This window comes from Streptomyces sp. CB01881, assembly GCF_002953255.1.
Lineage (GTDB): Bacteria > Actinomycetota > Actinomycetes > Streptomycetales > Streptomycetaceae > Kitasatospora.
The window spans coordinates 8,480,904-8,595,264 of sequence record NZ_CP026498.1; the positions used below are offsets into that span (position 1 = coordinate 8,480,904).

At 73.8% G+C, this 114,361-nt stretch carries 95 protein-coding genes, 1 other RNA gene, 1 pseudogene and 1 riboswitch (1 of these 98 running past the window's edge); of the genes and pseudogenes, 44 read left to right on the forward strand and 53 right to left on the reverse strand.

The genetic code is table 11. From position 1 onward, the window contains the following. Positions 1 to 253: 253 nt before the first annotated feature. The 3 genes from C2142_RS27085 to C2142_RS27095 form a co-directional block, all read right to left on the reverse strand. Positions 254 to 919 carry an SCO2322 family protein gene (locus tag C2142_RS27085; protein WP_241002803.1) on the reverse strand — a complete coding sequence of 222 codons (666 nt, stop codon included), beginning with the start codon at positions 917 to 919 and terminating at the stop codon, positions 254 to 256. Between the two features lie 158 nt (positions 920 to 1,077). Further along, complete coding sequence (locus tag C2142_RS27090) at positions 1,078 to 2,355, reverse strand: prenyltransferase/squalene oxidase repeat-containing protein (protein ID WP_148645362.1); 1,278 nt, start codon at positions 2,353 to 2,355, stop codon at positions 1,078 to 1,080. A gap of 104 nt (positions 2,356 to 2,459) precedes the next feature. Continuing rightward, positions 2,460 to 2,533, reverse strand: a riboswitch (cobalamin riboswitch). Positions 2,534 to 2,770: 237 nt separating this feature from the next. Beyond that, complete coding sequence (locus C2142_RS27095; RefSeq protein ID WP_148645943.1) at positions 2,771 to 3,358, reverse strand: TetR family transcriptional regulator; 588 nt, start codon at positions 3,356 to 3,358, stop codon at positions 2,771 to 2,773. 462 nt (positions 3,359 to 3,820) lie between these two features. Here C2142_RS27095 and C2142_RS27100 point away from each other — a divergent pair, with 462 nt between their 5' ends. The 3 genes from C2142_RS27100 (at position 3,821) to C2142_RS27110 (ending at position 7,204) form a co-directional block, all read left to right on the forward strand. After that, complete coding sequence (locus C2142_RS27100; RefSeq protein ID WP_148645363.1) at positions 3,821 to 5,131, forward strand: glycosyltransferase family 4 protein; 1,311 nt, start codon at positions 3,821 to 3,823, stop codon at positions 5,129 to 5,131. Positions 5,132 to 5,288: 157 nt separating this feature from the next. Continuing rightward, entirely contained in the window at positions 5,289 to 6,128 is an 840-nt protein-coding gene (locus C2142_RS27105) for a class I SAM-dependent methyltransferase (protein ID WP_148645364.1), read from the forward strand. Next, complete coding sequence (locus tag C2142_RS27110) at positions 6,125 to 7,204, forward strand: prenyltransferase (protein WP_148645365.1); 1,080 nt, start codon at positions 6,125 to 6,127, stop codon at positions 7,202 to 7,204. Before C2142_RS27105 ends, C2142_RS27110 begins: the two co-directional genes overlap by 4 nt. Positions 7,205 to 7,380: 176 nt before the next feature. Here the strand turns inward: C2142_RS27110 and C2142_RS27115 are convergent, their stop codons facing one another. The 5 genes from C2142_RS27115 to C2142_RS27135 all read right to left on the reverse strand — a co-directional run bounded on the left by C2142_RS27115 (position 7,381) and on the right by C2142_RS27135 (position 13,415). Further along, a complete protein-coding gene (locus tag C2142_RS27115; RefSeq protein WP_148645366.1) occupies positions 7,381 to 8,310 on the reverse strand; it encodes a hypothetical protein in 930 nt (309 codons plus the stop codon). Between the two features lie 208 nt (positions 8,311 to 8,518). Continuing rightward, a complete protein-coding gene (locus C2142_RS27120; RefSeq protein WP_241002804.1) occupies positions 8,519 to 9,571 on the reverse strand; it encodes an N-acetylmuramoyl-L-alanine amidase in 1,053 nt (350 codons plus the stop codon). Positions 9,572 to 9,578: 7 nt separating this feature from the next. Next, positions 9,579 to 10,937: a hypothetical protein gene (locus C2142_RS27125; RefSeq protein ID WP_148645367.1), complete on the reverse strand. Its 1,359-nt coding sequence runs from the start codon at positions 10,935 to 10,937 to the stop codon at positions 9,579 to 9,581. 239 nt (positions 10,938 to 11,176) lie between these two features. Next, complete coding sequence (locus C2142_RS27130) at positions 11,177 to 11,830, reverse strand: class I SAM-dependent methyltransferase (protein WP_148645368.1); 654 nt, start codon at positions 11,828 to 11,830, stop codon at positions 11,177 to 11,179. A gap of 208 nt (positions 11,831 to 12,038) precedes the next feature. After that, on the reverse strand, positions 12,039 to 13,415 hold the full coding sequence (locus C2142_RS27135) for a M48 family metallopeptidase (RefSeq protein WP_148645369.1): 1,377 nt from the start codon (positions 13,413 to 13,415) through the stop codon (positions 12,039 to 12,041). Between the two features lie 171 nt (positions 13,416 to 13,586). On the opposite strand from C2142_RS27135, the gene C2142_RS27140 reads away from it, so the two are divergent. Then, positions 13,587 to 14,675 carry an alcohol dehydrogenase catalytic domain-containing protein gene (locus C2142_RS27140; protein ID WP_148645370.1) on the forward strand — a complete coding sequence of 363 codons (1,089 nt, stop codon included), beginning with the start codon at positions 13,587 to 13,589 and terminating at the stop codon, positions 14,673 to 14,675. Positions 14,676 to 14,761: 86 nt separating this feature from the next. Here the strand turns inward: C2142_RS27140 and C2142_RS27145 are convergent, their stop codons facing one another. The 6 genes from C2142_RS27145 to lanL all read right to left on the reverse strand — a co-directional run bounded on the left by C2142_RS27145 (position 14,762) and on the right by lanL (position 24,267). Beyond that, positions 14,762 to 14,941 (reverse strand): hypothetical protein, encoded by a 180-nt coding sequence (locus tag C2142_RS27145; RefSeq protein WP_148645371.1) that lies wholly within the window; start codon positions 14,939 to 14,941, stop codon positions 14,762 to 14,764. Positions 14,942 to 15,112: 171 nt separating this feature from the next. After that, positions 15,113 to 17,068 carry an ABC transporter ATP-binding protein gene (locus C2142_RS27150; protein ID WP_194235814.1) on the reverse strand — a complete coding sequence of 652 codons (1,956 nt, stop codon included), beginning with the start codon at positions 17,066 to 17,068 and terminating at the stop codon, positions 15,113 to 15,115. Then, complete coding sequence (locus tag C2142_RS27155; protein WP_148645372.1) at positions 17,068 to 18,726, reverse strand: ABC transporter ATP-binding protein; 1,659 nt, start codon at positions 18,724 to 18,726, stop codon at positions 17,068 to 17,070. Before C2142_RS27155 ends, C2142_RS27150 begins: the two co-directional genes overlap by 1 nt. Before the next feature lie 147 nt (positions 18,727 to 18,873). Beyond that, a complete protein-coding gene (locus C2142_RS27160) occupies positions 18,874 to 19,017 on the reverse strand; it encodes a VenA family class IV lanthipeptide (RefSeq protein WP_153882823.1) in 144 nt (47 codons plus the stop codon). Positions 19,018 to 19,183: 166 nt separating this feature from the next. Further along, on the reverse strand, positions 19,184 to 21,232 hold the full coding sequence (locus tag C2142_RS27165; protein WP_148645373.1) for an alpha/beta fold hydrolase: 2,049 nt from the start codon (positions 21,230 to 21,232) through the stop codon (positions 19,184 to 19,186). Then, positions 21,229 to 24,267, reverse strand: coding sequence for a class IV lanthionine synthetase LanL (gene lanL, locus C2142_RS27170; protein WP_148645374.1), 3,039 nt, complete (start codon positions 24,265 to 24,267; stop codon positions 21,229 to 21,231). The genes C2142_RS27165 and lanL overlap by 4 nt, the downstream gene beginning before the upstream one ends. Positions 24,268 to 24,872: 605 nt before the next feature. Here lanL and C2142_RS27175 point away from each other — a divergent pair. From C2142_RS27175 to C2142_RS27185, 3 genes are read left to right on the forward strand one after another with little or no spacing between them, the layout of a single operon-like run. After that, positions 24,873 to 25,709, forward strand: coding sequence for a Nif3-like dinuclear metal center hexameric protein (locus C2142_RS27175; protein ID WP_148645375.1), 837 nt, complete (start codon positions 24,873 to 24,875; stop codon positions 25,707 to 25,709). A gap of 23 nt (positions 25,710 to 25,732) precedes the next feature. After that, positions 25,733 to 26,476: a C4-type zinc ribbon domain-containing protein gene (locus C2142_RS27180; protein WP_174315754.1), complete on the forward strand. Its 744-nt coding sequence runs from the start codon at positions 25,733 to 25,735 to the stop codon at positions 26,474 to 26,476. Between the two features lie 4 nt (positions 26,477 to 26,480). After that, on the forward strand, positions 26,481 to 27,638 hold the full coding sequence (locus C2142_RS27185; protein WP_148645376.1) for a bifunctional RNase H/acid phosphatase: 1,158 nt from the start codon (positions 26,481 to 26,483) through the stop codon (positions 27,636 to 27,638). Positions 27,639 to 27,707: 69 nt separating this feature from the next. Here the strand turns inward: C2142_RS27185 and yaaA are convergent, their stop codons facing one another. Both yaaA and C2142_RS27195 read right to left on the reverse strand, forming a co-directional pair. After that, a complete protein-coding gene (yaaA, locus tag C2142_RS27190; protein ID WP_148645377.1) occupies positions 27,708 to 28,493 on the reverse strand; it encodes a peroxide stress protein YaaA in 786 nt (261 codons plus the stop codon). A 99-nt stretch (positions 28,494 to 28,592) separates the two neighbouring features. Next, positions 28,593 to 29,015 (reverse strand): DUF3995 domain-containing protein, encoded by a 423-nt coding sequence (locus tag C2142_RS27195; RefSeq protein WP_162002553.1) that lies wholly within the window; start codon positions 29,013 to 29,015, stop codon positions 28,593 to 28,595. Positions 29,016 to 29,228: 213 nt separating this feature from the next. Here C2142_RS27195 and C2142_RS27200 point away from each other — a divergent pair, with 213 nt between their 5' ends. The 5 genes from C2142_RS27200 to rnpB all read left to right on the forward strand — a co-directional run bounded on the left by C2142_RS27200 (position 29,229) and on the right by rnpB (position 33,512). Next, the gene (locus C2142_RS27200) at positions 29,229 to 29,579 is read left to right on the forward strand and encodes a hypothetical protein (RefSeq protein ID WP_148645379.1); all 351 of its coding nucleotides are present in this window, start codon (positions 29,229 to 29,231) and stop codon (positions 29,577 to 29,579) included. Beyond that, positions 29,576 to 29,971, forward strand: coding sequence for a type II toxin-antitoxin system death-on-curing family toxin (locus C2142_RS27205; protein ID WP_148645380.1), 396 nt, complete (start codon positions 29,576 to 29,578; stop codon positions 29,969 to 29,971). Before C2142_RS27200 ends, C2142_RS27205 begins: the two co-directional genes overlap by 4 nt. An 84-nt stretch (positions 29,972 to 30,055) precedes the next feature. Continuing rightward, positions 30,056 to 31,525 (forward strand): RNB domain-containing ribonuclease, encoded by a 1,470-nt coding sequence (locus C2142_RS27210; RefSeq protein WP_148645381.1) that lies wholly within the window; start codon positions 30,056 to 30,058, stop codon positions 31,523 to 31,525. Between the two features lie 132 nt (positions 31,526 to 31,657). Beyond that, on the forward strand, positions 31,658 to 33,100 hold the full coding sequence (locus C2142_RS27215) for a DHA2 family efflux MFS transporter permease subunit (RefSeq protein ID WP_148645947.1): 1,443 nt from the start codon (positions 31,658 to 31,660) through the stop codon (positions 33,098 to 33,100). Positions 33,101 to 33,113: 13 nt separating this feature from the next. After that, positions 33,114 to 33,512, forward strand: an RNA gene (rnpB, locus tag C2142_RS27220) — RNase P RNA component class A. Positions 33,513 to 33,600: 88 nt separating this feature from the next. Here the strand turns inward: rnpB and C2142_RS27225 are convergent. Beyond that, positions 33,601 to 33,858, reverse strand: a complete 258-nt coding sequence (locus C2142_RS27225; protein WP_148645382.1) for a Prokaryotic metallothionein — start codon at positions 33,856 to 33,858, stop codon at positions 33,601 to 33,603. A gap of 171 nt (positions 33,859 to 34,029) precedes the next feature. After that, the gene (locus tag C2142_RS27230) at positions 34,030 to 34,428 is read right to left on the reverse strand and encodes an ACT domain-containing protein (RefSeq protein ID WP_148645383.1); all 399 of its coding nucleotides are present in this window, start codon (positions 34,426 to 34,428) and stop codon (positions 34,030 to 34,032) included. Positions 34,429 to 34,600: 172 nt separating this feature from the next. Here C2142_RS27230 and C2142_RS27235 point away from each other — a divergent pair, with 172 nt between their 5' ends. Continuing rightward, entirely contained in the window at positions 34,601 to 35,269 is a 669-nt protein-coding gene (locus tag C2142_RS27235) for a PadR family transcriptional regulator (RefSeq protein ID WP_148645948.1), read from the forward strand. 37 nt (positions 35,270 to 35,306) lie between these two features. Here the strand turns inward: C2142_RS27235 and C2142_RS27240 are convergent, their stop codons facing one another. Both C2142_RS27240 and C2142_RS27245 read right to left on the reverse strand, forming a co-directional pair. Further along, a complete protein-coding gene (locus C2142_RS27240; RefSeq protein ID WP_148645384.1) occupies positions 35,307 to 35,507 on the reverse strand; it encodes a hypothetical protein in 201 nt (66 codons plus the stop codon). Between the two features lie 60 nt (positions 35,508 to 35,567). Next, positions 35,568 to 35,798, reverse strand: a complete 231-nt coding sequence (locus tag C2142_RS27245) for a hypothetical protein (protein ID WP_148645385.1) — start codon at positions 35,796 to 35,798, stop codon at positions 35,568 to 35,570. Positions 35,799 to 36,274: 476 nt separating this feature from the next. On the opposite strand from C2142_RS27245, the gene C2142_RS27250 reads away from it, so the two are divergent. After that, on the forward strand, positions 36,275 to 36,976 hold the full coding sequence (locus C2142_RS27250) for a bifunctional DNA primase/polymerase (RefSeq protein ID WP_148645386.1): 702 nt from the start codon (positions 36,275 to 36,277) through the stop codon (positions 36,974 to 36,976). Positions 36,977 to 36,997: 21 nt separating this feature from the next. Here the strand turns inward: C2142_RS27250 and map are convergent, their stop codons facing one another. After that, positions 36,998 to 37,843 (reverse strand): type I methionyl aminopeptidase, encoded by an 846-nt coding sequence (map, locus tag C2142_RS27255; RefSeq protein ID WP_148645387.1) that lies wholly within the window; start codon positions 37,841 to 37,843, stop codon positions 36,998 to 37,000. Between the two features lie 105 nt (positions 37,844 to 37,948). Between map and C2142_RS27260 the strand changes: the two genes are divergently transcribed. Continuing rightward, positions 37,949 to 38,179 (forward strand): hypothetical protein, encoded by a 231-nt coding sequence (locus C2142_RS27260; RefSeq protein WP_148645388.1) that lies wholly within the window; start codon positions 37,949 to 37,951, stop codon positions 38,177 to 38,179. 3 nt (positions 38,180 to 38,182) lie between these two features. On the opposite strand, the gene C2142_RS27265 is transcribed toward C2142_RS27260, so the two are convergent. From C2142_RS27265 to C2142_RS27275, 3 genes are all read right to left on the reverse strand, one after another. Further along, positions 38,183 to 38,857, reverse strand: a complete 675-nt coding sequence (locus C2142_RS27265) for a GNAT family N-acetyltransferase (RefSeq protein WP_241002805.1) — start codon at positions 38,855 to 38,857, stop codon at positions 38,183 to 38,185. Positions 38,858 to 38,928: 71 nt separating this feature from the next. Further along, positions 38,929 to 40,320 carry an MFS transporter gene (locus C2142_RS27270; RefSeq protein ID WP_148645949.1) on the reverse strand — a complete coding sequence of 464 codons (1,392 nt, stop codon included), beginning with the start codon at positions 40,318 to 40,320 and terminating at the stop codon, positions 38,929 to 38,931. A gap of 252 nt (positions 40,321 to 40,572) precedes the next feature. Then, the gene (locus C2142_RS27275) at positions 40,573 to 41,172 is read right to left on the reverse strand and encodes a hypothetical protein (RefSeq protein ID WP_148645390.1); all 600 of its coding nucleotides are present in this window, start codon (positions 41,170 to 41,172) and stop codon (positions 40,573 to 40,575) included. A 47-nt stretch (positions 41,173 to 41,219) separates the two neighbouring features. On the opposite strand from C2142_RS27275, the gene npdG reads away from it, so the two are divergent. Together npdG and C2142_RS27285 are read left to right on the forward strand one after the other, a co-directional pair. After that, a complete protein-coding gene (gene npdG, locus C2142_RS27280) occupies positions 41,220 to 41,912 on the forward strand; it encodes an NADPH-dependent F420 reductase (protein WP_148645391.1) in 693 nt (230 codons plus the stop codon). 129 nt (positions 41,913 to 42,041) lie between these two features. Next, positions 42,042 to 42,239 (forward strand): hypothetical protein, encoded by a 198-nt coding sequence (locus C2142_RS27285; protein ID WP_148645392.1) that lies wholly within the window; start codon positions 42,042 to 42,044, stop codon positions 42,237 to 42,239. A 22-nt stretch (positions 42,240 to 42,261) separates the two neighbouring features. Here C2142_RS27285 and C2142_RS27290 read toward each other — a convergent pair whose 3' ends face one another. Then, positions 42,262 to 43,077 carry a site-2 protease family protein gene (locus tag C2142_RS27290; RefSeq protein WP_148645393.1) on the reverse strand — a complete coding sequence of 272 codons (816 nt, stop codon included), beginning with the start codon at positions 43,075 to 43,077 and terminating at the stop codon, positions 42,262 to 42,264. 221 nt (positions 43,078 to 43,298) lie between these two features. Here C2142_RS27290 and C2142_RS27295 point away from each other — a divergent pair, with 221 nt between their 5' ends. Continuing rightward, positions 43,299 to 46,658, forward strand: a complete 3,360-nt coding sequence (locus tag C2142_RS27295; protein ID WP_148645394.1) for a BTAD domain-containing putative transcriptional regulator — start codon at positions 43,299 to 43,301, stop codon at positions 46,656 to 46,658. 79 nt (positions 46,659 to 46,737) lie between these two features. Here the strand turns inward: C2142_RS27295 and C2142_RS27300 are convergent, their stop codons facing one another. The 3 genes from C2142_RS27300 to panB all read right to left on the reverse strand — a co-directional run bounded on the left by C2142_RS27300 (position 46,738) and on the right by panB (position 49,677). Next, the gene (locus C2142_RS27300) at positions 46,738 to 47,550 is read right to left on the reverse strand and encodes an ABC transporter permease (protein ID WP_148645395.1); all 813 of its coding nucleotides are present in this window, start codon (positions 47,548 to 47,550) and stop codon (positions 46,738 to 46,740) included. Further along, positions 47,547 to 48,569, reverse strand: a complete 1,023-nt coding sequence (locus tag C2142_RS27305; protein ID WP_148645396.1) for an ATP-binding cassette domain-containing protein — start codon at positions 48,567 to 48,569, stop codon at positions 47,547 to 47,549. Before C2142_RS27305 ends, C2142_RS27300 begins: the two co-directional genes overlap by 4 nt. Positions 48,570 to 48,807: 238 nt before the next feature. Next, positions 48,808 to 49,677 carry a 3-methyl-2-oxobutanoate hydroxymethyltransferase gene (gene panB, locus C2142_RS27310; protein WP_148645397.1) on the reverse strand — a complete coding sequence of 290 codons (870 nt, stop codon included), beginning with the start codon at positions 49,675 to 49,677 and terminating at the stop codon, positions 48,808 to 48,810. A 284-nt stretch (positions 49,678 to 49,961) separates the two neighbouring features. Here panB and C2142_RS27315 point away from each other — a divergent pair, with 284 nt between their 5' ends. The 3 genes from C2142_RS27315 (at position 49,962) to C2142_RS27325 (ending at position 53,972) form a co-directional block, all read left to right on the forward strand. Beyond that, positions 49,962 to 51,599 carry an MFS transporter gene (locus C2142_RS27315; RefSeq protein ID WP_148645398.1) on the forward strand — a complete coding sequence of 546 codons (1,638 nt, stop codon included), beginning with the start codon at positions 49,962 to 49,964 and terminating at the stop codon, positions 51,597 to 51,599. Positions 51,600 to 51,781: 182 nt separating this feature from the next. Continuing rightward, entirely contained in the window at positions 51,782 to 52,414 is a 633-nt protein-coding gene (locus C2142_RS27320) for a TetR/AcrR family transcriptional regulator (RefSeq protein ID WP_148645399.1), read from the forward strand. 520 nt (positions 52,415 to 52,934) lie between these two features. Continuing rightward, complete coding sequence (locus C2142_RS27325; RefSeq protein WP_148645950.1) at positions 52,935 to 53,972, forward strand: endonuclease/exonuclease/phosphatase family protein; 1,038 nt, start codon at positions 52,935 to 52,937, stop codon at positions 53,970 to 53,972. 19 nt (positions 53,973 to 53,991) lie between these two features. Here the strand turns inward: C2142_RS27325 and C2142_RS27330 are convergent, their stop codons facing one another. Continuing rightward, on the reverse strand, positions 53,992 to 55,746 hold the full coding sequence (locus C2142_RS27330; protein WP_148645400.1) for an NAD+ synthase: 1,755 nt from the start codon (positions 55,744 to 55,746) through the stop codon (positions 53,992 to 53,994). Between the two features lie 151 nt (positions 55,747 to 55,897). On the opposite strand from C2142_RS27330, the gene C2142_RS27335 reads away from it, so the two are divergent. Together C2142_RS27335 and C2142_RS27340 are read left to right on the forward strand one after the other, a co-directional pair. Further along, complete coding sequence (locus tag C2142_RS27335; protein WP_148645401.1) at positions 55,898 to 57,259, forward strand: glutamine synthetase family protein; 1,362 nt, start codon at positions 55,898 to 55,900, stop codon at positions 57,257 to 57,259. A gap of 248 nt (positions 57,260 to 57,507) precedes the next feature. After that, positions 57,508 to 58,638, forward strand: coding sequence for a hypothetical protein (locus C2142_RS27340; protein ID WP_148645402.1), 1,131 nt, complete (start codon positions 57,508 to 57,510; stop codon positions 58,636 to 58,638). 197 nt (positions 58,639 to 58,835) lie between these two features. On the opposite strand, the gene C2142_RS27345 is transcribed toward C2142_RS27340, so the two are convergent. Then, positions 58,836 to 59,633, reverse strand: a complete 798-nt coding sequence (locus tag C2142_RS27345; protein WP_148645403.1) for a class E sortase — start codon at positions 59,631 to 59,633, stop codon at positions 58,836 to 58,838. A 353-nt stretch (positions 59,634 to 59,986) separates the two neighbouring features. On the opposite strand from C2142_RS27345, the gene C2142_RS27350 reads away from it, so the two are divergent. Next, complete coding sequence (locus C2142_RS27350; RefSeq protein WP_148645404.1) at positions 59,987 to 63,010, forward strand: bifunctional [glutamine synthetase] adenylyltransferase/[glutamine synthetase]-adenylyl-L-tyrosine phosphorylase; 3,024 nt, start codon at positions 59,987 to 59,989, stop codon at positions 63,008 to 63,010. A 95-nt stretch (positions 63,011 to 63,105) separates the two neighbouring features. On the opposite strand, the gene C2142_RS27355 is transcribed toward C2142_RS27350, so the two are convergent. Next, positions 63,106 to 64,062: a phosphatase PAP2 family protein gene (locus C2142_RS27355; RefSeq protein ID WP_148645405.1), complete on the reverse strand. Its 957-nt coding sequence runs from the start codon at positions 64,060 to 64,062 to the stop codon at positions 63,106 to 63,108. A 320-nt stretch (positions 64,063 to 64,382) separates the two neighbouring features. On the opposite strand from C2142_RS27355, the gene pulA reads away from it, so the two are divergent. The 6 genes from pulA to C2142_RS27385 all read left to right on the forward strand — a co-directional run bounded on the left by pulA (position 64,383) and on the right by C2142_RS27385 (position 77,506). Next, positions 64,383 to 69,884: a pullulanase-type alpha-1,6-glucosidase gene (pulA, locus tag C2142_RS27360; protein WP_148645406.1), complete on the forward strand. Its 5,502-nt coding sequence runs from the start codon at positions 64,383 to 64,385 to the stop codon at positions 69,882 to 69,884. 557 nt (positions 69,885 to 70,441) lie between these two features. Further along, positions 70,442 to 72,775 carry a M4 family metallopeptidase gene (locus C2142_RS27365; protein ID WP_148645407.1) on the forward strand — a complete coding sequence of 778 codons (2,334 nt, stop codon included), beginning with the start codon at positions 70,442 to 70,444 and terminating at the stop codon, positions 72,773 to 72,775. Between the two features lie 254 nt (positions 72,776 to 73,029). After that, entirely contained in the window at positions 73,030 to 74,355 is a 1,326-nt protein-coding gene (locus tag C2142_RS27370; protein ID WP_148645408.1) for an ammonium transporter, read from the forward strand. After that, the gene (locus C2142_RS27375; protein ID WP_148645409.1) at positions 74,352 to 74,690 is read left to right on the forward strand and encodes a P-II family nitrogen regulator; all 339 of its coding nucleotides are present in this window, start codon (positions 74,352 to 74,354) and stop codon (positions 74,688 to 74,690) included. The genes C2142_RS27370 and C2142_RS27375 overlap by 4 nt, the downstream gene beginning before the upstream one ends. A gap of 636 nt (positions 74,691 to 75,326) precedes the next feature. Beyond that, entirely contained in the window at positions 75,327 to 77,075 is a 1,749-nt protein-coding gene (locus C2142_RS27380; RefSeq protein ID WP_148645410.1) for a carbohydrate-binding module family 20 domain-containing protein, read from the forward strand. Positions 77,076 to 77,212: 137 nt separating this feature from the next. Beyond that, the gene (locus C2142_RS27385; protein WP_148645411.1) at positions 77,213 to 77,506 is read left to right on the forward strand and encodes a hypothetical protein; all 294 of its coding nucleotides are present in this window, start codon (positions 77,213 to 77,215) and stop codon (positions 77,504 to 77,506) included. Here C2142_RS27385 and C2142_RS27390 read toward each other — a convergent pair. After that, positions 77,488 to 78,327 (reverse strand): SDR family oxidoreductase, encoded by an 840-nt coding sequence (locus C2142_RS27390; RefSeq protein ID WP_148645412.1) that lies wholly within the window; start codon positions 78,325 to 78,327, stop codon positions 77,488 to 77,490. The genes C2142_RS27385 and C2142_RS27390 overlap by 19 nt on opposite strands. 391 nt (positions 78,328 to 78,718) lie before the next feature. On the opposite strand from C2142_RS27390, the gene C2142_RS27395 reads away from it, so the two are divergent. Both C2142_RS27395 and C2142_RS27400 read left to right on the forward strand, forming a co-directional pair. Beyond that, a complete protein-coding gene (locus C2142_RS27395; RefSeq protein WP_241002806.1) occupies positions 78,719 to 79,786 on the forward strand; it encodes an alpha/beta hydrolase-fold protein in 1,068 nt (355 codons plus the stop codon). A 302-nt stretch (positions 79,787 to 80,088) separates the two neighbouring features. Beyond that, positions 80,089 to 80,868: a hemerythrin domain-containing protein gene (locus C2142_RS27400; RefSeq protein WP_162002554.1), complete on the forward strand. Its 780-nt coding sequence runs from the start codon at positions 80,089 to 80,091 to the stop codon at positions 80,866 to 80,868. Positions 80,869 to 81,051: 183 nt separating this feature from the next. Here C2142_RS27400 and C2142_RS27405 read toward each other — a convergent pair whose 3' ends face one another. From C2142_RS27405 to C2142_RS27415, 3 genes are all read right to left on the reverse strand, one after another. Continuing rightward, on the reverse strand, positions 81,052 to 81,645 hold the full coding sequence (locus C2142_RS27405; RefSeq protein WP_148645414.1) for a hypothetical protein: 594 nt from the start codon (positions 81,643 to 81,645) through the stop codon (positions 81,052 to 81,054). Positions 81,646 to 81,886: 241 nt separating this feature from the next. Continuing rightward, positions 81,887 to 82,432, reverse strand: coding sequence for a DUF1707 and FHA domain-containing protein (locus C2142_RS27410; RefSeq protein ID WP_148645415.1), 546 nt, complete (start codon positions 82,430 to 82,432; stop codon positions 81,887 to 81,889). Positions 82,433 to 82,488: 56 nt separating this feature from the next. Next, entirely contained in the window at positions 82,489 to 83,040 is a 552-nt protein-coding gene (locus C2142_RS27415) for a DUF1697 domain-containing protein (protein WP_148645416.1), read from the reverse strand. A 78-nt stretch (positions 83,041 to 83,118) separates the two neighbouring features. Here C2142_RS27415 and C2142_RS27420 point away from each other — a divergent pair, with 78 nt between their 5' ends. Beyond that, on the forward strand, positions 83,119 to 83,589 hold the full coding sequence (locus tag C2142_RS27420) for a pyridoxamine 5'-phosphate oxidase family protein (RefSeq protein ID WP_148645417.1): 471 nt from the start codon (positions 83,119 to 83,121) through the stop codon (positions 83,587 to 83,589). A gap of 102 nt (positions 83,590 to 83,691) precedes the next feature. On the opposite strand, the gene C2142_RS27425 is transcribed toward C2142_RS27420, so the two are convergent. Then, positions 83,692 to 84,057, reverse strand: a complete 366-nt coding sequence (locus C2142_RS27425; RefSeq protein ID WP_148645418.1) for an arsenate reductase family protein — start codon at positions 84,055 to 84,057, stop codon at positions 83,692 to 83,694. Between the two features lie 142 nt (positions 84,058 to 84,199). Between C2142_RS27425 and C2142_RS27430 the strand changes: the two genes are divergently transcribed. The 3 genes from C2142_RS27430 to C2142_RS27440 all read left to right on the forward strand — a co-directional run bounded on the left by C2142_RS27430 (position 84,200) and on the right by C2142_RS27440 (position 87,529). After that, complete coding sequence (locus tag C2142_RS27430; RefSeq protein WP_148645419.1) at positions 84,200 to 85,417, forward strand: cytochrome P450; 1,218 nt, start codon at positions 84,200 to 84,202, stop codon at positions 85,415 to 85,417. Positions 85,418 to 85,614: 197 nt separating this feature from the next. Next, positions 85,615 to 86,775, forward strand: a complete 1,161-nt coding sequence (locus tag C2142_RS27435; RefSeq protein ID WP_162002555.1) for a PP2C family protein-serine/threonine phosphatase — start codon at positions 85,615 to 85,617, stop codon at positions 86,773 to 86,775. A gap of 466 nt (positions 86,776 to 87,241) precedes the next feature. Then, the gene (locus tag C2142_RS27440; protein WP_148645421.1) at positions 87,242 to 87,529 is read left to right on the forward strand and encodes an amphi-Trp domain-containing protein; all 288 of its coding nucleotides are present in this window, start codon (positions 87,242 to 87,244) and stop codon (positions 87,527 to 87,529) included. 50 nt (positions 87,530 to 87,579) lie between these two features. Here C2142_RS27440 and C2142_RS27445 read toward each other — a convergent pair whose 3' ends face one another. The 9 genes and pseudogenes from C2142_RS27445 to C2142_RS27485 form a co-directional block, all read right to left on the reverse strand. Next, on the reverse strand, positions 87,580 to 88,149 hold the full coding sequence (locus C2142_RS27445) for a phosphatase PAP2 family protein (RefSeq protein ID WP_241002807.1): 570 nt from the start codon (positions 88,147 to 88,149) through the stop codon (positions 87,580 to 87,582). Further along, positions 88,142 to 89,497 (reverse strand): diacylglycerol kinase family protein, encoded by a 1,356-nt coding sequence (locus tag C2142_RS27450; RefSeq protein ID WP_148645422.1) that lies wholly within the window; start codon positions 89,495 to 89,497, stop codon positions 88,142 to 88,144. The genes C2142_RS27445 and C2142_RS27450 overlap by 8 nt, the downstream gene beginning before the upstream one ends. Positions 89,498 to 89,921: 424 nt before the next feature. Further along, positions 89,922 to 90,389, reverse strand: coding sequence for a MarR family transcriptional regulator (locus C2142_RS27455; protein WP_148645423.1), 468 nt, complete (start codon positions 90,387 to 90,389; stop codon positions 89,922 to 89,924). An 86-nt stretch (positions 90,390 to 90,475) separates the two neighbouring features. Continuing rightward, positions 90,476 to 91,786 carry an SgcJ/EcaC family oxidoreductase gene (locus C2142_RS27460; RefSeq protein ID WP_148645424.1) on the reverse strand — a complete coding sequence of 437 codons (1,311 nt, stop codon included), beginning with the start codon at positions 91,784 to 91,786 and terminating at the stop codon, positions 90,476 to 90,478. 89 nt (positions 91,787 to 91,875) lie between these two features. Continuing rightward, positions 91,876 to 93,005, reverse strand: a pseudogene (locus C2142_RS27465) (FAD-dependent oxidoreductase); the annotation flags it as partial. 37 nt (positions 93,006 to 93,042) lie between these two features. Then, positions 93,043 to 94,266 carry an MFS transporter gene (locus tag C2142_RS27470; RefSeq protein ID WP_148645425.1) on the reverse strand — a complete coding sequence of 408 codons (1,224 nt, stop codon included), beginning with the start codon at positions 94,264 to 94,266 and terminating at the stop codon, positions 93,043 to 93,045. Positions 94,267 to 94,396: 130 nt separating this feature from the next. Beyond that, positions 94,397 to 95,056, reverse strand: a complete 660-nt coding sequence (locus C2142_RS27475) for a hemerythrin domain-containing protein (RefSeq protein ID WP_241002808.1) — start codon at positions 95,054 to 95,056, stop codon at positions 94,397 to 94,399. A 503-nt stretch (positions 95,057 to 95,559) separates the two neighbouring features. Next, positions 95,560 to 96,447, reverse strand: coding sequence for a LysR family transcriptional regulator (locus tag C2142_RS27480; RefSeq protein ID WP_148645954.1), 888 nt, complete (start codon positions 96,445 to 96,447; stop codon positions 95,560 to 95,562). A gap of 677 nt (positions 96,448 to 97,124) precedes the next feature. Further along, complete coding sequence (locus tag C2142_RS27485; RefSeq protein ID WP_148645426.1) at positions 97,125 to 98,141, reverse strand: alpha/beta hydrolase; 1,017 nt, start codon at positions 98,139 to 98,141, stop codon at positions 97,125 to 97,127. Positions 98,142 to 98,197: 56 nt separating this feature from the next. On the opposite strand from C2142_RS27485, the gene C2142_RS27490 reads away from it, so the two are divergent. The 7 genes from C2142_RS27490 (at position 98,198) to C2142_RS27520 (ending at position 104,026) form a co-directional block, all read left to right on the forward strand. Next, positions 98,198 to 98,410, forward strand: coding sequence for a hypothetical protein (locus C2142_RS27490; protein ID WP_153882824.1), 213 nt, complete (start codon positions 98,198 to 98,200; stop codon positions 98,408 to 98,410). A gap of 13 nt (positions 98,411 to 98,423) precedes the next feature. Continuing rightward, positions 98,424 to 99,257 (forward strand): alpha/beta hydrolase, encoded by an 834-nt coding sequence (locus tag C2142_RS27495; protein ID WP_148645427.1) that lies wholly within the window; start codon positions 98,424 to 98,426, stop codon positions 99,255 to 99,257. A gap of 19 nt (positions 99,258 to 99,276) precedes the next feature. Continuing rightward, the gene (locus tag C2142_RS27500) at positions 99,277 to 100,182 is read left to right on the forward strand and encodes an alpha/beta hydrolase (RefSeq protein WP_148645428.1); all 906 of its coding nucleotides are present in this window, start codon (positions 99,277 to 99,279) and stop codon (positions 100,180 to 100,182) included. Next, entirely contained in the window at positions 100,179 to 101,747 is a 1,569-nt protein-coding gene (locus tag C2142_RS27505) for an FAD-dependent oxidoreductase (RefSeq protein ID WP_148645429.1), read from the forward strand. Before C2142_RS27500 ends, C2142_RS27505 begins: the two co-directional genes overlap by 4 nt. Positions 101,748 to 101,767: 20 nt before the next feature. Beyond that, entirely contained in the window at positions 101,768 to 102,085 is a 318-nt protein-coding gene (locus C2142_RS27510) for a hypothetical protein (protein WP_148645430.1), read from the forward strand. A 40-nt stretch (positions 102,086 to 102,125) separates the two neighbouring features. After that, a complete protein-coding gene (locus C2142_RS27515) occupies positions 102,126 to 102,470 on the forward strand; it encodes a DoxX family protein (RefSeq protein WP_148645431.1) in 345 nt (114 codons plus the stop codon). 206 nt (positions 102,471 to 102,676) lie between these two features. Next, the gene (locus tag C2142_RS27520; protein WP_148645432.1) at positions 102,677 to 104,026 is read left to right on the forward strand and encodes a ferric reductase-like transmembrane domain-containing protein; all 1,350 of its coding nucleotides are present in this window, start codon (positions 102,677 to 102,679) and stop codon (positions 104,024 to 104,026) included. A 131-nt stretch (positions 104,027 to 104,157) separates the two neighbouring features. On the opposite strand, the gene C2142_RS27525 is transcribed toward C2142_RS27520, so the two are convergent. Together C2142_RS27525 and glnA are read right to left on the reverse strand one after the other, a co-directional pair. Further along, positions 104,158 to 104,784: a TetR/AcrR family transcriptional regulator gene (locus tag C2142_RS27525; protein WP_148645433.1), complete on the reverse strand. Its 627-nt coding sequence runs from the start codon at positions 104,782 to 104,784 to the stop codon at positions 104,158 to 104,160. A 655-nt stretch (positions 104,785 to 105,439) separates the two neighbouring features. Further along, positions 105,440 to 106,852, reverse strand: a complete 1,413-nt coding sequence (gene glnA / locus C2142_RS27530) for a type I glutamate--ammonia ligase (protein ID WP_148645434.1) — start codon at positions 106,850 to 106,852, stop codon at positions 105,440 to 105,442. Positions 106,853 to 107,105: 253 nt separating this feature from the next. Between glnA and C2142_RS27535 the strand changes: the two genes are divergently transcribed. After that, entirely contained in the window at positions 107,106 to 107,573 is a 468-nt protein-coding gene (locus tag C2142_RS27535) for an RDD family protein (RefSeq protein ID WP_148645435.1), read from the forward strand. A gap of 169 nt (positions 107,574 to 107,742) precedes the next feature. On the opposite strand, the gene C2142_RS27540 is transcribed toward C2142_RS27535, so the two are convergent. The 6 genes from C2142_RS27540 to C2142_RS27565 form a co-directional block, all read right to left on the reverse strand. Then, a complete protein-coding gene (locus C2142_RS27540) occupies positions 107,743 to 108,432 on the reverse strand; it encodes a DUF4191 domain-containing protein (protein WP_148645436.1) in 690 nt (229 codons plus the stop codon). Between the two features lie 150 nt (positions 108,433 to 108,582). Then, the gene (locus C2142_RS27545; RefSeq protein ID WP_148645437.1) at positions 108,583 to 108,768 is read right to left on the reverse strand and encodes a hypothetical protein; all 186 of its coding nucleotides are present in this window, start codon (positions 108,766 to 108,768) and stop codon (positions 108,583 to 108,585) included. 161 nt (positions 108,769 to 108,929) lie between these two features. Beyond that, on the reverse strand, positions 108,930 to 109,883 hold the full coding sequence (lipA, locus tag C2142_RS27550) for a lipoyl synthase (RefSeq protein WP_148645438.1): 954 nt from the start codon (positions 109,881 to 109,883) through the stop codon (positions 108,930 to 108,932). A 245-nt stretch (positions 109,884 to 110,128) separates the two neighbouring features. After that, complete coding sequence (gene lipB, locus C2142_RS27555) at positions 110,129 to 110,926, reverse strand: lipoyl(octanoyl) transferase LipB (RefSeq protein ID WP_148645439.1); 798 nt, start codon at positions 110,924 to 110,926, stop codon at positions 110,129 to 110,131. Positions 110,927 to 111,099: 173 nt separating this feature from the next. Further along, complete coding sequence (locus C2142_RS27560) at positions 111,100 to 113,022, reverse strand: GAF domain-containing protein (RefSeq protein WP_148645440.1); 1,923 nt, start codon at positions 113,020 to 113,022, stop codon at positions 111,100 to 111,102. A gap of 128 nt (positions 113,023 to 113,150) precedes the next feature. Then, positions 113,151 to 114,361 carry the 3' portion of an MFS transporter gene (locus C2142_RS27565; protein ID WP_148645441.1) on the reverse strand. Its footprint extends 169 nt past the window's final position, so the window shows 1,211 of its 1,380 coding nt (coding positions 170–1,380); its start codon lies off the right edge, out of view; it ends in the stop codon at positions 113,151 to 113,153.

The window sequence follows — 114,361 nt, forward strand, 5'->3', positions numbered from 1 at the left end:
GGTGCCGGGCGCGCCGGGTTGGTGTGAGGTGGGCCCGGAGTAGGAAGTCGGCTGGGCTGACTTCCTACTCCGGCACGTTCGCGGTGGGGCCGTTATCTGTAGACCGGTCGGTATATATAGACCGGTCTATATATGTAGACCGATCGGTATATTCGATGCATGCCGCCCGGGTCGCCCTGGTCGACCGGGCCGGCCAGGCCAACCCGGTCGGCCGAGTCGGCATCTATGGACCGGTCTACATATTCGCCCCGGTTCACCGTCGTCGGCGCACTTGCCAGACGGCGCCCGCGGCGAGAGCGGTGACGAGGACGGCGCCGCCGATCACCCCGAGGTCCGGGCCGTCGGAACCGGGCGAGGGATCGTCGCGGACGGCGACGAGGGTGGCCTCGGACGAGGGCTGCCCGGCTGCGCCGAGCTGGTCGGCGCAGCCGGACTTCGGGTAGCCGGCGATGGCGCACAGCAGCCCGTTGCTGTCGTACCGCAGCGGCGGGGCGACGGTGGCCAGCACCTCCGCCGAGCTGGCGTTGCCGGGCACGACGGCGCAGGCGGCGCGGCGTCCGGGCGGGGTCTCGCCGGCGGAGTCGGCGGCGGTGCCGAAGTCCAGGACCACGGCCACCCGCTTGCGCCCCTGCTGTTCGGACGTGGCTCCGCAGATGGCGGCGAAGTCCGCGTCGGTGCCGGGACGGGCGGCGTCCCGGCCGCCGTCCGGACTGACGGCGAAGCGCCACCCGTCCACGCCGCCGTCCTGCGGCACGTACACCGTGGGCCCTTGCTGCTGGTACGCCCAGGCGCCGCCGGACCACTTCCAGAACGACCAGTACCGGTACCCGGCGGCCTGTGCCGGGGCCGCCCCGAGCACCAGCAGGATCAGCACCCCGGCCACCACCCCGGCGACGAACCGGACGACCGCGGGCGCCACCCGCCGGCCACAGCGGACAGCCGACCCGGCCGACCCGCTCAGGCCGGCCGACTCCGACCGGTCACCCGGGCACCCGTCTGCGCCGGCCGACCCGTCTGCGCCGGCCGACCCGCCTGCGCCGGCCGACCCGTCCGGGCCGGCCGGGTCGCCGGGGCTGGTCACAGCTTCGGGCCGCGCTTGCGCTGGAGGGACAGGACCAGGCCGCCGCCGATGCCGATGAGGAGGCCGACGCCGATCAGCCACCACTGGCTGATGCCGCCGTCCTTCTTCTCCTCCTTCGCCGGCGCGGAGGCCGCAGAACCCGAGGCCGCCGGGGCGGCCGCCTTCGGCGCCGGGCCGAGGGCGGTCAGCTGCGCGACCAGGTCGCCGCCGAACGAGGCCGGGTCGCGGTGGGCGGCCTGGGCGACCAGCAGCAGGCTGGCCGTGGCGGCGGCGTCGGTGCCGCCCTTGGTCCAGGTGGTGCCCTCCTTGGCCAGCCAGTCGACCGCGCCGGCGGCCTGCTGCGGGTGGCCGCCCTGGATCAGGCCGAGCGCGGCCCACGCGGTGGCCGTGTGGTCGGGGGTGGGAGGGGCGCCGGGGGTGGTGAGGGTGAGGTGCTGCCCGCCCGCCGCGAGCTGCGCGGTGATGTAGGCGCCGGCGGCTTCGCCGGAGTCGGCGCGCGGCACGGCCGTCGGCGTGGCGCCGGTGGAGCCGTCCGCACAGGCGAGCGCCTTGGGCGCGGCGTCGGTCCGGTTGGTGTTGGTGACCGGCAGCTTCCCGCCGGCCGCGGCCAGCGAGGCCTGGCCGGTGGCGAGGGCGTTCGGTTCGAACGTGCCGTCCGGCTTGGGCTGGTAGGCGAAGGCTCCGCGCTGGTCGGCCGGGGCGGCGCAGCCGAGCTGGAAGAGCGCCAGCCCGTCGAAGGCGTTCTTGCCGGCCTTGGCGACGCCGGCCGGGTCCACCTTGGCGGCGAACAGGGCGCTGACGGCGAGGCCGGTGGAGTCGGCGTCGCCCGGGCTGCCGGGGTTGTAGGCCCAGCTGCCGTCCGCGTTCTGGTTGGTCTTCAGCCACTGGACGCCCTTGTCGACGGCGTCCTGGTGTCCGCCGAGCGCGACCAGCGCCTGGATGGCGAGGGTGGTCGCGTTGCTGTCCTCGGTGGTGGCGTCGCAGGCCGCGGCGGTGTCCGCGCGGAACGAGGGCCAGCCGCCGTCCGCGCACTGCTGGCCGGTGAGCCAGGAGACGGCGGAGTCGGCGGGCGTCACCTTGGCGCCGACCAGCGCGGTGAGGGCGAGCGACTGCCGCCACACGCCGTCGAACTGCGGGTCGCTCTTGCCGTACAGGCCCTCAGGGACGGTGACGGCACCGGGCGAGGGGCTGTCGGCGAGGGCCGGCGCGGCGGCGGCGCCGGTGAGCAGCGCGGCGGACAGGGCGGCGGCGCCCAGACGGGCGGCGGTGAGCATGGTGGAGGTGAGCCTTTCGGTGAGCGGTGGTGGCCCGGGGGCCCTCCGTAGTCCTCGACGGTGCCGGGCACGGGTGTGCCCGGTCCGGCCGCTCGCCCCTCCCCGGGCACTCCGACTCGCCCGGCTGTCCGCCGGGCTCACGGTTGCGGGTCAGTGCCGGATTCGCACCGGCTTTCCCCGGAGGAGAAGCGGGATGGAGTTGTCCTGCGGGTCGACTCTAGCCGCCGTTCGACGCCCGTCCGACCCGCCCTGACGAGAACACGTTCCACTTGGACGGGCGCGCGGCGGCACGGCGGTGGGGCACCGGCGGGGGAGCGGCGCCGCGGTGCTGACACGGCACCGGCACGGCGTCCGCCGGGCACCGGAGGAGCGGCCGCGGGGCGCCGGCGAAGCGGCACCCGCCGGGACCGGGCGGTCAGGGCAGCGTGAGCAGTCGGGCGGCGGTGTTCAGGTCGGCGCGGACCTCGGCGATCGAGGACCGGCCGGAGAGCCAGGACACCAGCGCCGAGTGCCAGGTGTGCTCTATCACCCGGACGGCTGCACGCTGGCTCTCGGTGGGTGGTCCGCACTGGCCGATCGCGTCCAGGATCAGCTGCCCGGTGGCCGTGCTCACGAGGTCCACCTCGGTGCTGACCGAGCGGTCGGCGAAGGAGAGCGCCCGGACCATCGCCTCCGCGAGCAGTGGTTCGCGCTGGAGCGCATGGAACGCCCGGGTGAGCGTCTCGGCGACCCGCGGCGCCGGTTCGCGCTCGGCCGGCGGGTGCCGCCGGACCTGCTCCTGGAGGCCCTGCAACTGCTCCAGCATCACCGCGACCAGCAGATGTACCTTCGACGGGAAGTAGCGGTACAGGGTGCCGAGCGCCACCTGCGCGCCCTCCGCGACCTCCCGCATCTGCACCGCCTCGTACCCGCCGCGGGCCGCCAGCACGGTCGCGGACCGCAGGATCCGGTGCCGCCGCTCGGCCTGTCGGGCGGTCAGCGGCGGGCCGTCGGGGTGCGGCACGGCGGCGGGCGCGGTGGCCGGTGCGGGGTGCGCCGCGGGGGCCGGTGCCGGGTGCGCGTCGGCGGGTGGCGCGGGGTTCGGCACGGGGTTCGCCGTGGGGCCCGGTGCGGTGCGGGGAGCGGATGGCGCGTCGGCGGGCGGTGTGGCGTTCGGTGCGGCTGGCGAGTGCAAGGGTGCTCCCGGTGCGCGAGAGTGGCGGGGTGCTCCTGGAGTGCCGGAGCAGGTCCGGAACAGCTCCGGAGCATGCCGGGCCGGCCGGTCCCGCGAGGTGGGTCCGGCAGGTCGGTCGGGTGCTCCGGCGTGGCGTGAATCACCAGCCCTGGCTCCTGACGAGAAGCTACGGGCCGGTATCTTCGAGGTCTCTCATTGTTCACATGGTCACTGGTGAACTCCACACCACACTGAAACCTGATCTACTTTAGCGACCGGCAGCACACCTAGTAGCAGAGATGGGGGCCGAGGATGACCGCGCAACCGCTGCGGATTGCCCTGCTGTCGTACCGCGGCGACCCGTTCTGCGGCGGCCAGGGCGTCTACGTACGACACCTCTCCCGTGAACTGGCCCGGCTCGGCCACCACGTGGACGTGATCGGTGCTCAGCCCTACCCCGTACTGGACGAGGTCGAGGGCCCCGGCTCGGTCCGGCTGGTGGAGCTGCCCAGCCTGGACCTCTACCGCGCCGACGACCCGTTCCGCACCCCGGACCTCGCCGAGTACCGGGGGCCGGTGGACGTGCTGGAGGTCGCCACCATGCGCACCGGCGGCTTCCCCGAGCCGCTGACCTTCTCGCTGCGCGCCCGCCGCCACCTCGCCCTGCACAAGGGCCGCTACGACGTGGTGCACGACAACCAGACCCTCGGCTACGGCCTGCTCGGCCTGGGGAGGCACGGCTTCCCGCTGGTCACCACGATCCATCACCCGATCACCGTGGACCGGCAGCTGGAGCTGGACGCGGCCCCCACCCGGCTGCGGCGGCTGTCGCTGCGCCGCTGGTACGCCTTCACCCGGATGCAGCGCCGGGTGGCCGCCCGGCTGGACCACATCATCACCGTCTCCGGCAGCTCGAAGCGGGAGATCGTCGAGCACCTGGGCGCCGCGCCCGGCGCGGTCTCGGTGGTGCCGATCGGCGCCGACACGCGGCTCTGGTCCCCGTCGGAGACGGTGCGCCGGGTGCCCGGCCGGATCGTCACCACCTCCAGCGCGGACGTCCCGCTCAAGGGTCTGGTGTACCTGGTGGAGGCGCTGGCCAAGGTCCGCACCGAGCGGGACGCGCACCTGGTCGTGGTCGGCAAGCCGCAGAAGGAGCGAGGGCCGGTCGCCGACGCGGTGCGCCGGTTCGGCCTGGAGGGGCACATCGAGTTCCGCAGCGGCCTGACCGACCAGGAGCTGGTCGACCTCTACCGTTCGGCCGAGGTGGCCTGCGTGCCGTCCCTGTACGAGGGCTTCTCGCTGCCCGCCGCCGAGGCGATGGCCACCGCGACGCCGCTGGTCGCCACCACCGGCGGGGCGATCCCGGAGGTGGCCGGGCCGGACGGCGAGAGCTGTCTCGCCGTCCCGCCGGGCGACGCGGACGCGCTGGCGGCGGCACTCGGCCGGCTGCTGGACGATCCGGAGCTGCGCGTCGCGCTCGGCGAGGCCGGGCGCGAGCGGGTGCTCGAACGGTTCACCTGGCAGCGGGCCGCCGAACTGACCGTCGAGGGCTACCGGGCGGCGATCGCCACCGGCGTCGGGCAGCGGGCCCGCTCCGGGCCGGGCTGGCGCTACGTGGCCTGACGGGCCGCCGGGCCGGCCCGGCTCGGCCGCCCGGCCGGGACGGTACCCGGTACGTCGCCCGCCGGCCGTCCGGCAAGTCACCCTGTTCTCACGCTGTCCCCCACAGTTCTGACGTGACGTCAGAAACGCTTGGTACCAAAGGAATGGGAGCCCCGCAGTGCTGACCGTTGATTTCTCGCGCTTCCCGCTCGCCCCCGGCGACCGGGTGCTCGACCTGGGCTGCGGCGGGGGGCGGCACGCGTTCGAGTGCTACCGGCGCGGGGCCAACGTGATTGCCCTCGACCAGAACACCGAGGAGATCGCCGAGGTCAGGAAGTGGTTCGCGGCCATGGAGCAGGCGGGCGAGGCCCCCGAGGGCGCGTCGGCGGTCGCCATGGAGGGCAACGCGCTGGCCCTGCCGTTCGAGGACGAGTACTTCGACAAGATCATCATCTCCGAGGTGATGGAGCACATCCCGGACGACAAGGGCGTGCTCAACGAGATGTTCCGCGTCCTCAAGCCCGGCGGCCTGCTCGCCGTCACCGTGCCGCGCTGGCTGCCGGAGAAGATCTGCTGGGCGCTCTCCGACGAGTACCACGAGGTCGAGGGCGGCCACATCCGCATCTACCGCGGTGACGAACTGCTCGGCAAGCTCAAGGACGCCGGCCTGGAGCCGTACGGCACCCACCACGCGCACGCGCTGCACGCGCCGTACTGGTGGATCAAGTGCGCGGTCGGTGTGGACAACGACAAGGCGCTGCCGGTCAAGGCCTACCACCAACTGCTGGTCTGGGACATCGTCGGCACCCCGGTGATCAGCACCCTCACCAAGGCCGCCGAGAAGGCGCTCAACCCGGTCATCGGCAAGAGCTTCGTCGCCTACGCCTCCAAGCCCAACCGCGCCGAGCCCAACCGCGCCGAGCCCAACCGCGCCGAGTCGGCCGGTACCGAGCCGGCCGGTACCGATCCGACCGGTGCCAAGGCGGACCGCGCCGAGACCGGGCGGGCCGGCGAGTGACCGCCGCCGTTCCCGAGGTGCTGCTGCTGGACGGGGTGCTCGACGCCGAGCAGGCCGCCCGCACCGTCGGCAGCATCCTCGCCGAGCAGCAGGGCGACGGCGCCATACCCTGGTTCACCGGCCACCACCTCGACCCGTGGGACCACACCGAGGCCGCGATGGCCCTGGACACCGCGGGCGAGCACGCCGCCGCCGAGGCCGCCTACCGCTGGCTGGCGGCCCGCCAGAACCCCGACGGCTCCTGGTACGCGGCCTACGCCTACGGGCAGGGCGGCACCGACGGCGAGGTCTCCAACCCGGCCAAGGAGACCAACTTCTGCGCCTACATCGCGGTCGGGGTCTGGCACCACCACCTCAGCACCGGCGACGACGCCTTCCTGGACTGGATCTGGCCCGTCGTCAGGCGCGCCCTGGACTTCATCGTCGGCCTGCGGCTGCCCGGCGGGCCGATCTCCTGGCGGATCGACGAGAACGGCGAGGCGCCCGACGAGGCGCTGCTCACCGGTTCGTCCTCGATCCTGCACGCGCTCCGCTGCGGCCTGGCCATCGCCGACTACCTGGAGGAGCCGCAGCCCGACTGGGAGCTGGCGGCCGGCCGGCTGCGGCACGCCATCGCCCACCACCCCGAGCGGTTCCTCGACAAGGACCGCTTCTCGATGGACTGGTACTACCCGGTGCTCGGCACCGCGCTGCGCGGAACGGCCGCTCTGGAGCGGATCGAACGGGACTGGGACCGCTTCGTCGTCCCCGGCCTCGGCGTGCGCTGCGTCAGCGACCGGCCCTGGGTGACCGGCGGGGAGAGCGCCGAACTGGCCCTCGCGCTCTGGGCGGTCGGCGAGTCCGACCGCGCGGTGGACATCCTGCGCTGGATCCAGAAGCACCTGCGGCACACCGACGGCTCGTACTGGACCGGGTACGTGTTCGAGGACGACGCCATCTGGCCCGAGGAGCGCACCACCTGGACGGCGGGCGCGCTGCTGCTGGCCGTCGCCGCGCTCGGCGGCGACCCGGCCACGGTCGCGGTCTTCGGCGGTGAGCAGCTGCCCGCCGGGCTGGTGGTGCAGGACTGCTGCTGAGGCGCGCGCCCGGCCACGCACGCCGCCGCTGAGGCAGGCGTCGGCGGCCGACGCGGGGGAGCCGACGGCCTCGCCGGCCGCCGCGGGGAACGAACGCCGAAGGGCGGGACCGGAGCGATCCGGTCCCGCCCTTCGGCGTTGCGTGTGACTGCGGTGCGGTGGTGCGTGCCGACGGGTCAGCCGCGCTGGATGCCCGTGGTGTCGGCCAGCAGGCCCTGCGAGCCGTCCTGGAGCTGGGCGACCAGCGCGGCGCCGCGCTGCTCGACCGCCAGGTACCAGGTACCCGGGACCAGCTCGCCGACCGGGGCCCCGGCCGGGTTGTCCTTCGGGGCCAGCTGACGCGGCGCCGGGACGGCGAACCAGAACGGCGCGAAGTCGGCCGCCGGAGCCGCCGGGGCGGGCTGGGCCTGGGCGGCCGGAGGCTGCTGGGCGGCGTGCTGGCCCGCGGCGTCCTGCGGCTGGCCGGCCTGGGGCTGACCGCCCTGCGGGGCCGGGTAGCCGTAACCGCCGGGCTGGCCGCCGAACGCCGGCGGCTGCGCCTGGAGCGGGTCCTGGCCGGGGGCCGGGTAACCGTACTGGCCCGGCTGGCCGGGCTGGCCGGGCTGGCCGGCCTGCGGCGCCGGGTAGCCGCCCGGGTAGCCCTGCGGGACGGCCGGCTTGTCGGTGACCAGGGGCGCCTTGAGCGCGGGGATCAGCGGGCTCGCCGCGGCGGCACCGGCCAGCACGATCAGCGAGATGACGGCGAGCCAGGCGCCGAAACCGTGGCCGATGCCCTTCGGGCCGCCGCCCAGGCCCCAGATCGAGGACCAGAGCGCGGCGACGGCGAAGGCGATGCCCCACTGGTCGAGCCGCAGGCCGAGCACCTGGCGGTTGGCTGCGGCCTCACCCTGGAAGCGCTGCACCAGGATCAGCACCGCGGCGAGGATGCCGAGGAGGAAGACCGAAGGCAGGATGGGGAAGAGGATGCTGTCCCAGGCGTTCGACGGGAAGTCGCCGCAGTACCGGCCGCAGTCCGTGGTCCAGTAGGGCAGGAAGGAGGCGATGAAGAGCAGGACGGCCGCACCTGCGACGGCGGCGTCTCCCCTGGTGAGAGCGCGCAGATTCACTAACGTTCCCCTCGTTGGTGTGTCGTGGACGGCGGTTTGCTCGGTCGGCTTGACCGGTCCGGAAAACTCCGAACGGACCAGAAGCCTAGGGCCAACCGCCTCGCGGGTGCACAGCGGGCTCGGGAATGGGGCGAAGTCGTTGCAAACTGCGCGGGTCCGACTCCTGCCGTCCACCTGATGGTCGGGCGGGCCCCTCGGCCGCAGGCGCCTACCGCGTGGTCAGAAACGTCGTCAGCGCGTCGGCGATCCCCTGGGCCGCCTGCTGGCGCCACTGAGGGTCCGTCATCCGCCTGGCGTCGACCGAGTTGCGCATGTTACCGCACTCGATGAAGACCTTGGGCACGGTCGAGAGGTTCAACCCGCCGAGGTCGGAGCGGGTGTCCAGCCCCTGACTCGCCGTGTAGTCGGCGTACTGCTCGCCGGTGGCCGCGCGGAAGCCGTCGCGCAGGAGCAGGCCGAGCCGGTGCGAGGGGGCGACGATCGCCGAGTTGTCCGCCTTTCCCGCGACCACCTCGGCGGGCGTGATCACGTGGAACCCGCTGCCGCCCGCCGGGCCGCCGTCCCCGTGCACCGAGACCGCCACGTCGGCGTGCGCCTCCGCGCCCGCCCGGGCGCGCTCGTCGATGCACGGTCCCCAGGGCCGGTCACCGTCCTGGACCAGCACCACCGTGGCGCCGCGGGCGGTGAGGATCGCGCGGGCCCGGCGGGAGACGTCCAGGGAGAACTCGGCCTCGGTGTAGCCGGCGTTGGTGGAGGTGCCGGTGGTGTCGCACTCCTTGCGGGCGTTGCCGATGTCGACCTGGCGGTTGATCTCGGTGGCGTGGTCGAAGTTGCCGGGGTTGTGGCCGGGGTCGAGCAGCACCGTCCGGCCGGCGAGGCCGGTGGACGCGGGGGCGGAGGCACCGGGAGCGGTGGACGGGCCGGAGGCGGGAGCGGTGGCGCCGGCCTCGGGGGTGGCCGGCGCGGCACTCGTCGGCTCCGGTCTGGCCGGGGTGGCGGTGGCGGTGGCGTCCGGGGAGGCCGGGGGGGCCGGGGCCGTCCCGGCGGTCGTCGTGGCCGAGGGCGCGGGCGGGGCGGCCGCCTCCGCCGCGTGGACCGACGGCGCCGCGTCGTCCGCCGTGCCGTGGTCGCCGACGGCCTGCCAGAGCAGCCAGCCGGCCAGGCCGAGCGGCACCAGCGCGCCGGCCACCGTGGTGGTGAGCAACAGGCGGGAACGGCGCGGTGGTTCGTCGTGCGGGTTGCCGGGGGTGGTGCGGGTCACGGGTGGTTCAGATCCTGTCCTGGGTGCGCGCGGTCAGGCCGTACGTGTCGGCGATGGCCTTCCACTTCGTCACGAAGTCCTTCTTCGCCTGGGTGGCCTGCGGGTTGAGCTCGTCCGCGTGCTTCTTGTCCGTGGTGTTCGGCGCGGAACCGGAGCAGCCCTGCGCGGACACCGCACGGGCCCAGCTCGCGTACGCGCGGTCGATGTCGGCGGACAGCTGCCAGGCCGACTTCAGCGACGCCACCGCGTCCGCGCCGCCGGGCAGGTCCGTGACGGCCAGGGTGGCGAGCTTGGTGAGCAGCTGGTCGCGCTGCTTGGCGCCGGAGTCGAAGACCTGGGCCGCGCTGTCGATGTCCGCCTTGGACGGGCAGCTGCTCACCTTGGCGACCGCACTGCCGATCGGCGCCTTCGCGCTCTCGCCCTGGGTCAGCAGGTCGTCCAGCGCCTTGGCCTGGGTCGGCGCGTTGGGACCGGCCGCGCCGGCGGTCGGGCTCGCGGAGGCGGAGGCGGAGGCGGAGGCGGTGTCGGTGGCGGCCGGGGTCGGCGCACCGGTCGAACCGGTGGGTGCCGGGGCGGGCTGCGGGTTGCCGGAGGCCGGCGCGTCGGTGGTCGCGGCCGTGGCGGACGGACCGGGGGCGGCCTTCTCGGCCGGGTCGCCGTCGCCCTTCACCGCCCAGAGGATGCCACCGCCGAGTGCCAGCACGAAGAGCAGGGCGAAGCCGATCAGCATCGGCGCGCGCTTGCTGCCGGGGCGGTCCTCGTCGTCGGGGTCCTCGTAGCCGGTGGCGTAGTCCGGCTGTCCGTACGGCGGCTGCCCGTACGGCTGCTGGGGGTAGGGCTGCTGCCCGTACGGCTGCTGGGGGTACGGGGGCTGCGGCGGGGCGGCCGGGGGGCCGTAGCCGCCGGGCGGGCCCTGGTGCGCGCCCGGGCCCGGGTTCTGCGGGGTGGCGTGGCCCGGGAAGCCGCCGGAGGGCGGGGCGGCCGGGGGCGGGGTGACCGGCTGCGGGGCGGTCGCCGGGAAGGCGGGCGCGGTCGGGGCGTCGTAGCCGGGGGCGCCGGACAGGTACGGGCGCGCCCCCAGCGGCGGGCCCTGGTCGCCGACGGCGCCCGGCGCGGGCGGCTGCTGCATCGGCGGCCGGTGTGCCGGCGCCGGCTGTCCCGGCGGTTGCGGCGTCGGCGGCTGGAACGCGGGCGGCTGGGGTGCCCCGGCGGGTGGCGCGGCCGCGGGCGTGGCGGGCGGGGGTGCGGCGGGGTTCTGCGCGCCGCCCGGGGCAGGCTGCTGCTGCGGCCCGCGGACCCAGCCGCCGGCGCCGCCGCGCGCGGTGGGGTCCCAGACCGCCGGAGCGGTGTTCTGCTGGTCGGTCATTGCGCTCTAGCCCCCACCGTCTGCCCGGATGCTCTGCCTGGTGCCGTGCCCGGGTACCGCTGTGCCCCGGTACCGCCGTGTCGCCCGGTTGCCGCCCGGTCGCCGTTCCGTCGCGTGCGGCACCCGTCGGCGCCGCGCGGACACCGTACCGTTCGAACCCCCGCCCGACGGCCCCGGCACGACGTTAGAGCATCCGTGATCGCCCGTGGGGTGGGTCCGCGGATCTCGCTTCGGCCGGATCAGGCGGCGGTACGGCGCAGCACCCGCAGCGAACCGGTCACCGAGACCTCCTCGAACCCCTCGGCGAGCGCGCGCAGGTACACCCGGTAGGGAGCCTGCCCGCCGTCCGCCGGGTCGGGGAAGACGTCGTGCACCACCAGCAGGCCCTCGGGCGCCAGGTGCGGCGCCCAGCCCTCGTAGTCACCGGTGGCGTGCTCGTCGGTGTGGCCGCCGTCGATGAAGACCAGGCCGAGGCGGCCGCCCCAGAGTGCGGCGATCTGCGGCGAACGGCCGACCAGCGCCACCACGTGCTCCTCCAGCCCGGCCGCGTGCAGCGTGCGGCGGAAGCGCGGGAGCGTGTCCATCCGGCCGACCTCCGGGTCCACCAGCGTCGGGTCGTGGTACTCCCAGCCGGGCTGCTGCTCCTCCGACCCGCGGTGGTGGTCGACGGTGAGAGCCACCGTCCCGGCCTCCCGGGCCGCCGCCGCCAGCAGGATCGCCGAGCGCCCGCAGTAGGTGCCGATCTCCAGCACCGGAAGCCCCGTCCGCCGGGCGGCGGTCACCGCCGCCGCGTACAGCGCCAGCCCCTCGTCCACCGGCATGAACCCGGTCGCGGCCTCGAACGCCGCCAGCACCTCGGCCCCGGGTCGCGTGTTCTCCAGGAGGTCGGACATGCTGCAGCTCCTTGCCGGGGGGTGGGGGTGGTCGGTACTCCGTGCTCGCCGTCGGACCCTACTCGACGGTACGCCCCGTCGTCCCGCCCGCCCCGACCGGCGGGGAGCGGCGCGGAGCGGCGGGCCCGGCGCCGTCGGCCTCCCGCGCCGGGTGTCGGCAGCGGGGGCCGCCGGCCGCTCCCTCAGCGGGCTCCGCCGGCCGGTCCCGTCAGCCGGCGAGGAGCGTACGGGCGATGCGGGTGCGGTGGGGAGCCAGCTCGGCGCTGATGGCGGCGGCCTCGGCGGGAGTCGTGGTGACGGCGGCCGGGAGGTCCGGCCTCCGGTCGAGGAGGGCCAGCCGCAGGTGGGTCGGCGGGTGGGTGGAGTCCACGGCACCCCGGTCCAGGGCGGAGCGGCGCAGCAGGCGTTCGTGCTCCAGCGGCGGGACGGCGGCGAGGTGGTCGCGCAGCTTCTCCCAGAGCTCCTCGGTGGCCGCGGCCCGGGGGGCAGGCCCTGTCGCCGCGGGGTCCGCGCCGCGGCGGGGCGCACGGGGGCGGCCCTGCAGCTCCGCGCGCACGCGGGTCACCACGGTGTCGACGGTCCCGTCGAGCAGCAGCGTCCGCAGCATGCGGCGGGTCGCCCCGGTGGACGCGACCCGGGTGGCCAGCGTGTCCGCGTGGTACTCGGCCTGCTGTCCGGCCCGCACGGTGAGCCGGTCGAGCAGCCCGAACACCCGCCGCAGCATCCAGGCGACGACGCCGAGCACGGCGTTGGTGACGAGGTCGGTGAAGTGGAGCAGCAGGTGCATCAGGCCCACCCCGCCGCCGGCGTGGGTGCGCGGCCGGGCGAGCTCGTGCCAGTGTGCGATCGCGTGGATCGCCGAGCCGAGCCAGAGGCCCCGCCGGTGGTCGCCGTTGACCCGGTGGCCGAACTCGTGGCCGAGCAGGGCCACCCGCTCCTGCTCGCCGAGCGCCTCCCAGAGCGGCAGGCCGAGGGTGAGCACGCTCCGCCGGCGCAGCCCGACCGCCCCCACACTCGCGTTGAACTCGCCGTCGACCCGGATCACCCCGACCGGCCCGGCCCCCACCTCGGCGGCGACCCGGTCCGCCAGCCCGTACAGGGCGGGTGCCTGGGCCCGGTCCAGCACGCCCTCACCGCGCGGGGCGCGGCCGAGCCGCGGCCGCAGCAGGACCACGACCGCGAGCACGATCGCGCCGAGGCAGCGCAGCGGGGTGTTGCCGGTGACGAGCAGCCAGAGACCCCAGGAGAACAGGGAGGCGGTGGCGAGGTGGACGACGGTGGCGATGGCGGACGCGGCCAGCCAGTCCCGCCGCCCGGCGGTGGCCGTACGGCCGGCCGCGACGTCCTCGTAGAGCCGGTCGGTCCGGGCGGCTGCGGCCGCCTCATGCCGGGTGGCCGCGGCGCGTTCCGGTCCCGGGGTGAGGTTCCAGTCGCAGTGCGGGCACCAGGCGGTGAACCGCGGGTCGGCGTCCAGCGCGGCGGCGCAGCGCGGGCAGGTCTGCGGGGCGGTGGCCGGGGCCTGGGCCGCGGCAGGGGCCGCGGCGGGGGCGGGCACGGCAGGAGTGGGCACGGGGGGAGTGGGCACGGCGGACGATCATGCCAGCGGGGGCCCTTCGCCGGTACCCCGATTCCCGGCGGGCCCGTTCCGTCCTCGTCCGGGCCGGGCCCCACCGGTGAAACGTGTTCTACTCCGGGCGGGCGAGGCGTGCCAGAATCGGCCCGACCACCGATCCGAGGGGAATCCGGGAGCAGCCCCATGCGCGCAGCCATCCTGCACAAGACCGGCCAGGACACGCTCGACGTCCGCGACGACGTGGTGGCGGTCGGCTTCGGCCCCGGCAAGGTGAGAGTCCGCCTGCGGGCGGCCAGCCTCTGTCACTCCGACCTCTCGGCGATGAGCGGCGTCCTGCCGCAGCCCGCGCCGTTCGTCCCCGGCCACGAGGGAGCCGGTGACGTGGTGGAGGTCGGCGAGGGCGTGACCGGCGTCGCGGCGGGCGACCGGGTGGTGCTCTGCTGGATGGCGCCCTGCGGTCGCTGCGCCCACTGCGAGCGGGGCCGCGGGCACCTCTGCGTCTCCAGCCTGCGCCGGCTCGGCGCCCCGGGCTTCCGGTTCGACGGCGGCGGTGCCCCGGTCGACGCCTCCGGCTTCTACGGCACCGGTGCGTTCGCCGAGGAGGTGGTGGTCGAGCGCGACGCCGTGATCAAGGTCCCGGCCGACCTGCCGTACGAGCTGGCCGCCCTGATCGGCTGCGGGGTGACCACCGGCATCGGTGCCGCCGTCCACACCGCGCAGGTCGAGCCGGGCTCCTCCGTCGCGGTCATCGGCGCGGGCGGGGTGGGCGTCGCGACCGTGCAGGGGGCCCGGGTCTGTGGCGCGGGCCGGATCGCCGTGGTCGACCCGGTCGTGTCGAGGCGGGAGCGGGCGCTGGCCTTCGGGGCCACCGACGCGCTCGCCCCGGAGGAGCTGAAGGCCGTCGCGAAGGGCCTGCCGGGCGGCGGCTTCGACTACGTCTTCGAGGCGGTCGGCCGCGCGGCCACCGTCCGGGCCGGGTACGACGCGGCGAGGCGCGGGGGCGCGGTGGTGGTGATCGGCGCCGGGGCGCAGGACGACCTCGCGCAGTTCACCATGGGCGAGCTGTTCTTCAACGAGAAGCGCCTGCTGCCCTCGCTGTACGGCGGGACGTCGGTGCCCCGCACCATCGCGCTGGTGGTGGACCTCTGGCGGGCCGGGCGGATCGACCTCGCGGGGATGATCACGCACCGGGTCGGGCTGGCGGACGTCAACGAGGCCGTCGCGCAGATGCGGGGCGGCGAGGCGCTGCGGACGGTCGTGACGCTGGACTGAGCTCCGGCCGCCGGAACGCGGCAGGGCCCGCCGGTCGCACGATGTGTCTCGACCGGCGGGCCCTGCCGCGCACTGCGGGAGCGGGCTCAGCCCTGGTCGGCCCCGGCACCGAGCCGGTGCCGGCCGTGCGGGTCGGCCTCGGGGCTGTCGTCGGCGGCGGTGCGGCCGCGGTGGCGGCCGTGCGACGCGGTGTCCTCGGCCGTGGTCTCGTCGGCGTCGGTCCCGTTGACCGCGGGTCCGGTGGTGTCGGTGAGGGTGTCGGACATCAGAATCGTCTTCCGTGCGAGGGTGCAGGTGTGTCGGCGCCCGTCGGGCGCCGCGGGCGGCGGGCGGACGTGTGGCCGGCATGACCGGGCGCGCGAACAGCGCCGGAGCCGGTGATCACGGCCCGCGCCCCGGCCACCATAACGGCCGGAACGGGCGAGATCCTATCGAGATCACGTCGGGCGGCCCACGAACGACGCGGCGCCGCGCTGCCCGGCCGATCCCAACCAGTGGCCCACCAGTTCGCGGTAGAGCGGCGACAGCACCTGGAGATCGCCGTGCCGTGCGAGCACGCCGCGGCCGCCGTCCAGCAGCAGGACGCGGTCGGCCCGGAGCGCCGAACTGATCCGGTGCGCCACCACGACCAGGATCCCGGGGCGGGCGGCGAAGGCGCGCTCGACCCGGTCCTCGGCGGTGGCGTCCAGGTGGCAGGTCGCCTCGTCCAGCACCACGACGGGCGCGGGGGAGAGGTAGGTCCTCACCAGTGCCAGGAGTTGGCGCTCACCGGCCGAGAGCGCGCCCGGGTCGGCGAGCTCGGCATCGGGGCCGCCGAGCCGGGCGACCAGACCGTCCGCACCCAGGAGGGCTGTGGCGTGGGCGAGTTGGGCATCGGAGGGTCGGGCTCCGGCGGGTGGGGCGGGCCAGCAGAGGTTGGCGCGCACCGTACCCGGGAACACGTACGCCTCCTGCGGGAGCAGCGCCACCAGGCGGGACCGTTCGGGGCCGGGGAGGAGGTGCGGGCGGACGCCGCCCACGCCGACCTCGCCGTCGAGCGGGGCGAGCAGGCCGGCGAGCAGCGCGGCGAGGGTGGACTTCCCCGTTCCGCTCGGGCCGACCACGGCCAGGTGCTCGCCCGGGGCCAACGCCACGTCGAGGCCGGAGAAGACCGGTTCGGCGGCCGGGCCGTGGGCGTAGCGGAGGGCGGTGAGACGGAGGCCGACGGCCGTGGGCGGGGGCGGGGGCGGGGGTGCCGGGGGTACCGGGGGCGCCGGGGAGGAGGGGTCAGCGGGTGCGGGGCGGGGTTCCGGCTCGCCGGACGTGGTGGCGAGCCGGTCGAGGACGACGGCCAGGCTCAGCAGCCACCCGCCGACCGTTCCGGCCAGGGTCCTCACCGCGGGGTCGAGTTGCTGGAGCAGATAGGTGGCCACGCCGAGCAGTTCGCCGGGCGTGAGGCCGCCGTCGCCGAGCAGCCAGGGCGATGCCGCGACCACCGCCAGCACCGGCAGGCGGCCGCCGAGCGCGACCACCAGCGAACGGAGCGCCGCGGCCCGGCCGAGCGCGCGGGACGCTGCGGCGCTGTTCCCGGCGGTGGCGGCGAGGGCCTCGGCCGTCCTGTCGCGGGAGCCGGTGGCCTGGATGTCGCGCAGGCCGTGGAGGGCGCGTCCGGCCTCGGCGGCCAGGCGCTCCTCGGCGAGCACCACGGCGCGTCGGCGCTCCACCAGCGGACGGAGCAGCCGGGCGAACAGCAGGCCGGCGGCGAGCAGCGGGACGAGCACCAGCGGCAGAACGGCCGGCGCGAGCAGGGCGAGGCCCGCCAGGGCGGCGGCCAGGGTCACCCCGACCCCACGCAGCGTGCGGAGCAGGGTGGCGGTCAACTGCCGCGCGGACTCCACCTGTTCGGTCAGCCGGGCGACCTCGGCCGGATCGGCGTGCGGCCGGGCGAGCGCACCCCGGACGACCCGCTCCACCAGGGCGTCGCGCAACGGCTCGACCACGGCCGCGAGGTACGGGAACCCGGCCCGTGCCGCGTACGCACGGGCGGCGGTCACCACCCCGAAGCCGGCCAGCCAGGCCACCCCGACCCCCGGCCGCCCGGCCAGGAACCCCCGGTCCACGGCGGCCGACACCATCAGCCCCGAGGTCAGCGCGGGCAGTGCCTCCACCCCGGACCACCCGAGCAGCCGCCACAGCGCCCCGCGGGTGGTCGCGAGCTGCCGGCCGAGCAGCGCCCAGCCGGGTGGGCGTCGCCGCCCCGGATCTCCCGCGTCCGGTACGCCGTGGCCGTAGCCGCCGCCGGTGTGGTGGCCGGTGCCCAGGACGGCGCTGTGGCCGTGGCCGTGGCCGTCGCGATGGCCGTCGCGGCGGCCGGTGCCCTGGGACGCGCCGTGGCCGGCACTGTGACGGCCCATCAGGCGGTGGCCGCTTCGAGGGCGGTGCCGGAGAGGGTGGCCCGGTAGTCGGGGTCGGCGAGGAGCTCGGCGTGCGGGGCGAGGGCGCGGAGCCGGCCGACGTCGAGCCAGGCGACCAGGTCCGCGCGGGCGGCGGCCGACTCGCGGTGTGCGACCACCAGCCGGGTGCTCCCGTGGGTGGCCCGGTCCAGGGCCTCGGTGATCTGGTACTCGGTGGCGAGGTCGAGCCCCGAGGTGGCGTCGTCCAGCACCAGAACCCGGGCCGGCCGGGCCAGCAGCCTTGCCAGTCCGAGGCGTTGCAACTCGCCGCCGGAGAGCCGGAGCTCGTCCAGCGGGGTGTCCCAGCCGGCGGGCAGCCGCCGCAGGAAGCCGTCCGCCCGGGCCGCGGCCACAGCCGCGGGGCCGGCGCCGTCCAGCGCGTCGCGGACCGTCCGGCCGGTCAGCGCAGGGCGTTCGAAGGCGTAGCCGACGGCACGCCGCAGTTCGGGGGCGGCCAACTCCCCGACGGGGACGCCGTCGACGAGAACCCGCCCCTCGTCGGGGTCGCGCAGCCGGCCGGGCAGGGCGGCCAGCAGGGACTTGCCGCAGCCGGAACGGCCGACCAGGGCGACGGTGCACCCGCCCGGGACGGTCAGGTCGAGCGGCCCGAGCAGCACCCGGTCGCCGTCGCGCACCACCACGCCCCGGAAGGCGAGTTCGCCCGCGCCGCCCTCCGGCAGGACGGCCGCGCCGCCGGTGGCCGGTGCGAGCGCCAGCAGTTCGTCCACCCGGACCTGCCCGGCCCGTGCGTGCGCCACCCCGACCAACGCCTCGACCTGCTCGAACAGTCCGGCCCCGAGCGCCGCCCAGCCGGCCGCCGCCGCGAGGGCGCCGGGCGCCAGCGTGCCCGCCGCCACCAGGGCGCCGGCCGTGGCAAGCACCGCCACCTCGACCACGGCGATCAGCAGCGTCGCCTGCCACGCCGTCCGCCGCTGCGCCGCCCAGAGCGCGTGCCCGGCCGCCGAGAGCGCGGGCAGCGGCTCCAGCACGCGCGCCTCCTCGCTCCGCTGGGCCCCGGCCGCGTGGATGCTGCGCAGCCCCGTGAGCGCTCCGGTCAGCCGGGCGGCGAGGTCGGCCTGCACCTCCTGGTAGCGGACGAAGACCTGCCCGGCCTCCCGCAGGAAGAGCCGGATCAGCACCACCCCGGGCACCACGCCGCCGAAGAAGGCGAGCGCCAGCCACGGCGAGAGCACCCCGAGCCCGACGATCGCGCCGGCCGAGGTGAGCAGTGCGGTGGCGGCGCCGAGCACGGCGGGCAGCCGGCCGCCGGCGTCGGCCGCGGAGCCGACCAGCCGGGCGGCCAGGTCGCCGGGCGGCGGGCCGTCGCGCCACAGGCGGCCGCCGGGGCCGAGGGCGAGCAGGTGGCGGACCAGCCGCCCGCGCAGGCCGGCGGTGGCCTCGGCCGCGCAGGCGGGGCCGGCCGCGGCGGCGAGCGCGTTGGCGGCGGCGGCCGTGCCGACGACGAGGGCGAGCAGGGCGGACGCGCAGTGCCCGGCGTCCCGGTCGAGCGCGGCGTCGACGGCCCCGGCGAGGGCCGGGGGCAGGGCGAGCGTGGTGGCGGCCTCGGCGGGCAGGGCGACGGCCAGCGCGAGGGTCCAGCCGGTGGGGCGGCGGGGCATGGGCGGACTCCCGTCGGGGCGGGTGGAGGAAGAAGGGGGAAGCGGGTGGAGGAAGGGGGAAAGGGACGGCGCCGCTCCCGCCTGTCCGGACAGGCGGGAGCGGCGCCCGTGGGCCACCGCGTCAGAGGGTGGCCGACCGCCGTACGACTAGCTGATCGTGAAGATCAGGCAGGTCAGGATGAGACAGGTGTACTGGCAGCCGCCGCCGTGGCCGGTCAGCTCGACGGACTCGGTCTCGGGCAGCTCCTGCAGGGCCGCGAGGTCGGTCTCGAAGTCCACCATGTTCTCCATGATCTGGGTCCTCCCCTGGTGTTTCCGCCCGTCGCGATCTGCGGTGCGGGCGATCGGTGGTGCTCCCGCGGTGGCCTCCATCCACCGCCGCGGGTACCAACCCGGGCCATCGGGGCCCGGGAGTCTGTGAGGCCGGCCGGGGCGTCGGGCCCGGCCGGCCGGCCGGTCACCCCGGACGGCCGGTCCGCAGGAAGGCGGCCAGCAGCTCGTGCAGCACGGCGGCACCGTCCTCCGCCAGCACCTCGTGCCCGGCGCCGGCCGCCTCCACGTACCGGAAGTCGGCGCCCTCGGAGCGGCCGATCCGCAGCAGTTCGTGCCGCAGTGAACGGGACTGGCTCACCGGGACGACCTCGTCCCGGTCGCCGTGCACGACCAGGAGCGGCGCGTTGAGCCGGTGCGCCAGCTGGAGCACGTCGCGCGGGCCGCGGGCGTCCGCGATCGGCTCGCCGCCGCCCAGCCGGGTCGTCAACGCCCTCACCGGGGAAGCCGCTTCGGACAGCAGACGGGCACCGGACAGGAACGGCGCGACCACCGCGCAGCGTGCGACCTGTTCGGCGGGCGCGTGCGCCGCGGCCAGCAGGGCCAGGAACGCGCCGTAGCTGACGCCGAACAGGGCGGGCGGCTCCAGGCCGAGCGCGGCGCGCTGGCCCGCGAGGCCGTCCAGCAGGTACAGGACGTCGTCGAGGTCGGGGCCGCCCCAGGCGCCCCGGATGGCCATCGCGTGCGCCACCCCGTAACCGGTGGAACCGCGTTGGTTGGGGGCGACGACGGCGAGCCCCTCGGCCGCCATCCGCTGCAGGGCGGGGTCGAACTCCAGCCGCCAGGCGTCCGCCGGGCCGCCGTGCAGGGCGAGCACCAGGTGCGGGCTGCTCAGCCAGGCGTCGCCGCCGTACACCACGGCCTCCAGCGGCCCTGCCGGACCGGCGAGTTCGATGCTCTGGGCCGGGTGCCAGCGGCCGCCGTCGCCGGGCGGCGTGGAGCCGTCCAGCCGCCAACCGGCGGGCGCGGCAGGGGCGGTGCGTGCTCCGCCGGGCTGCCAGGGCAGGACGACGTCCCGCCACGGCCCGGGGAGGCCGGAGCCCGGCAGGCCGGTGCCGAGCGGTGCCAACTGCAGGGGCAGCGGCGCCGGTCCGGGCCCGGCGGAGGCCGGGCCGTGGGCCAGCAGCGCGTCGACGTCCAGGGTGGCCAGCGCCGTCGGATGGTCGGGGGAGGAGTACGGCATCCGCAGCCCCGCCTCCGACCAGTGGCCGGCCGCGCCGAGCCGCCCGGGCGGCACCGGCAGCGGGTCCAGTCGTCCGGCGGCGGGCCGCCACAGGGCCAGCGCCGAGCCCGCGCCGTGGTCGATCTGGACCACCACCCGGACCCCCTCCGGCGCGGGCCGCAGCGCCACCGGCCGCAGGAGCATGCCGGACACGTGCAGGCACTCCGGGAACCGCAGGGGCCCGCCGCCGCCCAGCAGGCCCCAGCCGAGCCGGTCGGTGCCGGGTGCGTCGCTGCGCACCATCGCGAAGCGGCTGTCCGGGTCGAACAGCACCAGCCGGTCGTTGCTGCGTTCGCCGATCTCCAGCAGTGGGGTGACGGTGCCGCTGCGCAGGTCCAGGACGACGGTGCGGACGACGCCCGCGCCGACCCGGTCGAGTGCCAGCAGGGCGCCGGCCCGGTCGAGCCAGACGCCGCCGCCGTGCAGCCCGGGGATCTCGGCGACCTGGCGGGGCTCGCTCCCGTCCGCGTGCACCAGCCAGACGGTGGTGGCCGGCCGGGTGTCGGTGCCCAGCGCCACGGCGACCGGGACGCGTGCGCCGTCCGCTGTGCGTGCGCCGTCCGCTGCGGGTGAGCCCGCGGCGGACGCCGGAAGCGGCAGCAGGCGCAGGCCGGGCCGTTTGAAGGCGGCCAGCCGGCGTTCGGTGGTGGCCGGTTCACAGCCCGGCCCGGCGGCGTCGAGCGCCACCAGTTCGTGCCGCTCACCGTCGTGCCGGCAGACCAGGACGGAGCCGTCCGGCAACGCGATCAGCTGCGAGCGCAGGTTCTCGGACCGGTTGCCGGGCAGCGCGAGCGGGGTCGGTACGGCCGGGCCGGACGCCGGCAGGTCCCAACTCTCCGCGTACCAGCCGCCGTCGGCGGCGGACGCGAGGCAGGCGGCATGGCTGCCGTCGGCGGCGAAGGAGAAGCTGAGGCGGCGCAGGGCGTGCGTCGCGCTCCTGGTGGCCACGGTCATGTCGCCCTCGTTTCGCCTGCGGGGGGCGGCAGTTCCCCGGACGGGACCGGAGGCACCGGGTCCACCCAGAGCCGGGGGCCGCCGTGGCACAGCCGCAGCAGGAAGGCGAGCGGGCCCGCCGTCCCGGTGCCGTACGCGGCGGAACAGCCGGTGCCGGTCTCGTCGGGAAGGACCAGTAGTCCGTTGCGCAGGGCGGACCTGGCGGTGATCAGCTGCGCCAACTCCTCGGCGCCCGCGCGGAATTCGGCGTCTCCGGTGAACCCGGCCAGGTCGAGCAGGTATTCGCCGTTCCCGGCCAGTCCGTGGCAGGCGCTGACGCCGCAGTGCCAGCGCCCGGCCAGCACGGCCCGTCCCGCGGCGAGGGCGAGTTCACGCGCGGTGGCATCGCCGGTGACCTGCCAGAGCCGGAGCAGGAAGGTGCCCGCGCCCGAGGCGCCGCTGCACCAGTGGGCGAGCCTGACGTGCTCGGGGTCGCCGGCGTCCTGCGGCCACCAGGCGCTCTCCCGCGTGCCGCCGACGGTCTCCCGCCGCACGGTGCGCGCGAGTGTACGCCCGGCCTCGACGGCGCCGGCGAGCAGTGCCTGGTCCCCGGTGGCCTCGCCGGCGGCCAGCAGGAACGCGCCGACGCCCGCCACCCCGTGGGCGAACCCGAGGTGGGTGATCCCGGCGAGCGCCGAGTCGAAGTCCTCCGGTACCGGCCAGACCGTGCCGTACGGCGAGGGCCGTGCGGCGGCCAGCAGGCCGTGCCCGCAGGCGGTGGCCCGGGCGAGGAACTCCCGGGCGGCGCCCGTTCCCGGGTCCTCGGCCGCGAAGCGCAGCTGGAGGTGGCCGGCGCCGGCGGCGCCGTGGCAGACGTCGGGGTTGGGCCACTTGACGGCTATCCCGCGGGCCAGTCCGGCGGCGCGTCCGGCGAGGGCGTGGTCGCCCAGCGATCCGGCGGCGTCCAGCAGGGCCCAGGCGGTGCCCGAGCGGCCGAAGTGCAGCCCCGGCAGGACGACCGGCTCGGCGGCGCACCGGCGCTCGATCCACTCCACCGCGGTCCGCGTCGTCTCACGGGCCTCGTCCCGCACTCCGGCCGGCAGCCCGCCGGTCACGGCCGCCCGGGCGAGCAGTGCCAGCACCCCGGCGGCGCCGTGCTGGACGTTGCAGGGGTCGGACCGCTCCCCGGCCGGGACGGCGGGCCAGAGCCGGTCGCGCCGCAGCGGGGTGGCGGTGGCGGCGAGGTGTCGCAGGCCGTCGTGCAGCACCCGGTCGACGATCGTCCCGCCGCTCCCCGTGGGCCGGGTTTCCACGGCGCTCACCTGCGGCCCGCCGGCCGTGTCCGTGCAGCTGTCGCCCGATCCGCCGGCCGTGTCCGTGCCGCTGTCGCCCGATCCGCCGGCCGTCGTCGCGGGCCCGCCCGTCAGGGCCTCCCGTACGCGGTGAAGCCGCCACCGCTGCTCCGGGTCCTCCGCGCGCAGCCCCAGTACCAGGGGTGCGAGCCGCCGGGCCGTGTCGCCGCCGCGGGCGGCGAGCGCGAGCCAGCGGCCGAGGCGGTCGGCGACCGGGCGGGCGCACGGCAGGTCCTCGGGCAGCAGCGGGTCGTGGCCGGTCGCGAGCAGGAAGAAGAGGCCGCCGAGCGCATAGAGGTCTGCGGTCGGCTCGGCTGCGCAGACGCCGCCCGCGCCCGTGCCGCCCGCGCCGCCCGCGCCGCCCTCGGCCGGGCCGCCGTCCGACGGCGCGCCGTCGACCAGGGCGAGCCGCCCCGGCCCCTGCTCGGGGGCACGGTAGCCCGGGGTGCCGGCCGAGCCGGCGCGGCGGCCTGCCTCGGCGGCCAGCTCCAGGTCCACCAGCCGCAGGGTGCCGTCGGGCTGCACCAGGACGTTGCCGGGGGAGAGGTCGCGGAGCACCAGGCCCAGCTCGTGCACCCGCTCGACCAGGTCGAGCAGGGCGTGCACCAGCGGTCCGGCCTCGGCCCAGTCGACGTCGGGGCTGCCGTCGCGGCGCAGCCGGGCCGCGACCCAGCCGCCCAGCGGCTGCCCGGCGATTCGTTCCTGCACGAGGAACAGCGAGTCGTCCTGCTCGATCAGTTCGACCGGTCGCGGTGCCAGCCCCAGGCCCTCCAGCCGGGCCAGCAGTGCGGCCTCGTGCCGCAGCGCGGCCCGGGCGTCGGTGCCGGAGCGGTCCACCTCGATGTGCGCGCGGGCCTGCTTGACCACGACCTCCGCGCCGGCGTCGGTGTCCCGGCCGAGGAAGACGCCGCCCTTGGCGCTGTGCCGGATCGCGCCGGTGATCACGTACCGCCCGGCCAGCAGCACGCCGCCGGCCCCGCGCCGGGCCGCGGCCGGCTTGGCCGCCCCGGGCCCGCGGCGGTCGGCGCCGGCTCCCCGGCCCTCGGCCCCCCGCCCTTCCGCCAGCGGGTCGCGCGCCCACGGCGGGCACCGGTACGTCGCCCCGCGCACGTCCTCGACCAGCTCGCCGTCCGGCCCGCGCAGCATCGACCGGTAGCCGCCGTCGTTGCCCAGCTCGGCACGGGCCGCGAAGGCGCCGTACCGGTAGTGGACGCGGCTGCCGGGCCGGTACGGCCGGTCGGAGAGCACGACCGGGCCGGGCAGGCCGTCGGTGGCCCGGTGCAGGGCGGCGGCGAGCCGCCGGAACTGCTCCTCGCCCTCCGGGTAGACGGTGATGAACTTCCCTGCCGAACCCCGGTCGCTGTTGCGCGAGTTGAGCTCGTGCAGCTGCTCCGGCCCGGCGGCGAACTTGAACGCGCACGGATCGTCGGCCAGCACCTCGGTGACGGCGGCGAGCACCGCGCCCCCCACGGCGGACGCCGCGCTGACGTGGATCTTCCAGCCCTCCCCGGCCAGTTCTCCCGCGGACGGCCTGGCCGTGCACCAGAAGCCCTCGGCGGTGACCTCCCAGTCGCCGCCGCCTCCCCGGCCCCCGGCGCCGGCCAGCGCCGTCCGTGTGACCTCCGGCCACGAGCCGGCCGCAGCCGGCCCGTGGCCCGCCGATCCCCTTCCCCCGGCCGTGCGAAGCGAGGTGCCCGTCCCCATCCGCTCTCACATCCCTTCGTCTCGGCCGGCGCCCGCCGGTGCCCACTGCTCCGGCACCCGGGCACACGGCCACGGCCTGATCGGTTTCTCGGAGGTAACGGGAGTGCCGCCCCGGTCGCGTCCGCCGCGGCCCTCGGCCGGGGTCCGGTCCGGACCCCTTCCCGAGGTGCGGTCCGAACCCCTCCCGGGGCCGGTGCGGACCCCGCCTGACCAGGGCCCGAGCTCCGGCGGAGCACCTTCCCGACCCACACGGTCGGGGCAACTCCCGTTCGCAGAAGTGAAGTTACTTTCGGTTTCGGGGCGGACTCAACGCGTAGCGAGTCACTTCACTCGTAAGGGTGATCTGAGCACTGTTTCGAATTCGTGCGAGCCGCCCCCTGTGAGCGGCGAGCCCCGCGTGCCCCGGCGGACGGGGCGCCCGAACGGCCCGTACGCCGTCTCCGCCCGCGCCCCGGGCGCCGTCCGAACGCGCTGAACCGCAGGTTGACGCGCACCTGTGCGCCCCGTCCCCGCACCGGACACCGGCCGTCCCCCGAGCCGGGCACCCCGCCTTCCCGGCGGGCCGGGCGGCCCGGGCGCCCCCGCGCGCACGGTAGTCTCGACAGGTGCCGAAACTGTCCGAGGTCATTGCCGCGCTCGAAGAGGTCTACCCGCCCCAGTGGGCGGAGTCCTGGGACGCCGTCGGCCTGGTCTGCGGGGACCCTCAGGCCGAGGTCGGACGCGTGCTCTTCGCCGTCGACCCCGTGCAGGCGGTCGTCGACGAGGCCGTCGAGTGGGGTGCCGACCTGGTGGTCACCCACCACCCCCTCTATCTGCGCGGCACCACCAGCGTCGCCGCGACCACCTTCAAGGGCCGGGTCGTGCACACGCTGATCCAGAGCGGCATCGCCCTGCACGTGGCGCACACCAACGCCGACCACGCCGACCCGGGCGTCTCCGACGCGCTGGCCGAGGCGGTCGGCGTCCGCGTGACCGGTCCGCTGGTGCCGGACCCGACCGACCCGCTGGGCCGGCGCGGCGCCGGCCGGATCGGCCTGCTGGAGCCCCCGCTCACGCTCTCCGTCTTCGCCGCCCAGGTCGCCAGGGGCCTGCCGGCCACCGCCGCCGGCGTCCGGGTCTCCGGCGACCCGAACCGGCTGATCAGCCGCGTCGCGGTGTGCGGCGGTTCGGGCGACAGCATGTTCGCCGAGGTGCGGGCGGCCGGCGTCGACGCCTACCTCACCGCCGACCTGCGCCACCACCCGGCGTCCGAGGCCGCCGAGGCGGCGCCGGTCGCGCTGGTCGACGCGGCGCACTGGGCCACCGAGTGGCCCTGGCTCGCCCTGGCCGAGCGGGCGCTGCACGGTGCCGCCGAGAAGCGGGGCTGGGCCGTGGAGACCAAGGTCTCCCACAAGGTCACCGACCCGTGGACCGCGCACGCCTCCATGTCCTTCACCGCCTGACCCGATTCACAGGAGCTCTCCGCTTGAACGCCGCGCCCGCCGACCAGATCCGCCTGCTCGACCTCCAGGCCATCGACTCGAAGCTCGACCAGCTGGCCCACCGGCGTCGCAGCCTGCCCGAGCACGCCGAGATCGAGAAGGCCACCGCCGACCACACCGCGCTGAAGGACCTGGTCGTCGCCGCCCAGGCCCAGCAGGGCGACACCACCCGCGAGCTGACCAAGGCCGAGCAGGACGTCGAGCAGGTCCGCGCCCGCTCCGCCCGCAACCAGCAGCGCCTGGACTCCGGCGCGATCACCTCGCCGAAGGACCTGGAGAACCTCCAGCACGAGATCGGCTCGCTCGCCAAGCGCCAGGGCGACCTCGAGGAGGTCGTGCTGGAGATCATGGAGCGGCTGGAGTCGGCCCAGACCCGGGTCACCGAGCTGACCGCGCGTCTGGAGCACTCCTCGGTCGTGCTCAAGGAGGCCGAGGCCCGCCGCGACGCCGCCTTCGCCGAGATCGACGGCGAGGCCGACCGGGTCCGCCGCGAGCGCGAGACCGTCGCCGTCGTCATCCCGGCCGACCTGCTGAAGCTCTACACCCGTCTGCGCGAGCAGCAGGGCGGCGTCGGCGCGGCCCGCCTGTTCCAGCGCCGCTGCGAGGGCTGCCGGGTCGAGTTCGCAGTCTCCGACCTGAACGCCATCAAGGCCGAGCCCAAGGACGCGGTCGTCCGCTGCGACAACTGCGGCCGCATCCTGGTGCGCACCGCGGAATCGGGCATCTGAGCCGGTGGCGGGGCGCAGGTTCATCGTCGAGGCGGACGGCGGCTCCCGGGGCAACCCGGGGCCGGCCGGCTACGGTGCGGTGGTCCGGGACGGCGACACCGGTCAGATCATCGCCGAGGCCGCCGAGTTCATCGGCCACGCCACCAACAACGTGGCCGAGTACAAGGGCCTGATCGCCGGCCTGAAGGCGGCCCGGGAGATCGACCCGGACGCCTCGGTGGACGTCCGGATGGACTCCAAGCTGGTGGTCGAGCAGATGTCCGGGCGCTGGAAGATCAAGCACCCCGACATGCAGCCGCTCGCCGCCGAGGCCCGTGGCGTCCTCCCGCGCGGCCAGGTCAAGTACACCTGGATCCCGCGCGAGCGGAACAAGGACGCCGACCGGCTCGCCAACGAGGCGATGGACGCGGGCAAGGCCGGCCGCCAGTGGGAGCCCAAGCCGCTGAAGGCCGCGTCGCCCGTCGTCGTGGAGCCGGCCGCCGAGCCGCCGCTGGAGAAGGCGGTGCCGAAGGCCGGCTGGGCGGCCGCCGCCGACCTCGGGACGCCGACCACCTTCGTGCTGCTGCGCCACGGCGAGACCCACCTCACCCCGGAGAAGCGCTTCTCCGGCAGCGGCGGCAGCGACCCGGAGCTCTCCGAGAAGGGCCGCTGGCAGGCCGAGCGGGCCGCCGAGGCGCTGGCCGCGCGCGGCTCCGTCCAGGCCGTGGTCAGCTCGCCGATGCGCCGCACCCGGGAGACCGCGGAGATCGTCGCCGCCCGCCTGGGACTGGAGGTCCGGTACGAGGAGGGGCTGCGCGAGGTCGACTTCGGCGCCTGGGAGGGCCTCACCTTCGCCGAGGTCCAGCAGCACTACCCGGACGACCTCAACGCCTGGCTCGGCTCGCCCAGGGCCAAGCCGACCGGCAGCGGCGAGAGCTTCACCACCCTCACCCACCGGGCCGGGGTCGCCCGCGACAAGATCCTCGCCCGCCACCCGGGGAAGACCGTGCTGGTCGTCTCGCACGTCAGCCCGATCAAGACGCTGGTCCGGCTCGCCCTCGGCGCCCCGCCGGACTCGCTCTACCGGATGGAGCTGTCCGCCGCCTCGCTCTGCGCCGTCCAGTACTACGCGGACGGCAACGCCTCGGTGCGGCTGCTCAACGACACCGGGCACCTGCGCTGACCCTGCCGACGCAACGGCGGCGGGCTCCCCACGGAGCCCGCCGCCGTTCGCACACCGGAACCCCGCCGGTCAGTGGATCTCGGTGACCACCACGTCCAGCTGCCACGGCTTGCGCGCGGTGCCCTCGGCCGCGACCTCCACCCGGTGGCCCAGCCCGAGCAGCGCGTCCACCAGCTCACCGGGCGTCTTCGGCTCGGCGCCCGCCACCAGCAGGTCGCGCACCAGCCGGCCCTTGGTCGCCTTGTTGAAGTGGCTCACCACCGTGCGCCTGCCGTTCCGCTCCTGGAGCACCTGCACGGTCGCCGTCCGGGACACCACCTCGCCGGCCGGCTTCCACGCCGCCGCGTACGCCGAGCTGCGCAGGTCCAGGACCAGCCCGTCCGCCACCTCCGGCAGCACGGACGCCGTCGCGCCCCGCCAGTACGCGCCGAGCGCCCCCGGCCCGGGGAGTTTCACGCCCATCGAGCAGCGGTAGGGCGGAATCCGGTCGCCGATCCGCACCGCACCCCAGAGCCCCGAGAAGACCAGCAGCGAACGCGCGGCCCGGTCGTACGCCGCCTCGTCCAGCGTGGCCAGCCCGAGGTTGTCGAACAGCACCCCGGTGTACACCTCACCGGCCGGCAGCGCGCCCGCCGTCGGCAGCGCGGCGTTGCGCGCGATCTCGCCGCGCAGGCCGGGGCTCAGCCCGAGCACCTCGGCGGCCGTGTCCTCGTCCCCCCGGCAGAGCCCGACCAGCGCCTCCAGGACCTGCTCCCGCGCCGCCGTCAGCCCGGGCAGCGACAGCCCGTCCAGTGCCACCGGCACCCCGTCCCCGGACGCGGCCTTGCCCTCCGAGGGCGGCAACAGCACCAGCACAGCGGACTCCTCAACAGTTTGTGGCGGACGATCCCCGCCACCCTACGCAAAACCACCCCGCCCCCGGAGACCCGGTCCGGCCGGTGAACGGCCGGGGGCCTACTCCCCGCGCCGAGCCCCGCCGGCCACCGCGACCACGGCGGCCCCGGTGCCGAGAGCCAGGCAGAGCGGCGAGTAGTACCGGGTGTCCAGTCGCCGGAACCGCTCCGAGCGCGCCACCAAGCCCCCGCCGAACATCGCCAGCCCGCCCGCGCCCCGTGCCAGCATCACCCCGGCGACCGCCCGGACCCCCTGTCGCCGCACCCATGCCGGCCCGGCCTTGGGCAGCACGCCGGCCTCCGCGCCCACCAGGTACGCCGCCGAACCGAGCAGCCCCGCCACCGCCACGCACGCGGCCGCCGGCGGCACCCCGTCACCGGTGCCGACCACCGTGTCCGCGAACTCCTCCGGCGTCCGCAACGGCCACGGCGTCACCGCCCACACCGCGTGCAGCGCCCCCGTCGCCGCCAGCACCCCGGCCACCGCCGCCCCGCGACCTTCACCGCGCCCATCGCCGAACCCCCTCCGCAGAACACCGGTTCATGTCCCGACCACGCTACGGCCCCCTTACGCGTCCCGGCCCACCGCCGTGGCCGTCGGCGTCGCCGCGCCCGCCGCGCCCGCCGTGTCCCCGAAAAAGCGCTGGTCACCGCGGTCCGGTACCTCTACCGTCGACGTGACGAGGAGTGTGACGCGATGACCCTGCGACCCCTGGACCTGGTCCCCGGCGACGACGACGCCGTGGAGGAGTCCCTGCCCGTCCGCCTGCCCGCCGGCCTTCCGGCCGAGACCAGGCAGGCGCTGGAGTTCGCACTGGAGGCGGCCGCGCAGGCGGTGCTGGCCGGCCGGGTGCGGGTCACCGGGGCACCGGACGAGGACGACCGCGCCGAGCTGGCCTTCGACGTGCGCCAGTCCGAGCTCCCCGACGCCCTGGCCGAGCCCGCCCGGGCCGCCGCCGAGCCCGGCCGCGCCGAGCGCCGCGCCGCCATGGTGGCCCGGATCCGCGAGGCCAACGCGGAGACGCTGGAGAGGCTGAAGGACCTGTGAACGCGACGGGGGGAACGAACGACGTCGAGTACCTCGACCTGGAGGACGTCACCTACCTCGCCGGCGGCCCGGAGAACATACGCGACCTCGGCGCGCTGCTCTCCGCGCTGGGCCGCCCGCAGGCGAGCCTGTTCGGCGGGGACGCCTACCCTGACCTCTGGACCAAGGCCGCCGCGCTCGGCCAGAGCCTCGCCCGCAACCACCCGCTGATCGACCGGAACAAGCGCACCGCCTTCGAGGCGATGCTGCTCTTCCTCGACTACAACGACGAGCCCTACGGCGACCCGCACCCGGACGATGCGGTCGCCTTCATGCTCCGCCTGGCCACCGGCGGCTACGACGAGTCCGTCGCCCTCGCGGCCAAGGACCTCAGGTCCCTCCTGGGCCGCTGAGCACTCCCGGAGCGCGGCCCGGCCACCGGCGCGCCCGGTGGCCGGGTCCGTCTGCAATCACCCGATTCGCCCTACGCTGCCTCCATGCCACGCCGAAAACTGCGCGTCAAGGCCGCCGACTCCGCCCGGATCAACGCCGAACTGACCGAGCTGCGCGCCCGCCTGGAGATCCACACCGAGTGGCCCGACCCGGTCCTCGCGGAGGCGGAGGAGGCCGCCCGCACGCCCCGGCTGCCGGAGTACGACGCGACCGGGCTGCCGCTCCTCACCGTCGACCCGCCCGGCTCCCGGGACCTCGACCAGGCCATGCACCTGGCCCACCGCCCGGGCGGCGGCTACCGGGTGCACTACGCGATCGCCGACGTCGCCGCCTTCGTCCGGCCCGGCGGGCTGATCGACGCCGAGGCCCGGCGCCGCGTCCAGACCCTCTACTTCCCGGACCACCGCGTCCCGCTGCACCCGGCCCGGCTCTCCGAGGACGCGGCCAGCCTGCTGCCGGGCGAGACCCGCCCCGCCCTGCTCTGGCAGCTCGACCTGGACGCGGACGGCGCCGTCGTCCTCGCCGACCTGCGGCGTGCCCTCGTCCGCTCGCACCGCCGGCTCGACTACGCCGCCGTCCAGCGCGCCGTCGACGCGGGCGGCGCCGACGAGCAGCCCGCCCTCCTCGCCACCGTCGGCCGGCTGCGCGAGGAACAGGAACGGGCCCGAGGCGGGATCAGCCTGCCCGTCCCCGAGCAGGAGATCGAGGAGACCCTGCACGGCTACGTCCTCGGCTACCGCGCACCCGCCCCCGCCGACGGCTGGAACGCCCAGATCTCGCTGCTCACCGGCATGGCCGCAGCCGAGCTGATGCTGGACGCCGGCGTCGGACTGCTGCGCACCCTGCCCGCCGCCCCGCCGGAGGCGTACCAGCGACTGCGCCGCACCGCCCGCGCGCTGGACGTCGACTGGCCCGACGGCCTGCCGTACCCGGAGCTGGTCCGCTCGCTGGACCCGGACGTCCCGCTGAACGCGGCGTTCCTCAACGAGTGCACCGGTTTGCTGCGCGGCGCCGGGTACCACGCCTTCGACACGGCGCAGGGCCTGCCCGTCCCGGCGGATCCGGCGCACGCCGCGCTGGCCGCACCGTACGCGCACTGCACCGCGCCGCTGCGCCGGCTGGGCGACCGCTTCGCCCAGGAGGTCTGCGCGGCCGTCGCCGCCGGCGAGTCGGTGCCCGACTGGGCCCGGGAGGCGCTGCCCGCCGTGCCGTCCCTGATGGCGGGCGGGGACCGCCGCTCGGCCGAGGTCGAGCGGGCCTGCGTGGACCTGGTGGAGGCCGAGCTGCTGGCGGGCCGGGAGGGGGAGGACTTCCCGGCGCTGGTGATCGACGTGGACGAGCAGCGGCCCGCCCGCGGCACCGTCCAACTGCGCGAGCCGGCCGTCCGGGCCCGCTGCGAACGCCCCGACGACGCGTCGGGGGCCGGCCGCGGCCTGCCGCTCGGCGGGGAGGTCCTCGCGCGGCTGACGGTCGCCGACCCGGCCACCCGGACGGTCCGCTTCACCGCCGTCTGACCCCGCCCCCGGTGGGAGGATCGTCCCGTGGCCGAACCGAACCCCCGCAGGACGCCCCCGGGCGAGCACCCCGGCACGCCGTCCGCCCCGCCGTCCGCCCCGCCGTCCGCCCCGCCCGGCCGGCGCCGCCGGCTGCTGGTCCTGGCGATCTGCTGCCTGAGCCTGTTCATCGTCGGGCTCGACAACACGGTGGTGAACATCGCCCTCCCGGCGATCCAGAAGGACCTCGACGCCCCCGCCTCCGGACTGCAGTGGATCATCGACGCCTACACCCTGGTGCTGGCCTCGCTGCTGATGCTGTTCGGCTCGGTGGCCGACCGCTTCGGCCGGCGCCGGGTGTTCCAGACCGGCCTGCTGCTCTTCGTGCTCGGCTCGCTGCTCTGCAGCCTGGCACCCAGCCTGGAGTGGCTGGTGGTGTTCCGCGCGGTGCAGGCGGTCGGCGGCTCGATGCTCAACCCGGTGGCGATGTCGATCATCACCAACACCTTCACCGAGCCGAGGGAACGGGCCCGGGCGATCGGTGTCTGGGGCGGCGTGGTCGGCATCTCGATGGCGCTGGGCCCGCTGCTCGGCGGCTTCCTGGTGGACGGCGCCGGCTGGCCGTCGATCTTCCTGATCAACGTCCCGGTCGGCCTGCTCGCCTGCGTGCTGACCGCCCGGTACGTCCCCGAGTCCCGCGCGCCGCGGGCCCGCCGGCTGGACCCGGTGGGCCAGCTGCTGATGGTGGCACTGCTCGGCTGCGGCACCGCCGCGATCATCGAGGGCCCCGAACACGGCTGGACGTCCCCGCTGATCCTGGCCCTCGCCGCGACCGCGCTCGCCGCGCTGACGGCCTTCCCGTTCTGGGAGCGCAGGGTCGCCGAACCGCTGGTCGACCCGCGGTTCTTCCGCAGCGCCCCGTTCACCGGTGCCACCGTGACGGCGGTCTGCGCCTTCGCGGCGCTCGGCGGCTTCCTCTTCCTCAACACGCTCTACCTCCAGAACGTCCGCCACTACAGCCCGGTGGAGGCGGGCCTGTGGACGCTGCCGATGGCCGGGATGATGCTGGTCTGCGCGCCGGTCTCCGGCCGGATCGTCGGCAGCCGGGGCCCGCGCGGCCCGCTGGTCGCGGCCGGGCTCGGCCTCACCGCCAGCGGCCTGCTGCTCACCCGGCTGGCCGCGGACTCCCCGGCGGCCCTGCTGCTGGCCGCCTACGCGCTGTTCGGCTTCGGCTTCGGCATGGTGAACGCGCCGATCACCAACGCCGCCGTCTCGGGCATGCCGCGGGCCCAGGCCGGCGTGGCGGCGGCGGTCGCCTCGACCAGCCGCCAGGTCGGGCAGTCGCTCGGTGTCGCGGTGATCGGCACCGTGGTCACCTCGGCGGTGGTCGGCCCGCTCGTCACCGGCTTCGCCCCGGCCAGCCACGCCGGCTGGTGGATCGTGACCGGCCTCGGCGTCGCCATCCTCCTCCTCGGCCTGGTCACCACGACCGCCTGGGCCACCGGCACCGCCGCCCGGGTCGCCGCCCGCCTCGGCGGCGAGGCACCCGTCGTCAGGCCCGCCGTACGGGAGGCCCCGCCCGAGCGGCTACCATGACCACTACGGCGGAAGAGTCGGCCGGGCGGTCGCGACGGGTCCTCAGGGCCCGCCGAGGAACGTCCGGGCTCCACAGAGCAGGGTGGTGGGTAACGCCCACCCGGGGTGACCCGCGGGACAGTGCCACAGAAAACAGACCGCCCGCGGCTTCGGCAGCGGGTAAGGGTGAAACGGTGGTGTAAGAGACCACCAGCGACCGGGGTGACCCGGCCGGCTAGGTAAACCCCACCTGGAGCAAGGTCAAGATCGGTGCCCTCGGGCGCCGTGCGCGGATGACCGAGGGCTGCTCGCCCGAGTCCGCGGGTAGACCGCACGAGGCTGTCGGCAACGGCAGCCCTAGATGGATGGCCGCCTCCCCGGGCCGCGCAAGCACCCCGGGAGACAGAACCCGGCGTACAGGCCGACTCTTCCGTCCTCAGGCGTGGTGAAGGCCCGTCGGACCGCTCAGCGGTCCGGCGGGCCTTTCGCCGTCCGTCCTCCGACGGGGCACTGCCCGCGGCTCAGGCCGGGTGGGCGCCGACCGCGTCGCGGATCTGTTCGCCGAGGCCGCCGTTGACGCGGGCGCAGTTGGCGCAGCAGAAGAACCGGCCCGCCACCTCCACGCCGTGGCCCACGATCCGGACCTGGCACTGTTCGCAGCGCGGCGCGAGCTTCTCCATCGCGCACTCGAAGCTGTCGAAGGTGTACACGTCGCCGGTGATGGTCTTGATCTCGAAGGCGAGCCAGTAGTCGTTGCCGCAGGTGACACAGATGGCCATGGTGGCCGTCTCCCTTCCGGTGGGGGCTGAACGGCCGGTCGGGCGCTCAGCCCTTCCCAGTGTCGGAGCGGCCCCCGGCACCGGCCACTCGGCCGCACCCGCCCGGAAGCATCGGGGGTCCGGACGGACCGGGAGGCCCGTACGCACCGGGGAGCCGGAAGCACCGGCGGCTCAGCCGGACCGGGACGACAGCTCCTCCAGTGCCCGGACCGCCCGGTCGGCCTCTTCGGCGCCGACGAACAGGTGGTCGTGGTGGAAGCCGGCCACCACGTTGCAGCTGATCCCCTCCTCGGCCAGCCGGCCCGCCACGGCGGCGGTCAGGCCGACGGCCTCCAGCGCCGAGTGGATCTTCAGCGTGATCCAGGCCGCCACGTACTCGTAGCGCAGGCCGAGTGCGTCCGCCTCCTCCTGCGCCACCACCACCGTCACCCCCTCGGGCTCGGCGACCGTGACCACCGGCCGCATCCCGGCGGGCACCTTCGCGGGCAGCGTGCAGTAGACGTACCGCCCCGGGTTGAGCTGCGGGCGCATTCCGCGCAGCAGGGTCGCAAGGTCTCGTTCACCGGCCATGCCCGCCACCGTAGCGGCTGGGCCCCTGCCGTACGGGGTGCCGGCCGACGACCGGACCGGCCGTGTCGGAAACCGTTGACGAGCGACAGTCGCCGATATATCGTCGAGTTATCGAGACAGTTACTCGACTGTCCGAACGACTGATGGACGAACGATGCAGGAGGTGGGCGCGATGCGCTCGGGACGACGATTTCGTGAGGAGGGCCCGCGCGGCGGACGGCGCCGCGGGCCGGGCCCGGAGTTCGGGGGGACGCCCGGGGAGGGCTTCGAGGGCCGGGAGGCGTTCGGCCCCTTCGGTCCGCCGCCGTTCGGGCCCGGGCGCCCGATGGGCGGGCCGTTCGGCGGCTTCGGCGGGCACGGGGGCCGTGGGCACGGCGGTCCGCGCGGCCGTCGCGGCGGGCGGGCGCGGCGCGGGGACGTGCGCGCGTCGCTGCTGGCGCTGCTCAAGGAGCGGCCGATGCACGGCTACGAGATGATCGCGGAGATCGCCGAGCGGACGGGCGGGGCCTGGCGGCCGAGCCCCGGCTCGATCTACCCGAACCTCCAGCTGCTGGAGGAGGAGGGCCTGATCACCGCGGAGGAGGTCGGCGGCAAGCGGCTGGTCTCGCTCACCGAGGCCGGCCGGGCGGAGGCCGAGGCGGGGGCCGCCGAGCCGTGGGCGGAGGCCGGCCGTGAGGTCGACTGGGAGGCCGTCCAGGAGGTCGGCCAGGCGCTCGGCGCGGTCGACCACGCGATCCGGCAGGTCATGACGACGGGCACGGAGGCGCAGCGGGCCAAGGGCCTGGCGGTGCTCAATGAGGCCCGCAAGAAGCTGTACCTGATCCTCGCCGAGGATGCGTAGCGGTCCGAGGGGGGTTGTCGGCGGACGGTGCCGCAGCTCAGGGGCGGATGGCGAACAGCGCCACGCACGCGAGCAGCAGCACCGTCCAGCCGAGCCAGAGCCAGGGGTTCGGGCCGAGCGCCGCGCTGTAGGCGCTGACCATCACCAGCAGCCCCGCGGTGACCGCGGCCACCTGCCGGTTGTGGTGCACCACCGTCCGGGACCTCGTCCTCGGGTGGTGCCGTACCGTCCTCGCCATGGCCGTTCTCCCTGGATCGGGCCCCCGGGGGCATGCGGTCGTCACCCGGGGGAGCGGCCGTCACCCGGAGGCGCGGGCGCTGGCCGCCTCGTCGTACTCGTAGCGCCAGTACCAGCTGACACCCCGCTGCTGCTTGGACCGGACGTACACCAGTGTGCGCGCGGGATTCTCCCCGTGCGCGGGGACCGGCACCTTGTAGGTCTTGGGCACGCCGTACATGGGTCCCAGGGGGATCGGCAGGATCCGGCCGTCCAGGGGGCCGCCGACGAATTCGGTCTCCGCGCTCTTCACTTCACCAGGGTCTCACCCCGCCGGGTTCTCCCGTCGCCGCAGGTGGCCGGTGGGTTGCCGTCCGGTGTCCGGGAGGTGAACAGCGGTCCGGGGTGCTCCGGAGGAGGGGGTGTGACGCGCAGGTGCCGGGAGTGTGACCGGAGAGGCACCGCCCCCGGTCATCCGAGGGCCCCGCGCACCCTTATCCTTCCTGTTACGCCCTCGGGGTTCACCCGGGTCAGCGGGCCCCGTACGGGCCGGGCAAGGCGCACGTCGGTGTGCCTGCCGGGCCACCGAGCCGCAGCGTCCGTGCTGCCGTGACTCCGTACCGTGACCCGGGCGTCGGCCGTCCGGCAACCCCGGCTCCGGCCGGCTGGGCGTGGACGGCAGGGCCGAGCACCATCCCGGGAAGCAGGCGGGGGTGCTGTGCGTTGCGTCGGAGTAGGACGTCGAGTGCTGTGTCACACCAGGCACGGCAGTGCGCGGAGAGGGGCCCGATGGAATCCGGCAGCAGGTGGACGACCTGGTGGCAGAAGCGTGATCGTCAGCGGGCCCGGTCGGCCGACGCGGACAGCCCCGCCGCCAGACTGGATCAGCTGCTCGGCGCCGTGCGCGCCGGTTTCCCGCTCGCGCCCGCCGCGCACCCGGCCGGGTACCGGTGTTCCTGTGACCGGGTCGCGTGTCCGGCCCCGGCCCAGCACCCGGTGTCCTTCGCGTGGCAGACCCAGGCGACCACCGACCCCGAGCAGGTCGGCCGCTGGCTCTCCCGCGACCCCCGGGCCAACTTCATCACCGCCACCGGCCGCGCCCACGACGTGCTGGACGTGCCCGCCGAGGCCGGCCGGCTGGCCCTGGAGCGGCTCACCGCGCTGGGCGTGGAGGGTCCGGTGGCCGCCGTCGGCGAGGACCGCTACCTGTTCTTCACCGCCACCCGGGGCACCCCGGTGGACGAGGACGAGTGGTGGCCGAGCGCCCTCGACTCCACCCCGGACACCATGTCCGAGCACCCCGGACTGCGCTGGCACTGCCGGGGCTCGTACACCCTGCTGCCGCCGGCCGCGCTGCCGGACGGCTCCGAGGTGCGCTGGCTGCGCGGGCCCGAGCAGCCCCTGCCGGACCCGCTGCGCGTCCTGGACGTGCTGACGGACGCCTGCACCGAGGTGGGCGCGGTCGCCGAGGAGCAGTGGCTGATCGGCTGACCGCGCCGTCCGTCCCGCCGGCTACGGCAGGGTGAGGATCTCCGCGCCGTCGGCCGTGACGACGAGGGTGTGCTCGAACTGGGCGGTGCGCTTGCGGTCCTTGGTGACGACCGTCCAGCCGTCGGCCCAGATCTCGTAGTCATAGGTGCCCAGGGTCAGCATCGGCTCGATGGTGAAGGTCATCCCGGGCTTGATCACCTCGGTGGCCCGCTCGCTGTCGTAGTGCGGGATGATCAGGCCGGAGTGGAACGACGTGTTGATGCCGTGCCCGGTGAAGTCCCGCACCACGCCGTAGCCGAAGCGCTTCGCGTAGGACTCGATGACCCGGCCGATGACGTTGACCTGGCGGCCGGGCTTGACCGCCTTGATGGCCCGGTTGAGCGACTCGCGGGTCCGTTCGACCAGCAGCCGCGACTCCTCGTCCACGTCGCCGCAGAGGTAGGTGGCGTTGAGGTCGCCGTGCACCCCGTGGATGTAGGCGGTGGCGTCGATGTTGACGATGTCGCCGTCCTGCAGCACGGTCGAGTCCGGGATGCCGTGGCAGATCACCTCGTTGACGGAGGTGCAGATCGACTTCGGGAAGCCCCGGTAGCCGAGGTCGGACGGGTAGGCGCCGTGGTCGCACATGTACTCGTGGGCGATGACGTCCAGGGCGTCCGTGGTGACGCCGGGCGCGATCAGCTTCGCGGCCTCCGCCATCGCCTGTGCGGCGATCCGGCTCGCGATCCGCATCTTCTCGATCGTCTCGGCGGTCTGCACCTCGGGCCCGGTGTACGGCGCCGGCGCGGGCCGTCCGACGTACTCGGGACGCGCGATGTGCGCCGGGACCTTGCGGGTGGGGGACTGGATGCCGGGTACGAGAGCCATGGCCGCGAGTCTATCCGCCGGTCCCGCCCCGGCCCGGGGCGTGCGGGGCGCCCCCGGCCGGGGAATGATCGGTACGACCTGCCACGCCGAACGGGAGTGACCGCCATGCCCCTGGGATTCCACCGCAAGCCGACCGGCAAGCCCGGTGAGTGGTTCTACTGCATCAAGCACGCCAAGGTGGAGGAGGGCCCCGAGTGCCCCGCCAAGGACCGCCTCGGCCCGTACGCCACCCGCGAGGAGGCCGCCCACGCGCTCCAGCTCGCCGACGAGCGCAACCGCGAGTGGAAGAACGACCCCCGCTGGGGCGACCGGCCGGCGGACGACCAGGCCGAGTAGCCGTCAGCGACCGCGGGGGCCCAGGTACTTCGCGCTGGTGAGCGGGGCGAGCACCCGCCAGCCGAGCGCGGTGTACAGCGCGTGGCCGTCCGGGGTCCCGGCGAGGACGCCGGTCTGGGCGCCCTGCTCGGCCGCCGCGGTGGCGAGCGCGCGCATGACCAGGCTGCCGAGGCCCCTGCGGCGGTGCCCGGGGTCGGTCTCGATCTGGTCGACGACGGCGGTCGGGCCGAGGGGGACGGTCTGGCCGCGGGCCGCCAGTGCGCCGGAGGCGTCGGTGACCATGGCGCGGACCACGCCGCCGCGGGTCCAGGTGCGCAGGCGGTAGCCGTCCGGGGCGGTCAGCCGGTGTGCGGGGGAGGGGGCCAGCGGGACGGTCATCAGGTAGCCGGGTTCGTCGTCGATCCACCAGTCGGGCCCGAGCCAGGGGGAGACGACCGCCGGGTCCGCGAAGACCTTGAGCCAGGTGCCCTCGGCGCGGACGGCGCCGGCGACCTTGCGGACGTCGGCCTCGCGCACGGCGTCACCGGTGGCGTCGAAGACGTGCCGGGTGACGTGGCCGCCGACGCCGACGTCGATGGTGTACCCCCACGGTTCGACGACGGGCGGCGCGGCCAGCCGCGACACGATCCACCCGTCGACCCAGCTGCGGACGACGTTCTCCGTCGTGGTCTCCAGCACGGCCACCCCTTCGCCCGGACGATCTGAACGAAGGAAGGGTAATAGGCTCAAGGTCATCGTGTCACTTACTTTTAGGTGGCAGGTGCCGCGGCCTCCGCCTTCGCCACCTCCGCCCGGTCCGTCCCGGTCGTGTCCGCCGTCGTCTCCGCCGCTGCCGCTGCCGCTGCCGCATCCGCTGCGGCCCGGTCCGCCGCGGCGCGCTCGTGCTCGGCGCGGACGGCGGCCGCGTGCGGGTCGGTGCGGTCGTCGTAGGCGAGCAGGGCGGGCAGTGCGGCGACCAGGGCCAGCACGCCGGCCACGCAGGCGACGCCGCCGACCCACACCGAGGCCCGGACGCCGACCAGCCCGGCCATCCCGCCGGCCCGGACCTGGCCGAGCTGCGGGCCGAGCGAGTAGCTGAGCAGCTCCACGCCGGCCATCCGCCCGCGGACCTCGTCCGGGATGGACTGGTTCCACAGCGTGGAGCGGGCGATGCCGCTGATCTGGTCGGCGCCGCCGGCCAGCGCCAGGCAGAGCAGGACGGCCCAGACGGAGGCGGTGAGCCCGGCCAGGGCCATCGCCGCGCCCCAGCCGAGGGCGGCGGCCACCAGCATCCGGCCCAGCCGGTGGACCCGGGAGGCCCAGCCGCTGGTCACCGAGACCGCCAGGGCGCCCACCGCCGAGGCGGAGTACATCAGGCCGAGCGCCCAGTCGGCGTCCAGCTCCGAGGCGAGGAAGGGGAAGACCGCCACCGGGAAGGCGAACAGCATCGCGACCAGGTCGACGGCGTACGTGCCCAGGAGGTCCTTGCGGCTCCAGGCGTACCGCACACCGGTCAGGACGGCCTGGACGGACGGCTTGTCGGCGCCGGTGGGCGGTGGCACGGCGCGGATCCGGGCGAGCAGCACCAGCGAGGCGGCGAAGGTGAGCACGTCCAGCGCGTACGCGGTCTGCACCCCGGCGAACGCCACGACGACCCCGGCCAGAGCCGGTCCGGCCACCGAACCGGCGTTGCGGTAGAGGGAGTTGAGTGCGAACGCGGCGGTCAGCTGGTTGTGCGGGACGATCCGCGGGGTGAGCGAGTCCAGCGCCGGGCGTTGCAGGCCGTCGGCGGCGGCGACCAGCGCGGCCACCAGGTAGACCGGCCAGAGCACCGGGGTCGGCAGCAGCGCGTTGAGCAGCAGGACGCCGCTGAGCAGCCCGAGCGCGGCCTCCGAGAACAGCACCAGCCTGCGGCGGTCCAGCGCGTCGGCGAGGGCACCGCCCCAGAGGCCGAAGACGACGAGCGGCACCAGCTCGAAGGCGCCGACCAGACCGACCGCGACGGAGGAGCCGGTGAGCTCCTTGATCTGCATCGGCACGGCGACGTACGTCAGAAAGCTGCCGAGGCTGGTGACACAGCCCGAAAGCCAGAGGAGCCGGAAGTCCCGCGAGGAGCGCCAGGGCGTCAGGTCGGGTCGCAGCGAGCGCAGCAGCGTCCGCAGCCGGCCGCTCGGGGGTGGTTCGGCGTCGTTCACGAAGCACCATCCTCGGCGGGCCGCTCACGCCCCCGCAACCGGTTTTCGGCACAGCCCGACGTTCCGTGCCGCCCGCGCCGCCCGACGTTCCGTGCCGCCCGCGCAGCCGACGTTCCGTGCCGCCCGTGCCGCCCGCCCCGAAACCCGGCGGGCCCGTCCACGGCCGAGCGCCTGCCGGCCTGTCGCCGGCCTGCCGCCCGTCGGCTGCCGTCCGCCGCCCTACCAGCGGCTGACCGTCGGTCCCGCGGTGAGCCGGGCGGCCAGCCCGGCCAGCCGGCCGAGCGCCGAGCGGCGGGCCGGCGGTTCCCCGGCGGCCACGCTGACCAGGTGCTGGGCGAGGTCGAACGGCTCCTCCTCGGCGGTCCCGACGGCCAGCCGCTCGTGCGCCAGGCCCGCCAGGTCCGTCCGGCCGGCGGCGCCGTCCAGGGCGAGCACCGTCGCCCCGCCGCGCCGGGCGTCCTGCACCCGCTCCAGCAGGCCCTCGCCGGCCGCGGTCGGGGCCACCACCAGCACGGTGGCCCCGCGTCCGGCCTCGGCCAGCCGCCGCAGGCCGTGCGCCAGGTGCGCCGGGGCCTCGGCGGGCACCCGGTGCCGTAGCAGGGTCGGGGCCAGCCGGGGGACGTCCGACCAGGCCGCCTCGTCCGCCAGGTGGGCGGCCAGGTGCCAGGGCTCGTACGCCTCGGTGCCGACCAGCAGCAGCCCGTCCGCACCCCGTCGGCCGACGGCGTGCCGCAGCGAGCCGGCGAAGCCGCCGACCGCCTCCAGCCAGCCCGTACCGGCCAGCCGCTCCCGGAGTGCCGAAACTCTCACCACGTCCATGGGGCACAGAATGTCGCGGCGGGCCGGGCGTTTGGCAGGATCGGCCCATGACTTCCCTCGATTCAGCGACAAACCCGGCCCACGAGCTGCCGGACGTCTCGCAGCTGGTGGTCGGTGTCCTCGGCGGCACCGGCGACCAGGGGCGGGGGCTCGCCCTGCGGCTGGCCAAGGCCGGCCAGCAGGTGATCATCGGCTCGCGCGACGCCGCCCGCGCCGAGGCCTCGGCGGCCGCGATCGGCCTCGGCGTGCGCGGCGCCGACAACGCGGCCACCGCGCGGGAGAGCGACATCGTGATCGTGGCCGTCCCGTGGGACGGCCACGCCGCCACCCTCTCCGCCCTGCGCGAGGAGCTGGCCGGCAAGATCGTGGTGGACTGCGTCAACCCGCTCGGCTTCGACAAGCAGGGCGCGTACGCGCTGGTGCCGGAGGAGGGCAGCGCCGCTCAGCAGGCCGCCGCCCTGCTGCCGGACTCCCGGGTCACCGCCGCCTTCCACCACCTCTCGGCGGTGCTGCTCCAGGACGAGGCCGTCGAGCGGATCGACACCGACGTGATGGTGCTCGGCGACGAGCGCGCCGCCACCGACGTGGTGCAGGCGCTGGCCGGCCGGATCCCGGGCATGCGCGGCATCTTCGCCGGCCGGCTGCGCAACGCCCACCAGGTCGAGTCGCTGGTGGCCAACCTGATCTCGGTCAACCGCCGGTACAAGGCCCACGCGGGCCTGCGGATCACCGACGTCTGAGACGTCCGGTCCGTGCGCCCGGCGGCCGGTGCGGACGCGCCGGGCGCCGGGCGCCCCCCTGGACCGGCTCCCGGGGTGAGGTCGGCGACAATGGGTGCCGACCGTCAGCCCGCGCTAGGAGCCCCCGCCATGCCCCGCACGTCCCTCTTCGCCTCGATCGTCGTCGTCCTCGCGCTGGCCGCCGCCGTGGTCTCCGTGGTGCAGGGCTGGTGGGTGGGGCTGATCTGGATCCCGATGGCGGGCATCGCCAGCAACGTCCTCTGGATGGACCTGCGCCGCGAGAAGCTGGCGAAGGCCAGGGCCGAGCGGGCCCAGAGCGCCGCCTAGGCCCCCGTCCTTCCGGCCGGTCCTAGTTCTTCCAGAAGGAGAACAGGTACCGGCCGAGCGTCGCGTAGTCGGCGTCCGCGCCGAACAGGCCCATCAGCCCGTGCACCGCGTCGAAGAAGAACCGGTTCACCTCGGGCTGCCAGAGCAGCGCGAAGACCGCCAGCATCCCGTACGGGGCGAACGGCTCGACCGCGCGCCGGGTCTTGTACGACAGCCAGGGCTCGATGATCCCGTAGCCGTCCAGGCCGGGCACCGGCAGCAGGTTCAGCAGGGCCGCGCTCAGCTGGAGCAGCCCGAGGAACCCGAGCGCGCCGGAGAACGGCGAGTAGGCCAGCTCGCGGCCGTACCACTCGGCGTGCACGGACGGGTCGTCCAGCCATCCCGCGCCGATCGGGATCAGCAGCAGGGCCGCGCAGACCAGGTTCACCAGCGGGCCGGCCGCCGAGATCAGGCTGTGCTTGAGCCGGCCGCTGATCCGGTGGCGCTCGATCCAGACCGAGCCGCCGGGCAGGCCGATGCCGCCGAAGATCATGAACACGATCGGCAGCACGAAGCTGAGCAGGACGTTGGTGTACTTGAGCGGGTTGAGCGTCAGGTAGCCCTTGGCGCCGACGGTGAGGTCGCCGCCGTGCAGCGCGGTGCGGGCGTGCGCGTACTCGTGCAGGCAGAGCGAGACCATCCAGCCCGCGACCACGAACAGGAACACCCCGAACGAGGCGTTGCCGTACCCCGAGTACACCGCCCAGCCGGACGTGGCCAGTATCGCGAGCAGCACCCAGAACACCGGGCTGATCCGGCGGTCCTCGCTGCGCGAGCGCTGCGTTGCGGCGAAGGTCATGGTGTGGGTGCTCCGGGTGTCTGGGGTGCGGGGGTCGGGGCTGCGGGCAGGGACCGATCATGCCGGGCCGGTCCGTCGCCGGACAAGCCGTCCAGGGTGAACGTACGACGACCGGGCCCCGGTTCCGTGCCTGCGCAGCGGTTCCGTGCCCGGGCCGCGGACTCCGCGGACGGCGCGGACAATTGTGCGCGGCAGCGGCGGCCATCGACCAGAATGGGCCGGTGCACTACGGCATCCTCGGAACCACCACGGCCCACCACGACGACGGCTCCCCCGTCCCGCTCGGCGGGGCCCGGCTGCGGGCGCTGCTCGCCGCGCTGGTCCTGCGGCAGGGGCGGCCGGTCCCGGCCGACCTCCTGGTGGACGAGGTGTGGGACACCGAGCCGCCGCAGGACTCCGCCGCCGCCCTGCAGACCCTGGTCGGCCGGCTGCGCCGCACCATCGGCCGTGACCGGGTCGGCTCCGGCCCGCCCGGCTACTGGCTGACCGAGCCGCACACCGACCTCGGCGAGTTCCAGCGGCTGGCCGGCGAGGGGCGCCGCGCGCTGGAGGACGCCGACCACGCGCTGGCCGCCGAGCGACTGCGCGCCGCCCTGGCCCTGTGGCGCGGCCCGGCCCTCGCCGACCTGCCCGACCGCAGCGGCCCCGCCATCCGGCTGGAGGCCCAGCGGGACGAGGCCCGCCGGCACCGGATCACCGCGGACCTCGGCCTCGGCCGGGCCGCCGAGCTGGTCGCCGAACTCGCCGAGCTCTGCGAACGGCAGCCGCTGGACGAGCCCCTGCAGTACCTGATGGTCCGGGCGTTGCACGAGAGCGGCCGCACCGCCGAGGCGCTGCGCCACTACGACCGGAGCAGGCGCGCGCTGGCGGACGAGCTCGGCGTCGACCCGGGGCGCCAACTCCAGGCCCTGTACGCCGAATTGCTGGCCCCCGCCGAGGCGGTCGAGCCCGTCGCGCGCGAGCGTGCCCAGTCGGCGGCCCCCCGGCCGCCCGCCGCCCAGTCGCCCCGCAGCGCGGGCAACCTGCGCGGCCGGCTGACCAGCTTCGTCGGCCGGGAGGGCGATCTCGCCTCCCTGCGCACCGCCCTGACCGGCAGTCGGCTGGTCACCCTGACCGGGCCCGGCGGCTCCGGCAAGACCAGGCTCTCGGTCGAGGCCGGCCGCGCCGAACAGGGCGCCGGGAGCTGGCCGGACGGCGTCTGGCTGGCCGAACTCGCCCCGCTGGAGAGCGCGGCCGCCGTCCCGGCCGCCGTGGTCTCCGCGCTCGGCCTGCGCGAGACCGTGCTGCACACCGGCGGCATGGTCGCCGACGTGATCGAGACCCGCACCGAGGACCCGCTGCGCCGGCTGGTCGAGCACTGCGGCCACCGCCGGATGCTCATCGTCCTGGACAACTGCGAACACCTGATCCAGGCCGCCGCCGACCTCGCCGACCAGCTGCTCGCCGAGTGCCCCGGCCTCACCGTCCTCGCCACCAGCCGCGAACCGCTCGGCGTGCCCGGCGAGACCGTCCTGCCGGTCGAGCCGCTGCCGGACCCGGTGGCGCTGCGCCTGCTCGCCGAGCGTGCCGCCTCCGCCAGTCCCGGTTTCGACCCGCAGGGCGACCCGGAGGCGTGCGCCGAGATCTGCCGCCGGCTCGACGGCCTTCCGCTCGCCATCGAACTGGCCGCCGCCAGGCTGCGGGTGATGACGGCCCGCCAGATCGCCGACCGCCTGGACGGCCGATTCGCGCTGCTCACCGGCGGAAGCCGCACCCTGCTGCCGCGCCAGCAGACCCTGCGGGCGGTCGTCGACTGGAGCTGGGACCTCCTCGGCAAGCGCGAACGGGCGGTGCTGCGGCGGCTGTCGGTGTTCGCCGGCGGCTGGACGCTGGAGGACGCCGAGTCGATCTGCGCCGACGACACCGAGGTGCCCCGCGAGGAGGTCGCCGACCAGCTGCTGTCGCTGGTCGACAAGTCGCTGCTGGTGGCCGACCTGGGCACGGACGGCCCGCCGCGCTACCGGATGCTGGAGACCATCCACGAGTACGCCGAGGAGCGGCTGGCCGCGGCGGCCGAGCGGGCCGAGACCGAGCGCCGCCACGTCGAGCACTTCCGGGAGCTGGTCCGCACCGCCGACCTGCACGTCCACGGCCCGGAGCAGCTGCACTGGCTGGCGGTGCTGGAGCGGGAGCAGGACAACATCCGGGCCGCGCTGCGCCGGGCGGTGGACGGCCGGGAGGAGCAGGAGGGGCTGGCCCTCGCGCTCGGCATGAGCTGGTACTGGTCGCTGCGCGGCTTCAGCCTGGAGGCGCGCGGCTGGTACGAGGCGGTGGCCGCGCTCGGACCGGACCCGTTCGACCCGGACGGCCCGCCGCCGGAGCCGCTGGAGCGGCACGTGCTGGAGTACGGCCTGCCGATGCCGCCCGGGGTGGTGGCGGAGGCCCGCCGGCAGATGGCGCTGTACCGGCTGGTCGGGCTCTTCGAGGGCAACCTCGACGTGCTGGCCGACGAGGAGGCGACGCGCCTCTCCCGGCAACTGCTGGAGGCCTACACCCCGGACCTCCCGCAGAGCTACCGGTTCCCGGGGCTGATGAGGGCGTTCGGGGCGTTCCTGGCGGGCCGGCTGGAGATCATGCGGGACCTGCTGGACGACGCGGTGGAGGGCTGCCGCCGCCACGGGGACGCCACCGACCTCGCGTTCATCCTGCAGATCCGGGCCAAGATGATGAACGACTGGCCCGGCGGCCTGGAGCAGTCGGTCCGCGACGGCGAGGAGTCGCTGGAGCTGTTCCGCCGTTCGGGCGACCGCTGGGGGATGTCCCAGGCGTACGCGGCCCACGGCGAGTCGATGGCCAATCAGGGCCGGGCCGAGGAGGCCGTCGACGCGTACCAGCGGGCGATCGAGCTGGCGGAGGAGCTCGGCGCCCCGCAGGAGGTGCCGATGCTGCGGGTCAACCTCGGCAACTCGCTGCTCGCCCGCGACCCCGTCGAGGGGGAGCGGCAGATCCGCGAGGCGCTGGCCGCCGCGGACCCGGACGAGAGCCAGGCGGCCAACGGCGCGGTGCTCTTCGGGCATCTGGTCCTCTGCGGGATCCACGCCCAGCGGGGCGAGTACGACGCCGCCCTGGCGGAGCTGGACCAGCTGAACTGGAACCGGACGGGCTTCTTCGCCCCCGGCCTGGTCGGCGGGATGCTGACGGTCACCCGGGGCTGGATCATGGCGCGGGCCGGGGACCCGGAGCGGGGGAGGGAGGTGGTCAACGAGGGCCGGCGGCTGCTGCACTCGGTGCCGGACGCCGCGAGCGGGTTCGCCGATCAGATGTCGATCATGATGGTGCCGGCGGCGGCCGGGGTGCTGCGGGCGTTCGCCGAGCGTGACGGCGACCTCGGCGCGGCCCGCCGGGCGGCGGTCCTGCTCGGCGCGCACGCGGGGCTGAACGGACCCAAGGGCGGCGGCTACCTGGAGCGCGTCGAGCGCGAGACCGCCGAGGCGCGCCTGCGCGGCCTGCTCGGTGACGAGGCGTACGAGGCGGCCGCCGCGGAGGGCGCGGCCAGGGCGGCCGGCCGGGTCGTGGACCTGCTCGACCTGATGAACGACTGACCGGCCGGCCCGCCTCGTCCCCGGAGGCGGGCCGGCCGGTGACCGGGTGGCCCGTGGTGCTGCCGGGCCGGGGCCGGGCTCAGGTCCGCTTGCGGAACCGGGCCACGGCGAGCGGTGCGAAGACCGCGGTGATGCCCACCGACCAGCCCAGCACGATCAGCACCGGGTGGGCCACCGCGCCCTCGCCGTTGAGCAGGGCCCGGCAGGCGTCGGCCAGCGCCGAGAGCGGGTTGACCTTGGTGAAGGACTGCAGCCAGCCCGGCATGGTGTCGGTCGGCGCGAAGATCGAGCTGCCGAACTGCATCGGCATCAGGACGAGCATCGAAACCCCCTGGACGGCCTGGGCACTGCTCAGCGCCATGCCGAGCAGCATCGAGATCCAGACGATCGACATGCCGAACACCAGGGAGAGGCCGACCGCCGCCAGCACCTCCAGCGGTCCCGTCTTCACCTCGAAGCCGAGGATCAGCGCGAAGCCGATCAGGATGGTGAAGGAGACCAGTGCCCGGCAGGTCTCCGCGACGATCTTGGAGAGCAGGACGGAGGCCCGGCCGATCGGCAGGGTCCGGAACCGGTCCATCACCCCGGTCTGGAAGTCGCTGTTCAGGCCGGTGCCGACGGCCATCGCCAGGGTGAGGCCGGTCTGCCCGAGCAGACCGGGGATCATGTACTGCTTGTAGGCGTCCTGGCCGCCGGAGATGGCGCCGCCGAAGACGTAGACGAAGAGCACGGTGAAGATGACCGGCATCAGCACCGCGTCGAACATCGACTCCGGGTCCGCCTTGATCCGCATCAGGTTGCGACGGGTCAGCGCGCCGATGTGGCGCAGCGTGCCGGACAGGCCGATCCGGGTGTCCTCCACCCGGGCGGGCGCGACGGTTGCGGTGGTCATGAGACGGGCTCCTTGGCGAGGCTGGGGGCGCTGTCCGCGGGGGCGGCGGACTTGCCGGTGATGGCGAGGAAGACCTCGTCCAGGCTGGGCACCTTGGTGTCGATGCCGGCGATGGCGAAGCCGCGGGTGCCGAGCACCCCGACCACGGCCGTCAGCTGGTCCTCGCCGGTGATCGGCACCGACAGCAGCCCGGTGTCGGCGGAGAAGGTGGCCTCGGCGATCCCGGTGTCGTGCAGGCAGCGTGCCATCTCGGGCAGTTCGGCGCCGTGGGCCGGGCGGACCTGGAGGGTCTGGCCGCCGACCTGGGCCTTGAGCTCGGCCACCTTCCCGGCGGCGATCACCCGGCCCCGGTCGATGACGGTCAGCTCGTCGGCGAGCTGCTCCGCCTCCTCCATGTACTGGGTGGTGAGCAGCACCGTGGAGCCCTCGGCGACCATCCGCTGCACCTCGTCCCAGACCTCGTTGCGGGTGCGCGGGTCCAGACCGGTGGTGGGCTCGTCCAGGTAGAGGACCCGGGGGCGGCCGATCATGGAGGCGGCGAGGTCGAGCCGGCGGCGCATGCCGCCGGAGTAGGTCTTCGCGACGCGCTTGGAGGCCTCGGTGAGCGAGAACCGCTCCAGCAGCTCGGCGGCGCGGGCCTTGGCGTCCTTGCGGGAGAGGTCGAGCAGCCGGCCGATCAGGTAGAGGTTCTCGTAGCCGGAGAGCATCTCGTCGACGGAGGCGTACTGGCCGGTGAGGCCGATGGTGCGGCGCAGCTGCTTGGGCTGGCGCAGCACGTCGTAGCCGCCGACGAAGGCGGTGCCGGCGTCCGGCTTGATCAGCGTGGAGAGGACGCGGACGAGCGTCGTCTTGCCCGCGCCGTTGGGGCCGAGCACACCGAGCACGGTGCCCTCGCGGACCGTGAGGTCGACCCCGTCGAGCGCCTTGGTGGCGCCGTAGTGCTTGACGATGCCGCGGACCTCCACGGCGTTGCCCGCGGCGGGCCCCCGGTCGTTCGGGGTGGTGGCGATTCGTGTCATGCCCCCAGGCTGTCCGGCCCGGCTGTCAGCGGGCTGTCACCGTCCGGCCGCCGCCGGGGGCCGCTGTCATCCCGCTGTCGCGCCGCTGACAGCGGGCTGACGGCGGCCGTTCCGGGTGGCGGGGGCCGGTGCGGCCGGGGGGCAGGGCGGCGGGGCCGGCGCGACCGGGGGCAGAGCGGCCGGGGCAGGGCAGGCCGAAGGCCCCGCTCCCGGCCGGGAGCGGGGCCCTGGCCCTGCGTCAGTGGAAGGTGTGCTCGGGCGCCGGGAAGGCGCCGGACTGCACGTCGTCGGCGAACGCGCGGGCGGCCTCGCCGAGCACGGCCCGCAGGTTGGCGTACTGCTTGACGAACTTCGGCACCCGGCCGGCGGTCATGCCCGCGAAGTCCGTCCAGACCAGGACCTGGGCGTCGCAGTCGACGCCCGCGCCGATGCCGACGGTGGGGACGGCCAGCTGTTCGGTCACCTGGGCGGCCAGCTCGGCGGGCACGGCCTCCAGGACGACGGCGAAGGCGCCCGCCTGCTGGACGGCCTTGGCGTCGCGCAGCAGCTGGTGCGCCGCCTCGTCGCCGCGGCCCTGGACGGGGTAGCCGCCGAGGGCGTGCACGGACTGCGGGGTGAGGCCGATGTGCGCCATCACCGGGATGCCTGCCTCGACCAGCAGCTCGATCGAGCGGGCGCTGCGCTCGCCGCCCTCCAGCTTGACCGCGCCGACCCCGGCCTCCTTCATCAGCCGGGCGGCGTTGTGCATGGCCTGCGCGGGGGACTCCTGGTAGGAGCCGAACGGCAGGTCGGCCACGATCATGGCCCGCTTGGTGCCGCGGACGACGGCGGCGGAGAGCATCACCATCTGATCCATGGTCACCGGCACGGTGGTCTCGTAGCCGAGGTGGCAGTTGCCCGCCGAGTCGCCGACCAGCAGGACGGGGGTGCCGGCCTCGTCGAAGACGCCCGCGGTGAGGGCGTCGTAGGCGGTGAGCATCGACCACTTCTCGCCGCGCTGCTTGGCGGCGGCGAGGTCGCGAACGGTGACGCGGCGATTGGTGACCCCGCCGTAGAGCGTGGCGGTCGACGCCTGGTTCTGGGCAGGCGAAGGCGAAGAAGCGTTCATCGAACAGGCTCCTGAAGGGTTGTCGTCTCGTGGCGCCGTGTGGCGTCCCCGGATCACCTCCATGCTTGCACGCCCCGCCACGCGCGCAAAGGGGCTTGCCGTGGGCGGGATGCGATCTACGGCACACCGGGCCGGGCGGGCGGTGTCCGGCAGGCCTTTGCCCCGACTTTACGAAACGGGCTCGTCTCGTATCGAAAATCGCGCTACGCTGGCCGAGGGGGTTACGAGACGCTTGCGACTCGGAATTGCCCGCCAGTGACACGCCACCACGGACGGGAACCGTCATGACCACCGCAGCCGCGCCACCTCGCGTGCCGGAAGCCATCCATCGCCGGCGCTGGGCGATCCTGGGCACCCTCGTGCTCGCCCTGCTCGTCGTCGTCCTCGACAACTCGATCCTCAACGTCGCGATGAAGACCATCGCGTCCCCCGCGCCGACCGGGCTCGGCGCCAGCCAGAGCGACCTGGAATGGTCGATCAACTCGTACACCCTGGTCTTCGCCGGGCTGCTCTTCACGGCCGGCCTGTTCGGCGACCGCTTCGGCCGCAAGCGCTCCCTGCTGGCCGGCATGGTGGTCTTCGGCATAGCCTCGCTGCTCTCCGCGATGGCCGCCTCGCCGGGTGAACTCATCGGCTACCGCGCCCTGATGGGCGTCGGCGGCGCGCTGGCGATGCCCGCGACGCTGGCCATCATCATGAACGTCTTCGAGCGCTCCGAGCAGCCCAAGGCGATCGGCATCTGGGCCGGCGCGGTCGGCCTGGCCATCGCCATCGGCCCGATCACCGGCGGCCTGCTGATCGAGCACTTCTGGTGGGGCTCGGTCTTCCTGGTCAACGTGCCGATCGTGATCGTCGCCGTGATCGCGATGGTGGTGCTGGTGCCCGAGTCGAAGGACCCGAACCCGGGCAGGCTCGACCCGGTCGGCGTGCTGCTCTCGATCATCGGCCTCGTCGCGCTGATCTACGGCATCATCAAGGGCGGCGAGCTGGCCGACTTCACCGCCGCCGGGGCCTGGGTGCCGATGCTGGTCGGCGTGGTGGCACTGGTCGCCTTCGTCTGGTTCGAGCGCCGCGCCGCGCACCCCGCGCTGGACGTCAGCTGGTTCCGCAACAAGGTGTTCAGCGCCTCCGTGGTCGTCGTCGGCGTGGTCTTCTTCGCGCTGATGGGCGTCTCCTTCTTCGGCGTCTTCTACACCCAGAGCGTGCGCGGCTACAGCGCCCTCCAGGCCGGTGTGCTGATGCTGCCGCTGGCCGTCGCCCAGCTGATGTTCGCGCCCCGGGCCCGACTGGTGGTCGACCGCTTCGGCGTCGCCGCCACCTGTGCCGGCGGCATGGTCCTGATCGCGGTCGGCTTCCTCGGCTACCTGCTGCTGGACGCGACGACCCCGATCTGGATCCTCGTGGTGCTGGGCTTCCTGATGGGTGCCGGCATGGCGCACGTCATGCCGCCGGTGACCGTCGCCATCATGGGCTCGCTGCCGCGCGAGAAGGCCGGCGCGGGCTCGGCGGTCAACAACACCTTCCGGCAGGTCGGCGGCTCGCTCGGGGTCGCCGTGCTCGGCGCGGTGCTCTCCACCGTCTACCGCGACGGCATGGCCGACAAGCTGGACCAGCTGCCGACCGAGGCGCTGCGCGAGAAGGCGGGGGAGTCCCTGGAGGCCACCCTGGCCGTCGCCGACCGGCTCGGCCCGCAGGGCGCCGCGCTGGTCGGGCCGGCCCATGACTCCTTCATCAACGCCATGCACGTGGTGGCCGGGCTCTCCGCCGGCATCACCGCGGTCGGCGCGCTGCTCGCCTGGTTCCTGCTCCCCGGCAGGTTGCCGGCGGGCGGCCCCGGCGCCGCGCCGGGCGCCACGCCCGCCCCGGAGGCGGCGGCCGGTGCCGCAGGCCCGGCGCGCGAGTCCGAGGTCGCCGGAACCTGACCCGGCCGCAGGCTTCTGACCTGCGGCTGAGCTGAGCGACAATGGGGCCCTGCCCGTCCGGCCGAGGCCGGACGGGCAGGGCCGTCGTCCGTACCGGGGTACTCACCGGCCCGGGAGGGCGGACGACAATTGGAGTGGGAACGGCGCCTCGCGCCCGTGAGCATCCAGGGAGAAGAGCGGGGATGAAGACGGACACCACGGCCGTGCCGGACTGCACCGGTCCGCGTCGGGGCCGCCCGCGCAGCGAGGCGGCCGAGCAGGCCATCTTCGCCGCCGTCGAGGAACTCATGGCGGGCGGCACCAGCCTGCCCGAGCTGACCATCGAGGGAATCGCCACCGCGGCCGGCGTCGGCAAGGCCACCATCTACCGGCGCTGGTCCAACAAGGAGGCCCTGCTGATCGACATGGTCAGCCGGCTGGAGGCCCCCGTCCCCGAGGCCACCGGCGGGTCGGCCCGGGACGACCTGGTCGCGATGCTCGAGTACATGCGCATCCGCGGCCTCGCCAAGCGCTCCCGCTGGGTGCTCAAGGCCGCGCTCGGCCAGATGCACAGCTGGCCCGAGCTGCACGCCGCCTACCGCGAGCGCGTGATCATGCCGCGTCGGCGGATGGCGCGCGAGGTGATCCGCCGCGGCGTCGTCGAGGGCGAGCTCCGCGCCGACCTCGACGAGGAACTGCTCGCCGACCTGCTGCTCGGTCCGATCCTCGCCCGCAGCGTGCTCTGGGAGGACTCCGACCTGGAGGACCCGGAGCTGGCCACCCGGATGGTCGACGCGCTGCTCCAGGGTCTGGCAGGGCCGGCGGCCCGGGGCTGAGCCGCCCCGTTCCGGACTCCTTTGTTCCGGAACGAGCGCTTCCGGCCCCCGCGGCGCGGTTCCGGCGTGGCCTGGCTCACCAAACCGGGCCACGCCGGAACCCGCTCCACCGGCCCCGCGTCTGTCCCGGCATAGGCTGAGCCGGGAATCCGATCAAACCGGCACCAGTCCGGCACGTGCCCGCCCACCGGCGGCGCCGGGCACCGGACCGGCAGGCGGGACGAAGGACGGGAGCCACGGCATGGCGCAGGCGGACAGGGCGGAACGGACGGCGGCACCGGCGGCGGGGGGCAGCGGCCCGGCCACCGGCGGGGCCGACGCCCGCCCTGACGGCCCCGGCCGCCCGGCGGACCCGTCCGGCCCGTCCGGCCCGGTCGACCCGGTGGATCCGGTGGGCCGGGTGGAGTCGGCAGGCCTGGAACGCCCCGGCGGCCAGGAGGCCCCGGCAGGCCTCGGCGGCCCGGAAGGCGCTGCGAGCCCCGAGATCCCCGTCGGCCCCGAGATCTCCGCCGACCCGGAAATCCCCGCCGGCCCCGAGACCCCCGCCGGCCCGGAAGGCCCGGACGCCCCCGGGTCGTCCGGAGCGGGCTTCCTGGGCCTGCGCCGCTGGGGCCGGGACGGCCGGGGCAGCACCACCTGGCGTCGCGGCCTGGTCGTCGCCGCCCTCGCCCTGCTCACCGCGGCCCTGCTGGCCTTCCACTCCGAGGTGCCCAACAACATCGGCAACCTCGGCAGCCTGCTGGAGACCTTCCTGCCCTGGCTCGGCCTGGCCGTCCCGGCGCTGCTGGTCCCCGCCCTGCTGCGCCGCTCCGCGACCGCGCTGGTCGCGCTGCTGCTGCCGGTGCTGATCTGGTTCAACATGTTCGGCGGCCTGCTCAGCGACAAGAGCGGCGGCACCGGCGACTGGACGGTCGTCAGCCACAACGTGGCCGCCGCCAACACCGACCCGCAGAGCACGGTGAAGCTGCTGAAGGAGTCCGGGGCGCAGATCGTCGCCCTGCAGGAGCTGGCCGGCAAGCCGCTGCGCGGCTACGAGTCCGGCCTGGCCGACGCCTACCCGTACCACGTGGTGGAGGGCACCGTCGGCCTCTGGTCGAAGTACCCGGTCAGCGGGGTCTCGGTGGTGGACATCAAGATGGGCTGGACGCGGGCCTTCCGCGCCCAGGTCGCCACCCCGCAGGGGCCGGTCGCGGTGTACGTCGCGCACCTGCCGTCGGTCCGGCTGAAGGCCGAGGGCGGCTTCACCGTCAACCAGCGGGACGCCAGCGCGCAGGCCCTGGGCGACGCCATCGAGGCCGAGCCGCTGAAGAAGGTGCTGCTGCTCGGCGACCTCAACGGCACCATGAACGACCGCAGCCTCGCGCCGGTCACCTCGCAGATGCGCTCGGCCCAGGGCGCGGCCGGCGACGGCTTCGGCTTCAGCTGGCCGGCGTCCTTCCCGATGGCCCGGATCGACCAGATCATGAGCAAGGGCGGCCTGCGGCCCACCGACTCCCGCACGCTGGGCCGGGACGGCAGCGACCACCTTGCGGTGGCCGCCACCTACCGCTACCAGTAGCGGACGGCCCCGGCCGGGGTCAGCCCCGGCGCCACCGGTTGGTGATCGGGAGGCGGCGGTCCCGGCCGAAGCCCTTGACCGAGATCTTCGGGCCCGGCGGGTACTGCCGCCGCTTGTACTCGGCCGTGTCGACCAGACGCACGACCCGGTCCACCACCGCCGGGTCGAAGCCGGCCGCCACGATCGCGTCCCGGCCCTGGTCGCCCTCGACGTAGAGGTCGAGCACGGTGTCCAGCAGGTCGTAGTCGGGCAGCGAGTCGGTGTCCTTCTGGTCCGGCCGGAGCTCGGCGGACGGCGGCTTGCTGATGGTGTTCCCGGGGATCGGCGGCACCTCGCCGCGCCGCTCGGCCTCCTCGTTGCGCCAGCGGGCGAGGCGGAAGACGAGCGACTTGTAGACGTCCTTGATCGGCCCGAACGCGCCGACCGAGTCGCCGTACAGGGTGGAGTAGCCGACCGCCAGCTCGCTCTTGTTGCCGGGCGCGAGCACGATGTGCCCCTCCTGGTTGGAGATCGCCATCAGCAGCGTGCCGCGCAGCCGGGACTGCAGGTTCTCCTCGGCCAGGCCGGTCAGTTCGGTGGCCGCCAGGTAGGCGTCGAACATCGGGGCGATCGACACCGTCCGGAAGTGCAGCCCGGTGCGGCGGGCCAGCTCGGCGGCGTCGTCGCGGGAGTGCTGCGAGGAGTACCGGCTCGGCATCGAGACGCAGTACACGTTCTCGGCGCCGATCGCGTCCACGGCGATGGACGCCACCAGGGCCGAGTCGATGCCGCCGGAGAGGCCGATCAGGACCGAGCGGAAGCCGTTCTTGCGCACGTACGCCCGGGTGCCGGAGACCAGCGCGGCCCAGATCTCGGCCTCGTCCGAGACGCGGGGGGCCACCTCGGCGCGCACCGGCTCGGCGGGCGCCGGCAGCGGTTCGCCGCCCAGCTCGGTGCGGACCAGGCGCAGGCCGTCGCTGAGCAGCAGCCCGTCGGTGTGGTCGCTGCTCGCGGCCGGCAGCTCAAGGTCGAGGACGAGCAGGTGCTCCTCGAACTGCGGGGAGCGGCCCAGCACCCCGCCGTCCGCGCCGACCACGATCGAGTCGCCGTCGAAGACCAGCTCGTCCTGGGCGCCGACCATGTTGACGTACGCCAGCGGGCAGCCCGCCTCCGCGGCGCGGCGCTGCACCAGTTCCAGCCGGGCGTCGTCCTTGTTCCGTTCGTACGGCGAGCCGTTGATCACCAGCAGCAGGCCGGCCTCGGCCTCGCGGGCGGCGGTGACCCGGCCGCCGTCCTGCCAGATGTCCTCGCAGATCGCCAGCGCGATGTCCACCCCGTTCAGCCGCAGCACCGGAAGCTGGTCGCCGGGGACGAACCAGCGGTACTCGTCGAACACGCCGTAGTTGGGCAGGTGGTGCTTGGCGAACCGGGTGACGACCTCGCCCTGGTACAGCACGGCCGCGCAGTTCTGCGGGGAGCCGGCCGGGCGGCCGAACCGCGGCGAGGCCTGCTCGGAGCGGCCGAGGTAGCCGACCACCACCGGAAGCCCGCCCAACCCCTCGGCCGCCAGCCGGCCGGCCAGCTCGACCAGCGCGGACCGGGAGGCCTCGACGAACGAACGGCGCAGCGCGAGGTCCTCGACCGGGTACCCGGTCAGGGCCATCTCGGGGAACGCGACCAGCTGGGCGCCGGCCTCGGCGGCCCGCTTGGTCCAGTGCACCACCTCATCGCTGTTGCGTGCGATGTCACCGACCCACGGGTCGGTCTGGCTCAGGGCGAGACGGAGATTGGGCATGCTTCGGAGTGTAATCGTCTATCTGACGCAATGTCTCGGCCGGGGGCCGCCACTGCCCTCGGAGCCGGTGATCCGCCATGATGGGGGGAGTCGTTCTCGGGTGGTTTCCGGGCGTAACACGAACGTAAAGAGCAGAGGTGAGACTGTCCCCATGGGCAAGCAGCAGGAGTTCGTGCTTCGGACGCTCGAAGAGCGTGACATCCGTTTCGTCCGGCTGTGGTTCACCGACGTGCTCGGGTTCCTGAAGTCGGTCGCGGTGGCGCCGGCGGAGCTGGAGCAGGCCTTCGAGGAGGGCATCGGCTTCGACGGCTCGGCGATCGAGGGCTTCGCCCGGGTCTACGAGTCCGACATGATCGCCAAGCCGGACCCGACCACCTTCCAGATCCTGCCCTGGCGCTCGGAGACGCCCGGCACGGCCCGGATGTTCTGCGACATCCTGATGCCGGACGGATCGCCCTCCTTCGCCGACCCGCGGTTCGTGCTGAAGCGGACCCTGGAGAAGGCGTCCGACCTGGGCTTCACCTTCTACACCCACCCCGAGATCGAGTTCTTCCTGCTGAAGAACCTGCCCGGCGACGGCACCCCGCCGATCCCCGCCGACCATTCCGGCTACTTCGACCACACCCCGCGCGGGGTCGGCCACGACTTCCGCCGCCAGGCGATCACCATGCTGGAGTCGATGGGCATCTCGGTGGAGTTCTCCCACCACGAGGGCGCCCCCGGTCAGCAGGAGATCGACCTGCGCTACGCCGACGCGCTCTCCACCGCCGACAACATCATGACCTTCCGCCTGGTCATGAAGGAGGTCGCGCTGGAGCAGGGCGTGCACGCCAGCTTCATGCCGAAGCCGTTCTCCGACCACCCCGGTTCCGGCATGCACACCCACCTCTCGCTCTTCGAGGGCGACCGCAACGCCTTCCATGAGTCCGGCGCCGAGTACCAGCTCTCCAAGGTCGGCCGCTCCTTCATCGCCGGCCTGCTGAAGTACGCGGCCGAGACCGCGGCCGTCACCAACCAGTGGGTGAACTCCTACAAGCGGATCTGGGGCGGCTCCCAGCGCACCGCCGGCGCCGGCGGCGAGGCCCCCTCCTACATCTGCTGGGGCCACAACAACCGCTCCGCCCTGATCCGCGTGCCGATGTACAAGCCCGGCAAGCAGGGCTCCACCCGGATCGAGGTCCGCTCCCTCGACACCGGCTGCAACCCCTACCTCGCCTACGCCGTCACCCTCGCCGCCGGCCTCAAGGGCATCGAGGAGGGGCTCGAACTCCCCCCGGGCGCCGACGACGACGTCTGGGCGCTCACCGACTCCGAGCGCCGCGCCCTCGGTATCCAGCCGATGCCGCAGAACCTCGGCGAGGCCATCGACCTGATGCAGCGCAGCGAGCTGGTCGCCGAGACCCTCGGCGAGCACGTGTTCGACTTCTTCCTCCGCAACAAGCGCCAGGAGTGGGAGGAGTACCGCTCCGAGGTGACGCCGTTCGAGCTGCGGAAGAACCTCCAGGTGCTCTGACGTTTCGCCAACTGCAGTGCGGGCCTGCTCCGGTCGGAGCAGGCCCGCACTGTTTGCGCCGGGGGATTTGGCATCCCGGGGTGCCGTCGGCGGGTGCGGGTCGCGGGGTGGGGTGCACGGCTCGGCTGGCGTCCTCCGCGCACGCTAATTCCTTGGGCCAATGTGATTACTCTGCAGCGGTGCGAACCGTGACGGGTGACGGAGGGGCGTATTCAGAAGATCCGTTTCGCGGATCATCCTGGAGTGTCATGCGTATTCGAATCAGCACCCTGGTCCTGTCCGGGCTGGCCTCGGCCGCCCTCGTGTGGGGCGCCGGCTCCACGGCCTACGCGTCGCCCCTCGTCGACCACGGCGCAGCCACCGAAACGGCCGAGGCGCAGGGGGGATGGGTCGACAGCCTCCTGCGCCAGGCAGCGGAGGACAGCGGCTCCGCCGACGGCGCCTGGACCTTCACCGGCCGCAGCAGCCTCTACTCCGCGCCGGTGGTACGTCCGGCCCACCGGACCGAGGCCGACGCCACCGGGGTCGCCGCCACGGAGTCCGACGCCACCGAGGTCGAGGCCATCAAGGCCGACGGCTGGGCGCCCGACTTCGCGGAGCGGGTCGCCGCCGCGGTGCCCGGGAAGGGCGCGTCGGTGGAGCCGGGCGCGGCCAGTCCCGAACGCGGTCAGCCGGCGGCGCCCAAGCCCCAGGAGGGGCACGCTCAGCCGGCGGTCCAGCCGGCGGCGCCCAAGCCCCAGGAGGGGCACGCTCAGCCGGCGGTCCAGCCGGCGGCGCCCAAGCCCCAGGAGGGGCACCCGGCCGGTGGCGATGAGCACTGCGAGGAGGAGGGGAACGGCCACCCCGGTGGTCACGGTGGTCACGGTGGTCACGAGGACCATGGCGGTCACGAGGGGCACGGCGGCCAGGGTCAGGGTCAGAGCAACGAGCAGCACCAGGGTCAGGGCCAGGCGCAGGGTCAGGGCCAGGACCAGGACGTCAACGTCACCGTCGTGGTGAAGAACAACGTCATCAACCACCTCGACAACAGCGCGAACAACAGTGCCACCAGCAACGCGAACAACTGGGCGAAGAACAGCCAGAGCCAGAGCAACCACCAGGCCTCGCTGAACGTGAACAAGGCCAAGTTCGGGGCCAAGGAGCAGGCGCCGTCCAAGCCGGCCCACCCCGGCGGTCACGCGTACGGCCACCCCGGCGGTCACGGGTACGAGGGGAAGCCCCCGCAGCACGGTGGGGGCGAGCAGCACCAGTCCGGGTCCCACGGCCACGGGGAGCTGGCCGAGACGGGCAGCCAGGGGATGCCGGTCCTGGCCGGCCTCTCGGCCGCCTTCCTCGCCGCGGGCGCGGCGGCGATGCGGCTCGGCCGACGGCGGTCATGACCTGACGCGCCCCCCGGATAGCCGGGTGGCGTCGTACGGGCCGCCCCGCCCGGCCGTCCGGCGGGGGACGCCGTCCCGGCCGTTCGACGGCCGGGACGGCTGACCGGGACCGGGCGCAGCGCCGGGCTCCGGGGGCGGTGCGAGCTCCGGGCGGGTGAAGGGCGGCAGCCGGCCTGCGGTCGGCGGGCCGCCGTCCTTCACCCCGTCGAGGGATCCCGCTCCCGCAGCTCGGGCGGCGGCGTACGGTCCGGGTCCACCGGCTGCTCCCGGACCAGGCTGCCCCAGACGGCCATCCGGTACAGCGACGTGTAGACCGGGGTGCAGGTCGTCAGGGTGATGTAGCGGCCCGGCCCGGTGTACGGGGAGCCGGCGGGCACCGGGGCGATGACACCGGTGTCGTACCTGGAGGTCTGGGGCAGCGCCGCGTCGACGCGGTAGACGTACCAGCGGTCGCGGGTCTCCACGACCAGCGGGTCGCCCGGCTTCAGCTTGTCCAGGTCGTGGAACTTCGCGCCGTGGCCGTCGCGGTGGGCGGCGAGGGCGAAGTTCCCCTGCGGCTCCCAGGGCATGGCCGAGCCGTACGGCCGCGTGTAGGCCCCGGCGACCCCCTCCGCGAGGGTGTCCTCGTCGGTGCCGGTCCTGATCAGTACCTGGTAGCCGGCGCCCATCGCGGGCACGTGCAGGAAGCCGATCCCGCCGTCTGCCTCGTACGGGGGCGGGGCGGGGGCGTCCGTGCTGCCGGCCGGCGGCGCGGGGGTGCCCGGGGCGCCGGCCGGCGGGGTCGCCTGGGCCTCCGCCGACCAGCGCCGACGCAGGTCGTCGGCGGCCACGTCCGCGTGCCGCGAGGCCGTGAGGTCCGTCCACCACAGCGAGTAGACGACCAGCAGGGCGAGCAGCACGCCGGTGGTGAACAGCAGGTCGCCGATCACGCCGGCCGCGGCCCGGAGGGGGCGTCGGCGAGGGGCGGGCGCCTCGGCCGGTCGCTCGGTCGCCATGGCTCGTCCTTCGATCGGGAGCGGGGGGGGGAGGTCGCCGGGCCGGTCCGAAGCGGTGTCCGTCACCGCCGGCCGGCGCGCCAGTGGCGTACCGGCCGGCGGGCGGGAGCACCTGACCGCGGGCAGGGACCGGAGCGGGGCGGCACCGGGGGTCGCCCGCGTCGAGGGCGTCCGGGCCGGTCACAGGCGTACTTCACCGCGTCCTCGAACGGCCGGGCAAGCCGACACGCCACGTCGTCGGCCGGGGCCCCTTCGGCCGGGCAGGCCGGCGGCCGGGCGGGGCCGGTCCGTGGTCAAGCCCGGCGCGGCACCGTGGGGGCGCGTAACCTGCTGAGCGGACGGATGGAGGGGCCATGGCGGTGGAGGAACAGCGGGCCGGGAGCCGGGTGAGCCGGCCGGAGATCCGGCTGGTCCGGCGCGGGTTCACCGATCCGGCGCAGGCCGTCCGGCTGCTGGCCGGGCCGGGCCTGGAGGGACTGGCCGACGACCCGGTGCTGCTGGACGCCCTGGGGGCCACCGCCGACCCCGACCTCGCCCTGCTCGGCCTGGGCCGCCTGCTGGAGGCCGCCGACGAGCCGGACCGGCACACCCTGCGCGACACCCTGACCACCTCGAAGCCGCTGCGCGACCGGCTGCTCGGCGTGCTCGGCGCGTCCACCGCGCTCGCCGACCACCTGGCCCGGCACCCGCACGACTGGCACGCCCTGGTCACCTTCGAGCTGCGCGACATGCACCCCGGCCCGGACGACTTCCTGCGCGCGCTCCACCAGGGCGTGTGGGAGAGCGGGGCCGGCAACCGGGCGGACGCGCTGCGCGTCGCCTACCGCCGCTGCCTGCTCGCCATCGCCGCCCGCGACCTCACCGGCACCACCGACCTCGCGCAGACCGCCGCCGAACTCGCCGACCTGGCCGGCGCGACCCTGCAGACCGCCCTGGACATCGCCGCGGAACAGGACGAGGCGGCCGCCCGGGCCTGCCGCCTCGCCGTCATCGGCATGGGCAAGTGCGGCGGGCGCGAGCTGAACTACGTCTCCGACGTGGACGTGATCTTCGTCGCCGAGCCGCAGGAGGGCGTCGACGAGCACGAGGCCCTCAAGGCCGCCACCCGGCTCGCCGCCGCGCTCACCCGGCTCTGCGCCGACACCACCGGCGAGGGCACCATCTGGCCGGTGGACGCCAACCTGCGCCCGGAGGGCCGCAACGGCCCGCTGGTCCGCACCCTGGCCAGCCACCAGGCGTACTACCAGCGGTGGGCCAAGACCTGGGAGTTCCAGGCCCTGCTCAAGGCCCGCCCGGTGGCCGGGGACGCCGAGCTGGGCGCCGCCTACCTGGCCGCGCTGGAGCCGATGGTCTGGCAGGCCGCGGCCCGGGAGAACTTCGTCGCCGACGTCCAGCAGATGCGCCGCCGGGTGGTCGACTCCATCCCGCCCACCGAACTGGACCGCCAGCTCAAGCTCGGCCCGGGCGGGCTGCGCGACGTCGAGTTCTCCGTCCAGCTGCTCCAGCTCGTGCACGGCCGCACCGACCCGGCGCTGCGCAGCGGCAACACCCTGGAGGCGCTCGCCGCGCTCTCCCGGGGCGGCTACGTCGGCAGGGCCGACGCCGCCTCGCTCGACGCGGCCTACCGCTTCCTGCGCTCGTTGGAGCACCGCATCCAGCTCCACCGGCTGCGCCGCACCCACCTGATGCCCACGCGCGCGGAGGACCTGCGCCGGCTGGCCCGTTCGCTCGCCCCGCTGATCAACGACGACACCCGGGCCGACCCGGTCGCCGCCCTGCAGCGTGAGTGGAAGCGGCACGCCGTGGAGGTCCGCCGGCTGCACGAGAAGCTGTTCTACCGGCCGCTGCTGGACGCCGTCGCCGAACTGCCGCCCGGTGCGGCCGGCCTCACCGCGGACGCCGCCCGCGCCCGGCTGGAGGCGCTCGGCTACGCCGACCCGGCCGCCGCGCTGCGCCACCTCACCGCGCTGGCCTCCGGCGTCAGCCGCAAGGCGGCCATCCAGCGCACCCTGCTCCCGGTGCTGCTCGGCTGGTTCGCCGACTCCGCGGACCCGGACGCCGGGCTGCTCAACTTCCGGCAGGTCTCCGACGCGCTCGGCCGCACCCCCTGGTACCTGCGGTTGCTGCGCGACGAGAGCGCCGCGGCCGAGCAGCTCGCCCGCGTGCTCTCGGCCGGGCGGCTCGCCCCCGACCTGCTGCTGCGGGCCCCCGAGGCGGTGGCCATGCTGGGCGACCCGCACGGCATGGTGCCGCGCGGCCGGGCCGCGCTGGAGCAGGAGATACTGGCCGCCGTCGGCCGGGCCGACAGCGCCGGGGCGGCGGTCGCCGCCGCCCGCTCGGTGCGCCGCCGCGAGCTGTTCCGCACCGCCGCCGCCGACGTGCTCGGCCGGTTCGGCGACGACCCCGCCGAGGCGCTGGACACCGCCGGGGAGGCGCTCACCGCCCTGAACGCCGCCACCCTGCAGGGCGCGCTGCGGGCCTGCATCGCCGGCTGGGAGGCCCGCAACGGCGGTCTGCCGACCCGGATCGCGGTGATCGCGATGGGCCGGTTCGGCGGGCACGAGCTCGGATACGGCTCCGACGCGGACGTGCTCTTCGTCCACGAGCCGCTGCTCGGTTCGCTGGAGCACGACGCGGCGAAGGCCGCCCAGGCGGTCTGTCACGAGCTGCGCTCGCTGCTGGCCGCGCCGTCCACCGAGCCGCCGCTGGAGGTCGACGCGGACCTGCGCCCGGAGGGCCGGAACGGGCCGCTGGTGCGCACCCTGGCCTCGTACACGGCGTACTACCGGCGCTGGTCGCACGCGTGGGAGAGCCAGGCGCTGCTGCGCGCCGAGCCGGTGGCCGGGGACGCCGACCTGGGCGCGCGGTTCCGGCAGCTGATCGACCCGCTGCGCTACCCGGGCACCGGGGTGCCGGAGCGGGACGTGGTGGAGATCCGGCGGATCAAGGCCCGGATCGAGGCCGAGCGGCTGCCGCGCGGGGCCGATCCGACCACCCACACCAAGATCGGCCGGGGCGGGCTGGCGGACGTCGAGTGGACCGTCCAGCTGCTCCAGCTCCAGCACGGGCACGAGCTGCCGGGCCTGCGGACGACCCGGACCAGGGCGGCGCTGGCCGCGGCCGTCGAGGGCGGGCTGGTCGGGGCGGAGGACGCGGCGGTGCTGGACGCCGCCTGGGTGCTGGCCTCGCGGGTGCGCTCCGCGGTGATGCTGGTGCGCGGGAGGCCGGGGGACAGCTTCCCCGGGGACGCCCGGGAGCTGGCCGGGGTGGCGCGCTACCTCGGCTACGGCGCCGGGCACAGCGGCGAGCTGGTGGACGACTACCGGCGCACCACCCGGCGGGCCCGGGCGGTGGTGGAGCGGCTGTTCTACGGGTGAGGCGGGCCTGCGGGTAGGGCGAGCTACGGGTGGGGCGAGCCCGCGGGAGGCACGCGAAAGGGGCCCCGGCCGGGGCCCCTCTCTCGTTCACGCGCTCAGCGGCGGGCGGTGCTCACCGCCGGTTCGCTCCACTGCTCGGGGACGGTGACCGGCTCCTCCGCCGCCTCCCGGGCGGGCACCCGGGGCAGCCTGTAGACCCAGTCGTGGTAGAGCCAGCGGGCGGTGAGGAAGCCCACCAGGAGGCAGAGCTCGCCGCCGACGGCGTCCATCCAGAAGTGGTTGGCGGTGGAGACGATCACGATCAGGGTGGCCGCCGGGTAGAGCAGGCCGAGCACCCGGACCCAGGTGCGGCGGGCCAGGAAGAAGAGGGTCAGACCGCACCACATCGACCAGCCGATGTGCATCGAGGGCATCGCCGCGAACTGGTTGGAGACGTGCGTGGCCGGTCCGGAGGCCATCGAGCCCCAGGTGCCGTGCGTCTTCACGGTGTCGATGAAGCCGCCGTCGGTCATCAGCCGGGGCGGTGCCAGCGGGAAGGAGTAGAAGCCGACCAGTGCGATGGCGGTGGTGACGAAGAGCACCGTGCGCACCGCGACGTAGCGGCCCGGGTGCCGGCGGTAGAGCCAGACCAGCACGCCGATGGTCACGATGAAGTGCAGCGTCGCGTAGTAGTAGTTCATCCCGGTGATGAGCCACCCGATGCCGTCGATCCCGTGGTTGATCGAGCGCTCGACGGCGATCCCGAGGGACTTCTCGAGGTCCCAGATCCACGACGCGTGCTTCTGGGCTATCGACTCCTGTTCGGGCACGGCGTTGCGCACGAGGGAGTACAGCCAGTAGCTGATCCCGATGAGGGCCAGCTCGAACCAGATCCGCGGCCGGGCCGGGGAGCGGCGCTGGTCACGGATGCGGCTGCGGAGCGCCGCCGAGCGCGACTGGGCCGCACGGGTGGCTCCCTCGGGCATCCGGCCGGGCACGGCGGGGGCCGCTACGGAACCACCGTCGCGCGCCGCGTCGGCGCCGGGCTGCTGGATCTCAGTAGGTTCCCCCATGACCGAGAAGTCTGCCAGACGTCCTGTAGCCGTCTGATCATCCTGTGGAAGTGGATTCTTCATCGGCTGTCCCCCTTGAGGGCTAGGGGGTTTCTCCCACCGGGGTAGGGGGTGAGGCTGGATCTGGTGCGAACCGGTGGAACGGGCATACGTCCCATTGTCACGCCGGGTGGACGGGCCGGCGCAATCGGGGGTCGGGGCAGCGGTACGACGGGCGGATTTTCCCCGGAGGAAACGGTTTCTGCATCTTGCTGAAACATATTGCAGGCCGCTAGCGTCCTGGCAACTCGATCACCCCTTTCCCCCGCAGGGAGCCCTCAGTGGCCGATGTCCCGCCCCGCCGCCGGCGGAGCACCACCCGCAGACCCGGCCGCACGGCCGTGCTGCTCGCCGCCTCGCTGACCGCCGCCACCCTCGGCGCCGCCCCGGCCGTGTTCGCCGCCGCCCCGCCCGCCCCGCCGTCGGACGCCGCGCTCGCCGCCACCGCCGGGCGCCACGACCTCACCCGTGAGCAGTTCTACTTCGTCCTGCCCGACCGGTTCGCCAACGGCGACCACGCCAACGACACCGGCGGCATCACCGGGAGCCGGCTGGAGAACGGCCTCGACCCGGCCGACAAGGGCTTCTACCACGGTGGCGACCTGGCCGGCCTGATCCAGCGGCTCGACTACATCCAGGACCTCGGCACCACCGCCATCTGGATGGCGCCGATCTTCAAGAACAAGCCCGTCCAGGGCACCGGCGACAACGCGAGCGCCGGCTACCACGGCTACTGGATCACCGACTTCACCCAGGTCGACCCGCACTTCGGCACCAACGACCAGCTCAAGGAGCTGATAGCCAAGGCGCACCAGCGGGGCATCAAGGTCTTCTTCGACGTCATCACCAACCACACCGCCGACGTCATCGACTACCAGCAGCAGCAGTACGGCTACCGCTCCACCGGCGCCTACCCGGTGCTGGACGCCGACGGCCGCCCGGTCGACGAGACCGCCGTCGCCGACGCGGGCGCCGCCTGGCCGAAGCTGACCAAGGACTCGTTCCCCTACAGTCCGGTCTTCCGCAACCCGGCCGACGCCGACGCCAAGACCCCGGCCTGGCTCAACGACCCCTCGCTCTACCACAACCGGGGCGACTCGACCTTCGTCGGCGAGTCCGCCACCGAGGGCGACTTCTCCGGCCTGGACGACCTCGACACCCAGAACCCCCGGGTGGAGAAGGGCTTCGAGAAGGTCTACCAGCAGTGGGTGAAGGACGCCGGCGTGGACGGCTTCCGGATCGACACCGTCAAGCACGTCAACATGGCCTTCTGGCAGCAGTGGGCGCCCGCGCTCAAGGACTTCGCGGCCAGGCAGGGCAACAAGCGCTTCTTCATGTTCGGCGAGGTCTACTCCGGCGACCCGGCGGTCACCTCGCCGTACGTCACCAAGGGCAGGCTCCAGGCCACGCTCGACTTCCCGTTCCAGAACGCCGCCCGCTCCTACGTCTCGCAGGGCGGCTCGGCGAGGAACCTCGCCGACGTGTATGGCCAGGACTACCGCTACACCACCGCCGACACCGACGCCTACGAGCTGCCGACCTTCCTCGGCAACCACGACATGGGCCGCTTCGGCTCCTTCCTGCTGAGCGACAACCAGGGCGCCGACGAGGCCACCCTGCTCAGGAAGGACCGGCTCGGCAACGAGCTGCAGTTCCTCACCCGCGGCCAGCCCGTCGTCTACTACGGCGACGAGCAGGGCTTCACCGGCGCGGGCGGCGACAAGGACGCCCGGCAGGACCTCTTCGCCTCGCAGACCTCCTCCTACAACACCGACCGGGTCCTCGGCGGCGCCGCCGGCCCCGCCGACCGCTACGGACAGGGCGGCGAGCTCTACCAGGGCATCGCCGGCCTGGCCAAGCTGCGCCGCGACCACCCGGCGCTCGCCGACGGCGCCCAGATCGAGCGGTACGCCGCCGACGGCGCGGGCGTGTACGCCTTCTCCCGGATCGACGCCGGGCAGCAGGTCGAGTACCTGGTCGCGGTCAACAACGCGACCGAGGCGAAGACCGTCACCCTGGACACCTTCTCGGCGGGCCAGGGCTTCGACCGGATCTACCCGGCGGCGGGGGAGCGGCTGACCAGCGGCGCGGACCGCAAGGTCGCCGTCACCGTGCCGGCGCTGTCGTCCGTCGTCCTCAAGGCGGCCGGCCGGCTCGCCCCGGTCGCGGCCGCACCGGCGATCGGCCTGGAGACGCCGGCCGACGGCTCCACCGGCACCGTCACGGTCGGCGCGAGGCTCGACGGCGGCGGCTTCAACCGGGTCACCTTCGCCGCCCAGATCGGCGACGCGCCCTGGCGGACCCTCGGCACCGCCGACAACGGCTCGTTCAGGGTCACCCAGGACCTGTCCGCCGTCGCCCCCGGCACGGTCGTCCGGTACAAGGCCGTGGTCCAGGACTCCAGCGGCCACCTGCGCTCCGCCACCGGCAGCTTCACCACCGGCGCCCCCGCGCCCAAGCCGGCGCCCAGCGCCACCGCCCGCCCGTACGCCGTCGTGCACTACCAGCGCAAGAACGGCGACTACGACGGCTGGAACCTCTACGCCTGGGGCGATCTCGCGGACGGCGAGAGCACCCCGTGGCCGGCCGGGCACGGCTTCACCGGCCGGGACGCGTACGGTGCCTTCGCCTACGTCAGGCTGAAGCCCGGCGCCTCGGACGTCGGCTTCATCGTCGAGAAGGACGGCGTCAAGGACGTGGACGCCGACCGCCACCTCGACGTCGGCGCGGGCGGCGAGATCTGGCTCAAGGAGGGGGACCCGGCCGTCCGGACGGCCAACCCCGGGCCGGCGAACACCCAGCCCGCCAACACCGCGGTGATCCACTACAACCGGGCCGACGGCGACTACGACGGCTGGGGGCTGCACGACTGGACCGGCGCCGCCAACCCCACCGACTGGGGCAACCCGCTGCAGCCGGTGCGCCGCGACGCCTTCGGCGCCGTCTTCGAGGTGCCGCTCGCCCCCGGGGCGACCAGCCTCAGCTACATCCTCCACAAGGGCAACGACAAGGACCTGCCGGGCGACCAGTCGCTGGACTTCGCCGTCAACGGCCACGAGGTCTGGATCCTCGGCGGCCGCGAGGGCTACCTGCTGCCGCAGAGCGGCGCCGCCTCCTCGCAGGTGGACCTCGGCTCGGCCAAGGCCCAGTGGATCGACGCCCGGACGGTGGTCGTCCCCGCCAACTACGGCGCCGCCGACGCGGCCCTGGCGGGCGGGACCAGCGCCCAGCTGGTGTACGACCCCGAGGGCGGCATCGCGGCCGACAAGGGCGTGCTGGGCAAGCCCGGCCAGTGGATCCGGCTGACGCCCGCCCCCGGCGGCCTGACCGACGCGCAGAAGGCCAAGTACCCGCACCTGGCGGGCTACCGCGCCTTCACGGTGGACCAGCGGGACACCGGCCGGGTCGCCCAGGCCCTCCGGAGCCAGCTGCTCTTCACCGAGCACCTGCCCAGCGGCGCGGCCCTGGCCGCCACCGGCGTGCAGACCCCGGGCGTGCTGGACGACCTGTACGCGCGCCGCACCGGCCGGGTGGACTTCGGCCCGGCGTACTACAACGGCAAGGTGGCGCTCTCGGTCTGGGCCCCGACCGCGCAGGAGGTCTCCGTCCAGCTCTTCGACGGCCCGGCCGGCGGCACCCCGAAGACCGTGCCGCTGAAGCTGGACGAGGAGACCGGTGTCTGGGAACTCGTCCGTGACAAGGCCGAGCTGGACGGGAAGTACTACCTGTTCCAGGTGAAGGTCTGGGCGCCGTCCGTGCAGCGGGTGGTGGTCAACACCGTCACCGACCCGTACTCGGTCGCCCTCTCCACCGACTCGAAGCGGAGCCTGGTCGCCGACCTCGCCGCCAAGGAGCTCAAGCCGCAGGGCTGGGACGACCACGCCGTCCCGAAGGCCGTCCCGCCCGCGCAGCAGCAGATCCAGGAGCTGCACGTCCGGGACTTCTCGGTCGAGGACACCACCGTGCCGGCCGCCGAGCGCGGCACCTACCTGGCCTTCACCGAGTCGCAGTCGGCCGGCATGCGGCACCTGCGCGAGCTGGCCGCGGCGGGCGTGACCACCGTCCACCTGCTGCCGACCTTCGACATCGCCACCATCCGGGAGAACCGGGCCGAGCAGAAGCTGCCCGCCTGCGACCTGAAGTCGCTCGCCGCGGACGGCGACAAGCAGCAGGAGTGCGTGGCGGCCGTCGCCGCCGAGGACGCCTACAACTGGGGCTACGACCCGCTGCACTACAACGTGCCGGAGGGCTCCTACGCCACTGATCCCAACGGCACCGCCCGCACCGTGCAGTTCCGGCGGATGGTGCAGGCGATCCACGCGGCCGGACTGCGCGTGGTGCTGGACGTGGTCTACAACCACACCGCGGCCAGCGGCCAGGCGGAGCACTCGGTGCTGGACCGGGTGGTGCCCGGCTACTACCAGCGGCTCGATGCCAACGGCAAGGTGACGACCGACAGTTGCTGCTCGGACACCGCGCCCGAGCACGCCATGATGAACCGCCTGGTGGTGGACTCGGTGACCACCTGGGCCCGCGAGTACAAGGTGGACGGCTTCCGCTTCGACCTGATGGGCCTGGACCCGAAGTCCACCATGCTGGACGTGCAGGCCGCGCTGCGGAAGATGACCCCGGACTCGGACGGCGTCGACGGGAAGAACGTCCTCCTCTACGGCGAGGGCTGGAACTTCGGCGTCGTCGCGAACAACGCCCGCTTCGAACAGGCCACCCAGCTCAACATGGCCGGCACCGGCATCGCGACCTTCGACGACCGGATCCGGGACGCGGCGCGCGGCGGCAACTTCCAGCTCTCCTCGGCCCCGCAGCAGGGCTTCGCCTCGGGCCTGTTCACCGACCCGAACGGCTCGCCCGCCAACGGGACCCCGCAGGAGCAGAAGGCCCGGCTGCTCAAGCAGATGGACCAGCTGAAGGTGTCGCTCACCGGCAACCTGGCCGGATACCGCTTCACCGACAGCTCGGGCAGGTCCGTCACCGGCGCGGGCGTCGACTACAACGGCGCCCCGACCGGCTACGCGGCCAAACCCGGCGAGGCCGTCGAGTACGTGGACGCGCACGACAACACCGGCCTGTTCGACGCGCTGGCGTACAAGTTGCCGGCCGGCACCGAACCCGCCGACCGGGCCCGCATGCAGGCGCTGGCGCTCTCGCTGACCGCGCTGACCCAGGGCCCGGGCTTCGCCCAGGCCGGCAGCGACCTGCTGCGCTCCAAGTCGCTGGACGCCAACTCCTACGACTCCGGTGACTGGTTCAACGCCATCCACTGGGACCCGGCCGAGGGCAACGGCTGGGGCCGGGGCCTGCCCCCGGCGGCCGACAACAAGGAGATGTGGCCGGCCGCCAAGTCCCTGCTGGCCAACCCGAAGCTGACCGTGGGCGCCGCGGACATCCGGGCGGCCGGGGCCCAGTACCAGCAGTTCCTGCAGATCAAGCAGGGTTCGCCGCTGTTCTCGCTGCCCACCCTGGCCGCCGTGCAGCAGCGGCTCTCCTACCCGCTCTCCGGCACGGCCGGCGAGACGCCCGGGGTGATCACGATGCACCTGGACGGCACCGGGCTGGCCGGCGCGGAGAAGGGCGTCACCGTGGTGTTCAACGCCACGCCCGGCGCGCAGAGCCAGAGCGTGGCTGCGCTGAAGGGGACGGCCCAGGCGCTGCACCCGGTGCAGGCGGGCGGCGTGGACCAGGTGGTCCGGCAGTCCGGCTTCGACGCCGCGACCGGCACGTTCACCGTGCCCGGCCGTACCGTGGCGGTGTTCGTCCAGCACTGACGGACCGCCCCGACCGGGCCCCGTGCCGCCTCCGGGCGGTGCGGGGCCCGGTGCGTTCCGGACCGGGCCGGGCCGGGGTGGCCGAAAACCGACCCTGGCACGGCCGGAATGGTGACGTGCCGCGTGTGTGCGGCGCTGCCGTCCACCATGCGGACGTCCGAGGTGCCCTGAGTGCTGGTCAGTGGCCGCCAGGGGTGATCGAACGGTCCCGTGACAATGAAAACCGTCTTCGGGAGTTTGTGCGCCTGTAACACGGATGCCGGTCTGACGGATGAACGGGTCCGGTAGCTAATCGGCCATTCCGTGGCATGCATCTGTCATTAACGGCTCGTTTGCTGCCACGATTCCTCCGGCTGCAGACGAGGGGGCCCCACCCCCCGGTGTGGCTGTCCCACGGTCAGGAACAGCGCTCCCCCTGCCAAGTACTTGCTCCGCAACTGCTCCGCAACCGCACCCGCGCCGCGAACCCGGCGGCGGGGGCCCCCACTGTGCCGCAACCCTGCGGCCAGGTTCTCTCCACCGGTCGCGAACCCGCGCCGGTCGGAAAAGGAGTCCGCATGTCCCGTTACACCCAGGCCCGGAAGGCAGCCGTTGTCATGGCTGCCTCCACCGCGCTGCTCGTGACCGGCATCCCGGTCATCGCGCAGGCGGCGACCCCGGACGCTCCGGCGGCCGTCGCCGCCGCGCAGGCGAGCCGCGCCCAGCTGATCGCCTCCGCGAACCAGCAGACCACCACCCTCGCCCAGAGCCTGGGCCTGGGCAACGAGGAGAAGCTGGTCACCAAGGACGTCGTCCAGGACGCCAACGGTGCCCGCCACCTGCGCTACGAGCGCACCCTCAACGGCCTGCCGGTGCTCGGCGGCGACCTGGTGGTGCACCAGGCCCCGGGTGGCACGACCACCGGTGTGGACCGCGCGAGCACCGCCGCGCTGACCGGCGTGAGCACCACGCCGAAGCTGGCCGCGCCGGCCGCGCAGTCCGCCGCGCTCGCCGCGCAGGCGGGCACCTCGCTGGACACCGCGCCCCGCCTGGTGGTGTGGGCCGCCGACAACAGCCCGCGGCTCGCCTGGGAGACCGTCGTCTCCTCCACCGAGTCCGACGGCACCCCGAGCAAGCTGCACGTGATCACGGACGCGACCTCCGGCCAGGTCATCCACAAGTTCGAGGGCATCCAGACCGGCACCGGCAAGGGCGTCTTCGTCGGCAACGTCACCATCGGCACCACGCAGTCGGGTTCGGCCTTCCAGATGAAGGACGGCACCCGCGGTGGGATGTACACCACCAACCTGAACCACGGGACCTCGGGCACCGGCACCCTGTACAGCAAGTCCAGCGACAGCTGGGGCGACGGCACCGTCGCCAACAGCGAGTCCGCCGCGGTCGACGCCCACTTCGGCGTCGCGGCCACCTGGGACTTCTACAAGAACACCTTCGGCCGCAACGGCATCAAGAACGACGGTGTCGGCGCCTACAGCCGCGTCCACTACGGCAACAACTACGTGAACGCGTTCTGGGACGACAGCTGCTTCTGCATGACCTACGGTGACGGTGACTCCAACACCCACCCGCTGACCGAGCTCGACGTCGCGGGCCACGAGATGAGCCACGGCGTCACCGCCGCCACGGCCAACCTCGACTACTCGGGCGAGTCCGGCGGCCTCAACGAGGCCACCTCGGACATCTTCGGCACCATGGTCGAGTTCTACGCCAACATCCCGACCGACAACCCCGACTACCTCATCGGCGAGTTGATCGACATCAACGGGAACGGCACCCCGCTGCGCTACATGGACAAGCCGTCCAAGGACGGCGGCTCCGCCGACTACTGGTCCTCCACCGTCGGCAACAAGGACGTCCACTACTCGTCCGGCGTCGGCAACCACTTCTTCTACCTGCTGGCCGAGGGCAGCGGCGCGAAGGTGATCAACGGCGTCAGCTACAACTCGCCGACCCAGGGCAACATCACCGTCAACGGCATCGGCCGGGACAAGGCCGCGGCGGTCTGGTACCGCGCGCTGACCACCTACATGACCTCCACCACCAACTACGCCGCGGCGCGCACCGCGACGGAGAAGGCGGCCACCGACCTGTACGGCGCCGGCAGCGCCGAGCTCAACGCGGTCAGCACCGCCTGGGCGGGCGTCAACGTCGGCACCGCGCCGAACCCGGGCGGCGTCACCGTCACCAGCCCGGGCAACCAGAGCACCGCTCTGAACGGCTCGGTCAACCTGCAGATCGCCGCCACCGGCGGCACCGCGCCGCTGACCTTCTCGGCCACCGGCCTGCCGACCGGCCTGTCGATCAGCTCGACCGGCAAGATCACCGGCACCGCGACCGCCGCCGGCACGTACAACGTGACCGTCACCGCGAAGGACGCCGCCAACAAGACCGGTTCCACCAGCTTCACCTGGACCGTCTCCGGCGGCGGTGGCGGCACCTGCACCCCGGCGCAGCTGCTCGGCAACGCGGGCTTCGAGACCGGCTCCGCCGCCCCGTGGACCGCCTCCAGCGGCGTGGTCGACAACAGCGCCTCGCAGGCCGCCCACGGCGGTTCCTGGAAGGCCTGGATGAACGGCTACGGCTCCACCCACTCGGACAACCTGTCCCAGACGGTGACCATCCCGGCCGGCTGCAAGGCGTCGCTGAGCTTCTACCTGCACATCGACACCGCCGAGTCCGGCTCCACCCAGTACGACAAGCTGACCGTCACGGTCAACGGCACCGCGCTGAAGACCTACTCCAACGTGGACGCGGCCGCCGGCTACCAGCTGCGCACCTTCGACCTCTCGTCCTACGCGGGCCAGACGGTCACCCTGAAGTTCGCCGGCACCGAGGACTCCTCGCTGCAGACCAGCTTCGTCATCGACGACACCTCGATCGCCACCAGCTGAACCCCGGCCGGTGAGACCGGCTGAAACCAGGTGAGACAGGGAGCGGGGCCCGGCAGCGACGGCTGCCGGGCCCCGCGTCGTCCGCCCGCCCGTGAGCTTCCGGAAACCGCCCGGCAACCGCGGGGCAACCGCCGGGCAATACGAAACACGGGCGAAACGTGTCCGTCCGCGACCGGAAACCCGTCCTCGCGACACTCTCCCAACCGCGACCTGCGAACCCCACCCCGACGCAGGCCCTTGGGAAGGCACGCCCTATGTTCCTGGCTGACTCGTCGCCCGGCCTCGACACCGGTGACACCGCCTGGCTGCTGGCCAGCACCGCGCTCGTCCTGCTGATGACCCCCGGTCTGGCGCTCTTCTACGGCGGCATGGTCCGCACCAAGAGCGTACTCAACATGATCATGATGAGCTTCGTCTCGATCGCCGTGGTCACCGTGGTCTGGCTGCTGGCCGGCTACTCGCTGGCGTTCGGCCGGGACGCCGGCGGCTGGGGCCTGATCGGCGGACCGGAGCACCTCGGCATGGCCGGGATCACCCCGTCCTCGCTCACCGGCCACGTGCCCACCGTGCTGTTCGCCACCTTCCAGCTCACCTTCGCGGTCATCACCGCCGCACTGATCAGCGGCGCCATCGCGGACCGGGCGAAGTTCGGCTCCTGGGTGGCCTTCACCGCCGTCTGGACGCTGCTGGTCTACGTCCCGGTCGCGCACTGGGTGTTCGCGCCCGACGGCTGGATCCTGTCGAGGCTCGGCGCGCTGGACTTCGCCGGGGGCACCGTCGTCGAGGTCAACTGCGGTGCCAGCGGCCTGGCCCTGGCACTGCTGCTCGGCCCGCGGATCGGGTTCCGGAAGGAGGCGATGCGCCCGCACAGCCTGCCGCTGGTGCTGCTCGGCGCGGGCCTGCTCTGGTTCGGCTGGTTCGGCTTCAACGCCGGCTCGGCGCTGGGCGCCAACGGCCTGGCCGCGTCCGCCCTGCTCAACACCCAGGCGGCCGGCTGCACCGGGCTGCTCGGCTGGCTGCTGGTGGAGAAGCGGCGGGACGGCCACGCCACCACCCTGGGCGCCGCCTCGGGCGCCGTGGCCGGCCTGGTGGCGATCACCCCGTCCTGCGGCAGCGTCGACCTGGTCGGCGCGCTGGTGATCGGGCTGGCGGCGGGCGTGGTCTGCTCGTACGCGGTCAGCTGGAAGTTCCGGTTCGGCTTCGACGACTCGCTCGACGTGGTGGGCGTGCACTTCGTGGCCGGCGTCATCGGCACCGGGCTGATCGGCCTCTTCGCCACCGCCACGATGACCGGCGGACCGGCCGGCCTGCTGCACGGCGGCGGCCTCGGGCAGCTCGGCAAGCAGCTGGTGGCGGTCGCCGCCGTCGCGGCGTACGCCTTCGCCGCGACCTACGGGATCGGCCGGGCGATCGACCGGGTGATGGGATTCCGCGCCAGCGAGGAACACGAACTCACCGGCCTGGACCTCGCCGTGCACGCCGAGACGGCGTACGATCACGGCGTCCTGGGGCACGGCACGACCGCCCACGCCACCACCACCGTGTTCACGCACCCGTCCGACAGGGCCCCCTCCGCATGAAGCTGATCACCGCGATCGTCAAGCCGTTCAAGCTGGACGAGGTCAAGAACGCGCTGCAGGCCGTCGGCGTGCACGGACTGACCGTCACCGAGGCCAGCGGGTACGGCCGGCAACACGGGCACACCGAGGTCTACCGGGGCGCCGAGTACCGGATCGACCTGGTGCCCAAGGCCCGGATCGAGGTGGTGGTCGAGGACGAGGACGCCGAGCGGGTGATGGACGAGATCGTCCGGGCCGCCCGTACCGGGAAGATCGGGGACGGCAAGGTCTGGGCGGTGCCGGTGGAGTCGATCGTCCGCGTGCGGACCGGCGAACGCGGGCCGGACGCCGTCTAGTTCCCCCTCCTGCCGCCAGGTGTCGTGACCCTGGTGGCTCCGGCTGTCGGTGGCGGTCCGCCGCCACCGCGGGGGGCCCTGACGGCCTGTGGGCCGGCGCCCTGCCGTCGGCGAAGCGGCCGTGGCCGGGGCCGGCCCGCGGACGGCAGGCGGCGGCTCGTGGCGGCCCGCCGTGGGCGTCGCAGGGCGGCGTGAAGGCCGGTGAGGCCGGGCTGTGCCCCTCGATCGGGACCGTCCCCCGCGCCCTGCCTGTCGTCGTGGCGCGCTCGGGGTGCCGAGCCCGTCGGCGGGTTGAGCCGCCTCCGGCCCGCGCCCGGCCCGCGCCCGGCCCGCGTCCGGCTTGCGCTGGTCCCGTGCCGCCTCGGTGTGCCGCTCGTCCGCGCCCGTCCACTCCAGCCCATGCCCGTCCATGCTCGGCCCCTGCCGTCCCCGGCCCCTGCCGTCCCCGGCCGTCCACGCCGGGGCGGGCGGGCGGGAACGTCGCACACGAGCTTTCCGGAGCTGCAGAAACGTTGTTTCCAAGGCCTTGACGGGCCCAGGTCGCGACCCTAAGTTCAGCGCTGCAAGTTTCAGAAAAGTTTCAGCAAGTTTCACGAGCGGTACCCCAGGCTGCCCCCACCCCAGCCCCCAGGAGACATCGTGGTCACCACCGCCCCCACCCGCCGGCCTGCCCGGACGGCCGGCGCGCTCACCGCCTCGGCGGCGCTCGCCCTCTCACTCACCGCGGCGTTCGGCGCCGCCCCCGCCCAGGCCACCCCGCCCGGCAACGGCAAGGACGTCACCGCGACCCTCTTCGAGTGGCGCTTCGACTCCGTCGCCAAGGCCTGCACCGACACCCTCGGCCCGAAGGGCTACGGCTTCGTCGAGGTCTCGCCGCCCCAGGAGCACATCCAGGGCAGCCAGTGGTGGACCTCCTACCAGCCGGTGAGCTACAAGATAGCCGGGCGCCTCGGCGACCGGGCGTCCTTCAAGAGCATGGTCGACACCTGCCACGCGGCCGGCGTCAAGGTGGTCGCCGACTCGGTGATCAACCACATGTCGGCCGGCTCCGGCACCGGCACCGGCGGGACGAACTACAGCAAGTACAACTACCCCGGGTACTACCAGGACCAGGACTTCCACTCCTGCCGCACCGCGATCAGCAACTACGCCGACCGCTCCAACGTGCAGAACTGCGAGCTGGTCAACCTCTCGGACCTCGACACCGGCAGCGCCTACGTCCAGCAGACCATCGCCGGCTACCTGAACGACCTGGCCTCGCTCGGCGTCGACGGCTACCGGATCGACGCCGCCAAGCACATCGCCGCCGCCGACCTCGCCGCGATCAAGTCCCGGACCGCCAACCCCAACGCGTACTGGGTCCAGGAGGTCATCTACGGCGCGGGCGAGCCGATCCAGCCCTCCGAGTACACCGGCACCGGCGACGTCGACGAGTTCCGCTCCGGCACCTGGCTGAAGAGCGCCTTCCAGGGCGGCCGGATCGCCGACCTCGCGAACTGGGGCTCCGGCCTGCTGCCGGGCGACAAGGCCCGCACCTTCGTCGACAACTGGGACACCGAGCGCAACGGCTCCACGCTGACGTACAAGGACGGCTCCGCCTACACCCTGGCCAACGTCTTCATGCTGGCCAACCCGTACGGCGCGCCCAACGTCTACTCCGGCTACGCCTTCGCCGGCCACGACGACGGCCCGCCGAACGGCGGCACCGTCAACGCCTGCTACAGCGACGGCTGGAACTGCACGCACGCCTGGCGGCAGGTGGCCAACATGGTCGGCTTCCGCAACGCGGTGGCGGGCACCGGGATCACCAACTGGTGGTCCGACGGCAACAACGCGATCGCCTTCGGGCGCGGCAACAAGGGCTTCGTGGCGCTGAACCGCGAGTCCGGCCCGGTCACCCAGACCTTCCAGACCTCGCTGCCGGCCGGTTCGTACTGCGACGTCCAGCACGGCGACCCGGCCGCGGGCGGCTGCACCGGGCCGTCGTACACCGTCGGTTCGGACGGCCGGTTCACCGCCACCGTCGGCGCGGGCGACGCGGTGGCGCTGTACGTCGGCGCGCCGGGCGGCTCCGGCGGCGGCAACCCGGTGGGCGGCGGCGCGTCCTTCGGGGTCAACGCGACCACCGTCTACGGCCAGAACATCTACGTGGCCGGCAGCACCGCCGCGCTCGGCGGCTGGGACACCGGGAAGGCGCTGCTGCTCTCCTCGGCCGCCTACCCGGTCTGGAAGCTGGACGTGGCGATGGCCGCCGGTACCGCGTTCGAGTACAAGTACATCCGCAAGGACGCCGCCGGGAACGTCACCTGGGAGTCCGGTGCCAACCGGACCGCGACCGTGCCGGCCTCCGGCCAGGTCGTGCTGAACGACACCTGGCGCAACTGACCCCGGCTCCGCACCGACGGCCGCCTCCCGCGCACGACGGGGGCGGCCGTCAGCCTGTCGTGCCGGAGGATCGCCCGGGTGGGTGGCTTCACGGAGTCCAAACCCCCGGGTCGGGTGAACGCTGCCATCATCGCGGGATGAGCACCACCCCCGTCGTCCTCGACGTCGAACTCTGCGGCGGCCGCTGGGACGGCCGCCGCCAGCGCGTCAACGCCGCCACCCCGCCGCCCTCGCTGCGGATGGTCCTGCGCGCCGAACTGCCCGCCACCGAGGCCGGCGAGTACTGGCCGACCACCAGCGTCTACCGGCTGGACGAGGAGGGCGGCCGGCGGCCGCTACCGCCACTCCCACGACGAGTAGCGCCGGCTGCCCCGGCTCCTCCCGCGGTGGCGGCGCCGGCCCCCGGACCGGCTCAGCCCCGCCCGATGTAGGGCATGGCGGTCGCCATCACCGTGGCGAACTGCACGTTGGCCTCCAGTGGCAGCCCCGCCATGTGCCGCACGGTGCGGGCCACGTCGGCGACGTCCATGGTCGGCTCCACCGCGACCCGCCCGTCCGCCTGCCGCACGCCGACGCTCATCGCGGCCGTCATGTCGGTCGCGGCGTTGCCGATGTCGATCTGCCCGCAGGCGATCCGGTACGGACGGCCGTCCAGCGACAGCGACTTGGTGAGCCCGGTGACGGCGTGCTTGGTCGCGGTGTACGCGATCGACTGCGGGCGCGGCACGTGGGCCGAGATCGAGCCGTTGTTGATGATCCGGCCGCCCCGAGGGTCCTGGGCCTTCATCCGCCGGAACGCGGCCTGCGCGCAGAGGAAGGCCCCGGTCAGGTTGAGGTCGACCACGGCCCGCCACTCGGCGACGTCCAGCTCGTCCACCGGGGTCGGCGCGCCGAACGTCCCGGCGTTGTTGAACAGCAGGTCGACCCGGCCGAACCGCTCGGCGGCCGTCGCGAACAGCGCGTCCACCGCCGCCGGGTCGGTGACGTCGGTCGGTACCACGGCCGCCGCGCCGCCCGCCGCGCCGCCCGCCGCGCCGCCCGCCGCGCCGCCCGCCGCGCCGCCCGCCGCGCCGGCTGTCCCGTCGTCGTCCGCCCCGGCCGCGGCCGCCGCGCAGAGCCCCGCCGTCCCGTGCAGCGGCGCCTCCCGCCGGCCGGCCAGCACCAGCCGCCAGCCGGCGGCGGCCAGCTCCACGGCCACGGCGCGGCCCACCCCGCTCCCGGCTCCGGTGACGACGGCGATCTGCTGGGGCATGGCGGGCTCCTCGGACGCTGGGACGGGCGAACTGATCGTCCCCGATCGGGCCCCCGGGGTCACTGGTACGAGGGCCCAAAGCGCGGCGGGCCCGGCACGCGCGCGACTGTGCTCCCCGCCGTCCGGCGGGGACGCCCCCCGCCGATCGGCAGGGCTGTCGAAAGCCTTTACCGGATCGGGAACAAACATTGGATTGACGCTGGTCCTACCGCAACCGGCTCGCCCCGGCCCACGTCATAAGATCGCAGGACGGCACGCCTCCGCGAGGGGCGGCGCGCCGCCTCCCGGGGGCCACGGACGATGTCGTGCCCCCGGCCTGTCCGGCCCCACCCGGGGGCCACCGCCCGGCTCCCGACGGAGCGGGCGCGACACCGGTCGGAGAGTCCTCACCGTGCAGCCGCAGTCCACCCGTATCCGCGCCGTCCTGACCGGCGCCGCCGCCTTCACCCTGGCCGCCTCGCTGGCGGCCTGCGGCAGTACGGACGCCGGCGGGAAGAAGGGGGACAACGCCAAGGCCGCCGGCACGGCCGGCGCGAGCGGCAGCACCGCCCCCGGCTCCCCGTCGGCCGCCGGAAGCACCTCCGCGGCGCCCGCCAGCACGACCCCGACCGCCTCGGGGAAGGTCCTGATGCCCACCGGCCCGGCCGCGGCCCTCGCCAAGGCCCGGGACACCGCCGCCGGCCAGATCCTGGTGACCACGCTGGCCGGTCCCAAGTCGGGTGTCTCCGGCAAGGTCTGGGTCTGGCTGCCGCCCGAGTACAACGACCCGAAGTTCGCCAAGACCGGCTTCCCGGTGCTCACCCTCTTCGCGGGGGGCCAGAGCAACGGCTACAACACCTGGACCGACGACCAGCTGCCGATCCAGCAGGAGGACGCCGAGCTGTCCAAGGCCGGCAAGGCGCACCCGTTCATCATGATCATGCCGGTGCAGAACTTCAACAGCGACGAGAAGAACGCCCTGGACTGCGCCGACATCCCCGGCCAGCCCAAGATGGGCACCTGGATGGCCGAGGACATCCCGGACTTCGTCCGCGCCAACTTCCGCACCGTGAAGGGCCGTGACGGTTGGGGCCTGATGGGCGCCTCCACCGGCGCGTTCTGCAGCGCGAAGCTGGCCCTGCAGCACCCGGACAAGTTCAAGGCGGCCGTGCCGATCGACGGCTACTTCAACCCGGACTCGGGGCTCTGGAAGGGCCACGAGGCCGAGCGGCAGGCCAACAGCCCCGAGACGATGGTCGCCCTGGGCAAGGCCGACGTGAAGATGCTCGTCACCGCCGGCGGCGCCAACGCGTACGAGACCAAGCTGGTCAAGGCGTGGGTCGCCAAGGCCACTCCGCCGCTCGCCATCGAGTACTACGAGCAGCCCGGTGGCAAGCACCTCACCAGCGACTTCAAGAAGATGATCCCGGACACCCTGCAGTGGCTCACCAAGAACCTGGCGGGCCCGCAGAGCGACTGACCCGCAGAGCGACCGCCCTCGGGAGCGACCGGCCCGAGCCGACCGCTCGACCGCACGACCCGCGCTGATCCGCTGACCTGCCGCCCAGCGCGGCCGCCGACGGCCCGGCCCCTTCCCGGGGGCCGGGCCGTCGGCTTCGGCGCCGGGCCCTCCGGGGCGCCCGCAGGGCGCTGACCTGCACGTCAATCGGACATTGATTCGGCTCTGATCGACTACGGCCACTGTGGTGGGACCGCCTACCGCCAGCCGCGAATCCGCCCATGGCGATTCCACCAGCCGTGCCAAGTCGTGAAGAGAGTGCCATGCCGAGCCATCTGCTGCCCGTAGCGTCCCCGCCCGCAGCCCCCGCCCAGGGGGGCTCCGACCGTGAGCACGCCGCCGGCGAGGAGCCGCGGGCCGTCCGGTTCGCCGGACTGCGGCTCGTGCACGCCGCGCTCCGCCGCGACCTGTCGCGGCTGCCCAACTCGCTGCGGCTGCTCCAGCCCGGCGAGGACGACAAGGGCGAGGCGCTGCTGCGGCACTGGCACTTCGTCAACACGATGCTGACCTGCCATCACGAGCAGCAGGACACCCGGATCTGGCCGATCGTCCGCCGCTTCGCGCCCGAGCTGCGGCTGCTGCTCAACTGGCTGGAAGCGGACCACCACAACCTCGACCACTCGTTCACCCGGGTCAGCACCCTGGTCCGGATCGCCAGCCGGGACGCGGGCAGCGCCTGGCCGGTCGCCTACGCGATGGAGGACCTCGCGGCCCGGCTGGAGACCCACCTGCGGATCGAGGAGCGCCAACTGCTGCCGCGGATGGAGCTGGTGTTCACGGAGACCTCCCGGGTCGGCAGCCTGCCCGAGCTGCTGGACCTGCTGCGCTCCGCCGACGGCCCCGGCACCGCGGACGCGCTCGCCTGGCTGCTGGACGGCGTCGAGCCGGCGCTGGTCGAGCGGCTGATCGCGGACTGCGACGACGACGTGGCCCGCAACTGGCCGCACTGGCAGTCCACCTACCAGCGCTGCACCGCGCAGCTCTGGGGCCGGGCCGACATCCGGGACGGCGCCGCGGACATCCTGGGAGGCGCCGCCGAGTGACCGGAGGCCGCTTTTTCGGGCCGGTGATCTACGCGCGTGGCATATGCCTGTGCCACCTGCCCGAGGGATATGCCAGACCTGCCGGGCGTCAGCGGAGCCCGGGCCGGGCCGGGTGTCCCGGCAGGTCGGCCGGGTCGTCGGTGGCCGGCCCGAGGCAGCCGTCCGGCGGCGGGCCGTCGACGGCTACTCGGGCAGCCGGTTGAGCCAGGTCAGCGGGGTGACCGCGATGGCCTTGCCCGGCGAGCCGTCCCACTCCACCGGCAGGCCGGCCGCCTCCAGGGCTGACACCACCTCGCGGCCGATCTCCACCGTGCGCCGCTCCGCCGACTCCTTGGACTCGCCCTCGGCCCGGAACCCGCCGTACCGCAGCATCAGCCCGCGCCCGGCGGCCGCGCCCTCGGTGTCCTGCTGGTGGAAGAAGACGAAGCCGCGCGAGTCCTCCTCGGCCTCGCCGCCGATCTCGTCGTAGCCGCAGCTCGCGCAGCAGGTGAAGTCCATCGCCGCGACGATGCCTTGTTCCTCCAGGGCGTCGAACGCCTCCTCCAGCCGGTCCACGTCGGTCGTCTCCGGCCAGGACGCCTGCTCGGCCAGCCGCTCCCGCCAGAGCGGGGCGACGATCTCCTCGGCGTCCTCCTCCTCAAGTCCCTGGTCCTCGAACTCCTCGACCAGGGACTCGGCTATCTCGTCCTGCTCCTGGAAGCCGCACCGGATCAACTCGCGGGCACGCTCCTCGGCCTCGCGCCGTACGTCGAAGGTGAGCTCGGTTTCCTGGTTCATGACCGCATCCTCGCACCGGCCACCGACACCCGCTCCGCCGGGCCCCCGGGTACGGCCGTCCGCCGGTGACCTCGCTGCCCGAAGGCCCCCTGACGACCAGTCCGACGGCCTGCCCTGACGGCCAGCGGGCCCGCCTGACGGCCCGTCCGGCTGATGCGGATCGCCGGTGTGCGGGCGGTGGCCCGTCAGGTCGCCTCCGCGTCCGGGGAGTTCCGCGCCGGCTCCCGGCCGGGGGCCGGGCTCAGCCCGAGGCGAGCCGGAACTCCAGGTTGCCGAAGCGGACCTGGTCGCCCGGGCGCACCCGGACCCCGCCCGCGATCCGCAGGCCGTTCACGTGGGTGCCGTTGGTCGAGCCGAGGTCGTACAGCACCCAGTCGGTGCCCTCCCGCCGCAGCTCGGCGTGGTTGCGCGAGACCGAGATGTCGTGCAGCCGCAGCCCGGACCCGGGGACCCGTCCGATCGTCAGCTTCCGTTCCCCCGACTGCGGCAGGCTCAGTCCGGGCAGCCGTTCGATCCGCCAGGCCCCGCGCAGCCGTACGCCGAACGCCGAGACCTGGCCGACCGTCCGCAGCAGGAAGCGCCCGACCGGGTTCCCGGCCGGCAGGCCCGCCATCGCCTGGTCCAGCTCGGCCCGGGTGCCGGCGTGCAGCACGAGCTCCATCCGGCCGAGGAAGGTGTCGTGCGAGAGCCGGCCGCTGCCCGCGCCCTCCCGCAGCACTCCGAGCGCGTGCTCGCGCTCGACCTCGGACGGCCGGACCACGTGGGTCCGGATCTCAGGAGACGTCATGGCCCGATTGTCGACTCACCGGCCCCCACCTGTCCAGATTGCGGTCCTTCGCCGCGTCAGCTCTTCCTGGCGGCGGCCAGGATCTTGACGGTGGTGTGCAGGAACCGTGCGGTGGCCGAGCCCCGGTAGGACCTGCCGAAGAGCTTGGCGGGGGCGTTCCACCGTCCGTCCCGGAGATGGACCACCACGTAGGCGGTGCCGTCGTCGGCGCCGATCACCTCGTAGTCGCCCTTGGGGGAGGTGTACGGGACGGGGAAGTCCGCCGGCAGCGGCTCGGAGAGGAAGTTGACCACCAGCCGGATGTCCGGCGTGACCTCGATGCCCGCGAACGGCTCGGCGGCGAGCAGCGCCTCGACCTCCTCGACGGTGCGCAGCATCACCGGGACGGGGTAGCCGAGCGCCTCCGCCAGGTGCTGCTCGATGCGCCCGGCGAGTGCGGCGCGGTCTGGCTCGTCGGTGGTGAAGAAGACGTTGCCGCTCTGGATGTACGAGCGCACGCCGCCGAGGCCCAACTCGCCGAACAGGGCCCGCAGCCGTTCCATCTTCACCGTCCGGCCGGCGACGTTGACGGCCCGCAGGAAGGCGATGTACGTGGTCGTGGTGGTCACCGGGCCAGTCTGGCACCGGCCACGACGGACGCCGCGGCCGCATCGGCGGTTGTCGGCCCCCGGTGCCAGACTGACGCCATGGCTACCTGGCAGGATTTCGAGCACGAGGAACCCGATCTGGCCTCCGCCGTGCGGGCCCGTTTCGAGGCCAACAAGCACCACGTCCTGGCGACGCTGCGCAAGGACGGTTCACCCCGGGTGAGCGGCACCGAGGTGGAGTTCGTCGGCGCCGACCTCACCCTCGGGTCGATGTTCGGCGCGGTGAAGGCCCGCGACCTCCAGCGGGACGGCCGCTTCGCGCTGCACGCCCACCCGGGCGACGAGACGATGGAGGGCGGGGACTCCAAGGTCTCCGGCCGCGCCGTCGAGATCACCGACGAGGTCGAGCTGGCCGCCTGGGAGGCCGATCTCCCGGAGCCGCCGCCCGGCCCGTTCCACGCCTTCCGGCTGGAGCTGGAGCAGGTGGTGCACACCACCGTGGGCGAAGACCACCTGTGGATCACGTCCTGGCGCCCGGGCGAGCCGGTGAAACGCGTCCAGCGGCACTGAGGCGGCACTGAGGCGGCACCGGCCGCGGCACTGACGGAGGTACCGACGGCGGCACCGGCGGAGGCGGGAGGCCCCGCCGCCGCCGGTGACCCCCGGCCGGGATCAGCCCCGCTGCGGCAGGACCGACTTGAGGGCGTCGGGCGTCCGGGCGACGACGGCGTGGCCGTCGTCCGCGGTGATGATCGGGCGCTGGATCAGGATCGGGTGCGAGGCCATCGCCGCGATCCAGCGGGCCCGGTCGCCCGGTTCCCTGGTCCACTTCTTCATCCCGAGGTCCTTGGCGGACTGCTCGTCGAGCCTGGTGATGTCCCACGGCTCCAGACCCAGCCGCTCCAGCACCTGCTCCAGCTCGGCGGCGGTCGGCGGGTCCTCCAGGTAGCGCCGCACGGTGTACTCGGCGCCCACGGCCTCCAGCTCGCCGAGCGCCGTTCGGCACTTCCCGCAGCGCGGGTTGATCCAGATCTCCATACGGCCAGCGTACCGACCGCCCGCCCCGGCGCAGGCGAACCGGAGGCGGGCCGGGCACGGCCGGCCGAGGCCGTACGGGAACTTCCCTCCGCCCACGGAGGGTTGAGAGGCCAGGGCTCGGGTCTCGGGAGGGGAGCACCGGATGGACGGCGCATCGATCATCGAACAGCTGATGACCGCCGGGGGCAGGGCGGATCCGTACCCGCTCTATGCGCGGGCGCACGAGCTGGGCGCGGCCGCCTCCGCCGGGCCGGGCACCGTCCTGGCCATCGGGCACGCCGCCGCGGGCCAGGTGCTGCGCAACCCGGCCTTCGCGTTGGAGGACACCGAGACGCTGGTGCTGTCCGACCCGGTCCTCGCCCGGCACTCCTCGGTCACCCTGCTCGGCCGCTCGATCCTCCAGCGCAACGCGCCCGACCACGGCCGGGTCCGCTCGTTGATCGCCTCGGCGTTCAACGCCCGCCGGGTGGCCGCGCTGCGGCCGGCCGTGGTGGCGGCCACCGGCCGACTGCTGGAGGGCATGGCGGAGAGCGGCGAGGACGGCTCGCCCGTCGACTTCATGGACGCCTTCGCCTTCCGGCTGCCCGTCGAGGTGATCTGCGAGCTGCTCGGCGTCCCCGGGCCGGACCGCTTCCGCTTCCGCGGCCTCGCGGGAGACCTCACCATCGCGCTGGAGATGGTGCAGGACCTCGACGAGCTCACCGCCGCCGACGAGGCCGCCGACGAGCTGTCCGGCTACTTCACGGAGCTGGTGGCCCAGCGCCTGGCCCACCCCCGGGACGACCTGGTCAGCGACCTCGCCCGGACCGCCGTGGACGCCCCCGGCCGGATCTCCGGCGCCGAACTGCTGGCCAACCTGGTGCTGCTGCTGGTGGCCGGCTTCGAGACCACCACCAACCTGCTGGGCAACGGGCTCGCCCTGCTCTTCCGCCACCCGGCGGTGATGGACGGCCTGCGGACCGGCTCGGTCGCCCCCGCGCTGCTCACCGACGAGGTGCTCCGCCACGACTCGCCGGTCCAGCTCACCGTCCGGGTCGCGGCCGCCGAGGGGCTCGCCGTGGGCGGTGTGCCGACGCCGCCCGGGACCGTGGTCGTGGTCCTGCTGGGCGCGGCCAACCACGACCCGGCCCGCTACCACCGCCCGGAGCTGTTCGACCCGGGCCGCACCGACAGCCAGCCGCTCAGCTTCGGCGGCGGCCCGCACTACTGCCTGGGCTCCCAGCTGGCCCGGCTGGAGGCGGAGGTCGCCGTGCCGGCCCTGCTGGACCGCTTCCCCCGGCTGGCCCCCGGCGGCGTGTCCACCCGCCGGGACCGCCTGGTCCTGCGCGGCTACGAGACCCTGCCGGTCACCGTGCGCTGACCCCGGCCGGGCGCCGCGGAGACCGGGGGCCGCGGAGCCCGGGGGCCGCGGAGCCCGGGGCGTTCGGCCCCGGTGGCCGGGACCAACGGAAGGCGCCGCCGCGCCGCCGGTGGGGGAGCATGGAAGGGCGAACCGGTCGTCCCGGAGCGGTCCGCCCCGGACCGGTGCCCCCACCGGCCGGCCAGGAGGTCTCCGTCGTGCCCGCAGCTCCCCGCCCGCCGCACCCGGTGGCCGAGGACCTGAAGCCGCCGCGCTGGGTGGCCTGGCTCCCGGCGGTCCTGGTGGTGCTCGACCTGGCGGCCGAGGCGGTCGTCCCGGACGCCGTCGCGGCCGGTTTCCTGCTGACCGCGCTGCCGGTCGTGGTGGCGTTCAGCTACGGCCCGGCCGTCACCGCGGGCGCCACGGCCGGCGCCCTCGGCCTCCAACTGCTGCTGGCCCAGCGCGCCGGGCACCTGAGCGAGCAGCACCACGTCTGGGTGTACATCTCCACGCTGCTCGCCGGGGTGATGGGCACCGCCCTGTCCTGGCAGCGGATCCGGCAGGGCCGTACCCTGCTGCGCGCCCGTACGGTGGCCGAGACCCTGCAACGGACCGTCCTGCGCCCCGTCCCCGAACGGGCCGGCGGCCTGCGGGTGGCGGGCCTGTACCGCCCGGCCGAGGCCGAGGTGCTGGTCGGCGGCGACCTCTACGAGGTCTGCGACACCCGCTTCGGCGCCCGGGTGCTGCTGGGTGACGTCCGGGGCAAGGGCCTCGGCGCGGTCCGGACGGTGGCGGACGTGCTCGGCGCCTTCCGGGCGACCGCCCACGACACCGCCGGCCTGGTCGAACTGGCCGAGCAGCTGGACCGTGCGGTCCTGCGCGACGCGGCCGCCCGGGGCGACGAGGAGCTGTTCGTGACCGCCGTCCTGCTCCAGTACCGGCCCGGCGCGGAGTACGTGGAGATCGTCAACCGGGGTCACGTCACGCCGCTGCTGCTCTCCGGCCACACCATCACACCGGTGCGCTGCCCGTTCGAGCTGCCGCTCGGCCTCGGCAGCCTCGGCCGGGCCGCGTCCGGCGAGCCGGGCGCGCCCGCCGTGCCCGAGGTGCGGGCCGTGCCCGCCGTGCCCACGGTGCCCGAGGTGCAGACCGGGCCCGCGGCCGTGGCCCTCCCGCCCGGCCACACCCTGCTGCTCTACACCGACGGTGTGAGCGAGGCCCGTGACGCCGCCGGCGCCTTCTACCCGCTGGCCCGCCGCCTGGCCACGCTCGGCACGACCGCCCCGGACCGCCTGGTCTCCTTCCTCGCCCGCGACGTCCACGCCTACGCCGGCGCGCTCGCCGACGACCTCGCCGTCCTCGCCCTCGCCCGGGAGTGACCGCGGCCGGGAGTGACCGCTGCGGGGAGTGACCTCGCCCCGGACCGACCGCGGCCGGGATCGGCCGTGGCGGTGTCGTCCCACCTCGTCTACGTCACGCCGCCCGGTTCGCCAGGGCGAGGCGGACAGATCGATTTCCTCCCACGGGTGCGGGATGCTGGAAAGCGGCCTTCAACCGGTCGAGCGCAGCCGGTCCCGCCCGGGTGGCCGGTTCGGATTCCCGGCCCCGCCTTTTCGCCGGAAGGGACACGGACGGTGGCGGTACCTGCGTGGGAGCCGGAGGCGCTCGACGCCGAGGAGGCATCGGTGTCCGGAACCTCGACGGAGAGGCCGGCGGTTCGACCGGCGAGGGCGGCGCGGTCCGGGTGCGGTTCAGCGAGCCCGGGCCCCAGGGCCGGGAACATCCGCGACGCAGATCGGCGCGGCTCTTCGGGGCGCGCGATCCCACTGAGGGTTGGAGGAAGTCGTGAAGGACCTCAAGTTCGAGCAGAAGAAGTCACTGTCGCGCCTTGAGGCCGCGGATCTGCTGTCGGCGATCGCCGCCGCACTGCGGCACGGCGATGGTGCCGAGCTGGATTTCGGCCCCGGGACGGTGAGCCTGCGGATCCCCGAGGAACTCCGCAGTGAGATCGAGATCGAGGTCGGCGACGGCCAGCTCGAACTCGAAGTCGAGCTCAAGTGGCCGGTCCCGCCGGCCGGTACGGAGTCGCCGCGGCCGGCGGCCGGCTCGCAGGACGAGTCCTCACCGGACTGAGATCCCGCCGGGCCGGTGCGCCCGCTGCGGATCGCCCGGAAGCCGGCCGGTCACCGGCAGGAAGGCTTCGGCGCCCAGCGGTTCGCGCCGGCCGTCACGGCGGCGGCGCTGGCGATGCCGATCAGCGCTCCGACCGCCACGTCGCCCGGGTAGTGGACCCCGGTGTGGACGCGGGAGTACCCGACCGCGCAGGCGAGCGCGCCGAGCGGGAACGCGAGCGCGGGAAGAGCGGATCCGGTGACCGCGGCGAAGGCGACCGCAGCGGCGGTGTGCCCGGACGGAAGGGAGGGGGAGGAGGGCATGGGGACGTGGCGCGCGGTGGTGCTCGCGGCTGCCAGGCGGTCGGGCCGCGGGCGTCGCACCAGCTGCTTGACCACCAGGTTCGCGCCGGCCGAGGCCGTCCCGACGGCGAGGACGCCGAGCAGTGCCGCGCGCCGTGTCCGGCCGGGGCGAAGGGCGAGCAACCCGGCCGTGGCCAGGGAGAGCTTGGAGTGGTCGGCGGCGGATGACAGGCGTCGCAGGCCGCGGTCGAGTGTCGGGGTCTCGGTGGCGGCCACCGTGGCGTAGACGGCGCTGTCGAGGGCCATCAGGTCGCGTACCACGTCACGGGCGCTAGCCATCGGCGCGCTCCGACGTGGCCGGGGCCGACCGGGGCCGGCCGAGGGCCAGCATGAGCAGTTCGCGCCAGTCGAGGGGCGGCGCAGCCGTCGGCGCACCGGGCCGGTTCCTGGGCACCAGGACCCGCAGCGCACCGGGGTGGACGCCGCAGGTGACGGGGGTGGGCAGCTGGAGCGCCTCACCGTCGACGGCGATCGGGATGAGGTCCGTGTCCGAGACCACCGTGACCTCCGGAGACGTCAGGACGCTCAGCCCGGGAGCCCGGGCGCCACGGAGAGCGACCTGCGCCGCCTGCGCGGCGTTGCTCACGTGGATCCCGACGACACCCAGGGTGCCGAGGTCGAGCCGGGGTCTGCGGGCGGCCAGGGCCGCGGGGGTGGGCGCGGCGTAGGGGTTGTTGCTGATCAGGAGGGCCTGCTGGGCCTCCAGGCGGTCGGTTGCCGTCAGTGCGTCGACCGGGTGGCCGGTGTAGCCGTGCAGCAGGTCGGGCAGCGCGTCCAGGGTGGCGCCGGCCTTGGCGTCGCGGTACTCGGGGCTTTGCACGATCTGCGCGTACACCCCGAAGGAGACCGTGTTGACGAAGGGCCGGCCGTCGACCGTGCCCAGGTCGACGCGCAGTTCCTCGCCGTCGCCGAGCGCGTCGAGGCACCGGTCGGGAGCGTCGCGGTCGAGGCCCAGGTCCATGGCGAAGTGGTTGCGGGTGCCGGCGCAGATCACCAGGAACGGCAGGTCGTGCTCGGCGGCGACCGCGGCCACGAGGGCCTGCGTGCCGTCGCCGCCGGCGACCCCGAGCAGGTCCGCGCCGTCGGCCACGGCGCGGCGGGCGATCGCCCCGACGTCCGTCCGGGTGGACGGGTCCAGCAGCACGACCCGCGCGCCGAGTGCCTCGGCCTTCTCCACCAGCCCGAAGCGTTCGACCTTGCCGCCCCCGGACTTCGGGTTCATGATCAGCACCGGATGCAGGGGAGCCCGGGACGGGACCGCCCGCATGCCCTGGGGCCTTCGGGTCACGCGCAGGGCCGCCCTGGCACAGAGCCCCGCCGCCCCGAGGAGCACGACGGCGACCAGTGCCGCGGGCCACAGGTCCGCCCGGGCGTAGAGCACCAGCACGGCTGCGGGGGCGGCGAGGGTCAGCAGCGCCCCGGCCACCCGCAGGGCACCGTGCTGGGACAGCACCCACCAGGTCCCGGCCGCTGCGACGACCAGGCAGACCACCCCGATGACGACGATCAGCAGGCCGCCGGCCCCGCGCACGGCCACCAGCGCCACCAGTGCGCCCGCCAGGAAGCCCAGTGCCAGCCGCGCCAGCAGACGTCCTCGCGCGGCCGAGGGTGAATCGGTCGGGCCCATTCCGCTCCCTCCTGCCGTCCCGGACGGCGCCAGGTCGGTCCCCACGGTGGGAGGTACGACATGGTGGTGCCACCCGTGCCAGGATGTGCGCCACCGGCCGGCCCGGCACCCCGTGAGGGCCGAACGGCGGACGGCCTGCGCGCCCGCCCGCATCGCGGGCCCGCGAACGCCGGACGACGGCCTCCGGAATTCCGACAGCGCCGACACCTCGGCGTAGGCGGCCAGGCGTCGGATCGCCCTCATGGCCGCTCCCCAACGACACGAAACCCCTGGTCCGGCCACCTGACGAAGTGGCCGGACCAGGGGTGTTCGTCTCAGCTGATCGGGTTGCCAACAGTGTCGGCAACCGCCGGGCGGGCCGGGCCGGCCGGCTGCACCTTGTGCCGGCTCGCGAGGGGTGGGGCGTCCGAGGCCCGTCGGCCCGTCAGGCCACCGTCCCGCCCGCGTTGCGGATCAGCTGCTGAAGCACCTTCACCGTGGTGACGTAGTCCGCGTCGTCAACGCCCTCGTGGAGGGCGGCGCGGATCGCGGGGGCATTGCGCGCCAGGTCGACCCGGGCTCGTTCCCCTTCCCCGGTGAGCCACAGGCGGTCCTCGCCGTCCCGCCTCAGCCAGCCGCGCTCGACGAGCACCGCGGACTCTGCCGCCAGGTCGTCCTCGGGCCGGATGTAGGACCTCATGGCCTCCCTCAGCTCAGGCAGGGTCATCCCCTCGCCATCGGGTGAGATGTCGTTCACCGACAGGTTGCGCAGCAGCCAGAACTGCGGCTGGGTGTAGCTCTTCTCGGCCTGCCGGGCCCGGGTGAACGCGATCAGCGCCTCGTAGGCGATACCGGTCCAGTAGGCGGCGGGCTGTCCGGCGAGTTCCGCATCGGACATCTGCTGGGGCGTCATGGAATCTCCCTCTCCTGTCACTTCGAGCGCGAAGCCTGCACTGCAAGCCGTGCAAGCCGTGCAAGCCGTGCAAGCCGTGCAGGTCGTCAGTCGACCGCGATGGTGTTCTGGGCGGCGCCGACGCGCCAGGTGCCGTCCTCCTTGACCACTATGTAGAATGGGCGGCCCTCGGGCCGGTCGGCGATCCGGGTGCCGTCGTGGCGGACCGGCTGCTGGCGGACGTTCACCGCGGCGACGTCGGGCCGCAGGAACAGCACGCGCTCGACGTCGTAGACGGCGGTCGACTCGGCCGTCGCGCCGGGCAGCACCTTCCGGGTGAAGGCCGCGATCTCCTCGAAGCCCGACAGCCGCTTGCCGTGGCCGGTGGTCCACACCGGGTCCTCCCGGCGGAAGACACCCAGGAACCGGTCGACCTCCTCGTTCTGCTGGGCGTACTCGACCTCGGCGACCAGGAGGCGGATCGCGGCCACCTCGGCGTCGGTCTCCGGGCCGTCGGGGGCACCGAACACCTCGACCGGCCGGTACGAGCCCGACACCAGCTCGGTCAGCACGCCCGGCCGGCCCGGTCGCCAGCCGAGGGCGGTACGGGCGGCGGCGCCGCTGACGCTCTGGTCGAGGGCGAGCGCGTCCGCGAAGAGCGGGCCGAAGATTTCGGCGGCCTGCTCCGCCGGCACCGCGTGCGGGGTGGCGAGCACTCCGGCTGCGCGGCCGGCGGCCCGGGCGAGGTCACGGACCGGGACGGCCGACTCGCCGACGCCGTGCCAGACGGTGCCGGCCTCGGCCCGCTCGACGGCGGCCACGAACAGCTCGGCCAGGTCGTCCACGTGGACGGTCGGCCAGCGCACACCCTCCTCGCCGTAGTACTCGGGCACCTCCTGCCGGCGGGCCCGGTCGACGAGGATGGCGGGAATGCCGCCGCCGCGGCCGTACACGATGCCCGGCCGGACGACGACCGCGCGCACGCCCTCGGTGACCTCGGCCAGCACCCGCCGCTCGATCCGCGGGCGGTAGCCGACGATGTCGATCGGGTTGGTCGGGCTCTCCTCGCCGACCTCCTGGGCCTCGCCGGTGGCGCCGAGCACCCAGACGCCGCTGGTGTAGACGAAGGGGCGGCCGGTGCCGCGCAGCGGAGCGGCGAGCGCCTCGATGACGGCGGTGTCGACGTCGGCGTCGCCGCTCGGGGGAGCCAGGTGGATCACCGCCTCGATCTCGGAGGTCACCGTGCCGGCCAGCGAGGCCGGGTCGGCGGTGTCGCCGACCAGCTGGGCGTGCCAGGCCCGGCCGGGCTGTGGCTCGGCGCCACGGGTGAGCGCGACGACCTGGTGGCCGGCGGCGGCGAGGTGGTCGGTGACGGCGGAGCCGATGTAGCCGGTGGCACCGGTGAGCAGAACCTTCATGACATTCCCGTCTTGATGAACGAGACGTTACGTCTCGTTCGATGGCATGGTGACGTGCTTCGAATCCGCGCGGTGCGCGGGGTCTCGTCTCAGAGATTGATCATTTGTCCGGCGATGCCGTGGATCGCTTCCTTCAGGGCCTCCCCGAGGGTCGGGTGCGCGTGTATGTTGCGCGCCACATCGTGGACGGTCAGGTCCCACTGCTGAGCGAGCGTCAGCTCGGGCAGCAGCTCGGTGACGTCCGGGCCGATGAGGTGCGCGCCGATGATCTCGCCGTACTCGGCGTCCGCGACGACCTTCACGGAGCCGGCCGGGTCGCCGAGGCCGTGCGCCTTGCCGTTCGCGGCGAACGGGAACCTGGCCACCCTGACGTCGTGCCCCCGCTCACGGGCCTGTGCCTCGGTCCAGCCGAAGCTGGCGATCTGCGGTCGGCAGTAGGTGGCGCGCGGGATCATCGGGTGGTCGAGCTCCATGGTCTCGGCGTCCGCGATGGTCTCGGCGGCGACGATGCCCATGGCCTCGGCGGTGTGGGCGAGCATCAGCTTCGCGGTCACGTCGCCGATGGCGTAGATGTGCGGCACGGAGGTGCGGCAGCGGGCGTCGACGTCGATGGCGCCGCGCTCGGTGAGGGCCACGCCGGTGTGCTCCAGGCCGTAGCCGGAGACGTTCGGCGCGAAGCCGATGGCCTGCAGGACCTTGTCGGCCACCAGGACCTGTTGCACGCCGTCCTTGCCGGTGACGGTGACACGGACCTGCGGGCCGGATTCGTCGATCGCCTCGACCCGGGTGGAGGTGAGCACCTGGATGCCCGACTTGCGGTATTGCCTGTGCAGTTCGGCGGAGATCTCGGCGTCCTCCAGCGGGGCGATCCGGTCCAGGAACTCGACGACGGTGACCTGCACGCCGTAGTTGTGCAGCACGTACGCGAACTCGATGCCGATCGCGCCGGCCCCGGCGATGACGATCGACCGCGGCAACTCCTCGGCGAGGATCTGCGCCTCGTACGTCACGACGCGCTCGCTGCGGGCGGTGCCGGGCAGCAGGCGCGGGGTGGCGCCGACGGCGATGACGCAGTGCTCGAAGGACACGGTGCGGATGGTGCCGTCCGGCTCGGCGATCTGGAGGGTGTTCGCGTCCAGGAAGGTGCCCCGCCGTCGTACTCGGTGATCCCGTTCTTCCTCATCAGGTGGTGGACGCCCTTGACCCGGCCGTCCGCGACGGTTGGGAGTTCCTCAGGTGTGGGAGCGACTTGGGCGTCAGCCGGTTGTGCCGCGGGTCCGCCAGACGGTCAGGCTGGTCAGCAGGCCGACCGCCGCACCGACCCAGAGCGCGGCGGTGAGGGTGGCGGCGTCGACGACGAGACCGCCGAACAGGGCGCCGAGGGCGATGGCGAGGTTGAACACCGAGGTGTTCAGGGCGGTGGCCGCCTCGGCCTCCCGGGGCGCCGACTGCAGGATCCAGGTCTGCACGCTCACCGGAACCCCGCCGAAGGCCAGGCCCCAGCCGATCAGCAGCGCGATCCCGCCGGCGGGGCTGGTACCGACGAGCGGGAACAGCGCCAGGATCACGGCGAGCAGCAGGCCGATGGCCGTGATCACCCGGCGGACGTCACGTCCCACCAGCGCGCCGGCCAGGAAGTTGCCGAGGATGCCGGCCGCGCCGAAGGCGAGGAGGAGCGGGCCGACCATGCCCTGGCTGATGCCGGAGACGTCCTGCAGCACCGGGCTGACGAAGGTGAACGCCGCGAAGTGACCGCCCACCAGCAGGAACGTGGTCAGCACCCCGGCGCGGACGGCACGGTTGCGCAACTGCGCCCCGAGCGTGCGCAGCCGGACCGGGTCGCTCGCGGGCAGCGACGGCAGCAGGACGAGCAGGGCGCCCACGACGAGCAGGCCGAGGCCGCCGACGGTGGCGAACGCGGCCCGCCAGCTGCCGAACTCCCCGATCAGGGTCCCGGCCGGCACACCCAGGACATTGGCGGCCGTGGCGCCGCCGAACGTGATGGCGGTCGCACGGCCCACGTACGCGGCGGGCACCATGCGCACCGCGATTCCGGCGGCGAGCGCCCAGAAACCGCCGATGCTGATGCCGACCAGGAACCGCGAGGCGAGCAGGACGGTGAAGTCCGGGGCGAGCACGGACAGCAGGTTGGCCCCGGCCATCAGGCCCAGCAGGACGATCAGGACCGTACGTCGGTCACCGCGTCGGATCAGCACGGGCAGAAGGGGCGCGGTGGCGGACGCGACGAGACCGGGCACGGTCACCATCAGACCCGCCGTCCCCTCGGAGACGTCGAAGGTGCCACCGATCGGAGTGAGCAGGCCCATCGGCAACTGTTCGGCGGTCACCATGGCGAAGGTGCCGACGGCCACCGCCACCAGGGCGAGCCATCGTCGTAGCGGGACGACGGCCGAGGGGCCGGGCCCGGACGTCGGCGCGTGGCCGGCGTCGGTGCCCCGGATGGGCTCGACGGTGGTCATGAGGGAACTCCTTGAGTGGGATGGGCTGAGGGGAAACCGGTCCACGGGCACGGACCCGCCCGTGGACCGCGGGAGAGGAAGGGACGGCAACACGCCGAGAACGGCGGAGGGCTTCGGGGGAGGGCAGGGCTCAGGGCCGGGTGATGGTCAGAGCGCCCCGGGTACCCCACCGGTCGAGCACCGCGTAGGCGGGCTGCCACTGGTGCGCGTACGCGTGGTGCGCGGACTCGGGCAGGAGCTGCGTCAGAACGGCGGCCACGGTCCGCTCGGTGACGCCGTCCAGGAGCCACGGCAGGATCCGTGCCGCATCGGCCCTGATCCGCTGGGCGTGGACGCGCCCGAAGTGCTCCCACTGCTCCTTGCCCAGGATGATCTGGACCAGCGGGAAGACGGCTTCCTCCTCGTGGCGGAGGTGTCCGCGTAGACCGGTGACCAGCGAGCCGATGAGCTCACCGAACAGGTCGAGCCCGACATCGGGGCCGGCCAGCGCCTGGTCGATCGCCTCGATCAGGAGGGCGAGCGAGGCGTGCTCGGCCTCGATCGCCTCCAGCCGCACCAGGGAGAAGGGGCGGCCGTACAGGGCCTGGCGCAGGGAGGGCCACAGGGCGTCGTCCTCGGCGGCGTGGTGGGCGTGCAGAGCACTCCGGAACAGCTCCCAGCCCGCGGCGCTGCGCAGGACGTGCCGGGGATCGGGGTGGGCGCGGGTGGTGGCTCGGGCAAGGTGGTGCAACTCCCTTCGTAAGGCGTTGTGCATCGCGTACGTCACGGTCATGTCGAACCTGTCTCGCACGTCTGTCTGACTCCTGGTGCCGGTGACCGGGTGAGCCCGTGTCAGGCAGTGGCGCCGTGACTGGTTCTCCGGGAACAGGGCAGCGGAAAGCCATGCCTGACGAGCGGGACATCATGGAGAGGGTGGCCGGGCGGGGGACGGCGGGGTGGGCCCGAGGCCCTCGACGAGCAGCCTGCCCGGGTGCCTCAAGCCTCCCGTGGGAGCCGTGTCCGGATCAACGCAAGCTTCGTGCGTCGATCGATAACCCGACCGTTATCGCCGGACAGGAGCGGTGGCGGAACGACGCGCCCGGGAGGCCTTCCCGGCCTGGCAGAGGAGCCGCACTCCGATCGGGACGGCCGAACGGCTCCGGGAAGGAACCCCGCGGCCGTGTCCGTTCGGCCGGCGGCCTCGACGCACACCGCCCGGCTCCGGTGTCGGGCGGCGGGGCGAGCACTCTGCGGCAGCCGATCGCTACCTCACCGGCGACGGCGGCATCCTCGACTCCGGGACGTGACTGTTCGTCAGAACCGGAGCGTGCCGAGTTCGCGCACCGTGTCGGCGAGCGCACGGATCGGCTCGTTCTCGGCGTCGGTCCGCCAGATCAGGGCGTAGGACAGCGTCGCCAGGTCCGGGACGGGTATCCAGCGGACGTTCGGCATGCCCCAGTGCCGGGCGACGTGGCTGGGGAAGCCGTGGATGATCTCGCCCATGCCGACCCGGTTGATCAGGTCCTCCGCGTCGGTCACGGGCCGACCGCGTTCGATCGTCCGGCCCCGGGGCGAGTGGAAGGGCAGGTAGCCGTCCTCCCAGTAGTCCGGCATGGCGGGTGGCATGGGGTGCGGGAAGTCGGCGAACATCTCCAGTCGCACCGACGTGTGCCGGGCGAGCTCGTGGTCGGCGGACACGGCGAGGATCCGGGGGTCCGTCAACAGGACCGGGCCGACGGTGAAGTCCGGTTCCTTCACGGGCAGCCAGCCGACCAGGACGTCCAGGTCGCCGTCGCGGAGCCGGCCGAACGGATCGATGTACGCCAGTTGGCGGACCTCCAGCTCCCACTGCGGGTACCGGGAGCGGAACTCCCTCCAGTAGAAGTGCAGGTCGACGATGTTGAACGGCATCATGCCGACGCGGAGCCGGCCGGTGACGCCGCGGGCGGCGAGCCGGGCGCGTTCCAGGGACTCGTGCAGGCCCGCGTAGACCGGCTGCAGGTCGTCGCGCAGCTGGCGTCCGACGTCGGTCAGGCGCACGGTGCGGCTGGTGCGCTCGAACAGCACGGCGCCGATGCGCCGCTCCTGCTTCTTGATCGCCTGGCTGACCCGGGCCTGGGAGACCCGGAGCCGCTCGGCGGTCCGGCCGAAGTGCAACTCCTCGGCCAGCACCAGAAAGATCTCGATGTCCCGCAGCTCCATCACGCCCCCGTGTCCTTCTGCGGCTCGACAACCCAGGGGCTGTCGAGCCGCAGAAGTATATGTTGGCCGCCGCTTCGTGCGCAGGAGCAGTGACCGGAGCGGGCGTGCCGGCCGGCGGACCTGCCCGCCGGAGCCGGATGACGGGTTGCTGTGGCCACCGGAACCCGTCGGGCGCAGGGAGCAACTGCGCGTGGAAGCCGGGGCGGCCCGCCGGCGGGTACGGGCTCATCCTGCGGTGGCGGGCGAAGCAGATGCCGAGTCCCAGGAGCCCGGCACTTCGTTCTTCCGCAGGTCAGTACAAGTGCCGACCTGCGGAAACACGAGTGCGAGCTCGTTGTTTCCGCAGGTCGGAGGCCCTCTTACAGGTCGTAGTTCTGATCGAACATGCCCCTGACCTGCGGAAATATGGGCCTCGCAGAAGAACATTTCACAACCAGTGCACACGCGGCGGCCTCAACGGATGGGTGGCGCCGGAGTGTGCTGGGCGATGCTGAGAGGTCGCGCCGCGACGGAACGGCGGCCGTGAGCACAATCGCCGTCTCCACGGCAACGACCGCGTGAAGGCCCGTAACAAGTCCGGGGGAGTGGTGACAAGGACGCTCAGCAACGGGATGCCGACGGTGATGCCGACCTGCTGTGGCCTGGTCGTCGAGGCTGGTCGGGCATGTTCGGGGCGGTCAGGGTTTTGCCAGGGCAGTTCGCAGAGCGTCGAGGGCGGCGGTGCGGAAAGCGGTCATTGAAGGTGCTTTGCCGTCGAGCAAGGCATCAGCACCGTGGTACATGCCTGATTCGAGCCGCAGCTCGCAGGCGACGCCGGCCTCGCTCAGGCGTCGGGCGTAGTCGACGTCTTCGTCGTGGAACAGGTCGAGGTCGCCCACACCGATCCACGCGGGCGGCAGCCCTTCGAGGTTCCTGCGCCTTGCCGCCGCGATATAGGGGCGATCGTCGCGGTCCTGTGGCGGGCGGCCGAGGTAGGAGGTCCAGGCGAAGCGGTTGGAGTTCGGGGTCCACGTATAGATGGCGCTGTTGGGAGGGTCGACGCGCAGAGCCGTGCGGTCGTCGAGCATGGGGTAGAGGAGGAGTTGGAACCGGACCGGCACTCCTGAATCGTGGGCGCGCTGGACTACGGCGGCGGCGAGTCCGCCTCCGGCGCTTTCGCCGCCGACGGCGATGCGGGCGGGATCGATGCCGAGGGCGGCGGCACTGGCGTGAAGCCAGCGGAGCGCACCGAAGCAGTCGTCCAGAGCTGCGGGGTACGGATTTTCGGGTGCGAGGCGGTAGTCGACGCTGACGACCAGAGCGCCGAGTTCGTCGGCAACGCGGCTGCACCAGGTGTTCTCCTGCCGAGCGGCACCCATGACGATTCCTCCGCCGTGGATCCAGAGCAGCGCTGCGCGCGGCGCTTGGCCCGATGCCTGGTAGGTGAGCACCTCGACGGAGGGGTCGTCGGTCGTGGCCGGCAGTGTGCGCCGCTCGACGCGGACGTCGGGCCTCAAGGCGGCTCCCGCCAAGGGCACGAGGCGGCGGGCGACGGCCAGAGTGACCGGGTTGCCGAAGTTCAGCGGGAGGAAGAGCACGGGGTGCCGCAGCTCGCGGGGGACTGCCGCCAGAGCGCGGCGACGTGCGCTGATCGCCGCGGCAGCGCCGAGGGTCGCTGCGGCGCCCAGGCCGCTGAGAACGCGTCGGAGTGTCATGTACTGCACACCTTTCGTTCGGGTGGTCGCGGTTCCCGGCTTCCAGGGGTGGCGCCTTGCCGGTCGGCCGCGGTTTCCAGGTCGGGCAGTGGTTGCCGGCAGATCTCGGCCTCGTCGCCGGGAGGGCCGAACATCCGCAGCGGATCTTCGGCGACCTGGTCGGCCGCTTCGGCGTCGTCGCGTTCTGGGTTGTCGTGCAGGAGTCGGCCGAGGCGGGGCGCCGCGCTCGCGACGAGGGCTTCCGCTTGACACGACCACCTTATCGGTAACACTGTATCCATTATGAGTACCTGGTCTGAGCCCCAGCCCGATTCCCGGTTCGTCGAGGTGGACGGCCTGCGGATCCACTACAAGCGCGCCGGGCACGGCCCGGTACTCGTGCTGCTGCACGGCAGTGCCTCGTCCCTGCAGCACTTCGACCGCGCGGCGGATCTGCTGTCGGATTCGTTCGACGTCATCCGTCCGGACCTGCCGGGGTTCGGACTGACGGGCCCGCGCCCGGACCGCGACTACCGGGTTCCGGCGTACGCCGCGACGGTGGCGGGCTTCGTGGCGGCGCTGGGTGTGCCGCGCTACGCGGTGGCCGGAAATTCCCTGGGCGGCAACATCGCCTGGAACGTCGCGCTGGATCATCCGGAGCGGCTGACCGGCCTGGTGCTGGTCAATGCCACCGGCTACCCGGAGAAGACGGTGCCCGCGGGGATGCGCCTGGCCCGCAACCCGCTGGTGCGGCCCCTGGTGAGGCGGGTGATGCCGCGCGGGGCAGTGGAACGCAGCCTGCGCGAGGCCGTCGGGCCGCATGCGCAGATCGTGGACGACGCCATGGTGGACCGCGCTTACCAGCTGATGAGCCGCCCTGGTAACCGCTCGGCCTTCGTCGACTTCTGCAACACCGACCAGCCGGACCGCAGCGCGCAGATCCCCCGCATCACGGTGCCCACGCTGGTGCTGCGCAGCGCGGGCATCGACGGCCAGCACTTCACCCGCGACATTCCCGGCGCCCAGGAGCTGGTCCACCCCCACGGCGGACATCTGCTGCCGGAGGAGGAACCGCAGTGGGTCGCGTACGCGATCGCGAAGTTCCTCGGCTCCTGCGCCGGCACCCCCGCGAACTGAGGGCAAGGAGACCCGTGCCATGAAGTACTTCGTCGCCCCGGGCGAGGACCTCAAGCTCACCGCCGACTCGCGCAAGGCGCTGCGCGGCAGTTACGTCGAGCTGTCCGACGGCGTCACCCACTACGAGTTGACGGGGCCCGAGGACGGGGACGTGGTCCTGATGGCGGGCGGTCTGACCATCCCGCTGTCCTACTGGGACGGCCTCGTCAGCGAACTGCACACCCACGGGCTGCGCACGCTGACCTGCAGCGCCTACGGCCGCGGCTACTCCGACCGGGTGCGGGCGCGGTACGACGAGACGCTGTTCACCCGGCAGCTGGCCGAGCTGACGGACCGGCTCGGCCTGACGGCGCGGCCCCTGCACCTGGTCGGCACCTCCATGGGCGCGCTCGTCGCCATGACGTACGCGGCCCGGTACCGCTCGCAGGTGTCCACGCTCACCATCGTCGGACCCGCCGGTCTCGCGAAACCGCGGTTGGCCTCCCCCGACCGGCTGCTGCGCAGCGACCTGCTGGCCGGAGTTGTCGCCCGCCGTCGCGGCCTCCGGCTGCTCCAGGGCCACCTCGGGCACAACGTCCGGGACCCCGAGCTCGGCGCGGAACTGACCGAGATGGTCCTCGACACCCTCCGCTTCGAGGGCTCGCTGTACGCGGTCTTCGACACCCTGCAGCACCTGCCTCTCACCGGCCGTGACGACCTCTTCCGGCGAACGGGGGCACTGGGCATTCCGATGCTGCTGCTGTGGGGCGACGAGGACACCGTCACGCCGCCGGTGCACTTCGACACGGCGCGCACCCTGCTGAAGCCCCAGAAACATCACGTCATCACCAAGTGCGGGCACATGGCCCCGTTCGAACGGCCTCGCGACGTCGCCGACCGGCTCGTCCCGTTCGTGTCCGCACGCACCGAAAGGCTCGACTCATGAACAACCCGCAGACCATCGACGTACTGATCATCGGTGCCGGCCCCTCGGGCTCCGCCCTGGCGATCGACCTCGTACGCCGCGGACTCGACGTCCGGATCGTCGACAGGTCCCCCCACACCTTCGACGGCTCGCGCGCCAAGGGCATCCAGCCCCGCAGCCTCGAAGTCCTCGAAGACCTCGGCGCCCTCGACGACGTGCTGGCCGGCGGCGACCTCTACCCCAAGCTCGGGCTCCATGCCGGACCCCTCGGCGTGCCGTGGAAGATGTTCCCCACCAAAGACGCAACCCCGGACGTCCCGTACCCGAACACCTGGCTGATCCCGCAGTTCCGCACGGACCGCGCCCTGCACGCCCGGCTCGGTGAGCTCGGCCGCGAGGTCGAGTTCAACAAGGAACTGACCGAGCTGACGCAGGACGAGGACACGGTGCTCGCCACGGTGGTGGGCGCGGACGGGGTCGAGGAGATCGTCGCCCGCTACGCCGTGGGGGCCGACGGCGGCTCCAGCGCGGTGCGCAAGCAGCTCGACATCGGTTTCGCCGGGACGACGGACGAGTCCGACCGCGTGCTGATCGTGGACGCCTCCGTCAGCGGCCTGGCCCGCAACCGCTGGCACATGTGGCCCGGCCTCGGCGGCAAGCTCATCGGCGCCTGCCCGCTCCCCGGCAGCGACATGTTCCAGTGGATGATCCGGCTCACGCCCGACGAGGAGCCGCCCCAGGAGATCGGCGCCATCATCGACCGGATCCACTCCCACACCCGCAACCGGCACATCCAGCTGCACGAGATCCACTGGAAGTCCGTCTTCCGGCCCAACATCCGTCTCGCGGAGCACTACGGCCGCGGACGCGTCTTCCTCGTCGGCGACGCGGCGCACGTCCACACCCCGGCCGGTGCCCAGGGCCTGAACACCGGTATGCAGGACGGCTACAACCTCGGCTGGAAGGTCGGCCAGGTCCTGGCCGGCGCCGACCCGGCTCTGCTGGAGACCTACGAGGCCGAGCGGCAGCCGATCGCCGCCGGGGTCCTGGGACTGTCCACGGAGAAGTGGGGCGGCATCGCCAAGCTCGACCCGTCCAGCATGAAGCGCGGCAAGGACGAGCAGCAGCTCGCCCTGACCTACTACGGCGGCCCGCTCGCCCCCGCCGACGGCAGCGGCACCGGCACGCTGCACGTGGGCGACCGCGCCCCGGACGCCCGACTGCTCGGCGCCGACGGCGCCGAGGCCCGCCTGTTCGACCTCTTCCAGGGACCGCACTTCACCGCCATCGCCTACGGCCCCGGCGCCGCCCGGGACCTCGACCTCCTCGACTGGCCGACGACGGGCGCCCAGCTGAAGCGGCTGACCGTCGGATCGGCCGCGGGCGACGGCCGGGCCTTCTCCGACCCCGGGAACACGCTGCGCAATGCCTACGGCCTGACCGGCGACACGCTGCTGCTGATCCGCCCCGACGGCTACCTCGGGCACATCGCCACGCGGGACTTCCTCACTACGACACAAGCCGCCGTGCGGGCGATGACGCCGCAGACAAGGAGCCGCACCATGTCCCAGCCGAGCCACACCTAACCCGGTCCGGGGTCCCCTGCATGAGCCGCACACTGCTGCGCGGGGCACAGGTCATCACGATGACGCCGGACCGGCCGGACGCCGAGCACGTCGACATCCTCGTCGACGGCGAGACCATCGCAGCCGTCGGCGAAACCATCGAGGCGCCCAGGCTCCGGGCCGGGGCACGCTGCGCGACGAATGCACAGGAATGGACCGTCGCCGACAAGCCCCGAACTGATCGGCCAAACCGCCCGTCTGGACGCCGAGCGATGCGCCCGGCCCGCAACCCGACCGCGCCCGCCCCATCGAATAGCAGTCTCGTGACGACCTGCGCGCCATCGGATCATCACCCTTGACGCCCCCGCCGCCCCGACGCCGACACCCTGGAATCACCTCATGATCCTCACCAATACCCTCGCCTGCCTCATCGCCCTGATCTTCGGGGCAAGCGGAGTGCTCAACACACTCGCATTGCCGAAGGCACGCGAGCTGGCCGCCGAGACCGGCTTCTCCGTCGCCGCTTACCGCCGCATCGGCGTGCTGCAACTGGCAGGAGTCGCCGGCGTGGCGCTCGGCCTCGCCGTGCCGCCGCTCGGCGGCCTCGCGGGGGTCGGGCTTCTCCTGCTGCTCGCCGGAGCTGTGGTCGTACACGTGCGCAGGGGCGACCCGGTTGCCAAACTCGTGCCCGCCGCCGTGTGCGCGGTGCTTGTCGCCTCATACCTCGCGGCCTTGTTCGCCTGAAGCGCTGCCGATCGAGTCCACGCCTCCACGGATGGGCAGCGCCAGAAGGCGCCCTGAAAGCAGAGAATCGGCTACACTGTAGCCAGTATTAGAGTGGCAGGAACCGCAGCCACCTGGGCCCGATGGCGCTGAAGCCGCGACCCCACGGTCCGCCCGACTTCACCAGCGCCCCTTCGTCCACAGTGCCGACCCCCGAGGGGTAGACGATGCCCGTCCTGATCGCGATAGCGATCTACGCTATCCGGATCGCACGCGCCCCCTTGGACGCGCGCCTGAAGAAGCGCCACGTCGGACCCCTGTCGGTCACGACCGGAGCGGTCATGCTCTACCTGGCCTGGGACTGGCTCAGGCCCGAGGGCCTCAGCGCCGTCTATTTCATCGGCGAGTTCGCCGGCGTCCTGTCCGCCTACCTGATGTCCTGCACCCTGGTGCTGGCCACCCGCCTGATGTGGTTGGAGCAGTGGTTCGGCGGCCTGGACCGCATGTACCGTCAGCACAAGCGGTACGCCGTGTGGTCCATGCTCCTGCTCACCCCCCACCTGCTCCTCCACTTCTTCTCCGGTTTCGACGGGAGCCAGTACGGCTACGCCCACCAAACCGCTTCGGTAGGGATGGGCCATCTCCTCGGCGCCGTCTCCGCCATCGGCCTGCTGCTGCTCGTCCTCATCTCACTCGGCCAGGTCGGCCGCATCCTCCGACTGCCCTACGTGCGCTGGCTGTTCCTGCACCGCCTCACTGGCCTGCTGCTCCTGTCGGCGCTGTTGCACGGCTGGTTCCTCGATCTCGTCATCAAGGGATCCACGCCCCTCCTGGCGAGCTACGTCATCATGGCCACCATCGGCATGACCGCCTACGCCTACGACGAACTGGTGCTGCGGCGCAGGGAGCCCCGGGCGGACTACACCATCCACCGGGTCGAGCGGCCGACACCCGACATCCTCGACCTCACCCTCACGCCCACCGGCGAGACGGCGCTTCCCGTGACCGGAGGTCAGTTCGTCTACCTGCGGGTCGGCGGCTGGCACGAACACCCCTTCAGCGTCGCAGGAACGCAGGCCGACGGCTCAGTACGCCTCACCATCCGTGCCCTGGGCCGCGGTACACGCGGCCTCTACACGGGCGTGAGTGAAGGACACCCCGCAACCCTCAAGGGCCCCTACGGCATGTTCGACCACACCCTCGGCGGACCCCGGCAGATATGGATCGCGGGCGGCATCGGTATCGCGCCCTTCCTCGGCTGGCTCACCCACCCCGGTGCGGCGCCGGCCCAAACCGACCTCTTCTACTGCGCCCCCACCGCCGAAGACGCCCCGTTCCTCCCGGAACTCACCGCAGCGGCAGCAAACCGCCCCGAGTTCCGGCTCCACCCGACGTTCAGCCGCAGCCACGGCCGTCTGACCGCTGAAAGAATCGAGGCCGAGGCCGGACCGATCACCCCCGACACGCACGTCTTCCTCTGCGGCCCCGCCTCAATGATCGAAAACCTCACTCGCGCCCTCCATCGCCAGGGCGTCCCCCGCGAGCATCTCCACGCCGAGCACTTCGCCCTCCGCTGACGAAGCGCCGACCACGCGGGTCACGACAGCTGTGGGCCTGACCATCCGGCGACCGGTTGCCCCCGGACGCCTGTGCGCCGGCCGAGATGACTCCGTAGGCGGGCGGCTCAGGTTCGCGTCGTCCTGGCTGGTCAGGCGTCGTCGTGCAGGTGGGCGAGCCCGCTGAGAAGGAGTTCGAGTCCGAAGGAGAACTCATCCTCGATCGGAACGGGCATGGACCCGGCGACGGTGGCCGTTGCCGGGAACGAGGCTGGGTCGACGCTCTGGAAGACGGCGGACAGTTGTGCGTCGTCGAGTTGCCCTCCGCCGCCGTGACCGTTGACCTGTATGGCGAATCCGAGGACGTAGCGGGCGAGGGTGGCAAAGGAGTGCGCCGCCAGTCGGGGCGGGAAGCCGCTGTCGAGCAGCGCCGCGACGCAGTGCTCCCGCAGTGCCATGGCGTTCGGCCCCAGGGGTATCTCTTCGACCACCAGGCGCGCAGCGTTCCGGTGCCGGGCCAGGGCGTCGAACATGGTGTGCGCGACCGTCCGCAGCGCTTGCTGCCAGCCCATCGCGAGGAGTTCGTCGCCATTCAGTTCCACGGCGCCGAACATGCGGTCCACGACATGGGCGACCAGCGCTGTCCGGTTGTCGAAATGCCGGTACAGCGTCGCCGTGCCCGAGCCCAGGCGCTGGGCCAGCGTCCGCATCGAGAGAGCGTCGGCCCCTTCGTCGTCCACGATCTGCAGTGCGGTGGAGACGATGCGCTCCAGCGGCACGGGCGGACGCCCCGGGCCCCGACCCGATGCCGGGGTCGCTCGCGTAGGACCAACTGCTGCCACTGAAACGTCCACCTCCTCGGCCAACACCATAACAGCAACACCGTATCCACTATGGAGACCGCGGGTTGGACACCGAGTGGCGGCGCCCCCCTTCGATCCGCCCCGGTGTCGTCGCAGGTACCCAGTTGCTCGCCTGGGATGGAGCTGCTCGCCTGGGATGGAGCGGGCCGCGCGCAGCACGCGGTCGCGGCCCCGCGTTGCCCGCCCTGTGCCCGGCCTAGATCACCGGCTGAGGCGTGCTCAACTACGGCCCGAGGGCGGCGATGACGGCAGGCTCCGCTGCTTGGCGAGCACGGGTGACGCCTCGCCTGCGGGGGTTGCAGTGCTAGTAAGAGATCGAACCCGTTGAGCCGGCAACCGCGAGCGATGGCTACTGAAAGTAGCGAGATGGCGTACTGCCCGGTGCCGGCAAGGGCAAGAGGGCATCATCGCGAGTTCGATCTACCCGTGCTCATTTCACACTCATTTCACATCGCGAGCCCCAGAGGCGCTCCGGCCGACCCCTCCTCAGACGTTTCCGCAGGTCAGGGCCCTGCCTGACCTGCGGAAACGATGAGAGATCGAACTGCGTTTCCGCAGGTCGGAGCGGGTCCTACAGGTCGTAGTAGAGCTCGAACTCGTGCGGGTGCGGGCGCAGGGCGATCGGGGCGATCTCGTGGGTCCGCTTGAAGTCGATCCAGGTCTCGATCAGGTCGGGCGTGAAGACGTTGCCCGCGAGCAGGTACTCGTGGTCGGCCTCCAGGGCGTCCAGGACGGCCGGCAGCGAGGACGGCACCTGGGGGACGTTGGCGTGCTCCTCCGGGGCCAGCTCGTAGAGGTCCTTGTCGACCGGCTCCAGCGGCTCGATCTTGTTCTTGATGCCGTCGAGGCCGGCCATCAGCATCGCGGCGAAGGCCAGGTACGGGTTGGACGCCGGGTCCGGCGCGCGGAACTCGATGCGCTTGGCCTTGGCGTTGGAGCCGGTGATCGGGATGCGGATCGCGGCCGAGCGGTTGCGCTGCGAGTACACCAGGTTGACCGGCGCCTCGAAGCCCGGGACCAGCCGGTGGTAGGAGTTCACCGACGGGTTGGTGAAGGCCAGCAGCGACGGGGCGTGCTTGAGCAGCCCGCCGATGTAGTAGCGGGCGGTGTCGGAGAGCCCGGCGTAGCCCTGCTCGTCGTAGAAGAGCGGCGAGCCCTCGGTCCACAGCGACTGGTGGACGTGCATGCCCGAGCCGTTGTCGCCGAAGATCGGCTTCGGCATGAAGGTGGCGGTCTTGCCGTTGCGCCAGGCGACGTTCTTGATGATGTACTTGAACAGCATCAGGTCGTCGGCGGCGTGCAGCAGGGTGTTGAACTTGTAGTTGATCTCCGCCTGGCCGGCCGTGCCGACCTCGTGGTGCTGGCGCTCGACCTCAAGGCCGGCCGCGGCCAGCTCCAGGGACATCTCGGCGCGCAGGTCGGCGAAGTGGTCGACCGGCGGGATCGGGAAGTAGCCGCCCTTGTACTTGACCTTGTAGCCGCGGACGTCACCCTCGGCGGAGCCGGTGTTCCAGGCGCCCGCCTCGGAGTCGATGTGGTAGTACGAGGCGTTGGCGCTGGTGTCGAAGCGGACCGAGTCGAAGACGTAGAACTCGGCCTCGGGACCGAAGTACGCGGTGTCGGCGATGCCGGAGGAGGCGAGGTAGGCCTCCGCCTTCTTGGCGACGTTGCGCGGGTCGCGGCTGTAGGCCTCGCCGGTGACCGGGTCCTGGATGAAGAAGTTGATGTTGAGGTGCTTCTCGGTGCGGAACGGGTCGAGCCGGGCCGTGGCCAGGTCCGGGACGAGTGCCATGTCGGACTCGTGGATGGCCTGGAAGCCGCGGATCGACGAGCCGTCGAACATCAGGATCTCGGACGGGTCGAAGGTGGCCGCGGGCACGGAGAAGTGCTGCATGACGCCCGGCAGATCGCAGAACCGGACGTCGATGAACTTCACATCGTTGTCCTGAATGAACTGCTTCACTTCGGCGGCGTTGTTGAACATCCATCCTCCTCGGCGTGCGAATGGGCTCACCCTAGGAATGGCCCGTTTCCAACCGGTGACCCGGTCGTTTCCTGAATGTTAACCGGCGGTGTTGAACGGGCGGCAAAGTCGTACGCTCCGGGACAAAACGCTTCGCCCTCCCAGGCTGGGCCTCCCGAGTGGTCTGGACCACTTGGAAAGCGTCCGGAGGCGCGATTCACCCTCCGGGGGAGGCGGTGCAGGCCCGGACCGTCCGCCCGGTTAGTGTGGATTCGTGGACACCAGAGAAGCGTTGGGATCGTGGATCGACGGCCCGAAGGCGGCCGCCGAGAAGATGGGCACCGACTTCGGCTACCGCGGTGAGCGCCTCGGACTGCCGCACGAGGGCCCCGGTTCGATCGCCGGTCCGGGCCGCCGGCTGGGAGCACTGTTCGTCGACGGCTGGCTCGTCTCCCTGGTCGCCTTCGGGCTGATCGCCCAGGGCTCCCCGGGCTCGGCCAACATGTGGACCACCCCGCTCTTCTTCGCCGTCACCGCGCTGCTGCTCTCCACCACGGGGACGACCGTCGGCAAGCGGCTGTTCGGCCTGCGGGTGGTGCGCCTGGACGGCAGCCGCGCGACCATCCCGCAGGTGCTGCTGCGCACGCTGCTGCTCTGCCTGCTGGTGCCGGCCCTGGTCTGGGACCGCGACTCCCGGGGTCTGCACGACAAGGCGGTCGGCACCGCCGAGGTCCGCATCTGACACCGGAAGGCGCCCTGAAGGCCCCTCGGTGGCCGGTCGAGCGCCGTGGAGGCCCCCGGCGGCCGAGGCCCTGAAGGCCCCGGACCCCGCAAGGCCCCTGCAAATGTCGAACGGCCCCGCCGCGGAACTTCCGCGGCGGGGCCGTTTCGTGCGAATGGGGAGGGGTGGGTCAGCGGGCCTGGCCGCCCTTGGGCATCCGGGCACCCTTGGGCATCGGGCCCTTGGGGATCGGCGCCTTGGAGAGCAGGTCGCCCAGCGCGCGCAGCCGGTCGTTGGTCTCGGTGACCTGGGCCGGAGTGATGGCGCGCGGCAGACGCATCAGGTGGATCTGCAGCTTCTTGAGCGGGATCTCGCCCTCGCCGTCGCCCACCACGATGTCGTGCACCGGGACGTCACCGACGACCCGGGCCATCTTCCTCTTCTCTGAGGCCAGCAGCTGGCGCACCCGGTTCGGGTTGCCCTCGCCGATCAGCGCGATGCCGGCCCGGCCCACGGCGCGGTAGACCGCGTCCTGGTTGCGGGTCACCGCCACCGGGGTGGGGCTCGCGCTCCAGCCTCGTCGGATGTTGTTGAGCACCGCCGCCACGGCTCCCGGCTGCCCCTCCATCTGCCCGAACGCTGCGCGCTCGGCCCGGCGCCCGAAGACGATCGCCATGGCCAGGAAGGCCACGATGAAGCCCAGGATGCCCAGGTAGATGGGGTGGTCGATTGCGAAGCCGATGGCGAGGAACACGCCGAAGGTCAGCAGGCCGACGCCGGCGATGATCAGGCCGATCTTGGTGTCGACCTTCTTGGTCATGGTGTAAGCCAGGCGGATCTGCTTCAGCCGCCCGGGGTTCTCGGATGTTTCCCTCGCCATAACGCTCATGGTACGTGCCGTGGGTACGGGATATCCAAGCCCGGGTGCCCGTTCGCCCCGAACCGTGACCCGGGTGAGCCCGCGCAGTTGCGTACGGGTGCGAACACCGGGCGCCCGGCCGGCGGTGCGCGGCCTGCCGGGCGGGCCCCGCTACCGGCGTGCGGCCCCGGCGGCCGGGCTGCCGGGGCGCGTGTCGCGCTCGCGGTCCGCCGCGTACTGGCGGTTCTCGCAGACCGCCGCCCAGGCGTTGCGCCGGGCCTGGCGCTGGCCGCCCGCCAGCAGCACGCTCTCGGCCAGCCGCAGCGCGGTGCTCACGGACCGGATGCCGACCTGCATGTCGAACAGCTCCCCTCGTGGCGGAAATGATTCGAACGGTCTCATCATCACCACCCCGTGTTACCAGCCCGTGACCTGGCAGTCAAAGCGGGATGAACCCGGAGAACCCGAAGGGCGGAGCCGAGGCTCCGCCCTTCGGTGGCCTGAAGTCGCCGCTCCGGTCAGACCGCCGCCTGCTCGCGGCGCTCCAGGGCTTGCCGGTACAGCCGCCCGGCGCGGTACGAGGAGCGCACCAGCGGGCCGGACATGACGCCGGCGAAGCCCAGCTCCTCGGCCTCCTGCTGGAGCTCGACGAACTCGTGCGGCTTCACCCAGCGCTCCACCGGGTGGTGGCGCAGCGACGGGCGCAGGTACTGGGTGATGGTGATCAGCTCGCAGCCGGCGCCGACCAGGTCGGCCAGCGCCTGGCTGACCTCCTCGCGGGTCTCGCCCATGCCCAGGATCAGGTTGGACTTGGTGACCAGCCCGGCCGCGCGGGCCTGGGTGATGACGTCCAGCGAGCGCTCGTAGCGGAACGCGGGCCGGATCCGCTTGAAGATCCGCGGAACCGTCTCGACGTTGTGCGCCAGCACCTCGGGGCGGGACGAGAAGACCTCGGCCAGCTGCTCGGGCACCGCGTTGAAGTCGGGGATCAGCAGCTCGACGCCGGTCCGCCCGGCCTCGCGCGCGGCCGTCATCTCGTGCACCTGGCGCACCGTCTCGGCGTACAGCCAGGCGCCGCCGTCGTCCAGGTCGTCGCGGGCGACGCCGGTGATGGTGGCGTAGTTGAGGTCCATGGTCACGATGGACTCGGCAACGCGGCGCGGCTCGTCGCGGTCGAACTCGGCGGGCTTGCCGGTGTCGATCTGACAGAAGTCACAGCGGCGGGTGCACTGGTCACCGCCGATGAGGAAGGTCGCCTCGCGGTCCTCCCAGCACTCGAAGATGTTGGGGCAGCCGGCCTCCTGGCAGACCGTGTGCAGCCCCTCCTTCTTCACCAGCGACTGGAGGGCGTTGTACTCCGGGCCCATCTTCGCGCGGGTCTTGATCCACTCGGGCTTCCGCTCGATGGGGGTCTCGCTGTTGCGGACCTCCAGGCGGAGCAGCTTCCTGCCGTCGGGTGCGACAGCGGACACGTGCGACTCCTAGAACTAGACGGGGTACCCCCAGGGTACGCCTGTGCTTGTACGGCCTTCGCCGGGCCTGCAGCCCGCAATCGCAGGGCAACATCACTACCGGCGGGTAGATTCCCCGGGCGTTCCGGGGGTTTGCCCGGAGCTGCCGGGCGGACGGCCCGGACGGCCCCGGACGGGGAGCCGGGCGGGGAGCCGGGCGGACGGCCCGGACCAGGGACCCGGGCGGACGGCCCGGGCCCTCCCGGTCAGCGGCTGAGTGCCGGTTCCGGCAGTTCGGCGAACACGTCCGCCAGGTGCTTCTCGACCGCGTCCAGCGCCTCGCCGACCGGGAACTCCCGGCCGAGCTCACCGGAGAGCGACGCGACGCCCGCGTCCCGGATGCCGCACGGCACGATCCGGTCGAACCAGGTCATGTCGGGATTGCAGTTCAGCGCGAAGCCGTGCATGGTCACCCCGCGCGAGACGCGCACGCCGATCGCGGCGAGCTTGCGGTCGTCGCCGCGCTGCCCGGCGTTGGACGGCGCGTACTCCGGCCCGGCGAGCCGCGGGTCGATGCCGAGCGGCAGGCCCATCCGCAGGGTCAGCTTGCCGAGGTCGACCACCTGCGACGGGTCCACCACCGCGTCCGGGATGGCCTCGCCCAGTACCCAGACCCCGCTGCGGCCCTCGACCCGGGTGGTCTCCACGCCGAAGTCACCGCAGGCCCGGATCAGCGACTCCTCCAGCCGGCGCACGTACGCGACGACGTCCATCGGCTCGGGGAGCTTCACGATCGGGTAGCCGACCAGCTGGCCGGGGCCGTGCCAGGTGATCTCGCCGCCCCGGTTGACCTCGACCACCGGGGTGCCGTCCAGCGGCAGGTCGGCCGGGTTGGTGCGCCGGCCCATCGTGTAGACGGGCGGGTGCTCCAGCAGCAGCACGGTGTCGGGGATCTCGTCCGCGACCCGCAGCGCGTGCAGCCGCTGCTGCTCCGCCCAGGCCTCCTGGTAGGCGACGGCGCCCTCGCCCATGCCCATCCGCACGAACCGCACGTTCGCGCTCATGCGCCCACCTCACCGTGCTCGGCGGTCACATCGCGGAACGCGGACCTCTCGATGGTTCGCTCGCTCACTGCTGCTGCTCCTTGCCAGGCGTTCGAGACCAACCTCGCCACTGTACGCCCCGGCCGTGACCGGTCGTTCAGGTGTCCGAGGGCGGCCCGGGTCCGGCGGTCCGCTCAGGCGCCCGCGAGCAGTTGGAGGCGCAGCGCCAGCTGGAGCTCCAGCGAGCGCTCGGGGTGGTTCCAGTCGCGGCCGAGCAGCACCTCGACCCGGTCCAGCCGCTGCACCACCGTGTTCACGTGGACGTGCAGCTCGTCCTTGGCCCGGGTCAGGCTGCCGCCGCAGTCGAAGTAGGCGCGCAGCGTCCGGACCAGCTCGGTGCCGCGCCGGGCGTCGTAGTCCAGCAGCGGGCCGAGCGTCGCGCCGACGAAGCCGTCGACGTCGTGGCCGTCTCCGAGCAGGACCCCGAGGAAGCCGAGCGCCCGGGCCGAGGCGCCGTCCCCGGCCCGGCCGAGCACCCGCAGCGCCCGGACGCAGCGCAGGCCCTCGGCGTACGAGGCGGCGAGCGCCACCGGGCCGGCGGCGGGCCGGCCCGCGCCCACGGTGACCGGGAACCCGGCCAGCCGGGCGAGCCGCTGGGCGGCCCGCTCGGCCGCCTCCTGGGGGGCGCCCGCCGAGCCGTCGTCCGGGAGCAGCAGGACGACGGCCTCGCCGTGCTCCGCGCTGATGCCGCGCGAGCCGAACAGGTACCCCCCGGCGGCGCCCGCCAGCCGGCTGCGGTCGGTGGCGGCGCTGCCGGGGGCGCCGGCGGGCTCGGCGACCAGTACCAGGTGCGGGCGGCCGAGGTCCACGCCGAGCCGGCGCCCGCGCGCGGTCAGCCCGGCCGGGTCGCGGTCGGGGGCGGTGAGCAGGTCGGCGAGCAGCTCGCCGCGGACCCGGTTCTCGGTCTCGGCGACCGAGCGGCGCAGCAGCAGGAGCAGCGCGGTGACCACGCCGGCCCGCTCGAACAGCCGCCGGTCGGCGTCGTCCAGGCCGGGCCGGCCGCGCAGCACCAGGGTGCCCAGCGGCTCCTGGCCGGCCAGCACCGCGCAGACCCAGGCGTCGCCGTGCCGCACCGACCGGCCCTCGGAGCGGGACGCGGCCACCGCCTCGGCCAGCCCCTCGGCGGGCGCGGCCCGGCCGGCCAGCGGTTCGCCGCCGGTGTCCAGGACGGCTATCTCGCCGCCCAGCAGGGCGGCCACCGCGGCGGCCACGTCCGGTACCTCGGCGCCGCGCAGCACCAGGTCGGTGAGCCGGTCATGGCCCTGCTCGGCGCGCTGGACGGCGGCGGCGTGGGCCCGGACCAGCTCGTTGGCGGTGTTCAGCTCGGCGAGCGCGGCCCGGGTGTCGGCCAGCGACTTGGCGGTGTCCAGGGCGATCGCGGCGTGCGCGGCCAGGGTGCAGAGCAGCGCGACCTCGTCGGGGGAGAAGGCGCGCGGCGAGCGGTCGGCGGCGAACAGGACGCCGATCACCTGCCCGCCGAGCAGCAGCGGCACCCCGATGATCGCCACCAGCCCCTCGTCGAGCACCCCGGCGTCGATCGTGCCGGTGTGGTGGAAGCGCTCGTCGGTCCGGTAGTCGGGGGTGGCGTACGGGCGGGCGGTCTGGGCGACCAGGCCGCCGAGGCCGTCGCCGAGGCTGAGCCGCAGGGTCTGGAAGAGCACGGACACCGAGCCGTCGGTCACCCGCATGTAGGTGTCGCCGGCGGCCTCGTCCGGGAGGGTCAGGTAGGCGGTGTCGGTGCCGAGGAGCATCCGGGCCCGGCGGACGATCGCCTGGAGCACGGTGTCGAGGCCCCGGGAGGCGGCGAGGTCCCCGGCGGTGTCGAACAGGGCCGTCAGCTCGGCCTCGCGGCGGCGGTGCTGACGCAGCGTCCGGTGCACCCGCAGCGCCTGCCAGGTGGCGTCGTCGATCTCGCTCAGCACGGCGCCCGGCGCCCCCCGGCGGCGCGCGTCGGCCAGCACGTCGGCGAAGTCCTCGGTGGCGGCGCCGGAGGCGAGCAGGTCGAGCAGCCGCCGCAGCGCGGGCGCCGAGCCGGTGTGGGGGAGGGGGTCGTTCACGGTACGGCCGCCAATCGGCAGTGGGTCACAGGCCCCAGGGACGGAAGCGCGATCGTAGCTGTTCAGCCCCGGTGCCCGTGGCGGGCCGGCGCTCGTGCGGTCAGGAGCGCCGGCCGTCGAACGGGGTGTCAGGCGGTCGCGGGCTCCCCGGCCACCGCGGCCTCGGGTGCGGCGGCCTCCGGCTCGGTCTCTGCCAGGTCGCTGCCCCGGGTCTCCCGGCCGCAGACCACCGCGAGGACGGTGATCGCCGCCGCGATCGCCACGTACACCGCGATCGGGGTGGAGCTGCCGTAGTCCTTCAGCAGCGCGGTGGCGATCAGCGGCGCGGGCGCGCCGGCCGCCACCGAGGCGAACTGGGCGCCGATCGACGCGCCCGAGTACCGCATCCGGGTGGCGAACAGCTCGGAGAAGAAGGCGGCCTGCGGTGCGTACATGGCGCTGTGGAAGACCAGTCCGACGGTCACCGCCAGCAGCAGCGAGCCGAACGACCTCGTGTCCACCAGCCCGAAGAAGACGAACGCCCAGATCCCGACGCCCACCGCTCCGGCCAGGTACACCGGCTTGCGGCCGACCCGGTCGGAGAGCGCCCCGAAGAGCGGGATCAGGGCGAACTGGACCGCGGAGGCGATCAGCACCGCGTTCAGCGCGGTCTGCTTGGGCAGGTGCACCTGGGTCACGGCGTAGGCCAGGACGAACGTGGTCATCACGTAGTACGAGATGTTCTCCGCCATCCGCGCGCCCATCGCCACCAGCACTTCCCGCCAGTGGTGCCGCATCACTGCGACCAGCGGCGGCTGCTCGGGCCGGCGCTGCGAGGCCTTGCGCGCCTCGGCCCGTGCCAGCGCCTCCTTGAACAGCGGGGACTCGTCCACCGCCAGCCGGATCCACATCCCGACCGCCACCAGCAGCGCCGAGAGCAGGAACGGCACCCGCCAGCCCCAGGCGAGGAAGGTGGCATCGGACTGCACGGTCGTCAGCAGCGACAGCACGCCCGCCGCCAGCAGGTTCCCGGCCGGCGCGCCGCCCTGCGGCCAGGACGCCCAGAACCCGCGCCGCCGCTGGTCGCCGTGCTCCGAGACCAGCAGCACCGCGCCGCCCCACTCGCCGCCGAGCGCGAAGCCCTGCACCAGCCGCAGCAGGGTCAGCAGCACCGGCGCCGCCACGCCGACCTGGTGGTACGTCGGCAGCAGCCCGATCAGCGTGGTCGAGCCGCCCATCAGCAGCAGGCTCACGACCAGCAGCTTCTTGCGGCCGATCCGGTCGCCGAAGTGCCCGAAGACCAGTGCGCCGAGCGGCCGGGCGGCGAACCCGATCGCGTAGGTGAGGAAGGAGAGCAGCG

Excerpts from the sequence above, each read along its gene's own strand:
- lipB (WP_148645439.1), bottom strand. The coding sequence starts at position 110,926 with ATGAGCGCGAACGTGCGGTTCGTGCGGATGGGCATGGGCGAGGGCGCC.
- C2142_RS27445 (WP_241002807.1), bottom strand. The coding sequence starts at position 88,149 with ATGGCTAGCGCCCGTGACGTGGTACGCGACCTGATGGCCCTCGACAGC.
- C2142_RS27230 (WP_148645383.1), bottom strand. The coding sequence starts at position 34,428 with ATGGCCGGTGAACGAGACCTTGCGACCCTGCTGCGCGGAATGCGCCCG.
- C2142_RS27155 (WP_148645372.1), bottom strand. The coding sequence starts at position 18,726 with ATGCCCCGCCGCCCCACCGGCTGGACCCTCGCGCTGGCCGTCGCCCTG.
- C2142_RS27425 (WP_148645418.1), bottom strand. The coding sequence starts at position 84,057 with ATGGAGATCTGGATCAACCCGCGCTGCGGGAAGTGCCGAACGGCGCTC.
- C2142_RS27320 (WP_148645399.1), top strand. The coding sequence starts at position 51,782 with ATGAAGACGGACACCACGGCCGTGCCGGACTGCACCGGTCCGCGTCGG.
- C2142_RS27410 (WP_148645415.1), bottom strand. The coding sequence starts at position 82,432 with ATGACGTCTCCTGAGATCCGGACCCACGTGGTCCGGCCGTCCGAGGTC.
- C2142_RS27305 (WP_148645396.1), bottom strand. The coding sequence starts at position 48,569 with ATGACACGAATCGCCACCACCCCGAACGACCGGGGGCCCGCCGCGGGC.
- C2142_RS27090 (WP_148645362.1), bottom strand. The coding sequence starts at position 2,355 with ATGCTCACCGCCGCCCGTCTGGGCGCCGCCGCCCTGTCCGCCGCGCTG.
- C2142_RS27275 (WP_148645390.1), bottom strand. The coding sequence starts at position 41,172 with ATGGACGTGGTGAGAGTTTCGGCACTCCGGGAGCGGCTGGCCGGTACG.
- npdG (WP_148645391.1), top strand. The coding sequence starts at position 41,220 with ATGACTTCCCTCGATTCAGCGACAAACCCGGCCCACGAGCTGCCGGAC.
- C2142_RS27345 (WP_148645403.1), bottom strand. The coding sequence starts at position 59,633 with ATGGCGACCGAGCGACCGGCCGAGGCGCCCGCCCCTCGCCGACGCCCC.
- map (WP_148645387.1), bottom strand. The coding sequence starts at position 37,843 with ATGGCTCTCGTACCCGGCATCCAGTCCCCCACCCGCAAGGTCCCGGCG.
- C2142_RS27495 (WP_148645427.1), top strand. The coding sequence starts at position 98,424 with ATGAGTACCTGGTCTGAGCCCCAGCCCGATTCCCGGTTCGTCGAGGTG.
- C2142_RS27420 (WP_148645417.1), top strand. The coding sequence starts at position 83,119 with ATGGCTACCTGGCAGGATTTCGAGCACGAGGAACCCGATCTGGCCTCC.
- C2142_RS27145 (WP_148645371.1), bottom strand. The coding sequence starts at position 14,941 with ATGTCCGACACCCTCACCGACACCACCGGACCCGCGGTCAACGGGACC.
- C2142_RS27335 (WP_148645401.1), top strand. The coding sequence starts at position 55,898 with ATGGGCAAGCAGCAGGAGTTCGTGCTTCGGACGCTCGAAGAGCGTGAC.
- C2142_RS27540 (WP_148645436.1), bottom strand. The coding sequence starts at position 108,432 with ATGGCGAGGGAAACATCCGAGAACCCCGGGCGGCTGAAGCAGATCCGC.
- C2142_RS27100 (WP_148645363.1), top strand. The coding sequence starts at position 3,821 with ATGACCGCGCAACCGCTGCGGATTGCCCTGCTGTCGTACCGCGGCGAC.
- C2142_RS27200 (WP_148645379.1), top strand. The coding sequence starts at position 29,229 with ATGACCCTGCGACCCCTGGACCTGGTCCCCGGCGACGACGACGCCGTG.
- C2142_RS27450 (WP_148645422.1), bottom strand. The coding sequence starts at position 89,497 with ATGGGCCCGACCGATTCACCCTCGGCCGCGCGAGGACGTCTGCTGGCG.
- C2142_RS27150 (WP_194235814.1), bottom strand. The coding sequence starts at position 17,068 with ATGGGCCGTCACAGTGCCGGCCACGGCGCGTCCCAGGGCACCGGCCGC.
- C2142_RS27370 (WP_148645408.1), top strand. The coding sequence starts at position 73,030 with ATGTTCCTGGCTGACTCGTCGCCCGGCCTCGACACCGGTGACACCGCC.
- C2142_RS27250 (WP_148645386.1), top strand. The coding sequence starts at position 36,275 with ATGGAATCCGGCAGCAGGTGGACGACCTGGTGGCAGAAGCGTGATCGT.
- C2142_RS27505 (WP_148645429.1), top strand. The coding sequence starts at position 100,179 with ATGAACAACCCGCAGACCATCGACGTACTGATCATCGGTGCCGGCCCC.
- C2142_RS27375 (WP_148645409.1), top strand. The coding sequence starts at position 74,352 with ATGAAGCTGATCACCGCGATCGTCAAGCCGTTCAAGCTGGACGAGGTC.
- C2142_RS27140 (WP_148645370.1), top strand. The coding sequence starts at position 13,587 with ATGCGCGCAGCCATCCTGCACAAGACCGGCCAGGACACGCTCGACGTC.
- panB (WP_148645397.1), bottom strand. The coding sequence starts at position 49,677 with ATGAACGCTTCTTCGCCTTCGCCTGCCCAGAACCAGGCGTCGACCGCC.
- C2142_RS27260 (WP_148645388.1), top strand. The coding sequence starts at position 37,949 with ATGCCCCTGGGATTCCACCGCAAGCCGACCGGCAAGCCCGGTGAGTGG.
- C2142_RS27480 (WP_148645954.1), bottom strand. The coding sequence starts at position 96,447 with ATGGAGCTGCGGGACATCGAGATCTTTCTGGTGCTGGCCGAGGAGTTG.
- C2142_RS27240 (WP_148645384.1), bottom strand. The coding sequence starts at position 35,507 with ATGGCGAGGACGGTACGGCACCACCCGAGGACGAGGTCCCGGACGGTG.
- C2142_RS27290 (WP_148645393.1), bottom strand. The coding sequence starts at position 43,077 with ATGACCTTCGCCGCAACGCAGCGCTCGCGCAGCGAGGACCGCCGGATC.
- C2142_RS27125 (WP_148645367.1), bottom strand. The coding sequence starts at position 10,937 with ATGACCGACCAGCAGAACACCGCTCCGGCGGTCTGGGACCCCACCGCG.
- C2142_RS27485 (WP_148645426.1), bottom strand. The coding sequence starts at position 98,141 with ATGACACTCCGACGCGTTCTCAGCGGCCTGGGCGCCGCAGCGACCCTC.
- C2142_RS27235 (WP_148645948.1), top strand. The coding sequence starts at position 34,601 with ATGCGCTCGGGACGACGATTTCGTGAGGAGGGCCCGCGCGGCGGACGG.
- glnA (WP_148645434.1), bottom strand. The coding sequence starts at position 106,852 with ATGTTCAACAACGCCGCCGAAGTGAAGCAGTTCATTCAGGACAACGAT.
- C2142_RS27330 (WP_148645400.1), bottom strand. The coding sequence starts at position 55,746 with ATGCCCAATCTCCGTCTCGCCCTGAGCCAGACCGACCCGTGGGTCGGT.
- C2142_RS27350 (WP_148645404.1), top strand. The coding sequence starts at position 59,987 with ATGGCGGTGGAGGAACAGCGGGCCGGGAGCCGGGTGAGCCGGCCGGAG.
- C2142_RS27400 (WP_162002554.1), top strand. The coding sequence starts at position 80,089 with ATGCCGAGCCATCTGCTGCCCGTAGCGTCCCCGCCCGCAGCCCCCGCC.
- C2142_RS27510 (WP_148645430.1), top strand. The coding sequence starts at position 101,768 with ATGAGCCGCACACTGCTGCGCGGGGCACAGGTCATCACGATGACGCCG.
- C2142_RS27315 (WP_148645398.1), top strand. The coding sequence starts at position 49,962 with ATGACCACCGCAGCCGCGCCACCTCGCGTGCCGGAAGCCATCCATCGC.
- C2142_RS27470 (WP_148645425.1), bottom strand. The coding sequence starts at position 94,266 with ATGACCACCGTCGAGCCCATCCGGGGCACCGACGCCGGCCACGCGCCG.
- C2142_RS27160 (WP_153882823.1), bottom strand. The coding sequence starts at position 19,017 with ATGGAGAACATGGTGGACTTCGAGACCGACCTCGCGGCCCTGCAGGAG.
- C2142_RS27430 (WP_148645419.1), top strand. The coding sequence starts at position 84,200 with ATGGACGGCGCATCGATCATCGAACAGCTGATGACCGCCGGGGGCAGG.
- C2142_RS27455 (WP_148645423.1), bottom strand. The coding sequence starts at position 90,389 with ATGACGCCCCAGCAGATGTCCGATGCGGAACTCGCCGGACAGCCCGCC.
- C2142_RS27390 (WP_148645412.1), bottom strand. The coding sequence starts at position 78,327 with ATGCCCCAGCAGATCGCCGTCGTCACCGGAGCCGGGAGCGGGGTGGGC.
- lanL (WP_148645374.1), bottom strand. The coding sequence starts at position 24,267 with ATGGGGACGGGCACCTCGCTTCGCACGGCCGGGGGAAGGGGATCGGCG.
- C2142_RS27225 (WP_148645382.1), bottom strand. The coding sequence starts at position 33,858 with ATGGCCATCTGTGTCACCTGCGGCAACGACTACTGGCTCGCCTTCGAG.
- C2142_RS27355 (WP_148645405.1), bottom strand. The coding sequence starts at position 64,062 with ATGGGGGAACCTACTGAGATCCAGCAGCCCGGCGCCGACGCGGCGCGC.
- C2142_RS27130 (WP_148645368.1), bottom strand. The coding sequence starts at position 11,830 with ATGTCCGACCTCCTGGAGAACACGCGACCCGGGGCCGAGGTGCTGGCG.
- C2142_RS27210 (WP_148645381.1), top strand. The coding sequence starts at position 30,056 with ATGCCACGCCGAAAACTGCGCGTCAAGGCCGCCGACTCCGCCCGGATC.
- C2142_RS27365 (WP_148645407.1), top strand. The coding sequence starts at position 70,442 with ATGTCCCGTTACACCCAGGCCCGGAAGGCAGCCGTTGTCATGGCTGCC.
- C2142_RS27520 (WP_148645432.1), top strand. The coding sequence starts at position 102,677 with ATGCCCGTCCTGATCGCGATAGCGATCTACGCTATCCGGATCGCACGC.
- C2142_RS27165 (WP_148645373.1), bottom strand. The coding sequence starts at position 21,232 with ATGACCGTGGCCACCAGGAGCGCGACGCACGCCCTGCGCCGCCTCAGC.
- C2142_RS27340 (WP_148645402.1), top strand. The coding sequence starts at position 57,508 with ATGCGTATTCGAATCAGCACCCTGGTCCTGTCCGGGCTGGCCTCGGCC.
- C2142_RS27500 (WP_148645428.1), top strand. The coding sequence starts at position 99,277 with ATGAAGTACTTCGTCGCCCCGGGCGAGGACCTCAAGCTCACCGCCGAC.
- C2142_RS27515 (WP_148645431.1), top strand. The coding sequence starts at position 102,126 with ATGATCCTCACCAATACCCTCGCCTGCCTCATCGCCCTGATCTTCGGG.
- C2142_RS27460 (WP_148645424.1), bottom strand. The coding sequence starts at position 91,786 with ATGAAGGTTCTGCTCACCGGTGCCACCGGCTACATCGGCTCCGCCGTC.
- C2142_RS27300 (WP_148645395.1), bottom strand. The coding sequence starts at position 47,550 with ATGACCACCGCAACCGTCGCGCCCGCCCGGGTGGAGGACACCCGGATC.
- C2142_RS27285 (WP_148645392.1), top strand. The coding sequence starts at position 42,042 with ATGCCCCGCACGTCCCTCTTCGCCTCGATCGTCGTCGTCCTCGCGCTG.
- C2142_RS27385 (WP_148645411.1), top strand. The coding sequence starts at position 77,213 with ATGAGCACCACCCCCGTCGTCCTCGACGTCGAACTCTGCGGCGGCCGC.
- C2142_RS27405 (WP_148645414.1), bottom strand. The coding sequence starts at position 81,645 with ATGAACCAGGAAACCGAGCTCACCTTCGACGTACGGCGCGAGGCCGAG.
- C2142_RS27545 (WP_148645437.1), bottom strand. The coding sequence starts at position 108,768 with ATGCAGGTCGGCATCCGGTCCGTGAGCACCGCGCTGCGGCTGGCCGAG.